The sequence below is a fragment of the Stutzerimonas stutzeri genome (genome assembly GCF_018138085.1).
GTDB classification, from domain to species: domain Bacteria; phylum Pseudomonadota; class Gammaproteobacteria; order Pseudomonadales; family Pseudomonadaceae; genus Stutzerimonas; species Stutzerimonas stutzeri_AI.
In genome coordinates, this window is sequence record NZ_CP073105.1 from 1 (window position 1) to 113703 (window position 113703).

Genomic DNA, 113703 nt, shown 5'->3' on the forward strand with positions numbered 1-113703 from the left:
GTGTCGGTGGAACTTTGGCAGCAATGCATTGACCTCTTGAGAGATGAGCTGCCGGCCCAGCAATTCAACACATGGATCCGGCCGCTTCAGGTCGAGGCCGAAGGGGAAGAGCTGCGGGTTTACGCGCCGAATCGGTTCGTTCTCGACTGGGTGAACGAAAAGTACCTGTCCCGATTGCTCGAACTGCTGTCGGAGCGCGCCACCGGCTTGGCGCCGTCGTTGTCCCTGTTGATCGGTAGCAAGCGTACGGCGGCTGCGCCGCAGCCATTAGCGTCGGCGACTCGCAACCAGCAGCCGGTCGGCTCGCCTGCCGCCGCGGCTCCCCCACAAGCTGGGCCGGCGGAAGCTCCGGTCATGGCTGCGGCTGAGGCCTCCCCTACCGTTGCTCCGGCGCGTGCCGAGCGCAACGTACAGGTCGAAGGTGGGCTCAAGCACACCAGCTATCTCAATCGCACCTTTACCTTCGAGAATTTCGTCGAAGGTAAGTCGAACCAGCTGGCACGTGCCGCTGCCTGGCAGGTCGCAGATAATCCGAAGCATGGCTATAACCCGCTGTTTCTTTATGGCGGCGTAGGTCTCGGCAAGACGCACCTGATGCACGCGGTAGGCAACCATCTGCTGAAAAAGAACCCCAACGCCAAGGTGGTCTATCTCCACTCCGAGCGTTTTGTGGCTGACATGGTCAAGGCGTTGCAACTGAACGCGATCAACGAGTTCAAGCGCTTCTACCGCTCCGTGGACGCGCTACTGATCGATGACATCCAGTTCTTCGCCAAGAAAGAACGATCCCAGGAGGAGTTTTTTCACACCTTCAATGCCCTGCTCGAAGGCGGGCAGCAGGTGATCCTGACCAGTGATCGCTACCCGAAGGAAATCGATGGGCTGGAGGAGCGACTGAAGTCGCGGTTCGGCTGGGGTCTGACCGTAGCTGTCGAGCCACCCGAACTCGAAACGCGGGTGGCGATCCTGATGAAGAAGGCGGACCAGGCCAATGTCAACTTGCCACACGACGCGGCATTCTTCATTGCTCAGCGAATCCGCTCGAACGTCCGCGAGCTTGAAGGCGCGTTGAAGCGTGTGATCGCCCATGCGCACTTCATGGGGCGTGATATCACCATTGAACTCATCCGCGAATCCCTGAAGGATTTGCTCGCGTTGCAGGATAAGCTGGTAAGCGTCGACAACATCCAGCGCACGGTAGCCGAGTACTACAAGATCAAGATTTCCGACCTGCTCTCCAAGCGCCGCTCTCGCTCGGTGGCGCGGCCGCGCCAGGTTGCGATGGCGTTGTCGAAAGAGCTGACCAACCACAGCCTGCCTGAAATCGGCGATGCCTTTGGCGGGCGGGATCACACGACGGTGTTGCATGCCTGTCGTAAGATTGCTGAACTTCGCGAGCTGGATGCGGATATTCGTGAAGATTACAAAAACCTGCTGCGCACTTTGACGACTTAAAAGACTGCGGCCAATTAATAGGCAAGGGACCAGACCATGCATTTCACTATTCAACGCGAAGCCCTGTTGAAACCTCTGCAGTTGGTTGCCGGTGTTGTCGAACGGCGCCAGACCTTGCCGGTGTTGTCCAACGTCTTGCTGGTTGTGCAGGATCATCAGCTGTCCCTGACCGGTACCGACCTTGAAGTCGAACTGGTTGGCCGAGTTGCGCTTGAGGACGCCTCCGAGCCTGGCGAGATCACCGTACCGGCGCGCAAGCTTATGGATATCTGCAAGAGCCTGCAGCCCGATGCACTGATCGACATTCGATTGGACGACCAGAAGGTCGTGATCAAGTCCGGGCGTAGCCGGTTCTCGCTTTCCACCCTGCCGGCCAATGATTTCCCTACGGTCGAAGAGGGCCCGGGGTCGCTGAATTTCAGCGTCAATCAAGGCAAGATGCGTCGTTTGATCGAGCGCAGCAGCTTCGCGATGGCCCAGCAGGACGTCCGCTACTACCTGAACGGCATGCTCATCGAAGTATCCAGTGGAATGTTGCGAGCGGTCGCGACCGACGGCCACCGCTTGGCGATGTGTTCCATGCAAGCCGGTATCGAACAACCCGATCGCCACCAGGTTATCGTGCCGCGCAAAGGCATTCTGGAATTGGCGCGTCTGCTCACCGATCAGGATGGCGAAGTCGCTATTGTCCTGGGTCAGCATCATATTCGTGCCACAACCGGCGAGTTCACCTTCACCTCGAAGCTCGTCGATGGGAAATTCCCAGACTATGAACGCGTGTTGCCCCGCGGAGGTGACAAGCTGGTGGTGGGTGAGCGGCAGACGCTGCGCGAAGCGTTCAGCCGTACCGCGATCTTGTCCAACGAAAAGTATCGGGGTATCCGCCTGCAGCTTGAGAGCGGGTTGTTGAAGATTCAGGCTAACAACCCCGAGCAGGAAGAGGCCGAAGAAGAGGTTGCAGTCGACTATTCGGGAGGCTCGTTGGAAATCGGTTTCAACGTCAGCTACTTGCTTGATGTACTGGGCGTCATGACCACAGATCAGGTCCGACTGATTCTGTCCGATGCCAACAGTAGCGCGCTGGTTCAAGAGTTCGATAACGACGATTCGGCGTACGTCGTCATGCCGATGCGTTTGTAACCCACCACTGAATGTCACTTAGCCGTATCTCCGTCACCGGCATCCGCAATCTGCAGCCGGTGACGTTAAACCCCTCTCCTCGCATCAACATCCTCCATGGCGACAACGGCAGCGGGAAAACGAGTTTTCTTGAGGCCATTCACCTGCTCGGTATGGCGCGCTCTTTCCGCAGCACCCGTCTGAATCCGGTGATCAGCCACGAACAAAGTAGCTGTACGGTCTTCGGGCAGGTCGAGCTGGCGCAGGAGCAGTCCAGCGCGCTTGGTATTTCTCGAGATCGAAATGGCGAAGTGAGAATCCGCATCAACGGCCAGAGCGTAAGAAGCGCCGCTGAGCTGGCCGATGCGTTGCCCTTGCAGCTCATCAATCCTGACAGTTTCCGTTTGCTCGAAGGCGCGCCCAAGCTTCGGCGCCAGTTCCTCGATTGGGGTGTGTTTCACGTGGAACCTCGATTCTTGCAGGCCTGGCAACGGCTTCAGCAGGCGCTCCGGCAACGGAACTCGTGGCTGCGGCATGGTACACTGGACGCCGCTTCGCAAGCGGCGTGGAGCCGTGAGCTCAGTGCCGCGAGCGATGAAATAGATGGCTACCGGCGGGCATACATACAGGCCTTGAAGCCTGTATTCGAACGTACCTTGGCTTCGCTGTTGTCGCTTGAAGGCTTTCAGTTGAGTTACTACCGCGGCTGGGACAAAGAGCGTCCTCTGGCTGAGGTTTTGGCTGCATCGATCGAGCGGGACAGGCTGATGGGACATACCCAGGCAGGGCCCCAGCGCGCCGACCTGCGGTTGCGGATCGCTAACCATAACGCAGCAGAGACGTTATCACGCGGTCAGCAGAAGCTGGTGGTCTGTGCCCTGCGGATCGCCCAGGGACATCTGGTGAGCGAAACGAAGCGCGGTCAGTGTATTTATCTGGTCGATGACCTCCCGTCCGAATTGGACGACCAACACCGGCTTGCGTTGTGCCGGTTGCTGGAACAGCTGAATTGCCAGGTTTTCATTACCTGCGTCGATTCGAACGTATTGCGAGAAGGCTGGCGTGAAGATACGCCGGTCTCAATGTTTCACGTGGAACATGGTGCGATAGCCCAAGTCCACGGCCCCTCGGGAGTGAAGGCATGAGCGAAAACCACACGTACGATTCGTCCAGTATCAAGGTTCTGAAAGGTCTTGATGCCGTACGTAAGCGTCCCGGCATGTATATCGGCGACACGGACGACGGGACCGGCTTGCACCACATGGTATTCGAAGTGGTCGATAACTCGATCGACGAAGCGCTGGCCGGCCACTGCAGCGAAATCAGCATCACTATCCATGTGGACGAGTCCATCAGCGTTCGCGATAACGGCCGCGGGATTCCGGTCGACATCCATGAAGAAGGTGTGTCTGCTGCCGAGGTCATCATGACCGTGCTGCATGCGGGCGGTAAGTTCGATGACAACTCATACAAGGTTTCCGGTGGCCTGCACGGCGTGGGTGTTTCGGTAGTCAACGCGTTGTCCGAAGAGCTGGTGCTGACGATTCGTCGTGAGGGTAAGGTCTGGGAGCAGACCTACCGCCATGGCGTACCTCAAGCGCCGTTGGCTGCGGTTGGCGAAACCGGCGACTCCGGAACCGAGATTCACTTCAAGCCCTCGGCCGAGACCTTTCAGAACATCCATTTCAGCTGGGACATCCTGGCCAAGCGCCTGCGTGAACTGTCATTCCTGAACTCTGGCGTGGGCATCGTGCTGCGCGACGAGCGCAATGCCAAGGAAGAACTGTTCAAGTATGAGGGCGGTCTCAGCGCATTCGTGGCCTACCTCAACACCAACAAAACGCCGGTCAACGAGGTATTTCACTTCAACGTTCAGCGCGACGATGGCGTCGGTGTGGAAGTGGCGTTGCAGTGGAACGACAGCTTCAACGAAAACCTGCTCTGCTTCACCAATAACATTCCTCAGCGAGATGGCGGTACCCATCTGGCGGGTTTCCGTTCTGCGCTGACACGCAACCTGAACAATTACATCGAGCAGGAAGGCCTAGCCAAGAAGCACAAGGTGTCGACCACCGGTGATGATGCACGCGAAGGTCTGACGGCGATTATTTCGGTGAAGGTCCCGGATCCCAAGTTCAGCTCACAGACCAAGGACAAGCTCGTCTCGTCGGAAGTCAAAACTGCGGTGGAACAGGAAATGGGCAAGCATTTCGCCGACTTCCTGCTCGAGCACCCCAACGAGGCGAAGGCCGTCGTCGGCAAGATGATCGATGCGGCACGCGCGCGTGAGGCTGCGCGTAAGGCGCGTGAAATGACCCGTCGCAAGGGCGCCCTGGATATAGCCGGGCTGCCCGGCAAGCTCGCCGACTGCCAGGAAAAGGACCCTGCCCTTTCCGAACTCTACATAGTGGAGGGTGACTCCGCGGGCGGTTCTGCCAAGCAGGGCCGCAACCGCAGGACGCAGGCGATCCTTCCTCTCAAGGGAAAGATCCTCAACGTCGAGAAGGCAAGATTCGACAAGATGATCTCCTCACAAGAAGTGGGCACGCTGATCACGGCGCTCGGCTGCGGCATCGGTCGCGAAGAGTACAACATCGACAAGCTGCGTTATCACAACATCATCATCATGACCGATGCCGACGTTGACGGTTCGCACATCCGCACGCTGCTGCTAACCTTCTTCTTCCGTCAGCTGCCTGAGTTGATCGAGCGCGGTTATGTCTATATCGCTCAGCCTCCGCTGTACAAGGTCAAGCGCGGCAAGCAGGAACAGTACATCAAGGACGACGAGGCGATGGATGAATACCTCACCCAGTCGGCGCTTGAGGATGCCAGTCTGCACGTCAACGAGCACGCTCCTGGACTGTCGGGCGAAGCGCTGGAGCGGTTGGTTAACGATTACCGTACCGTGATGAAGACGCTGGACCGACTTTCGCGTCTCTATCCGCAGGAGCTTACCGAGCACTTCATCTACCTGCCTCGGGTCTCGATTGAGCAACTCGGCGATCAGGCGGCCATGCAGGCCTGGATGGAGGCATACGCTGCCCTGCTCAAGGGTGTCGAGCGCTCCGGTCTCACGTACAAGGCGAGCCTGCGCGAGGACAAGGAGCGCAATCTGTGGCTGCCAGAAGTGGAGATCGTTTCCCATGGCCTGGCGAGTTACATCACCTTCAACCGGGATTTCTTCGGCAGCAACGACTACAAGACGGTCACGGTGCTGGGGGAGAAGCTGAACAGCCTGCTTGAAGAAGGCGCCTATGTTCAGCGTGGCGAGCGCAAGAAGCCGGTCTCCACGTTCAAGGAAGCACTCGGTTGGTTGATGACCGAGGGCACGCGCCGCCATAGCGTCCAGCGCTACAAGGGATTGGGTGAGATGAACCCGGACCAGCTGTGGGAGACGACCATGGATCCGGCAGTTCGTCGGATGCTTAAGGTCACCATTGAAGACGCGATCGCAGCCGATCAGATATTCAATACGCTGATGGGCGACGCAGTTGAGCCCCGCCGCGATTTCATCGAATCCAACGCTCTGGCCGTATCCAACCTGGATTTCTAAGCGTCTCGTGGTTGCAACATCTACAAGCCCGGCGCAAGCCGGGCTTTTTTGTTCCACGTGGAACACCATAGGGCGAGTCAATCGGCATTCTTGGTTTAATCAATTTAGAGAATCCGGATCTGTCCCCTAAGCTGTGTTCATCAACTTATGAACCTTAGCTGCAAAGGAATTCCGCATGCTCGACACTAACCTGAAAACGCAACTGAAAACCTACCTGGAAAAGGTCACCCAGCCGTTCGAGATCGTCGCGTCCCTCGGTGACGGCGAGAAATCCCAGGAAATGCTCGATCTGCTGGAAGAGATCACCAGCCTGAGCGACAAGATCACGCTGCGCACCGATGGCGACGATGTTCGTCGTCCGTCGTTCGCGCTCAACCGCATCGGCGGCAATATCAGCCTGCGCTTCGCCGGCATTCCGATGGGGCACGAATTCACCTCGCTGGTCCTGGCCCTGCTGCAGGTCGGTGGCCATCCGTCGAAGACCGCGCCGGAGATCATCGAGCAGATCAGGAACCTCGACGGTGAGTACCGCTTCGAAACCTACTTCTCGCTGTCCTGCCAGAACTGCCCGGACGTGGTCCAGGCGCTGAACCTGATGGCCGTGCTCAACCCGAACATCCATCACGTCGCCATCGACGGTGCGCTGTTCCAGGAAGAAGTCACGGTGCGCCAGGTCATGTCGGTGCCGAGTATCTATCTCAACGGTGAGCTGTTCGGCCAGGGTCGCATGGGCGAGGAAGAAATCCTCGCCAAGCTCGACACCGGCGCCTCGGCGCGCGATGCCGAGAAGCTCAGCGCCAAGGACGCCTTCGACGTGCTCGTCGTTGGCGGTGGTCCAGCCGGTGCCGCGGCGGCCATCTATGCCGCGCGCAAGGGCATCCGTACCGGTGTCGCGGCCGAGCGCTTCGGTGGCCAGGTGCTGGACACCATGGCCATCGAGAACTTCATCTCGGTCAACGAGACCGAAGGCCCGAAACTGGCTCGTGCGCTGGAAAACCACGTGCGCGAATACGACGTCGACATCATGAACCTGCAGCGCGCCGCCCAGCTGATTCCCGCCGAGAAGGCCGGCGGACTGCACGAAATCAAGCTGGAGAACGGCGCCTCGCTGAAGGCCAAGACGCTGATCCTGGCCACCGGCGCGCGCTGGCGCGAAATGAACGTGCCCGGCGAGCAGGAATACCGCGGCCGTGGCGTCGCCTACTGCCCGCACTGTGACGGCCCGCTGTTCAAGGGCAAGCGCGTCGCGGTGATCGGTGGTGGCAACTCGGGCGTCGAAGCGGCCATCGACCTGGCCGGTATCGTCGCACAGGTCACGCTGCTGGAATTCGACAGCCAGCTGCGCGCCGACGCCGTGTTGCAGAAGAAGCTCAACAGCCTGCCCAATGTCACCGTGATCACCAGCGCGCTGACCAGCGAAGTCCACGGCGACGGGCAGAAGGTTACCGGGCTGACCTACAAGGACCGCAACTCCAGCGAGTTCCACCAGCTGGAGCTTGAAGGCATCTTCGTGCAGATCGGCCTGCTGCCGAATTCCGACTGGCTGAAGGGCACGGTGGAGCTGACCTCACGCGGCGAGATCATCGTCGATGCACGCGGCGAGACTTCGCTGCCGGGCATCTTCGCCGCCGGCGACGTGACCACCGTGCCGTACAAGCAGATCGTCATTGCGATCGGCGAGGGCGCCAAGGCTTCGCTGAGCGCCTTCGATCACCTGATCCGCAGTTCGGTCGCCGACTGAGCCGCGGGTAAACAAAAAAAGGGGGAGTCGACGCAGGTCGGCTCCCCCTTTTTTTGTTCCGCTATTGTTGTTCAGGCGCTGCGTTCGAGCTCGCTGACCTGCAAGTTGACCCAGTCTTCGGCCCGCTGGTTGAGTTCGGCAACCGCCCGCGGCCCTTCGCTTTCGGCGCGCATTGCCGGCCCTATGACGACCCGAATGGTTCCAGGCCGTTTGCCCCAGCCGGACTTGGGCCAGAACATTCCCGCGTTATGTGCGATTGGCAGCACCGGCAGGTCGGCATTCACGGCCAGCGCCGCCCCGCTGCGGGAAAACTTTCCCGGTTGGCCGACCGGCACGCGGGTACCTTCAGGGAAGATCAGCACCCAGGCGCCCTGCTCCAGGCGCTCCTGGCCCTGCTTGGCGACCTGGCGCAAGGCGGCCTTGGGGTTGTCGCGATCGATGGCGATCGGCTTGAGCAGCATGATCGCCCAGCCGAAGAACGGGACGCGTAGCAACTCGCGCTTGAGTACCTGGCTCAAGGGCTCGAAGTAGGCGGAAAGGAAGAAGGTCTCCCACGTGCTTTGATGCTTGGCGAGAATCACGCAGGGCCGGTCCGGAATATTTTCCTGGCCGCTGACTTCATAACGCAGGCCGACGATGGTCTTGGCCAACCATACCGCGCTACGGCACCACGTCTGGACGACGAAGCGATAGCGCGTGCGAAACGACATGAAGGGCGCGCAGACCAGGCTGACCAGACACCAGGCAAAAGCCGTGAAGGCCAGCAACAGATAGAACAAAGCAATGCGCACCGGCAGCAATACGCTCATTGCTTTGTCCCCAGCAGATGTTCGGCTACTGCCGCCAGGTCATCGAAAAACCGCGTGCCCGGTGGCAGCGCACCTTCCAGAGTCTTCATGCCCTTCCCGGTTCGCACCAGATAAGGCACGCCGCCCAGACGCATCCCTGCATGCAGATCACGATGGCTATCGCCGACAACCGGCACGCCTTCGAGATTTTCCAGGTGAAAGTGCTCGGCGATCTTGAGGAACAACCCGGGCAACGGCTTGCGGCAATCGCAGCCGGCGTCCGGTCCGTGCGGACAGTGCACGATGAGGTCGATACGACCGCCCTGCTCCATCACCAGCTGCTGTAGCTTGAAATGCATGTCGTCGAGCGTGGTTGCGTCGAACAGGCCGCGTGCCAAGCCGGACTGGTTGGTGGCGACCGCCACCGTCCAGCCCGCCTTGCACAGCCGAGCGATGGCTTCGATGGATCCCGGAATCGGGATCCATTCGGCCAGGCTCTTGACGTACGCGTCGGAGTCCTCGTTGATCACTCCGTCGCGGTCGAGCACTATCAGTTTCACTGGCCTAGCCAAGTGCGGAAATATCGGCAACGCCAAGGAACAATCCTCTCAACCGGGCAAGCAAGGCATAGCGGTTGGCGCGCACCGAAGGGTCTTCGGCATTCACCAGTACCGCCTCGAAGAAGGCATCCACCGGCCCCCGCAGGTGCGCCAGGCGTTCCAGCGCCTCGCGATACTGGCGGTTCGAGGCAAGTGGCTGAACCGCCTGTTCAGCCTGTTGCAGAGCGGAATACAGTGAAAATTCGGTGGCGTTGTCGAAGTAGCGCGGCTCTACCGTCTCCGGCAATTTCGCCTCGAACTTGCTGAGCAGGTTCCAGACACGCTTGTTGGCCGCTGCCAGGGCTTCGGCTTCCGGTAGATTGCGGAACGCCTGCACCGCCTGCACCCGCTGATCGAAATCCAGCGCCGAGCCCGGCTGTACGGCACGCACCGACAGATAGGACGCCACCTCGATGCCTTCGTCTTCATAACGCGCCCGCAGGCGATCGAAGATGAATTCCAGCACCTGATCGGCCAGCCCCTCGGCCTTCACCTGCTTGCCAAACTGGCTGACGGAAAACCGCACAGCGGCCACCAGATCGAGGTCCAGTTGCTTTTCGATGAGGATGCGCAGGATGCCCAGCGCAGCGCGGCGCAGCGCGTAGGGGTCCTTGCTGCCGGTGGGCAGCATGCCGATGCCGAAGATGCCGACCAGTGTGTCCAGCTTGTCTGCCACCGCCAGCACTGCGCCGGTGTGGGTGGTTGGCAGTTCGGCGCCAGCACCGCGTGGCATGTATTGCTCGTTCAAGGCCAAGGCGACGTCGTTGGGCTCGCCACCGTTGGCAGCGTAGTAGTAGCCGGCGATGCCCTGCATTTCCGGAAACTCGCCGACCATTTCGGTGGCCAGGTCGCACTTGCTGAGCAAACCGGCGCGCGCGGCCCACTGGGCGTTGCCCTCGGTGCGCTCGGCAATGAAAGCGGCGAGCCGGGAGACCCGCAGCGCCTTGTCATAGACGCTGCCGAGCTGCGCCTGGAAGATCACGTTCTTCAAACGCTCATTGAAGCTGTCCAACGGCTGCTTCTTGTCCTGCTTGAAGAAGAACTCGGCATCGGTCAGACGTGGACGGACGACCTTCTCGTTGCCGGCGATGATCTGCGCCGGATCCTTGGATTCGATGTTGGCCACGGTAATGAAACGCGGCAGCAGCTTGCCGTTGGCGTCCAGCAGGCAGAAGTACTTCTGGTTGTCCTGCATGGTGGTGATCAGCGCCTCCTGCGGGACCTCCAGGAACCGTTCTTCGAAGGAACACACCAGCGGTACAGGCCATTCGACCAGCGCGGTGACTTCGTCCAGCAATGCCGGCGGCACGATGGCCGTGCCGTTCTGCTCGCCGGCCAGTTGCTCGATACGCTTGGCGATCAGCTCGCGGCGCTCGGCGAAATCGGCGATCACACGAGCGCCACGCAGGTCCTCCAGATAGCTAGTCGGCTTGGAAATGCGTACCGGGCCCGGACTGTGGAAACGATGGCCGCGGGACTCACGACCCGCGCGCTGGGTAAGAATCGTGCAATCGATCACCTGGTCGCCCAGCAGCATCACCAGCCACTGGGTCGGCCGGACGAACTCTTCCTTGCGTGCGGCCCAGCGCATGCGCTTGGGGATCGGCAGGTCGTTCAACGAGGTTTCGACGATGCCAGGCAGCAGCTCGGCGGTCGGCTGGCCCGGAATCGAGCGGCTGTACCGGAGTTTTGGGCCGCTACGGTCGATTTCAGCGAGGTCCACACCACACTTGCGGGCGAAGCCCAGGGCGGCCTGGGTCGGCTCGCCTTCGGCGTCGAAGGCTGCCTGCAGCGGCGGGCCGTCGAGGTTGATGCTGCGATCCGGCTGTTCGCTATCGAGCTGCTCAATCAGCACCGCGAGGCGCCGCGGGGCGGCAAACGCCTGCACCCGCCCATAGGCGAGGCCAGCATCCTTCAAGCCTTTTTCGATGCCCGAACGGAATGCCTCGGACAACTTGCCCAAGGCCTTGGGTGGCAGCTCTTCGGTGCCGAGTTCGACCAGGAAATCCAGTGCACTCATTCTGCAGCCTCCAGCTTGGCCAATACTTCGTCACGCAGATCAGGGGTCGCCATGGGGAAGCCGAGCCTGGCGCGCGCCTGCAGGTAGCTCTGCGCCACCGCACGAGCCAGTGCGCGTACGCGCAGAATGTATTGCTGACGTGCGGTCACCGAGATGGCCCGGCGGGCATCGAGCAAGTTGAAGGTATGCGAGGCCTTCAACACCATTTCGTAGGTGGGCAGCGGCAGTTCCAGCTCGATCAGCCGGTTGGCTTCCGACTCGTAGAAATCGAAGAGTTCGAACAGCTTGTCGACGTTGGCGTGTTCGAAGTTGTAGGTCGATTGCTCGACTTCGTTCTGATGGAAGACATCGCCATAGGTGACGGTGCCGAACGGGCCGTCTGTCCAGATCAGGTCGTAGACCGAGTCGACGCCTTGCAGATACATCGCCAGACGCTCCAGGCCATAGGTGATCTCACCGGTGACCGGGTAGCACTCGATTCCGCCGACCTGCTGGAAGTAGGTGAACTGGGTCACCTCCATGCCGTTCAACCAGACTTCCCAGCCAAGACCCCAGGCACCCAGCGTCGGTGATTCCCAGTTGTCCTCGACGAAACGGACGTCATGGACCGAGGTGTCCACGCCAATACGGCGCAGCGACTCGAGGTAAAGCTCCTGGAAGTTTTCCGGGTTGGGCTTGAGTACCACCTGGAACTGGTAATAGTGCTGCAGGCGGTTGGGGTTCTCGCCATAGCGGCCATCGGTGGGACGGCGCGAAGGCTGCACATAGGCGGCGTTCCAGGTTTCCGGACCGATGGAACGCAAAAACGTGGCGGTGTGGAATGTACCGGCGCCCACTTCCATGTCATAGGGTTGCAGAACGACGCAACCCTGCTCTGCCCAGTAGCTTTGCAGGGCGAGGATCAGGTCTTGGAAGGTGCGCACGGCAGGCGTAGGCTGGGTCAAAATTTCACCTGTGCTGGCTTCGACAGAAAGCCCCGGAGTATACCCGATAACGGCTCCGGCCCGTGGTAGCGCGTGCCTTCCGGCGCGCATCGGTGGCCAGGCCATCTGCTCGTCGCCCTTTTCGAAAGGACAAAGGACATGCCGCGTTGCGCCTGGTGCAGTGACGATCCGCTGTACATCGACTATCACGACAACGAGTGGGGCGTACCAACCCGCGATCCGCAGGTGCTGTTCGAATTCCTCATCCTCGAGGCTTTCCAGGCCGGGCTGTCGTGGATCACCGTGTTGCGCAAGCGCGAGCGTTATCGCCAGGTGCTGTTCGGCTTCGATCCCCAGCGTCTGGCGCAGATGACCGATGCCGAAATCGACGAGCGCATGCTCGACCCGGGCATCATCCGCAACCGACGCAAACTCGAGGCGGCACGGCGCAACGCGCAGCTGTGGCTCGAGCTGGACGATCCGGCCGGCTGGTTGTGGTCATTCGTCGATGGTCAGCCGAAGATCAATCATTTCGAATCGATCAAACAGGTCCCGGCGGTGACCGCCGAAGCCGAGGCGATGAGCCGCGCGTTGAAGAAGGCCGGCTTCAGCTTCGTCGGCCCGACCATCTGCTACGCCTACATGCAGGCCTGCGGCATGGTCATGGACCACACCATCGATTGTGATCGCTATGCGATGCTGGCCGATGCGAGTGCCTAGTGGTCAGGCTGCCGAACGAGTAGCGCAGCGCCCGGAGCAGTTACACTAGCGGCTTTGATTTTCGGGAGAGATCCTTGGACAAGTTCAAAGGTGCGCTGGTGGTCGGCTTCCTGCGCCTGTTCGCCCTCCTGCCCTGGCGCGCGGTACAGGGGCTGGGCAGTGCCATCGGCTGGTTGATGTGGAAGCTGCCCAATCGTTCGCGCGAGGTCGCCCGCATCAATCTGGACAAGTGCTTTCCCGAGCTCGCCAACACCGAGCGGGAACGGCTGTTGCGCAAAAGCCTGCAGCAGATCGGCAAGACCTTCACCGAAAGCGCCTGTGCCTGGATCTGGCCGGCAGACAAGACCCTGCGTCTGGTCAAGCAGGTCGAGGGCCTGGAAGTGCTCGAACAGGCATTGGCGTCCGGTAAGGGCGTGGTCGGTATCACCAGTCACCTGGGCAATTGGGAAGTGCTCAATCACTTCTATTGCGCGCAGTGCAAACCGATCATTTTCTATCGCCCGCCCAAGCTCAAGGCCGTGGACGATCTGCTTCAGCGGCAGCGGGTCCAGCTGGGCAACAAGGTGGCGCCTTCGACGCGTGAAGGCATCATCAGTGTCATCAAGGAAGTGCGCAAAGGTGGCGCCGTGGGTATTCCCGCCGACCCGGAGCCCAGCGAGGGCGCCGGTGTCTTCGTGCCCTTTCTCGGAACCCAGGCGCTGACCAGCAAGTTCGTGCCCGGCATGCTCACCGGCGGCAAGGCGGTGGGGGTATTCCTCCATGCGTTGCGCCTGGACGATGGTTCAGGCTACAAGGTGATCCTCGAAGCGGCGCCGCCGGCCATGTACGACGAGGACGTAGAGGTCGCGGTCGCCGCCATGAGCGGCGTCATCGAGCGCTACGTGCGCACTTGGCCGAGCCAGTACATGTGGACCATGAAACGCTTCAAGAAACGCCCGGCAGGCGAACGCCGCTGGTACTGATAAACGACAAGCAGGACGTCAAATGGCCAACCAGCGACAGCATCCACGTGCCCCCATGAAGTGCCGCATCCGCATCAGTCACGAATCCTTCGGCGAAATCTTCGCCCATACCCGTGATCTGTCCGATGGCGGCGTCTACGTCAAACATCCCCAGCTGACCGAGCTGCGCACCGGGATGATCGTCAGTGGCCAGGTGCAGGACCTGCCGATTCCGGCGCCGGAGCTGGAAATGGAAGTCATGCGGGTCGACGCGGAGGGTGTCGGGCTGCGCTTCGTCGGACGCGACTGAGCGCTTGCAACGGCCTGGTCCAGGCCGGGCGACATGGCCGCATAGAGCGCCGAATACCGCGTGGCAGACGGATGCGGGAAAGCCCTTGTCCTTCGAAAACATCCTGATACATTTAGCCTCCCGGATCCGCCCCTACCCGTGGCCAGGTCCTTGCGAGGCGCTTTTCCATGAGTCGCGCGGTTGTTGAAGTCGGCTCCACCCCTGCCGAAGATCCTGTAGTTCCCTCCTTTTTATTTCTCGAACGGCTGCGGCCCTACCGGCACGCCATCGGCCTGTGCGTGTCGCTAGTGCTCTTCGCCCTGGCACTGCTCGCCTGCTGGCATCTGCTTGGCTCGATCGATAAGGGGCAGGTGCGCGACGCATTGGCCGCGGTGCCTCCACGCTCGCTGTTGCTGTCGGCATTGGCGAGCCTGGCCGGAGTGGTTGTGATGATGGCCTACGAGGCGTCCGCAGCCCGTTACGCGCAGGTGCGTCTGCCATGGCGTACCCTGGCGCTGGGCGGCTTCTGCGCGTTCTCGATTGGCAACGCGGTCGGCTTCTCCGTGCTCTCCGGCGGCTCTGTGCGCTATCGCCTGTATGGCCGGTTGGGGCTGGGTGCGGCCGACGTCGCGAGGATGACCTTGTTCGCCAGCCTTTCGCTGGGCCTGTGTCTTCCAGTAATGGTCGCCTTCGCTGCGCTGTATCAGCCGGCCGATGCGGCGCGGGCGCTACATATATCGGAGCCTGTCCTGCGCATCGTTGCCATTGGAATTCTCCTGTTGGCCGGTGCGGCAATTGGCGTGGCCGTTCGCTTCCGCTCCGAGGCGCGCCCGGCACCGGGCTGCTGGCGCGTCGAACTGGGGCGGCTCAGCGTGCGCGTGCCTGGCGGCCGCCTCACATTCACGCAACTGGTCATTAGCGTGCTGGACGTCGGTGTGGCTGCCTCCGTGCTCTACCTACTGTTGCCGGATGCGCCGCCCTTCGTCAGCTTCGCGCTGATCTACATGCTGGCGCTGGCTGCCGGCGTGCTCAGTCATGTGCCGGGTGGCGTTGGTGTGTTCGAGGCGGTGCTGCTGGCAGCGTTCGCGGGGCGCCTCGATCCGGCCGCGCTGATCGCCGCCATGCTGCTTTACCGTTTGCTCTACGTGCTCCTGCCGCTGTGCGTCGCCGGTGTGCTGTTGCTGATCGCCGAAGCACGCCGCCTCTGGCTGGCGCGTCAGGTGGCACGGGTCGCCGGCGGTCTGGCCGTTCCGCTGCTGGCGCTGCTGGTGTTCGTGGCCGGCAGTCTGCTGCTGTTTTCCGGCGCGACCCCAGCGGTCGATGAGCGCCTGGCAACCTTGGGCTTCCTACCGCTGGCGGTGATCACCGCATCGCATCTGAGCGCCAGCCTGATCGGCACGCTCTGCCTGCTATTGGCCCAGGGGCTCTATCGGCGCCTGTCCGCGGCCTGGGCGCTGACGCTGGCGCTGCTCTGCCTCGGCGCGCTGGCCTCGCTGCTCAAGGGCATCGATTGGCCGGAAGCGCTCGTCCTGCTGGCGATTGCGGCATTGCTGGCGACCTTCCGCCGCGAGTTCTATCGCCACAGTCGGCTCATGGAAGCGCCGGTTTCGGGCGCGGCGCTGGCCGGAACCCTCGGCATCCTGGCTGCGTCGGTCTGGCTGCTGCTGTTCGCCTATCAGGACGTACCCTACAGCCATGAACTCTGGTGGCAATTCGAGCTGGACGCCAATGCACCGCGCAGCTTGCGCGCCGTGCTCGGCAGCGTGCTGGTGCTGGTCGTGGTCGGTGTCACCTGGCTGTTGCGTCCGCCACCGCCGGCCATCCGCCTGCCTGACGGCGAGGCGCTGGCACGGGCGGCACGGATCGTCGGCAACGGCGAGCAGCCCGAAGGCGGACTTGCGCTCAGTGGCGACAAGGCCCTGCTATTCCACCCCAACGGTGACGCCTTCGTCATGTATGCCCGGCGCGGGCGCAGCCTGGTCGCGCTGCATGATCCGATTGGCCAGCCCCACGAGCGTGCCGAGCTGATCTGGCAGTTTCGCGACCTATGCGACCGCCATCACGCTCGCCCAGTGTTCTATCAGGTGCGCGCGCAGAATCTGTCGAACTACCTGGACATCGGGCTGACGGCGCTCAAGCTGGGCGAGGAAGCGTTGGTCGACCTGGCCGGCTTCGACCTAGCCAGCAACGGCAAGGAGATGACGGCCCTGCGCTACACCTGGAATCGCGGCCAGCGTGACGGCTTGACGGTCCAGTTCTACGCCCCCGGTGAGGCGCCGATCGACGAACTGCGCGGCATCTCCGATGCCTGGCTGCAGGGCAAGAAGGTGCGGGAGAAAGGCTTTTCCCTGGGCCGTTTCAGCGCCGACTATCTCGCCCATTTCCGCATCGTGGTGGTGCGCGTCGACGGGCGCGCGGTGGCCTTCGCCAATTTGCTCGAATGCGGCAGCCGCGCCGTGGCCAGCCTGGACCTGATGCGCGTGCTGGCCGACGCGCCCAAATCCACCATGGAGTTCCTCATGCTCGGGCTGATCCTGCATTTCAAGGAGGCCGGCTACGCCCGCTTCAGCCTGGGTATGGTACCCCTGGCCGGCCTGCAGCCGCGTCGCGGCACGCCGCTGCCGTTGCGCCTGGGTGCCTGGGTGTTCACCCGTGGCGAGAGTTTCTACAACTTCCAGGGACTGCGCCGGTTCAAGGACAAGTTCCAGCCGCAGTGGGAGCCCCGCTACCTGGCGGTGCCCGCCGGTCTCGATCCCTGGGTGGCGCTGGCCGACACGGCGACGCTGATCGCCGGCGGCATGGGCGGATTGGTGAGACGCTGAAATGAAACGAGACAGCTGGTTCAAAGGCGGACTGTTGGCCGCCGCCTTGGTGGTCGGTATCGCCGTCGTCTGGCACGAACGTGACGACTCGGGGCTGCAGCATTTGGTACTGAATGACGGTACCCCAGCACTCCGGATCGGCGCGCATGCCGCCCCGCAGCACGTGCTGATACTGGTCACCGAACAGCAGCGGCTCGACCCGGCCACGCTCGAGCGCCTGGCCGCTTCAGGCTCGGTCGAGCTGGTGCAGGTGCCGCTGTCCGGCAGTTGCGTGGCGCAGCAACGTCAGCGCACGGAAGCCGAAGGATTGCTGGGCGGCGCTCCAACGCTGGTGGCCGGGCTCGGCCCCGCCTCCGTCTCGGCCTGGCGCTGGCTGGCTGAACAGAAAGACGACTCGGCCCAGGCGCTGTCGGTGGGCTTCGATCTGGAGCATCCCGATTGTGCCGAGCCGCTGCCGCAGACGGCGCCACACGGCCGCTGGATCGGCGCCTGGAATGACAACCCGGGCGATGCCAACGCGCTGTTCCTGCGTGGCCAGTCCAATGCCGAACCGCGCATCAGCGCCTACGGCACGGCATTGACGACGGTGCTCGAGTCCGAGCTGGCCCGCCTGCTCAGCGGCCAGGCCAACCCGATGCCGGTGATCGAACACCCGGCGGCAACGCCGTCGGACACCCTGACGCTGTTCTATTCCGGTGACGGCGGTTGGCGGGACCTGGACCGCGCCTCGGCCGAGCACATGGCCAAAGTCGGCTACCCGGTGGTCGGCATCGACACCCTGCGCTACTACTGGCAGCACAAGAGCGCCCAGCAGAGCGCCGACGACCTGTCGCGGCTGATGCAGCACTACCGCGAGGCCTGGCACATCAAGCGTTTCGTGCTCGCCGGCTACTCGTTCGGGGCCGACGTGTTGCCGGCGATCTACAACCGCCTGCCCGGCAGCGATCGCGAGCAAGTCGATGCGTTGCTGCTGCTCGCCTTCGCCCGCAGCGGCAGTTTCGAGATCGAGGTGAGCGGTTGGCTCGGCAAGCAAGGCGAAGAAGCGGCGACGGGTCCGGAGATGCGTCAGCTGCCGGCCGCCAAGGTGTTTTGCGTATATGGCAGCGAGGAGGCGGCCGACAGCGGTTGCACTCAACCCGGCGCCGTCGGTGAGCGGCTGCAACTGTCTGGCGGTCATCATTTCGATGGTGACTACGATGCCCTGGCGGAAAAGCTGCTCGCCGCGATTCGGGCACGCCAACCCGGTTCCTGAGCGGCGTCTCCCGCAGACGGCTGTAGCGGGGGGCAGGCCGTTGTGGTCATCCCGTCACGCCGGGAGGGAGCCCCTGCGACGCCATTGCCTTGGTCTGGCAATGGCCGAGGCCTGTACCGGCTAGCCCGGTTGGGCTTCAGGACTTAACCGGCTTGTCGAGCTTGCGCAGGAATACGCCCATTTCCTTTTCGGCCTGCTTGTCGCCGTGCGCCTGCGCGGCGATCAGGCCTTGCTCCCAGGCGCGTCGCGCGCCTTCGAGGTCGCCGCTAGCCTGCAGTGCCTTGCCGAGCAGCTTCCAGGCCGCCGAATAATTTGGATCCTGTTCGACGCAGCGCTGCAGATGCGTCGCGGCCTGCGCTGCGTCGCCCGCATCCAGATAGCCCTTGCCCAGGCCAAAGCGCAGCATGGGATTGTCCATGCCTTTGGCGAGCATCTTTTCCAATGATTCGAGCATGGCTTCCTCTTGATCGCGCCAATGGGTCGGTACGGTGAGCAGGTCGACCCATTCCGCCAATCGCTAGCTAGCCTGGGTGACCGCGCTGAGAAACTCTTGAGTACGGGTTTCCTGCGGGTTGCCGAACAGCTCGTCCGGGGTCCCCTGCTCATGGATGCGGCCTTCGTTGAAGAAGCATACCCGGTCGGCGAACTCGCGGGCGAAGCCCATCTGATGGGTGACCATCAACATGGTCAGGTTGTGTTCGTCGCCGAGGCGGCGGATCACGTTGAGCACTTCGCCACAGAGCTCCGGATCCAGTGCCGAGGTCACCTCGTCGAACAGCATCACCCGTGGCCGCATGGCCATGGCACGGGCGATGGCCACACGCTGTTGCTGACCACCGGAGAGTTGCGCCGGGTAATGCTCGAGTTTGTCCTCCAGCCCGACCATGGCCAACAGCTCGTCCGCGCGTTCGCGGGCTTCGGTTTTCGACAGCCCCAGCACCTGCACCGGCGCCTCCATCACGTTCTGTCGAGCGTTCATGTGCGGGAACAGGTTGAAGCTCTGGAAGACCATGCCGACCTTGCCGCGCACGTGGCGCTGGTAACGACCGCTGGCCGGAATCAGATGGCCGTCGGACGCGGGCATGTGGGTCAGCGGCTCGCCGTCGACTTCGATGACGCCATCGTCGATGGTTTCCAGGGTCATCAAGGCGCGCAGCAGGGTCGACTTGCCTGAGCCGCTGGGGCCAATGATCGCGACCTTCTCGCCATTGGCGACTTCCAGATCGAGGTGATCCAGTACGGTGAGGTCGCCGTAGCGCTTGGTCACCTGGTCGAAGCGCACCAGTGGCTCGGCCACGTCAGGGTTGCCGTTGGCGAAGGTGTTCGGACTGGCGTCGAGATGCGGTGAAGTATTCATCGGGCAAGCTCCAAGCGGTTTTCAAGACGGCGGACGCACCAGGCCAGGGCCAGGCTCAGGATCAGGAAAAACAGGCCGACCATGGTGATCGGTTCCAAGTAGCGGAAGCTCTCGGAGCCGATGTTCTTGGCCTGCTGCATGATTTCGACCACGGTGATCGCCGAAAGCACCGGGGTGTCCTTCAACATGGCCACTAGGTAGTTGCCCAGCGCCGGCAATATCGGCCGCAGGGCCTGGGGCAGGATGACGTCGCGGTAGGCGGTCGTCGGCTTCATGTTCAGCGCGGTCACCGCCTCCCATTGCGCCCGCGGGACCGCATCGAGCCCCGCCCGATACACCTCTGCCGTGTAGCAAGCGTAGTGCACGGCGATGGCGACGATGCCGGCCTGCAATGCGCTGAGGTTGATGCCGTAATTGGGGAATACATAGAACAGGAAATAGGCCTGGATCAGCAGCGGCGTGCTGCGGATGAATTCGATCAGGCCGGTAGCCGGCCAGGAAAGCCACACACGCTTGCTGCGGCGGGCGACGGCCAGAAACAGGCCGAGCACCACGGCAATGGCGAAGCCGCTGATGGTGATGCCGATCGTTTTCAGCGAAGCCTGTAGCAACTGAGGCAGGATTTCCCAGGCGAACTGCCAATCGAAGAAGCTCATGCCAGGCCCCCTTTGATCCGCCCGCGGCTGAGGCGCCGTTCGACCAGGCGCATGCCTAGGTTGATCGCCTGGGCCATGACGAAGTACATCACCAGCGCCATGCCGAAGATTTCCAGGGTCATGAAGGTCGCCTGGTCCAACTGCCGTGAACGGAACGCCAGATCGGAAATGGTGATGAGCGAAACCAACGAGGTGTTCTTCAACAGTTCGATCAGCAGGTTGGTCCCAGGCGGGATGGCTGCCAGCAGCGCCTGGGGCAGGATGACCCGGGTAAAGCGCTTGATTGGCGGCATGTTGAGCGCCACACAGGCTTCATATTGCCCACGTGCCACCGAGCGGATGGTGCCGCGCATGACCTCTGCGCCGTAGGCGCCGATATGCAGGCCCAGGCCGCAAATGGCCACGGTTAAGGCGGACAGTTCCACGTGGAACGGCGGCATCGGCAGCACGAAATACAGCCAGAACAGCTGGACCAGCAGCGAGGTGCCGCGGAACACCTCGATATAGACAATCGTGAACCAGCGCAGTGGAGCGAACGGTGACAGGCGACCCAGGGCACCGAGTACGGCGCACACGATCGCCAATAGCGAGGCCCAAAAGGTGATCTGCAGTGTCACCCAGGCCCCTTGGAACATGAGGGGAAGGAGTTCGCCCATAGGTTCGATGCCTCTGTTGCAGGAACGAAACCACACGAGCGGAGCCCCGTGCCACCTGAGGCACGAGGCTCCGCGCGTGGATCACTGGGCGCAGAGTTGCACGGCGGTCTTGTCGGTGATGTTGGACTTGTCGAAGCCGAACGGCTCGACGGTCTTCAGGTGCTCTTCGCTGCCGAGCCACTTCTTCAGTTCGGCATTCACGGCGTCGCGCAGCGCGGTGTCTTCGGGGCGGAACGCCAGCGCACCATAGCCGGTGTGCGACGGATCGTCCTTGAACTCGCTGATGGCCTCGAGCGAGTCGCCACCCTTCTCTGCCAGGCCCTTCATGGTCAGCTGGGTGCCTACCGCGGCATCGGCGCGGCCGCTGCGCACCGCCTGCAGCTGCGCGGTGGTATCGGGGACCTGAAGGATCTGGTCATCGCTGATACCGCCGTCGCGTGCGTAGTTCAGGTTCACGGTACCGGACATGATCGCCAGCTTGGCACCGCTCTTGGCGATGTCTTCGTAACTGTGCAGGTTCTTCGGGTTGCCCGCCTTCACCAGCAGCGTATCGGGCAGCTGGTACTGCGGATCGGTGAAGATCACCTGCTTGCAGCGCTCGGGCGTGATGTACATGCCGGCCGCGATCAGGTCGAAGCGCCCGGCACGCAGGCCGGGAATCAGCGAGCCCCACTCGGTGAGGACGGGCTTGATGGTTTCGACGCCCATCCGCTGGAAAATCTTCTCGACGATCTCCGGCGATTCGCCCGTGACGCTGCCGTCGGTGGCGGTGTAGGCGAAGGGGGTTTCGTTGGCATAGCCGATGCGGACACTGTTGCTCTTCTTGATCTCATCAAGGGTGTCGGCGTTGGCCAGGCTGGCGAGCGAGAGGCCGGCCAGTGCGGCGGAGGCGAGCAACAGCTTGCCGAAATGGAAAGGACGTGCGCGATTCATCGTGAATTCTCCTGTGCTTTTATGGTTCGCAGGCGGGCCTGCTGTATTTAGGAGGGCAGCTTCATGAGCATCAGGACAGGGCATTCCCTGCCTCAGCGCGGCTTTGGACTTCTTTTTATTCGGGATGTGCGCCGCGTTTCGCCGCCCGAGCATAACAAAGACCGTTTTCTCAATGGGATTGCACTAGGACAATTGCATGACACTGCACTTCGGCTGATCCTGTCGGTTCGACTGAAGGTGGATCGTCATGCGCAACTGGAAACAGGCCTTGCTCGCTGCCCGGAGTGGCGCGTCGAAATACAAGCTGCTGGTTACCGCCATCGCAACCGACATCGAACAGGGAAACCTGCACGATGGCCAGCGTCTGCCGCCGCAACGGCTGCTGGCCGAACAACTCGACATCAGCGTGCAGACGGTGACCAACGCCTACAAGGAGTTGGAGCGCCAAGGCTGGGTGCGCTGCGAGGTCGGGCGCGGCAGCTTCGTCAGTCGGAGGATCAGCGAGCGTGTAGCCAGCTCCATGCTCGATCGCGGTGAGAATTCGCTGCTCGATTTCTCTACCGCGCGGATCATCCGGACGGACAGCCATGACCGTTACTGGCGGCAGACCTGCGAGGAGCTGGCCGCCGAGCATGAGCAACCGTGGATCCATGCCTGCCGTCCAATCGCCGGCTTCGAGCATCACCGCGAAGTGGGCGTGCAATGGCTCGCCGGGTTGGGCCTGACCGTAGAGTTGCAGGACCTGCTGCTCACCAACGGCACCTCCCATGGAATCTTTCTCGCCCTCGCCTCTCTGGCTGGACCGGACGACCTGGTGCTCTGCGAAAACTGTACCGACCACGGGGTAATCGGCACCGCCCAGGTCCTCGGCTTCACCCTCCAGGGGGTCGAGACCGACCGTCATGGTCTCGATCCGGAGCATTTCGAGGATCTGTGCGGCAACGAGCGGGTCACCGCCCTGGTCTGTACGCCGAACCTGAACAACCCCACCAGCACCATCATGCCGGATACGCGTCGTCGCGAGATCGCCGAGATCGCCCGTCGCTATGGCGTCTACGTGATCGAGGACGACGTATACGGCCCACTGTTGGGCGATTATCGCGACGCCTTGCCGATCAGCCATTACCTGCCGGAACGCTCGTTCTACTGCACCAGCCTGACCAAGTCGGTGCTTACCGGGCTGCGGATCGGCTATATGGCCATGCCGCGGCGGCTGGCTTTGCGCACCGAAAGCATCTTGCGGGTCAACAGCTGGATGGCCGCGCCCCTGCTGGGCGAAATCGCCACACGCTGGATCGAGCGCGGTGTGGCCGATGAGCTGGTGCGTGTTCAGCGTGGGCTGATCGCGACCCGCCAGGCCGCGGTGACCGCCGAACTGGGCGATTACCTGCGCGGCAGCCATCCGGCTTCCCTTAGTGCCTGGCTGAACGTGCCCGAGCACTGGGAGCTGGATGCGCTGCAGCACGAGCTGCGTAGGCGCGAGATCGCGCTGACCCTGCCCGACCCTTTCCTGCCGCCGGGAAGCCAGCGGCCCAAGGCGATGCGTCTGTGCGTGGGTGCCGAATGCGACGACGAGCGTTTGCGCGAGGGGCTGTGCAGCATCCGCGAAGTCTTCGAGCAGTTTCCGGAGATCCACGAATTTCGCGGCGCCCGCTGACAGCGAATCGCCCGTGCACCACGTGCGCGCATTGCCAGCCTATGAGCCCATGAACTGGGCGTTTCGGCCCTTCGGAGCGGCACAATCGTGGGGCGAAAAAAAAGAGTCCTAGTACATTGGGCTGCTGAAATCGGCGCTCCTACACTCGGCGACATCCACCATCGGAATGTTCGCCATGCAGCCGATTCTTCTCGACCAGCTCTTCGAAGCACGTGAACGCATTCGCGGCCTCGTGCGGCAAACGCCGCTGGAGCGTTCGGCGTCGCTCAGCCGGCTGGCTGGCGTACCGGTGTGGTTGAAGCTGGAATCGCAGCAGGCCACCGGCAGCTTCAAGCTACGTGGCGCGAGTTATGCGGTCGCGCAGTTGTCAGAGGCGCAGAAACGCCTCGGCGTGGTCTCCGCCTCCACCGGCAATCATGGCCGTGCGCTTGCGTACGCGGCGGCGCAGCAGGGGGTCACCGCCATCGTCTGCTTGTCGCAATTGGTGCCGCCGAACAAGGTGCAGGCGATCCGCGAGTTGGGCGCCGAGGTGGTCATCATCGGTCACAGCCAGGACGACGCCCAGGTCGAGGCCGAGCGCATCGCCCGTGAACGGGGCGCCGCCTTCATCCCGCCGTTCGACCATCCGCAGGTCATCGCCGGCCAGGGCACGCTCGGCCTGGAAATCCTCGAGCAGTGCCCGGAAGTCGCCGAGGTGCTGGTGCCATTGTCCGGCGGCGGCCTGTTTGCCGGTGTCGCTCTGGGCCTCAAGCGTCAGCGCCCGGAAATCCGCGTTCATGGCATCAGCATGCGGCGTGGCGCGGCGATGTACGCCAGCCTCGAGGCAGGCCACCCGGTCGAGGTGCAGGAATGCCCCAGCCTGGCCGATTCACTGGGCGGCGGCATCGGCCTGAACAATCGCTACACCTTCGCCCTCGTGCGCGAGCTGGCCGACCAGATCCATCTGCTCGACGAGCCGGCCATCGCTGCCGGCATCCGCCATGCCTATCACGAGGAGCGGCTGGTGATCGAAGGCGCCGCCGCCGTTGGCATCGCCGCGCTGCTCGAACGTTCGATCAAGCCGCGCGGGCCGGTGGTCATCGTGATCAGCGGCCGCAACCTGGACACCGGACAGCACTTGCGCGTGCTCAACGGCGCCGACGAATAACCCAACCCAAACCCGACAACCTTGCTACCGGTGCGTCCGGAGTAGCCTCAATGGAGATCAACATGGCCGAGACCGTGCTGCTCAGCGAAACCGATCTCCGCGCTTGCCTGGCCCTCGATCCGGCCAGCCTCGACGCGGTCGAACATGCTTTTCGCCTGCTCGCGACCGAGGCGGTGGCGATGCCGCCGATACTGCGCCTGGACATTCCCGAGCATAACGGCGAGGTCGACGTGAAGACCGCCTACCTGCCCGGCCTGCCGCGCTTTGCCATCAAGGTCAGCCCCGGCTTCTTCGACAACCCGACGCTCGGCCTGCCGAGCCTGAACGGGCTGATGATGCTGTTCTCGGCGCGTACCGGTCTGCTCGACGCCCTGCTGCTGGACAACGGCTTCCTCACCGCGGTGCGCACGGCCGCCGCCGGCGCGGTGGCGGCGAAATGGCTGAGCCGGGCGGATGCCAGCCGCGTGGCCATTCTCGGCGCCGGCGAGCAGGCGCGTCTGCAACTGGCTGCCCTGCGCCTGGTGCGCGATATCCGCGAGGTGCGCATCTGGGCACGCGACCCTGAGAAGGCGGCGGTTTTTGCCAGCGAGATGGAGGGCGTCGAGGCGCGGGTCGCGGACCATGTCGATGCCGCCATGGACGGGGTCGACATTTCCATCACCACCACGCCCAGCCGCACGCCCTTGATCCAGCCGCATCATCTGCAGCCGGGCCTGCACATCACCGCCATGGGTTCGGATGCCGAGCACAAGAACGAAATCGCCGCCGCCACTCTGGCCGCCTGCGATCTCTACGTCGCCGACCGCCTGAGCCAGACCCGGGTACTCGGCGAACTGCACCACGCACTCGCCGCGGGCGTGGTGGATAGCGATTCATCGTCCCTCGCCGAACTCGGCCAGGTGATCGCCGGGCATCACCCCGGCCGCACCTCGGCCGGTCAGGTCACCCTTTGCGACCTGACCGGCACCGGCGCGCAAGACACTGCCATCGCCAGCTTCGCCTTCGACCGGGCGCGCGCAGCGGGCAGGGGTTTCATCTTCAACCCCTGATCTTCAGACGCGAGCCTGTTCGCGCCCGGGCCGCACGCCGGGCTCGCGAGCCAGCTCGCCCCTGCAGAGCAAGCGCGGTCCATCCACGAGGGCAAAAAGATGTCCGAAATCGTCGTCAATCTCCCGTTCAGTCGGGAGGAATATGCGTTGCGTATCAGCCGGGTCCGCCAGGTCATGGCCGCCCGCGGTATCGAGCTGCTGATCGTCACCGACCCGTCGAACATGGCCTGGTTGACCGGTTATGACGGCTGGTCGTTCTACGTCCACCAGTGCGTATTGCTGGCGCTCGAAGGCGATCCGCTGTGGTTTGGCCGTGACCAGGACGCCAATGGCGCACGCCGCACCGTGTTCATGGGCGATGACGATATCGTCGGTTACCCGGATCACTACGTGCAGTCCAGCGTGCGTCATCCGATGGACTATCTGTCGCGCGAGGTGATCGCCGCGCGCGGTTGGGACCGCCTGGCCATCGGTGTGGAGATGGACAACTACTACTTCAGCGCGGCCGCCTTCCGCTCGCTGCAGCAGCACCTGCCGCACACGCAATTCTTCGACGCCACCGCGCTGGTCAATTGGCGGCGGGCGGTGAAATCGCCTCAGGAAATCGAGTACATGCGCGTCGCCGCGCGCATCGTCCAGCGCATGCACGAGACGATCTACGAGCGTATCGAGCCGGGGCTGCGCAAGAACGAGCTGGTCGCCGATATCTACCGCGCCGGCATCCTCGGGGTCGAGGGCCACGGCGGTGACTATCCGGCAATCGTGCCGTTGCTGCCGACCGGCGCCGATGCCAGTGCGCCGCACCTGACCTGGAACGACAACCCGTTCCGACTGGGCGCCGGCACCTTCTTCGAGATTGCCGGCTGCTACAAGCGCTACCACTGTCCGCTGTCGCGCACCATCTACCTGGGCAAACCGCCGGCGCACATTCTCGAGGCCGAGCAGGCGGTGGTCGAGGGCATCTCCGCGGGCCTCGCAGTGGCGCGCCCGGGCAATACCACCGGCGATATCGCCCGCGCCTTCCTCAAGGTGCTCGACAAGTTCGACATCCAGAAGGACAGCCGCTGCGGCTACCCGATCGGCATCAGCTATCCGCCGGACTGGGGCGAGCGGACCATGAGCCTGCGTCCGAGCGATGAAAGCGTGCTGGAGCCGGGCATGACCTTCCACTTCATCCCCGGACTGTGGATGGACGACTGGGGGCTGGAAATCACCGAGAGCATCCTGATCACCGAGACCGGGATGGAAACCTTCTGCGACTTGCCACGCAAGCTATACGTCAAGGACTAGCCATGAGTGAAACGCTGCTGCGCAACCCCATCAGCCCCACCGTCGACTTCGAACGTGACGGTGTGCAGCATGGCTATCTGCGCCTGCCCTACTCGCGCGACGACTCGGCCTGGGGCGCGGTGATGATCCCCATCAGCGTAGTCAAGAACGGCGCGGGCCCCACCGCGTTGTTCACCGGTGGCAACCACGGCGACGAGTACGAAGGCCCGCTGGCGCTGAGCAAGCTGGCCTGCAATCTCGACCCGGCGCGGGTGCAGGGTCGGGTGATCATCATTCCGTTCATGAACGCGCCGGCGGTATGGGCCGGCACACGAACCTCGCCCATCGATCACGGCAACCTCAACCGCAGCTTCCCCGGCCGACCCGACGGCAGCGTGACCGAGAAGATCGCCGATTACTTCCAGCGCAGCCTGCTGCCGCTGGCCGATCTGGTGCTGGATATCCACTCGGGCGGCAAGACCCTCGACTTTCTGCCTTTCGCCGCCTGCCACCTGCTGCCCGACAAGGCCCATCAAGCCCGTTGCGAGGCCGGCATGCGGGCCTTCGCTGCGCCCTACTGCATGCGCATGCTGGAGCAGGATGCGCTGGGCATGTACGACACCGCGGCCGAGGCGCTGGGCAAGGTGTTCGTCACCACCGAGCTCGGCGGCGGCGGCTCCATCAGTGCCCGGACGCTGGCCATCGCCGAGCGTGGCGTGCGCAACCTGCTGATCCATTTCGATCTGCTCGATGGCGAAATCGAGCCGGCCGAGTCGGTGATGCTGGACATGCCGGACGGTGATTGCTACCTGTGCAGTGAGAGCGATGGGCTACTCGAACTGTGCAGGGACCTGGGCGAGACCGTGCGGGCCGGCGAACTGGTGGCGCGGGTGCATGATGCACGGCGCACCGGTGCCGCGCCGGTTGAATACCGTGCACGGCGCGGCGGCCTGATCAGCGCGCGGCACTTTCCGGGACGGGTGCAGAGCGGCGACACGCTGGCGGTAATTGCGCAGGTGCTGCAGTGAGCGCCGCGCCTGTTGGGCGACGAGCGGCTCGTCAGTCCACGGCCGGAGGGCGCAAGAGAGCTGCAGTGTCGTCCGGACGCGATGTTTTTGGGAGGCTGCATGCACAAGCTCGATCGCTATGACTTGAAGATTCTGCGCATCCTGTCCGAGGATGGCCGGATCACCAAGTCGGCGCTGGCCGAGGCCATCAACCTCTCGGTGACGCCGGCCTGGGAGCGTGTGCGCAAGCTCGAGGCCGCCGGGCTGGTGCGCGGCTATCGGGCGCTGATCGACTGGGGCGCGCTGTTCCGGACCCAGCAGGTCCTGGTGGAAATCAGCCTGGCACGGCATACCGCACAGGATATGCGGCGCTTCGAACAGCGCCTGGCCGACGCGCCGGAAGTCGCTTTCTGCTACGCCACCGGCGGTGGTATCGACTACATCGCGATGATCCGCGCACGCGACATCGACCACTACCAGCGCTTCATCGACGCGCTGTTGCTCGAAGACCTGGGTATCGAGCGCTACTACACCTACATCGTCACCAAGAGCGTCAAACGCGACGAGGGCGGCGCCCCCACGGCACCCGACGAAGACGTACAGGCGCCGCATACGGGGACGTTCTGACCGGCGCGACTATCACCACGGCTCGAATGCCACTAGAATGCGCGCCGCCTTGGCCCTGTTGGCCCGGCAAATGGGTTCCCTCACCCCATCACGTTTAAAAAGGACATGCCATGCTGCAGATTCCCTCGTCGGTCCATAGGGCCACACTGGGCGGCCTGATCGCCTTCCACATCCTTATCATCATCGCCAGCAACTACCTGGTGCAGCTGCCGATCACTCTGTTCGGCTGGCACACCACCTGGGGCGCGTTCAGCTTCCCGTTCATCTTCCTGGCCACCGACCTGACCGTGCGCCTGCTCGGCAAGGGCCCGGCACGCCGCGTGATCGCTCGCGTCATGGTCCCGGCGCTAATCGCCTCCTATGTGGTTTCGGTGTTGTTCCATCAGGGCGCGTTCAGCGGGTTCGCGGCGCTGGGTGAGTTCAACCTGTTCGTGTTTCGCATCGCCATCGCCAGCTTCCTCGCCTACGTGTTCGGCCAGATCCTTGACATCCAGGTGTTCGACCGGCTGCGGCGGCTGCGTCAGTGGTGGGTCGCGCCCACCGCCTCCACGATATTCGGCAATCTGCTGGACACCTTCGTGTTCTTCTCCATCGCCTTCTGGCACAGCGACGACGCCTTCATGGCAGCCAATTGGGTGGAGATCGCCAGCGTCGACTACGTGATCAAGCTGGGCATCAGCCTGGCGCTGTTCGTGCCGCTCTACGGCATGCTGCTGAACGCCATCGTGCGCATGCTGCCGGTACAGCAGACCGCGACCGCATAAGCGACAGCCTCGGCCAGAGCGCAAAAAGTGCTTGGCTCCTACGCGTAGGGTGGAAAACGGCGAAGCCTTTTCCACCGCAGCCTCCAGGCTTTTCTCGTTTGCCCACCGCCAAACAGAAAATTCCGCCCGCCAATCGCGCCGCTACGGAAAAAAGCCCAAGCCGCCCTCCCCTAGCATGTCTCCCATGCCACTCGGCCCGGAGGCATCGCCATGTCGCTCAAACACCCGCTGTTGTTCAAATCACTGTGCTACGTCAACGGTCAGTGGATCCACAGCCGTAGCGGCGCCAGTGTCGCCGTGCAAAACCCGGCCAATCTGGCCGAGATCGGCCATGTACCGATGCTCGAACGTGAGCAGATCGTCGCCGCGGTGGACGCCGCCGAGCGAGCCTTTGCGTCCTGGCGTCTACAAAGCCTGGACGAGCGTGCGGCCCTTTTGCAGCGCTGGGCCGCGCTGATCCTGCAACATCAGGACGATCTGGCGGCGATCCTTTGCGAAGAGCAGGGCAAGCCGCTGGCCGAGGCGCGGGGCGAAATCCGTTATGCGGCCAGTTTCATCCCCTGGTTCGCCGAGGAGGCTCGGCGGTTGTATGGCCGGACCATCCCGAGCCATATCGCCAATGCCGACCTGAGCACCCTGAAGGAGCCGGTCGGTGTCTGCGCCCTGCTCACGCCCTGGAACTTCCCCAGCGCGATGATCACCCGCAAGGCCGCCGCGGCACTGGCGGCCGGCTGCACGGTGGTGGTCAAGCCGGCGCACGAAACGCCTTATTCGGCCTTCGCCCTGGCTCAGCTCGCCGAGGAAGCGGGCCTGCCGGCCGGCGTGTTCAACGTGGTGCTCGGCGAGCCGCAGATGGTCATGCAAACCCTGGTACAGGATTCGCGCGTGCGCTCGGTGAGCTTCACCGGTTCGACCCGGGTCGGTCGCTTGATCCTGGAGGCCGCGGCCTCCGGGGTGAAGAAGGTGGCGCTGGAACTGGGGGGCAATGCACCCCTGATCGTCTGCGCCGATGCCGACCTCGAGCACGCCGTGCAGGTGGCGCTGGATGCCAAGTTCCAGACCTCCGGGCAGGACTGTTGCGCCGCCAACCGTATCCTCGTCCAGCGGCCGATCTACGAGGCGTTCCTGACGCGTTTCGCCCGTGCCGTACGTGAATTGCGTGTGGGCCTCGGGCTGGATGAACGCAGCCAGATCGGCCCGCTGATGCACCAGGCGGCGTTCGACGCCACCACCGCGCGGGTTGCCGACGCGCTGGAAAAGGGCGCTCGGCTGCTGGCCGGCGGCGAGCCCCACGCCCTTGGCGGCTGGTTCTGGCAGCCGACGCTGCTGGCCGACGTTACCCCCGATATGCGCATTTACCGCGAAGAAAATTTCGCCCCGATCGCCGGCGTGCTGCCGTTCGATAGCCTCGACGAGGCTGTCGGCATGGCCAACGACACCGAATACGGGCTGGCCGCCTACATCTGCTCGAACCGGCTGGACGTGATCCACCCGCTCATCCGGCGTCTCGATCACGCGATGGTCGCGGTCAATGGCACCAAATTCACCGGCCACCCGATCCCCTTCGGTGGCATGAAAGCCTCCGGTCTCGGCCGAGAAGGCGGCAGCGAGGGCTTCGAGCCCTTCGTCGAGACCAAGTACGTCTGCGTCCATCACCAAGGCCAGCGGTACTGATGGCCTGCTTGATCGGGCGGAGCTGTGGCACTGAGTTGGCGCAATGCTCGGGCCGCTTCCGTGGGAGCCCGACCTCGGGGCGAAGCGCTCGGAGCACCGGATTGGCGACATTCGGCGCGAGGTCGCGCCTCCCACAAGTGGGGGCGGCGTTCACTGCTTTTTCGTGGGAGGCCCTACCCCGGGGCGAAGCTTTTCGGGCACCGAGTTGGCGCCGTTCGCCGCGGGTCTTGCCTCCCACAGAACCTGGCCACTAGCCGGAGAGCCAACAACACGCTGGCGGGCCGAAAACAGCCTGCCAGGCAAGCCGAGCCATTTCCGCCCTTAGGGGCGGGTCAGGATGAGGGAGGCGGAATCCGAGCCCCTTTTTCCATTACCGCAAAGGAGACGCCCATGAGCCATGACTACGATGCCCTCTTCGCCCAGGACCGTGCCCACTTCATGCACCCGTCCACCCATGCCCATGACCATGCCAGCGGGGCGCTCAAGGGGCGCATCGTCACCGGCGCCTCGGGCATCCGTATTCGCGATCACGAAGGCCGCGAGCTGATCGACGCCTTTGCCGGGCTGTACTGCGTGAACATCGGCTACGGCCGCACCGAGGTGGCCGAGGCCATCTACCAGCAGGCCAAGGAACTGGCCTACTACCACACCTATGTCGGCCACTCGACCGAGGCCATCATCGAGCTGTCGCGGCGCATCATCGACTGGGCGCCCGAGGGCATGAAGAAGGTCTATTACGGCCTCTCCGGCTCGGATGCCAACGAAACCCAGATCAAGCTGGTGCGCTACTACAACAATGTGCTCGGCCGCCCGCAGAAGAAAAAGATCATCTCCCGCCAGCGCGGCTACCACGGCTCGGGCATCATGACCGGCAGCCTGACCGGCCTGGCCAGCTTCCATCAGCACTTCGATCTGCCGCACGCGGACATCAAGCATGCCGCCTGCCCGCATTTCTACAAGGCCCCGGCCGGGATGGACGAGGCGGCGTTCGTGCGCCATTGCGCCGACGGCCTGGAGCAGCTGATCCAGCGTGAAGGCCCGGACACCGTGGCCGCCTTCATTGGCGAACCGGTGATGGGCACCGGCGGCATCATCGTCCCGCCCACCGATTACTGGGAGGCGATCCAGGCGGTGCTGACGAAATACGACATCCTGTTGATCGCCGATGAGGTGGTCTGTGCCTTCGGCCGTCTGGGCACGCCCATGGGCAGCCAGCTGTTCGGCATGAAGCCGGATCTGATCACCACCGCCAAAGGACTCACCAGCGCATACGCGCCGCTGTCTGCGGTGATCGTCGGGGAAAAAGTCTGGGACGTGATCGACGAAGCCTCCGCGCGCGACGGCGCCATGGGGCACGGCTGGACCTACTCCGGGCACCCGATCTGTGCCGCGGCGGCGCTGGCGAATCTGGATATCCTGGAAAGGGAGAACATTCCCGGCAATGCCGCCGAAGTGGGGGCCTATCTCAATGCACAGCTGCGCCAGACGTTCGACCATCACCCGCTGGTTGGCGAGGTGCGCGGCATCGGCATGCTGGCAGCGCTCGAGTTCATGGCGGATCGCGAGGCCCGTACGCCGTTCGACCCGGCGCTCAAGGTCGGTCCGCGCGTCTCGGCCGCTTGCCTGGAGCGCGGCATGATCGCCCGCGCCATGCCGCACGGCGACATCCTCGGCTTCGCCCCACCACTGGTTCTGACCCAGGCGGAGGCCGATCAGGTGGTCGAGATCGCCCGAAGCGCGGTAGACGCGGTAGCTGCCGAGGTGCTCTGACGCACCTCGTGGAACCTCAGAAGAAGGTCAGGCCGGCCTGGAACAGGCGCTCCACGTCGCGGATGTGCTTCTTGTCGACGAGGAACAGGATCACGTGGTCGCCCGACGCGATGACCGTGTTGTCATGGGCGATCAGCACTTCCTCGTCGCGGATCACCGCGCCGATGGTGGTGCCTGGCGGCAGGACGATCTTGCCGATGGCGCGGCCGACGACCTTGCTCGAGCGCGGATCACCGTGGGCGATCACTTCGATGGCCTCGGCCGCACCGCGGCGCAGCGAATGCGCGCTGACGATGTCGCCGCGGCGCACGTGGGTCAGCAAGGTGCCGATGGTGGCCAGCTGCGGGCTGATGGCGATGTCGATCTCGCCGCCCTGGACCAGATCGACATAGGCCGGGTTGTTGATGATGCACATCACCTTGCGCGCGCCGAGGCGCTTGGCCAGCAACGACGACATGATGTTGGCTTCGTCGTCGTTGGTCAGCGCGAGGAAGACGTCGGCATCATTGATGTTTTCCTCCACCAGCAGGTCGCGGTCCGAGGCGCTGCCCTGCAGGATGATTGTGCTGTCCAGGGTGTCGGAGAGGTGACGGCAACGGGCCGGGTTCGATTCGATGATCTTCACCTGGTAGCGGCTTTCGATGGCCTCGGCCAGGCGCTCGCCGATATGTCCGCCACCGGCGATGACGATGCGACGATAGCTGTCGTCGAGCCGGCGCATCTCGCTCATCACGGCACGAATATGCCCGCGCGCGGCGATGAAGAAGACCTCGTCGTCAGCCTCGATCACCGTGTCGCCCTGAGGCAGGATCGCCTGATTGCGGCGGAAAATGGCGGCCACCCGCGTGTCGACGTTGGGCATGTGCTTGCGCAGCTGGCGCAGTTCCTGGCCCACCAACGGCCCGCCGTAATAGGCACGCACGGCCACCAGCTGCGCCTTGCCCTCGGCGAAGTCGATCACCTGCAGGGAACCGGGATGCTCGATCAGCCGCTTGATGTAGTTGGTTACCACCTGCTCGGGGCTGATCAGCACGTCGACCGGAATCGCTTCGTTGCTGAACAGGCCGGAGCGCGTCAGGTACACCGACTCGCGTACCCGGGCGATCTTGGTCGGGGTATGGAACAGGGTGTAGGCGACCTGACAGGCGACCATGTTGGTTTCGTCGCTGTTGGTCACCGCCACCAGCATGTCGGCATCGTCCGCGCCGGCCTGGCGCAGCACCGTCGGGAACGAGCCTCGACCGACCACGGTACGGATGTCCAGGCGATCGCCCAGGTCGCGCAGGCGATCGACATCGGTGTCGACCACGGTGATGTCGTTGGCTTCGCTGGCGAGGTTTTCGGCAAGCGTACCGCCGACCTGCCCTGCACCGAGAATGATGATCTTCAAGCGATCACTCCTGAAAGGCAGCTGTGGGCCGCCGCATCCATGATTGGCGGAAGCATTCCGCCTGGCTCATTTACGAATTCTGGCCGTTGGGTTGGGCCGCGATTTTTATCAGTTTGGCGTAATAGAAGCCGTCATGGCCGTTTTCCTGCGGCAGCAACTGACGCCCATGGGATTGTTCGACACCGAAACCGCTCGGCAAATCCAGTTCACGGGCACCAGGCATGCGCGCCAGGAAGGCTTCGATCACCTCGCGGTTCTCGGTCGGCAGTACCGAACAGGTGGCATAGAGCAGCACGCCGCCGACCGCCAGCGTCGGCCAGAGCGCATCGAGCATCTCGCCTTGCAGCGTCGCCAGCGGCGCGATGTCGTCGGCCTGCCGGGCCAGCTTGATGTCCGGGTGGCGACGAATCACCCCCGTCGCCGAACAGGGTGCGTCGAGCAGAATGCGCTGGAACGGCTGGCCGTCCCACCAGACTTCGGTCGCGCGCGCATCGGCCGCGACCAGCTTGGCCTGCAATTGCAGGCGGTCGAGGTTTTCCTGAACGCGCTGCAGCCGCTTGGGCTCCAGGTCCAGCGCGATGACTTGCGCCAGCGCCGGCTCGCGCTCGAGGATATGGCAGGTCTTACCGCCGGGTGCGCAGCAGGCATCCAGCACGCGCTGCCCCGGCGCGAGATCGAGCAGGCCGGCGGCCAGTTGTGCGGCTTCGTCCTGCACGCTGACCCGGCCTTCGGCAAAGCCGGGCAACTGGTTGACGTCGCAGGCCGCAGCCAGACGGATGCCATCCTCGCTGTGCTCGCAGGCAAAGGCGTCGATACCGGCGCTTTGCAGCTCGCCAAGGTAGGCGTCGCGCTGGGTCTGACGATGGTTGACCCGCAGCATCATCGGCGGATGAACGTTGTTCGCCGTGCAGATCGCCTGCCAGTGCTCGGGCCAGTGCGCCTTCAGGGCCTTTTGCAGCCAGCGCGGGTGGGCGAAGCGGATCACCGGATCGCGCTCCAGCTCGGCGAACAACGCCTCACCGTCACGCTGGGCGTTGCGCAGAACGGCGTTGAGCAATCCTTTGGCCCATGGCTTTCGCAACTTTTCCGCGCAGCCGACGGTTTCGCCGATGGCGGCGTGCGGTGGGATGCGCGTATAGAAAAGCTGATAGAGACCGACCAGCAGCAAGGCTTCGACATCGCGATCGGCGGCCTTGAACGGCTTCTGCAGCAGGCGCTCGGCGAGGCCAGCCAGGCGCGGCTGCCAGCGGGCCGCACCGAATGCCAGGTCCTGGGTCAGGCCGCGATCGCGGGCGTCGACCTTGCCCAACACTTCGGGCAGGCTGCCGTTCAGCGAGGCCTTGCCGGACAGCACGGCGCTGAGCGCACGCGCCGCGGCCAGGCGCGGGTTCATCGACATTATTCGAACACCTTGCCAGGCGTGAACTGCTCGCGCCGGCTGTTGTACAGGTCGCCGAAATGCAGCGGCTTGCCGTTCGGCAGTTGCAGACGGATGAGCCGCAACGAGCCCTCGCCGCACGCGACCTGCAGCCCATCCTTGCTGGCCTCGAGGATCTGGCCGGGCGCGCCCCGCCCTGAATCCAGGCAAGCGGCATGAATCTTCACGACGGCGTCGTCCAGCCGGCTATGGCAGATCGGCCAGGGATGAAAGGCCCGCACCAGACGCTCCAGCTCAACGGCCGGGCGGCGCCAGTCGAGGCGCGCCTCGTCCTTGTTCAGCTTGTGCGCATAGGTGGCCTGGCTGTCGTCCTGCACCTCGCCGCTGAGCGTGCCCGCCTCGAGCGCGGCGACGGCCTGGACCAGCGCATCCGAACCCAGCGCGGAAAGGCGGTCATGCAGGCTGCCTCCCGTGTCATCAGCGGTGATTGGCGTGCTGACCTTGAGCAACATCGGCCCGGTATCCAGCCCGGCTTCCATCTGCATCACGGTCACGCCGGATTCGCTGTCGCCGGCCTCGATGGCGCGCTGGATCGGCGCCGCTCCCCGCCAGCGTGGCAGCAGCGACGCGTGGCTGTTGATGCAGCCCAGGCGGGGCAGATCGAGCACGGCTTGCGGCAGGATCAATCCGTAGGCCACCACCACCATCAGGTCGGCGTTCAGCTCCGCCAGCTCGGTCTGCGCCTCGGCGGCACGCAGGGTCTGCGGTTGATAGACCGGAATGTCGTGCTGCACGGCGAGCTGCTTGACCGGGCTGGGCATCAGCTTCTGCCCGCGCCCGGCTGGCCGATCCGGCTGGGTGTAGACCGCCACCACCTGGCGCCCGGCGTCGAGCAGGGCTTGCAGATGCTGAGCGGCGAACTCCGGTGTTCCGGCAAAAACGATGCGCATAGGGGACTCGTCAATCAATAAAAAAGGCTTGCTGCTGCAAGCCTTTGGGGTCGGTGATCAAGCCTGCTGACGGTGAAGCTTTTCCAGCTTCTTCTTGATCCGGTCGCGCTTGAGATTGGAGAGGTAGTCGACGAAAAGTTTGCCGTTGAGGTGATCGCATTCGTGCTGGATGCACACCGCGAGCAGGCCTTCGGCGATCAGCTCGTAGGGCTGGCCGTCGCGATCCAGCGCCTTGACCTTGACCTTCTGCGGGCGGTCGACGTTCTCGTAGAAACCGGGCACCGACAGGCAACCTTCCTGGTACTGCTCCATCTCGTCGGTCAGGAACTCGAACTCGGGGTTGATGAAGACCCGCGGCTCGGACTTGTCCTCGGACAGGTCCATGACCACCACGCGCTTGTGCACATTGACCTGCGTCGCGGCCAGGCCGATGCCGGGGGCGTCGTACATGGTCTCGAACATATCGTCGATCAGTTGACGAATGCCGTCGTCGACCACGTCCACCGGTTTGGCGATGGTGCGCAGGCGTGGATCGGGAAATTCTAGGATGTTCAGGATTGCCATATGCGTTTGTGATGCACTTATGGAATAAAGTCAAAAGCCGCTGCTAAGATGCCGGGCAGCTTGTAAACGGCTTAACGCCGCTTTCCACAAGGGTTTCTGCGGCGCTAGGGCGCTTTACGTGAAGGCACATCATAAAGGGATTCACCACATGAGGAAATCACTACTCGCCCTGCTGCTGGTGGCGGTCGGCGGCCTGGCGCACGCCGCTGTGACGCTCAAGGATGGCCATCCTGAGCAATACACCGTGGTGAAAGGTGACACGCTCTGGGACATTTCGGGGCGCTTTCTCAAGGAACCCTGGAAGTGGCCGGAGCTGTGGCACGCCAACCCCCAGGTGGAAAACCCGCACCTGATCTATCCCGGCGACAGCCTGAGCCTGGTCTATATCGACGGCCAGCCGCGCATCGTGCTCAACCGTGGCGCGTCGCGCGGGACCATCAAACTCTCGCCTACCATTCGCACCACGCCCATGGCCGAGGCGATCAGCACCATCCCGCTGGAAGCCATCAACAGCTTCCTGCTGAGTAACCGCATCGTCGACAACGTGGCCGAATTCGAGGCTGCGCCCTACATCGTCGCCGGCAATGCCGAGCGCGTCATCAGCGGCGCCGGTGATCGCGTCTACGGCCGCGGCAACTTCCAGGACGACATCAAGGTTTACGGTATCTTCCGGCAGGGCAAGACCTATGTGGATCCCGAGACCCAGGAGTTCCTGGGCATTAATGCCGATGATGTGGGCACTGCCGAACTGCTGGACATGGAAGGCGACATCGCCACCATGATGCTTACCCGGGTCACCCAGGAAGCACGCCTTGGCGACCGCATGTTCCCCAGCGAAGAGCGGGCGGTGAACTCCACCTTCATGCCGAGCGAGCCGAAAGGCGAAGTCAACGGCGTGATCCTCGACGTACCGCGTGGCGTCACCCAGATCGGCCAGTTCGATGTGGTAACCCTGAACAAAGGCGCGCGTGACGGGCTGAGCGTTGGCAACGTGCTAGCGGTGTACAAGACCGGCGAAACCGTACGCGATCGCGTGACGGGCGAGCGGGTCAAGATCCCCGACGAGCGCTCGGGCCTGCTGATGGTCTTCCGTACGTACGACAAGCTCAGCTATGGCCTGGTCTTGCAGGCTACGCGCTCGCTGTCGGTGATGGATAAGGTGCGTAATCCCTGAGTTTCCCGAGCCCCGCCGACGCGGGGCTTTTTACTGCTGATACCACCGCATGGATGCGGTGCGACGAGACAAGGATGCTCTCCTATGCCCGCGATTTCCCCTGCCGAACTGGAAGCCCGCCTGCGCCTGCATCTGCTGCCGGAGCTCGGCCCGCGGCGTCTGCATAAGCTGCTCAGCGCCTTCCCCGATGCCTCCTCCGCGCTCAGTGCGCCGGCGGCCGCCTGGCGTGCGCTGGGGCTGCCGGTCAGTTGTGCCGAACCCCGACGCAGCCCGGCGATACGCGAACGCGCCGCCGCCGCGCTGAGTTGGTTGGAACAGCCCGGTCATCACGTGCTGATGTGGGACGCCCCCGATTACCCCGCGCTGCTGGCGGACCTACCGGATGCGCCGCCGCTGCTGTTCGTCGAAGGCGATCCGAGCCTGCTGGAGCGGCCACAGCTGGCCATGGTCGGCAGTCGTCGAGCCTCGCGCCCGGGCCTGGACAATGCCACCGCCTTTGCGCGGAGCCTTGCGGGCGGTGGTTTCGTGATTACCAGTGGCCTGGCCCTCGGCATCGATGGCGCGGCCCACCAGGGCGCACTGGATGTGGCCGGCCAAACGATCGCCGTGCTGGGTACCGGCCTGCAGCATCTCTACCCGCGCCGGCACATTGGCCTGGCCGGGCGCATCGTCGACGGTGGCGGCGCGCTGGTCTCGGAATTGCCGCTGGACTGTGCACCGCACGCCTCCAACTTTCCTCGCCGCAACCGCATCATCAGCGGGCTCTCGCTCGGCGTGCTGGTGGTCGAGGCCAGTCCCTTGAGTGGTTCGCTGATCACCGCCCGGCTGGCCGCCGAGCAAGGTCGGGAGGTCTATGCCATCCCCGGTTCGATCCATCACCCCGGCGCACGCGGCTGCCACCAATTGATCCGTCAGGGCGCGGCGCTGGTCGAGAGCGTCGACGACATCCTCCAGGCTCTCCGGGGTTGGCAGCAGACGACCGCGAATGGCCAGCCGCAGTCGCAGCCGGAGCGACCGGCACATGCACTGCTCGATCAACTGATTGCCGGGTCGATGACCAGCGAGACCCTCGCCGGAGCGGTGGAACAACCGCTGGCCCAGGTACTGGCGGAACTGACCGAGCTGGAAATCGAGGGGCTGGTCGCCTGTGAAAACGGAGTCTGGGTCGCGCGGGTCCGCTGAGCGTGGCTGTGCAGCCGCATGTGCTTGGGTACACTGCGCCGATCAGTCTCAGCGGGGGTGCGAATGATCGGTAACTGGCGTGTGCAGCAGGCGGCGCGGGTGGTCAGGAATGGTGGCGTCATCGCCTATCCGACCGAAGCGGTCTGGGGACTGGGTTGCGACCCATGGGACAGCGACGCGGTGCACCGCTTGCTGGCGTTGAAGGAGCGGCCTGTGGAGAAGGGCCTGATTCTCGTGGCCGATTGCATCGAGCAATTCGATTTTCTGCTGGAAGACCTGCCCGAACGTTGGCTGGACCGACTGGCGGGCAGCTGGCCGGGGCCCAATACCTGGCTGGTGCCGCATCGTCAGCGGTTGCCTGGCTGGATCACCGGCAAGCACGACAGCGTGGCGCTGCGTGTCAGCGATCATCCGTTGGTCGCCCGACTATGTGCACTGACCGGGCCGCTGGTTTCCACCTCGGCGAACCCCGCCGGCCGCCCTTCGGCGCGTTCACGTTTGCGTGTCGAGCAGTATTTCCCCAGGCAGCTCGACGCCGTGCTCGGCGGGCGCCTGGGTGGTCGGCGCAATCCCAGCACTATCCGCGACCTGCGAAGCGGCGAAGTGATAAGGGCGAGCTAGTCGGCAGCCGGAGGCGGGAAGCCAGAAGGAGACACTGGCGCGCACCAGGTAACTGCTCCTTTAGCTTCCAGCGTCCCACTGCGGCTACGGCAGCAGGATCGTCGACCCGGTGGTCTGGCCCGCAGCCAGCGCCCGCTGCGCCTCGGCGGCCTCCGCCAGCGGATAGCGCTGGCCGATCTCGACCTTGATCTTGCCGCTGGCGATCTTCTCGAACAGTTCGGCGGCCATCGCCTGCAGGCGCTCGGCGGTATCAGCATAGCCGGCGAGGGTCGGCCGGGTGACATACAACGAACCCTTCTGCGCGAGCACCCCGAGGTTCACCCCGGTGACCGCCCCTGAGGCATTGCCGAAACTGACCAACAGGCCGCGCGGCGCGACGCAGTCCAGCGATATTTCCCAGCTGCTCTTGCCCACCGAGTCATAGACCACCGGGCATTTCTTGCCATCGGTGAGCTCCAGCACACGCTGCACCACGTCTTCACGGGTGCGGTCGATGGTCTCCCAGGCGCCCAGCGCTTTGGCCCGCTCGGCTTTTTCCGGCGAGCCGACGACCCCGATGAGTTTCGCGCCGATGGCCTTGGCCCATTGGCAGGCGATCGAGCCGACGCCGCCGGCCGCGGCATGGAACAGCACGGTTTCGCCGGCCTGCAAGGCGTGGGTCTGACGAAGCAGATACTGCGTGGTCAGGCCCTTGAGCATCACAGCGGCGGCCTGCTCGTAGCTGATGGCGTCCGGCAGCTTCACCAGATGCCGCGCCGGCAGGGTGTGGTGTTCGCCATAGGCGCCCAGTGGGCCAGTGCCATAGGCGACGCGATCGCCAACCTGCAAACCCACTACGCCCTCGCCAACCGCCTCGACTTCACCCGCGCCTTCGGTACCCAGGCCGGACGGCAGGCTCGGCGGAACATAGAGCCCGCCGCGGAAATAGGTATCGATGAAGTTCAGGCCGATGGCGTGGTTACGTACCCGGACCTCACCGGCCCCCGGCGCCGTGACAGGCACATCCACCTGCTCGAGAACCTCGGGACCACCGTGCTGGCTGAACTGGATGCGCTGCGACATATCGACTCCTGGGCAAATGCAAAGGAGCCTATCCAACGCTTCCAGCGCGCATCCGTCAATCGGCTGGGTGATATGCTTGCCGGCCCTTCCGCTGAAGCACTGCCGGGTTGGTCGCCGCCGCCGGGTCTGTGCCGCTATTTGCCAAGGTGATTTCGTGAACGAGCGTACCGAAGCCGTCAAAGCCTACCTGCTCGACCTGCAGGACCGTATCTGCGCCGCTCTTGAAGCCGAAGACGGCGGCGCCCGCTTCGTCGAGGACGCCTGGACCCGACCAGCCGGCGGCGGTGGCCGGACCCGGGTGATCGAGAATGGCGCGCTGATCGAAAAGGGCGGTGTGAACTTCTCGCATGTCCATGGCAGCGGTCTGCCCCCTTCGGCCAGCGCGCACCGTCCGGAGCTGGCCGGCCGCGGCTTCGAGGCACTCGGCGTGTCGTTGGTGATCCACCCGGAAAACCCCTACGTGCCAACCTCCCATGCCAATGTGCGGTTCTTCATCGCCGAAAAGGAGGGCGAGGAGCCGGTGTGGTGGTTCGGCGGCGGTTTCGACCTGACGCCCTATTACGGCAACGAGGAAGACTGCATCCACTGGCACCGCGTGGCCCGCGACGCCTGTGCACCCTTCGGCGCAGACGTCTACCCGCGCTACAAGGAATGGTGTGATCGCTACTTCCACATCAAGCACCGTAACGAACCACGCGGCGTCGGCGGCCTGTTCTTCGATGACCTCAACGAGTGGGACTTCGATACCAGCTTCGCCTTCATGCGCGCCGTCGGGGATGCCTATATCGAGGCCTACCTGCCCATCGTGCAGAAGCGCAAAGCCACCCCGTTCGGCGAGCGCGAGCGGGAGTTCCAGGAGCTGCGACGCGGCCGTTACGTGGAATACAACCTGGTCTACGACCGCGGAACCCTGTTCGGGCTGCAGTCCGGCGGACGCACCGAATCGATCCTGATGTCGCTGCCGCCGCTGGTGCGTTGGGGCTACGACAAGCATCCCGAGCCCGGCAGCCCGGAAGCGCGGCTGACCGAATACTTTTTGCAGGACCGCGATTGGCTGGCCCAGAAGTCATAATCCGGCAGCCATAACCGCGCGCCCAACGCCCCTGCTTCAGACGAGAACATCCATGGATCGCTACGCCGTATTCGGCAACCCCATCGCCCACAGCAAGTCTCCGCAGATTCACCGCCTGTTCGCCGAACAGACCGGCCAGTCGCTCAGCTATGAGCCGCTGTTGGCGCCACTCGACGATTTCGCCGGGTTTGCCCGTGGGTTTTTCGAGACCGGACTGGGCGCCAATGTCACCGTGCCGTTCAAGGAGCACGCTTGTCGCCTGGCCGATAAGCTGAGCGAACGCGCGCGCCGTGCCGGTGCGGTCAACACCCTGAAGAAGCGCGAAGACGGCACGCTGCTGGGCGACAACACCGACGGCGTGGGCCTGGTGCGCGATCTGCTGGATAACGCCGGCGTGGTGCTGCAAGGCAAGCGTATCCTGCTGCTGGGCGCCGGCGGTGCGGTGCGCGGTGTGCTCGAGCCGTTGCTGGCGCAGCGGCCAGCTGCGCTGGTCATTGCCAACCGCACGCTGGGCAAGGCTGAACAGTTGGCCGGTGAATTCGCCGAGCTGGGCCCCGTGAGCGCGAGCGCCTTCGAGCAGCTGCAAGGCCCGTTCGATGTGATCATCAACGGCACCTCGGCCAGCCTCGGCGGCGAGCTACCGCCGCTTGCCGACAACCTGATCCGCTCGGGTGCAAGCTTCTGCTACGACATGATGTACGGCGCAAAGCCGACGCCCTTCTGCCAGTGGGCCTCCGACCTTGGTGCGCAGACCCGAGATGGCCTCGGGATGCTGGTCGAGCAGGCCGCGGCGGCCTTCGAGTTGTGGCGTGGCGTGCGGCCGGCCTCGGCTCCGGTGCTGGCGCAGCTGCGTCAGCAACTGGCCGGCTGAGGGGCACTCAGACGCGGAAGTGGATCTGTTGGTGCAGATGCTGCGGCGTTTCCAACTCGTCGATCATGCCGGCGGCGACGCGGCGAAGCTGCACACGGCGGTCCTCGCCCGGCAAGCCTTCGAGATTGGCAAAGTCCTCGATCGACAGGTCTTCGCCGCCGGTTTCGGCATCCACCAGGGTCCACTTCAACGGATGCGCGGCGACCCGTTGCAGCGCAGCAGCAACCGTTGGCTCCTCGCCATGGGCGCTGAAGTCAGCCACCAGCAGCAGGCGTTCGACGTCGACCTTCGGCAAGCCTGACAACAGGGCGTCGACCGCCTGGTAGAAATCATGTGGCTGTGCGGCCTCGGCGTCACCCGAGGCGGTAGGCACCGAACGGCTGTCGAACAGGCAGATCACCGCGTCCATGCCGGCGACGCTCTGCGACACGCTGATGGCGTCGAACAGGTCGCCCGTCTTGGCACGCAGCCCCGGGCGAACGGTCATCGAGTTGAGGTCGTCGACCAGGGCCACCGCCTCGTGCTGGCGGCTCAGCAGCTCGCAGAGCAAGGCGTTGCCCAGGCTGGAGTGCGCCCCGTACAGGGCGAACTTGAGGCGCGGCGTCTCGGCGTTGAGCATGGCGTCAGCGACGGGTGACCAGATAGCCAATCAGCGCCACGGCGCCGGCCGCCAGCGCCACGGTGCTCAGCGGATGCTCGCGTACGCATTCCTTGGCCATACGGCTGGCGTCGCGACCCCGCTTGGACAGGTCACGGCAGTGTGAATCCCAGTCAGCGTCTTGCCACAGCGATTCGGCGCGCGAGCGCAGCGAATCGAGGCGGTGCCGCGATCCTTGGGTCGCGTCGTGCTTGAGGTCGTCGAGCGCCGTCATCAGGTTGTGGATTTCGCGTTCGATCTCGTCGCGTGTGGTGGGTTTGCGGCTGAAGAAGCGGGACATGGCTGGTTCTCCCCTCTGAATGTGCTGGTTTGGACCCCGTGAACGGCTGAAGGTGCAGCCACACGGCAAGCGGTCTGGTAGGCAGCGGACCCACAACAGTCACCTTGGGTTCCCGTCTGTCGGGACGATTGGTCCAGCGGCGCGGCGCCGCCGATAGCCAAGGAGGCGCCCGTGGCAGGGCCTGCGCGGGTTACGGGTCAGCGAGGCCGTGGATCTTCTTCTACACTCAGGCGGCGTTCGACACGCAAGCGCCCGGCGGGCCGGGGAGGCGAGCCGAACGGCGCAATCCAAAGCCGCTGCGGCACACCGCGAAATAAGCTGCACGGGGCCTTATCTTCGGCCTGGGTTTACCTAATAATGCGCGCCGCGTCCGTCGGCTTCGGCGCTTCTTTTTCACTGCCAATTCATCGGTGTTCATTTTGAAAATTCGTCAAACGATTCTTGGTCTCCTGTTCGCCTGCGGCAGCGTCGTCCTGCCCCTCTCCGTCACCGCTGCCCCGGCGAGCTCCGCGCACCAGGAGCTGGCGTCTGGCAGCGCCCTGCTGATCGACCTGAAGACCAACGAGGTGCTGTATTCGAGCAACCCCGACCTGGTGGTACCGATCGCCTCGGTGACCAAGTTGATGACCGCGATGGTCGCGCTCGACGCCAAGCTGCCGCTCGATGAGCAACTGCCGGTCACCATTCGCGATGCGCGGGAGATGCAGGGCGTGTTTTCACGGGTGCGCATCGGTAGCGAGATCAGCCGGCGCGAGATGCTCCTGTTGGCGCTGATGTCGTCGGAAAACCGCGCTGCGGCAAGCCTCGCGCATCACTATCCGGGCGGTTACAGCGCTTTCATCCAGGCCATGAACACCAAGGCCAAGGCACTGGGCATGACCCACACGCGCTACGTCGAACCCACCGGGCTGTCGGTGCAGAACGTGTCCAGCGCCAACGACCTGGTCAAGCTGCTCAAGGCCAGCCAGGCCTATCCGCTGATCGAGCAGTTCAGCACCACCCACGAGAAGACCGTCGCCTTCCACAAGCCCAACTACACGCTGGGCTTTCGCAACACCAACGCGCTGGTGCGCAAGCCTGACTGGAACATCCAGGTGACCAAGACCGGCTTCACCAACGCCGCCGGCCACTGCCTGGTGATGCGCACCGTGATGAACAAGCGCCCCGTGGCGTTCGTGGTGCTGGATGCCTTCGGCAAGTACACGCACATGGCCGACGCCAGTCGCCTGAAGAAGTGGATGGAGACCGGCAAGGTGACCCCGGTCGCCCCGGCCGCGCTGGCCTACAAGCAGCAGAAGATGGCCGAGCGGCGCCTGGCCGCTCGATCCGGCGGCGCGACGACGGTCATCGCCGGCGCTCGCTGAAACGCCAGAGTCCGCTGGCAGCGCCGTGCGCAGGTCGCACGGCGCAAACCTCTGCGGCTCGGCCTTCACGCGGCCAACGGATACGGCCGCCGCCGCTCATACGCGTATCGATACGCGCCTCGATGCAACGATGCCGGTGCAGCTGACTCAAACGACTACATTCTCCCTCAGCGCAACGGGATTCGAACGTCGTTATGAGCACGCCAGACAACACCTACATCGAGTGGCTGGAAAACCAGTCCATGCTAAACGCCGCCCGCCAGCGGGCCCGGCTCTATGCAGGCCAGGCGCGGCTCTGGCAGCGTCCCTATGCCCAGGCGCGGCCACGCGATGCCAGTGCCATCGCCTCGGTGTGGTTCACCGCCTACCCGGCCGCCATCATCACGCCAGAAGGCGGCTCGGTGTTGCAGGCGCTGGGTGATGACCGGCTCTGGAGTGCACTCTCCGAGCTGGGCGTGCAGGGCATCCACAACGGCCCGATGAAGCGCTCCGGCGGGCTGCGCGGGCGCGACTTCACGCCGACCATCGACGGCAACTTCGACCGCATCAGCTTCGACATCGACCCCAACCTCGGCACCGAGGCCGAGATGCTGCAGCTCAGCCGCATGGCCGCAGCGCACAATGCGGTCGTCATCGACGACATCGTGCCGGCGCACACCGGCAAGGGCGCCGACTTTCGGCTTGCCGAGATGGCCTACGGCGACTATCCGGGCCTCTACCACATGGTCGAGATCAACGAGGAAGACTGGCCGCTGCTGCCGGACGTGCCCAAAGGCCGCGACTCGGTGAACCTCTCGCCGATGGTGGTCGACCAGCTCAAGGACAAGCACTACATCGTCGGCCAGCTGCAACGGGTGATCTTCTTCGAGCCCGGCATCAAGGACACCGACTGGAGCGCCACCGGCGTGATCACCGGCGTCGACGGCAAGCGCCGGCGCTGGGTCTATTTGCATTACTTCAAGGAAGGCCAGCCGTCACTGAACTGGCTGGACCCGACCTTCGCCGCCCAGCAACTGATCATCGGCGACGCCCTGCATGCCATCGATGTCTCCGGCGCGCGGGTGCTGCGCCTGGACGCCAACGGCTTCCTCGGCGTCGAACGCCGCGCCGAGGGTACCGCCTGGTCCGAGGGGCATCCGCTGTCGGTGACCGGCAACCAGCTGATCGCCAGCACCATCCGCAAGGCTGGTGGCTTCAGCTTCCAGGAGCTGAACCTGACCATCGACGACATCGCCGCGATGTCCCACGGCGGCGCCGACCTGTCCTACGACTTCATCACCCGACCGGCCTATCACCACGCCCTGCTCACCGGCGATACCGAGTTCCTCAGGCTGATGCTGCGCGAGGTGCACGCCTTCGGCATCGACCCGGCCTCGCTGATCCACGCCATGCAGAACCACGACGAGCTGACCCTCGAGCTGGTGCACTTCTGGACCCTGCACGCCTACGACCATTACCACTACCATGGCCAGACGTTGCCCGGCGGCATCCTCCGTGAACACATTCGCGAGGAAATGTACGAGCGGCTGACCGGCGAGCACGCGCCCTACAACCTCAAGTTCGTCACCAACGGCGTGTCCTGCACCACGGTCAGCGTGATCACCGCGGCGCTGGGCATTCGTGACCTGAACGCCATCGGCCCGGCCGAGATCGAACAGATCCAGCGGCTGCATATCCTGCTGGTCATGTTCAACGCCATGCAGCCCGGCGTATTCGCCCTCTCCGGCTGGGACCTGGTCGGTGCCCTGCCGCTGGAAGCCGAGCAGGTCGAGCACCTGATGGGCGACGGCGATACCCGTTGGCTGCACCGTGGCGCCTACGACCTGGCCGACCTGGCGCCGGAAGCCGAAGTCTCCAGCGAAGGCCTGCCCAAGGCGCGCTCGCTCTACGGTAGCCTGGTCGATCAGCTGCAGAACGTCGGCTCCTTCGCCTGCCAGCTCAAGCGCATCCTCAGCGTGCGCCGCGCCTACGACATCGCCGCCAGCAAGCAGATCATGATCCCCGACGTGCAGACTCCGGGTCTGCTGGTCATGGTTCATGAACTGCCGGCTGGCAAAGGCGTGCAGATCACCGCGCTCAACTTCAGCGCCGAGACCATCAGCGAGACGCTCACCCTGCCCGGCATCGCGCCCGGCCCGGTGGTGGACATCATCCACGAAAGCGTCGAAGGCGATCTGACCGAGAACGGCGAAATGACCTTCAACCTCGATCCCTACGAAGGCCTGGCCCTGCGTGTGGTGAGCGCCGCGTCGCCGGTGCTGTGAGCCCGTCGGACCCGCGCCGGCTTTTTCGGGCTTGGCGCGGCGGCGACGGCGCACTACCGTGTGGGGCGAATCCCCGAACGACAATGCGGCCAGCGGCCTCGCGCCGGCTGGCCCCGGAACAGGAGCAACTCATGACTGCGGAAAACATGCGCCACATCGAACATCGCCCAGGCGGCGGCGCCGAGTGTCTGCGAGTGGCCGAGGGGCCGGTGCCCGAGCCGGGCCCGCAGGATGTGCTGGTGCGTGTCGCCTACGCCGGCATCAACCGCCCGGACGTGTTCCAGCGCTCCGGCAGCTACCCGCCGCCACCGGATGCCTCGCCATTGCTGGGCCTGGAGATCGCCGGTGAGATCGTCGCGCTGGGTGCCGAGGTCAGTGGCTGGGCGGTGGGCGACCAGGTCTGCGCGCTGACGCCCGGCGGCGGCTACGCCGAATATTGCGTGGCGCCCGCCGAGCATTGCCTGCCGGTGCCGGCCGGGTTGTCCTTGATCGAGGCCGCCGCCCTGCCGGAAAACTACTTCACCGTCTGGAGCAACGTCTTCGACCGCGGTCGCCTGCAACAAGGCGAGACCTTCCTGGTGCACGGCGGCTCCAGCGGCATCGGCCTGACCGCGATCCAGCTGGCCAAGCAGTTCGGTGCCCGCGTGCTGACCACCGTCGGCAATGCCGAGAAGGCCGAAGCCTGTCGCCGTGCCGGTGCCGACCGAGTAATCCACTACCATGAGGAAGATTTCGTCGAGGTGGTCGCCGAGTTCACCCAGGGCAACGGCGCTGACGTCATTCTCGACATGGTTGGCGGCGACTACATTCCACGCAACGTGAAGTCCCTGGCCATCGAAGGCCGGCTGGTGCAGATCGCCTTTCTCAAGGGTAGCCGGGTCGAGCTGGACACCTCGCCGATCATGCGCAAGCGCCTGACCTTCACCGGCTCGACGCTGCGCCCGCGCAGCCGTGCCGACAAGGCCGCCATCGCCGCCGCGCTGCGCGAGCAGGTCTGGCCGTTGCTGGAGCAGGGTCGCTGCCATCCGGTGATCCATGCGACCTTCCCGCTGGCCGAGGCGGCCGAAGCGCACCGGCTGATGGAGAGCAGCAAGCACATCGGCAAGATCATGCTCGATCTCGCGCCTTAAAGGCGCCGCCCGAACCACCGGGAGGTCGCGCCTCTTGCAAACGCGGCGATGCGTCTGTGGGAGCCCCGACCGCGGCGCGAAGCTTTGCTTTGAGCGGGCAGGGACCGCATCGGCCGCGAGGTCGCGCTTATTGCAAAATTAACAAGGCGGGCGGCCCCGGGACATTTGCCTGGCGCGCGGCGCTGGCTATAGTGCGCGCCGGGCGGCCGCAACGGTCGCCCCGCCCGCCCCTCGCCATGAGAGCCACCGTGCCCACGCCCACCCGCCTCCGCGTTCTGCGCGCCCTCGTCGCCGGGCTCGCTGCCCTGCCCGTCATCGCCCTGGCGCAGGCCCTGTGCAGCGCCGACCAGCAGCCGCTGTGCCTGAATCGCTGCACCTGTTTGCCCGCCCCGGTTCCGCCAGCGAGCCTGCAGAGCGAGGCGCTCTACCAGCGTCTGCAAGGGTTGGCGGCGGCCGGGCTGGAGGCCTGGATTCGCCAGTCGCGCGACCAACTGGCCATGCAGCCGAGCCAGCCGGTGCCGTTGCAGGTGCGCTCGCAACTGGAGCCGTATTACGACCTGGCCGTGCTGGAAACCGCGCGCTATCGCGTCGGTGACGACAACGTCCTGACCACTGCCGGTGCCCTGCTGCGCAACCCCGACATCGCCGCCGTCACGCTGATCGACCTGATCGTGTTCCGCAACGAGGCCGATGCCGAGCACAACGTCGCCCTCTGGGCCCACGAACTCAAGCACGTCGAGCAATATTTGCAGTGGGGCGTCGGCGAGTTCGCCCGACGCTACACGCAGGACTACCAGCAGGTCGAACGGCCCGGCTACGCCATGGAGCTGCGGATCGAACGCGAGCTGGGTCAGCGTGCCGCGGGGCCGACGGCGCCCTAGCGGCTGCTCATCGCGTCGACGGTCGCGCAGGCAGGGATCGGCTGGTGGCCGCTCCGGTCCGCGTTTCTCCGAGTCCTCCGGTCGGGCTTTTGTCGGCTCGTCGGCTGATGCTGGAACCATCCGCCGCTTCCCCGCCTCTGCTCTATACAGGCTGTCACCAGCATCGAACCGAGCCGAAGCGGCGCCGTCACGCGCCCGGCTCGCCAGACGAGGATCAAGCACATGAGCGACGAACAGCGCATACGCGACCGGGCCTATGAAATCTGGGAAGCCAAGGGCCGTCCCGAGGGCCAGGAGGCCGAACACTGGGCCCAGGCCCGCGACGAGGTCGAGTTCTACAAGGAGGGCGACGCCACCGCCGGTAGCGTCGAGAGCAGCGTCGCCATTCCCATGCCGGCGACGGGGGCCAATGCCGACACAAAGCCGGATCGCGACAACTGATCGCGCCGCCAGGCGCGCCAGCACTTGCGCTGCTGGCGCGCCCTGGCAGCCATGCCCGACAACCTTCCGAAGCTGATGCTGCCTCGAGCCGCCCCAATTACAGGCTCCTGACTTCCCGATGACGTACGCACTCGACTATCAGGCCATATTCGAAGCCAATCCCAACCTGCACCTGATCCTGGCGCCGGATAAAGATTTCACCGTTCTGGCCGCGAACGACGCGAGGCTGCGCGCAACCTATACACGCCGAGAGCAGAGCGTGGGCCGCCCGGTTTTCGAGGTGTTTCGCAAGAATCCGGATGATCCTGACGAGTTCGGCACAAGCGTGCTGCGCGCCTCCCTGGAGCGCGTTCTGCGCAGCCGCAGCCCTGACGAGATGGCCATCACCCGCTACGACATCCCGCGTCCGGCCTCGGAAGGCGGCGGCTTCGAGGTGCGCTACTGGAGCCCGGTCAACGTCCCGGTACTCGGCGCCGACGGCAACGTGCGCTACATCATCCACCAGGTCGAGGACGTGACCGACGAGGTGCAGCAGCCTGATGCGGGCATGCTCAGCCACCTCAACGAGCGCTTTCGCGCCGCCCTACTGGCCTCGGGCACCGGCACCTTCAACTGGGCGCTGCGTGACGGCAGCCTGCACTTCGACAGTGCCTTGGAACAGATATTCGGCCTGGCCCATGGCGTCCGTGTCGCCAACCTCGAGGGCTTCGTCGCCCAGGTCCATCTCGAGGACCGTGAGCGGGTGCGCCAGGCGTTCGAGCAGTATGCCGAGGGTGAGGATTTCGCCATCGAGTTCCGCCTGGCCCGCGCCAGTACCGGGGACAAATGGCTGGCCTGCAAGGCCAAGGCCTTCTGCGATGCCGAGGGCACCCTCGCCTACGTCGCTGGCGCCTGCACCGACATCACCGCACGCAAGCAGGCCGAAGAATCGCTGCGTATCAGCGAGAACCGCCTGCGCCAGCTCAATGAACAGCTCGAAGCGCGGGTGGCGACTGAAGTGCGTGAGCGCAGCCGTACCGAAGACGCCCTGCGCCAAGCCCAGAAAATGGAAGCCGTCGGCCAGCTCACCGGCGGCATCGCCCACGATTTCAATAACCTGCTCACCGGCATCGTCGGCAGCCTGGACCTCATGCAGCGCCGCCACGCCCGCGGCGAGCAGGACCTGGATCGCTACATCAACGCCGCGGTCACCTCGGCCCAGCGTGCCGCGGCGCTGACCCAACGGTTGCTGGCCTTCTCGCGCCGACAAACCCTTCACCTCAAGCCGGTCGACGTCAACCAGCTGGTGGCGTCCCTGGAAGATCTGCTGCACCGCACCACCGGCGAAAACATCACGCTGGAGACCCGGCTCAGCGCCGGCCTGCTGCCCGCCTGCATGGATGCCAATCAGCTGGAAAGCGCGGTGATCAATCTGGTCATCAACGCCCGCGACGCCATGCCCCACGGCGGGCGTATCACCGTGTCGACCGCCTCCTTCGTCATGGGCAACCGGCCCGATCCGGCCAAGCGCGGCCTGAACGAAGGCGAATACATCCTGCTCAGCGTGACCGATACCGGCACCGGCATGACGCCGGAAATAATCGCGCGCGCCTTCGAGCCCTTCTTCACCACCAAACCCATCGGCCAGGGCACCGGGCTCGGGCTTTCCATGGTCTATGGCTTCATCAAGCAGGCCAAGGGCTACGTGCAGGTCGAGTCCGAGCCGGGCCGCGGCAGCCGCGTCTGCCTCTACCTGCCGGTCCACCATGGCGAAGCGGTCACGCCGGTCCCCGAAAGCGAGCCGGTGCTCAACGGCGCGGGCGAAACCATCCTGGTGGTCGAGGACGAGCCGGTGGTCCGCTCCCTCGTCGTCGAGGTGCTTAACGATCTCGGCTACCAGACGATCGAAGCTGGTGACGCCACCGAAGCCCTGCCCAGCCTCGAGGATGGCCAGCGCATCGACCTGCTCATCACCGACGTCGGCCTGCCCGGCATGAATGGCCGGCAACTGGCAGACGTCGCCCGCCAGCACCGCCCCAGCCTCAAAGTCCTGTTCGCCACCGGCTACGCCGAAAGCGCCACGGCGAAGGATTTCCTAGGCAAGGGCATGGCCGTCATTACCAAACCCTTCGCCATCGAAGCCTTCGCCAGCAAGGTCCGCGAAATGCTCGGCCCGCAGGCCGGCTGAGCCCGGCGCCTTGCTGCTCGAGGGTAATCAGGCGCAGCCGTGAACCGGTCACAGCCCTGAAAAGCTGTGGCCGGGACGGGCCAGACACGTCTGCCAAACCCGTCCCCTTCCCTGCGCTCCTCCCTTGCGGTGCGACGCCTGAGCCTGGATGCGCCGGATGGGACGCGATTCACATGCCGCTGGTCCGCTACTTGCTCGCTAATAGCCATCAGCCACTGGCTGGGTAATTACTTCCCAGAAACAGACTATTCACAGAGACAGGTAGGTTCTATGAAACGTGTAATGACATGGATGCTCGCGTTTTCACTGCCTTGCGCCGCAAGCCTGCAGGCGGCCAAGTCCGCGCAATGCGAGGTGGTGCGGCTGGCAGACGTCGGCTGGACCGACATCACCATGACCACAGCGATCACCCGCCTTCTGCTCGGCGATCTGGGTTATCGGACCCAGGTGTCGCGGCTGTCGCTCCCGGAAACCTACGCTGCCCTGGCGGATGGGAAGATCGACGTGTTTCTCGGCAACTGGATGCCCGCGCAGGCCGCGCTTGCCCAGCCGCATCTGGATGCCGGGCGGATCGAGAAGCTGCAAACCAACCTGCCGGTCGTGCGCTATACCCTGGCCGTGCTGGAGCCCGCCTACCAGGCGGGGCTGCATGATTTCGCCGACATCCAGCGCTTCAACAAAGAGCTGGGCGGGAAAATCTACGGGCTCGAGCGCGGTAATGGCGGTAACAAGATGGTGCAGAGCATGATCGACGGCAACGTCTTCGGCCTGCAGGGTTTCACCCTGGTGGAATCGAACGAGAACGAAATGCTCAATCACGTCGAGCTGGCCCAGCGTCTGGGCAAACCGGCGGTGTTCCTGGGTTGGGAGCCGCACCCGATGAACGAACGCCTTCGCATGGTCTACCTGTCCGGCGGCGATGCCTATTTCGGCCCCAATAACGGCGCCGCACAGGTCAACACCGTCGCCCGCGGCGGCTTCTCGAAAGACTGCCAGAACCTGACGCGGCTATTTACCAACATGACCTTCACCATCGCGTCAGTCAGTGGACTGATGGCTGCGGTGCAAGAACCCAATACCAATCGCCGCCGGGTTGCCAAGCAATGGATCGAAGACAACCCTGACACCGTCGCCACCTGGCTCAAGGGTGTCAGCCATCGTGAGGGCGGAGCGGCGATAGCAGGAGTACGTTCGGCGGCAAGCAACTAAGCACGGATCGGCGAAAGGCCGTCGCGCCGAGACGCACTAAGAGGCGCCCGGCCGCATCAATGCGGTGGTCGCCGTGGTGGCGGAACAGCCTGTTACCTTTGGTACCCAGCAGACGAGCGCAGGCAGCATTTCGCCTCGCTAGCGCTGGCGAAGCTGGATAACCGGCCGCCAGCGCTAGCTGACATTGCCTAGGCCCGTCGTGATTGCTATACCTCGCTTGCAGCAGGTCGGTGGCCAGCGCTCATTGTCAGCACCGATTAAGCCGCCCGGCTTCGACACCGTAGTCGTCAATAGCAAGCAACAGGGCCGTCGTCTTGTCCAGCGGTGTCCGCCCAGGGCCTGCCGTTGAACTCAGCGAAACCCTTCATCTGTTAACCCTGCAAAAACTACTGATTAAGCCTTTCGGACCCTTTACCTGGCATATCGCCATCGGTAACGTGCCAGAGCGCGCCAGGATCTCCGCGCGCACACTTCGCCGCTCCGGCTCAAGCCCAGCGGTCAGCACAACGGGCATCCGCCCACACCAAGGACAGGCAGCGATGGCCCGCTTTTTCCCCGAATTGCTCCCAGGTTGCGACGCAAGCGAATACAGCGTCTCCGCCATCTTCTCCGTATTTGCAATCCGTCGTAGCGCCTTTCACGAGTTGATCCATGGCAAAAGTCATAAGCATGGCCGTGACGTGGTGCATAACCAGAAAGACGGGCGTCGAAATCGTTGTGCTGCCCGGCGTAGAGCTGCTCAAGTCGCGACGAAGAGAATCTTATCCACCACGCCCGTTCGGGGTGTTATGCACCAATTGGTGTCTAATTATAGTTAGGCACAACATGAAACTAGACCGTGCCAGGCAGTTAATAAATGAGGGGATTGATAGAAACAACCCAATGGGTAGCCTCATTCATATTCTTGAATCAGCTATTGAACTCGTGTCGCTCCCGGATAATGATTTCTGTTGGTCATATTGGGAGAGTGGAGAAGAAGCAAAGCAAGAGATGCTTGCTTTAATAGGTTCAGTAAAAAATGGCGTTTTACCTGACCAAGAAAAAATATCAGTACTGTTTGCTGTAACTGGCCCGCTGCAAGAGGTTAGCATGAGCAGTGGCTGGGCTGACGCATACTTAAAAATTGCGGATAAATACGATAAAGTTGAAAGTATTTTATGGTGAGCGGCTAACAAGGCGCTCAAATCGTTCGCTTCGCTCACTGGGACGGGCTAAAGCCCGCCCCTTAGCTTAATCGTTAGAGATCAACATCATGGCTGCACTTTTAGCCGTTATAATCGCCGGAGCCATAGCAGTATTTATGTTTGGCTTCCTAGTTGCCGCCTCATTCAATGTAGGCTGGGGCCTGTCAATCGGAGAAATAGCTTCGCTATTCGTTGCATCAGCTGCTTTTTTTATCTCAACATATCAGACGTATACAACAAGGTTGCATAATAGACTTACAGTTAAACCAAAAATCTCAATAAATATATCGCTATCAACGGGGAACTCCCCATCTGTTGGATTTTTTGTGAAAAACTCAGGCACCGGCCCAGCAGTGATTGAAAGCATAGAACTAATAAAAGGTAACGAAAGCGGTTATTAACAGATGGATCGTTTAAAAAAATTGTTCCCAACTGGGCTAATCAACAATTCAAATTCACAGCACTACCCATGGGCTACCCCCTACTAAGCAATGATGGCGTATGGATTGTTGAAACGTCATCCTCAAATCATGCAGTCTTTGACTCAGAGCTTGATGGCTTACAATCAAAGTCAAATATAAGTCTATTTACGATGAGCTCTTTTCCGGCTCGTTGAGTGTCAATTGATCTCTAACAACTGGTTCAAACCGTTCGCTTCGCTCACTGGGACGGGCTAAAGCCCGCCCCTTAACCAAACGTTATGTGCTATCAAATTAGGGAGTGAGTAATGATTCCTAAGTATGGAAGTAATAAATTTCAGTGCCCACACTGCGAAACAGTTGCTGCTCAAGAGTGGTTTACAGCGAACAAAGCAAGCTCGACAGCAACCAGCATCATTAACCACCTCTATTTGGATTACAGAGCAAAAATTGATGATTATTCGCAAGAGACAATAAGTAGGTTTCTACAAGAAATTAATAATCCATTTAGCAACAGTTTTTATAAATTTGTCCCTAACGGTTTCGCAGTAGCAACATGCTCCTCATGTGAAAATTTTACACTATGGGTCAATACGGAGATTGTATTCCCAAAAAAAACCACGCTGCCGCCACCAAATGCCGACTTGAACGAAGATATAAAATCTCTTTACCTTGAGGCCGCATCAATTCTTGTGGATTCGCCGAAAGGTGCGACAGCTCTACTGAGACTGGCACTCCAGAAATTGTTAGAGCAAGTCGGCAAGAGTGGTAAGAATATCAATGGTGATATCAAAGAGTTAGTTGCAGAAGGACTTAGCCCTAAAATCCAACAAGCTTTAGATCTGCTTAGAGTTATAGGAAATAATGCTGTTCATCCAGGACAGATAAACTTAGACGACAACACTGATATTGCTCAAAAACTTTTTGGGATTTTAAATTTTATTGCGGAAGAGCTTTTGACAAAACCAAAAGAGCTGGAGCAACTATATGCCGATTTAATCCCAAGTGAAACCAAAGAGCATATTAAGCAACGGGATGGAACATAACAAATGGTTCAAACCGCTCACTCCGTTCGCTGGGACGGGCTAAAGCCCGCCCCTTAACCAACGTTAGGTTGCAAGGGATTATGCACGACATTAAATCAAACCTTTACCCATGCGCTCACTGCACCGGAGTCGGTACATGCAAGAACGGCCAGGAAGAACAATCGTGTGCCGTTTGTGTAAAGGACAGTGAATTAAAAGGCAAGGTGTTCATAGGGCTTCCCTGTTCTGTTTGCGGCGGAATAGGCCAAGCAGAGCCAAAAACAGAGCGCATCAATAAGCGTATGCCAGCGTTGCTCGGCTTCGCGGTAGTTTTCTTGCTCATCAGTATCGTGTTTTTTGCCGCATTAACAAACAGCCAATACTTCAGTGAAATCCTTGCCTTTTCCGGTACGCTAATTGGTACGGTGCTAGGTTTCTATTATTCAGCCCGTGCGCGAGCAACCTAACAACCGGTTTAAACCATTCGCTTCGCTCACTAGGACGGGCTAAGGCCCATCCCTTAACCAAACGTAGTCCTATACAGAGGGTCCGCGATGGCTCGAAGATCAACCAAGGCAGAAAATACCTTATTCGTTCTTGCCTTGATTATTGGGCTTCCTATCTACGGAATTTCAAAAATATTTGAGACCTCTGGCTGGGTAGCTCCATCACTTATAGTTACCGGAGTGCTGGCCCTAATAGCACTGTACAAATACAACAAAAAGCAGCAGCGCCTCGCATATCTACGAGAGAAATACAAAGAAGAAATAATTGTCCGTAAGATCTATGATGGATATTTCTGGGAAGGACAAACCTCTGAACAGCTTCTAGACTCCTTAGGTAGTCCTGAGGCTGTCGACAACAAGCTGTTAAAAACAAAAACAAAAGAAATTTGGAAATACAATCGGCAAGGTGTAAACCGCTTCGCACTTCGAATCACAGTAGAAAATGGCTATGTAGTTGGCTGGGATAAAAAGGCCTAAAAATTGGTTCACCACTCGCTTCGCTCGCTGGGACGAGCTAAAGCTCGCCCTTAACCAAACTTAGGCCACAGTCAACAGGAGAAAATCATGGCTGGAATGCTTCAAATAATTACATACCTGCTCGCTTTCTATCTAGTAATCAAGGGGGTAGAAATTCTTCAAATTGCTCTATCGTCAAATAGGGAGAAGCGCGGAGGAATTATCACATTGGGCGTATTGGTGCTACTGGCTTGCCTGATGGCTGCCGGCAGCTTTGTTGCTATGCAAGATCAGCAAGTGCAATCACTCAGTCGAAACCAGTAACTCTCATGAGCGTCCCCCTAACTTGCGGTTCAAGTCGTTCGCTCCGTTCACATGGCCGTCCAAAAGCCGCGCTTTTGGACGGCCCTTAACCTAGCGTTAGGCGGAAGCGCAAGGAGGCCATCAGCATGAACGCGGTTTCGAAAGAAACAGCTCTTGAGTTTTGTAAGTTATGCAATTGGGCATACGAGTGCTGGTCGACACATAAACAGCTATTTGATAGCAATAGAAATCGTGAGAATACTTTAGGTAAAGCTAGATACTTCACATCTAGGCTATCGATCATAACGCAAGAATATTCTCTCCAGCAGATTTGCAAGCTTCATGACCCAGCAATACAGCAGAGCAAAATTAATCTGACAATCGACTACATCTGCCGTTTTGGCGACTGGGCTGAATCAAGCACAAATATTCTGACCATTCAGAAAATCTCTCGAGCCTCGCAACAAAACTAAATGCGGCCCGCAACAAACTTCTAGCACACAATGACCTTGAGACAATAATGAAAAATGAAACTCTTGGAGAGTTTCCTCTAGGTGCAGACGAGCAGTATTTCAAGGAACTGCAAAACCTAGTCAACCTAGTGCATGAGAAATGGTTTGAATGCCCCTACCCGTTCAACGATTTAGCGATCGCAGATGCCAATGACTTCATTCAGCTACTCAAGAAAGCCTAACAAGTGGTTAGAACCGCTCGCTTCGCTCACTGGGACGGGCTAAAGCCCGCCCCTTAACCAAACGTTAGCTGGTATTGCTATGAGTATTGATCAGTCCGAAACCGTCGACATCATAAGCCAGGCACCGGATGGCACCGTTGTGCTTACCATATCCGATCATCTGGAGTGGGACGCACAAAATGAGCACCTCTTTCTGCTACAAGAAAAGCTGAACTCATACTTTCGTTTCCTCGAAAGTGGTAAGATCTATGAATCTTATCCAAGTGCTAAAGGCGCCAATTTTCTCCTTAGCTTAGTTTGCCAGTTTCGACCAACAGAGGTAGCGTTGGGCTTTCTTGAAAGAGTTAGAAGTATTGCAGAGAGCGCAGGCTGTGGATTCAGTTGGCGGCCTCTCAATGGGGCATACATCGATGACCACGACTGAGATCATATATATATGACCCACTCCTTTTCCATACTCCCGCAGAACTTCGCAGTCGCACGGTTAGAGCCGAATGCTGACCTGCCGAGCGCTGTTTTGGCATCACCGGGCTTTATGTCGATCACTCGGACAGAGGATGAACTGTCGATCGTCTGTGCGGAGAATGTCGCAACCGGCTTAACCCGAGTGGATAGCGCGTGGCGCGCGATCAAGGTGCAGGGGCCGTTTGCTTTTGATCAAACGGGGGGGTTGGCGTCCTTCCTAGACCCGCTCGCGGTGGCTGCCATCGGTATTTTTGCGGTGAGCACCTTCGATACCGACTACATCCTGGTCAAGTCGGCTAATCTCGAAGCCGCGGTGGCGGCGTTGAAGGATGCGGGCCACCCTCTCCTGGTCTGATACAGAAAGCTCACCAATCACTATAGGGACATAGCATGGATAACCAATACGCTACGCCATTAGCGAAGCTGGTAACTACCGAAAATACCTCCGGCATGGGGCGCGACGCTGAGATTCCGGAAGGCGTGAAGGGGTGGAGCTGGGGCGCCTTTATGTTCAATTGGATATGGGCGTTGAGTAATCGCACGTGGATAGGGCTGTTTGCACTGCTTCCCTATGTTGGATTTCTCATGGCAGTGGCGCTTGGAATCAAGGGCCGGGAGTGGGCCTGGAGGAATAAGAAGTGGGAGAGCGTAGAGCACTTCCAACGCGTGCAAAGGCGTTGGTCGCTCTGGAGCCTTCTCTTCGTTGGCGTTGCGATAGTGGGCATTCTCGCTGCCATCGCCATTCCTGCGTACCAGGACTACGTGCAACGTGCCTCGGGCGGCTGAGAGCTGAACGGGGAAGGGGACAGGTCCATTGGCTTGGCGGTCGCCGACTTCAAGAAAACGGACCTGTCCCGCTGCCCTGGCTATCCCAAGCGGCGTACGTGCGCCTGCTCCTCGCGCTGCGTTAATAGACTCTTAGAACATCACGCCGCAAGCAGCGCGATAGTGCTGTAAGGCCCGCAATCTCCTGTCAGTATCTACACGCGGGCTTTGGCGCACACGGCCTTGAGTTCGTCATGGCTGGACTTGCCCCTACAAAACCGGACACCAACTCCCCGTTAAATTGATGCTGCTGCCAAGCGCCTGAACTCCCTCGGCGAGCGGTATTTCAAAGCGCTGTGCGGATGCTGCTCGTTGTAATGCTCGAAGGCAATTGCCAGGTTGCGCAGCGCCGTTTCTCGATCCGGTTTGGGCATGTGCGCCACGTAGTCACGCTTGATCGTCTTCACGAAGCTCTCAGCCATGCCGTTGCTTTGCGGGCTGCGAACTGGGGTGGTCACCGGCTGCAAGCCGATCTGTCGAGCAAACAGGCGTGTCTGTTCGGCGGTGTACGCCGAGCCGTTGTCGCTTAGCCATTGCACCGGCGTGGCGGGCAGTTGATCACCAAAGCGCTTCTCCACGCTTTCCAGCATCAAATCGCGGATATCATCGCCGCTGTACCCGGTCGGGCTCGCGACCCAGCCGATGGCTTCGCGATCACAGCAATCCAGGGCGAAGGTCACGCTCAGTTTGGCGCCGTCCTCGCAACGGAACTCAAAGCCGTCCGAGCACCAACGCGTATCGCTGGCTTCCACCGCAATACGGCCTTCGTGCCGACGCGGCACACCGGGCTGTTTGATGCGGCGCTCAAGCAGCAAGTTGTGATCACGCATGACCCGGTAAACCCGCTTCACATTGATCGCCGGTAGCGACTGGGTTTCACGGGCGCGACGCAGCAATCCCCAGACGCGGCGGTAGCCGTAGCTGGGAAGTTCGCTGACCTGTTGCTGGATTTCAACTACCAGATCAGCATCGTTCACAGGCCTGCTCCGCCGTACTTTGGGGGATGCCGATTGCTTGATTCGAACCGTTAATTGCGAGCGCGCCACACCGAGACATTCGCTGACCAGCTTCACTGGTCGTCCCCCGGCAACAAGGGTGAGTGCGCAATCCATTTTCGCGACCGGGCGATCTCCACGGCCTCTTTGAGGATTTCTGCTTCCATCGTTTTCTTGCCCAGCATCCGTTGCAGTTCACGGATCTGCTTGAGCGCATCGCTCAGCTCGGAGGCAGGTACCACGGCTTCGCCAGCACTGACCGCCGACAAACTGCCGTCTTGGTAAAGCTTGCGCCACAGGAATAGTTGGTTGGCATTGATGCCGTTACGCCGAGCCACCAACGAAACGCTCTGCCCGGGCTCAAGGCTCTCTCGAACCATGGTCAGCTTTTGCTCAGGGCTCCAGCGGCGCCGCCGCTCCCGACCCAAAAGCTCCCCACTCTTATCGTTGCTATTAGTCATAAACATAACCGTTTGCCTATCCCTTATCGTAAGGGGGAAACGGTGTCCTGTCTTTCAGGGGGCTCGTTCAATGGCTCACCAGTTGCCGCTTACCCAGTTCGCCTGCCGCGTGCAGCGCTTCGATTGCCTCAAGCCCACGGGCGCCACCTCCAGGTTCTCGGGCCAGCCGAAAGAAAAAGCACAGATTTGTTTACCAATCAGTGGCTAGCTTCATAACAGCGTGTCACGTTCTACGGCGTAGCCCTTAATCCAACCAGGTCAGCACCCATGCAGCTAACGACACTCCTCGTTCCAACCTACATACAAATGCTCAAAACTCTTTCAGGCTGGCTGAAGAAAGCGCAGGCCCAGCTACCGGAAGCAGAGGCGCAGGCGCTGTTATCCGCACGTCTAGCGCCCGACATGTATCCGCTGTCCACTCAGGTTCGCTTTGCTTGTGTGCAGGCGCGGGAGGCCGTGTGCCGTCTGAGAGGAGAGCCGCTGCCAGCTGCCATTAACGAGCTGTTGAACGAGGGCCGACAGGCTGTCAAACACCCCGGATCGCTTGCAGAGGCTTATGCCCGTATCGATGAGACGGTCACGTTACTCGACGGCCTCGCAGCCGATGCGCTGGATGCGAAGGCAGACAAGCCAATCGCCCACGAACTGCCAAACGGGATGATTTTTGACCTGAGCGCGGAGCAATACGCCCGTGACTGGACGCTGGCGCAGTTCTATTTCCACGTCATGACCGCCTATTCGATATTGCGTAATCAGGGGATCAATCTCGGCAAGGCCGATTACGTGGCGCACATGCTGCCTTATCTGCGTCCTGAATCGATTCCAAAGGGGTAGCCGGGTAGGGTGGGTTGTAGCCCACCAGAGCGGCTCGGCCATGGGTTGGCGGGCTGAAGCCCAGCCTACGGAGTTGCCTGGGGCGACGCGAAACGGAAATGGAAGCAGATTTATTTTTTTTGGCCACTCCGTCCGCTTATCGCTCTCAATCAAATTGAACACTGCGGCACGACACTCCGGCATCAATCCAGCCATGTTCCGCTCAGCTTCAACAGCGTTCTTATGGCTCACCCGTTCGGCACGACCTTGTAGGGCGTATTGCTGAAGAAGATGTTGCGCCAGTCCGGGCGCCATTGAGGGATGCTCAGGGTAAAGCCCTGGGTGCGCTTGTCGAAGTCGATCCAGGTCACGCCCAGGGTTTGGCTGTCCTCGCTTGGCCGCATGTCCACTGAGCGCGTGGTAAAGAGTGGGCTGCGATATACCTTCGACCGATCTGCACGGTCGACGATGCGCAAATACGACAGGCCTCCGCCAGGAGCTAACAGGCCCTTTACCGGCACGCTTTCGATCAAATGCCCACCTTGCGGGCTGACTTGCGAAACCGACGGCGGCGCGCTCAGCGCATCGCTCAGGCTCCAGCCAAAGAGCAGGGCGAGCGCGGCGAGAAGGCTGCATACAGCGAGAATGGCTTTGTTCATGTCAGCGTTTCGGCAGGGTGATGGCGGGCGTGCCAGGTGGCAAGGGTTCGCGTAGCAGATCGGAAAACACGCGGAAGTCTCCGCCTCGTTTGTATCTGGCCCGGTAATCGGCGAAATGACTGTTCAGCACAAGCATGTAGCGTTTGCGCTGCTCGTCTATGTAGCGCCTTTGGTTCTGAGCACTCATTCCGAACAACGATTGCTGCGTGATGCTGCGGGAGACCGCATCGACGCCGGCATTATGCGCCGTGGCCTCCAGCAGGCTGGGAGCGACACCATCGAAGTTCCAGAAGCCCAGCGGCTGGCTGAACACCGAGCCATCGTCGTTGAAGTCGTAGTTGTCCTCAGCATAGAACAGCAAGGTTCTCGGGCGAAACAGGATGCGATCTGCATGTACTTCTACGTCACCCTCGGCCGCTACCCGCAGGTTGAAGTCCGCCAGCGCTCCTCGCAGGTCGTTGAGGCCTTCGCTGCCCCACTTGGAAAAGGTGATCGCGCGTGAGTTGAAGTAGCCGAAGCGCTCCACCGCGCTCGCCAGGTTCGGGAAAACCAGGGGATAGCAGCCGAGCCCCTTGTCGCCATAGGCCGTGAGCAGATGCTTGCGAATCTCACCCATGGCGGCGGTGTTGTTCCAGCTTCGGCGCAGCTCGGCGAGAACCGGCTGGACCTTGTCGAAACTGGCCACCCAGCTCATCTTGACGATGCTTTCCTCGATGTAGGCCAGGGTAGTCCCTGAAACCAGTGGCGCATCAGCGCGGCGGAAACCGGCCAATCGATGGCATCCATGGCTGCGGGAATATCGGTGATCTTGAACAGCCTGGCCTGAACTGGGGCGCCTTGCGTATTGCTCGCAGGGCTAAGGTTAGATTGTGCGACGACTGGCTCCGTGCTCGACATGCTGTGGCCTCAACCAACGAAGATTTCGGTTTGTGGGGCGAACTCGACGGACACGGTTTCGGCCGCGTAGCCTGCTACACGTTTGGTCTTGCCGTCCTCGTCGGTAACGCCTTCGATGACCTTGCCGGAGGCCGTCTTCAGCTTGTAGGGGCGGTTGGCCAAAGGCAGGCCGGTATCGCTATCGCTGAGCACGAAATGCTCGTCTAACTGGTTGGGTAGCGGCGCTGGCGCAGTGAAGGGCGCCGGGCTCACCGACGAGCCGACCAGGATATTGCCGGAGCCAGTCACGACGCTGCCGCCATGCGTCGTGGGGCTGCCGAGGAAGGCAACTGGCTTGCCGTTGACCAAGATAGTGGCTTCGCCTTCTGGTATCGCGCCGCCACAGCTACTGGCGTCACCGACTCGGGCAGCAGGTAGGTTATTGAACAACACGTCGGGCGAACCAACCGCTATCGGGTTGGAACCGTGGCCGGGGATGGGGCAGGAGTGGGTGTCGGATAAGCGAGCAGCGGGCTTGGCCATACGAGTTCCTTTCGTATCTGAGTGAAGGGCCAAACCCTAACAAGTCTGGGGGCGTTCATCGACTTCGCGATCCCAAGGAATCCGACCTGTTAACGTTTTTGCTTTACAAGGGCTGTCCGGATCGCACCGCTCCAGCTGCAGCCGTCTGCCGTATCATGCGCAGCCCATTTACGTTCATCGACCTCCATGACCACCCTCGAACTCATCGCCTCCGCCCTCGGCGTCCTTTCCGTCTGGCTCACGGTGCGGCAGAACCCGCTGTGCTGGCCCATCGGGTTGGTGATGGTGTCGCTTTATGGGTGGTTTTTCTTCGAGGTGCGGCTGTATTCCCAAGTGCTGCTCAACGGCGTCTTTGCCGCCATGCAGGTCTATGGGTGGTGGCAGTGGACGCGGGGCAGCGGCAGCGAAGGAGGGCGGCCAGTAGTGGGCGCGACGGCGATGGAGATAGGCGCCGGGATGTTGGCGGCGGCGGTTGGTAGCGTCGGGCTGGGCCTGATGATGGCCCATACCGAGGCGGCTTATCCCGGGCCGGATGCGGCGCTGACCGCCTTCAGCCTGCTCGCGCAACTGTGGATGGCGCTCAAGCGCTGGCAGTGCTGGGTGTTGTGGATCGTGGTGGACGCGCTCTATGTCGGCTTCTTCGTCTTTCAGAACTACTGGCTCACCGCGGGACTGTATGGGTTGTTCACCCTGCTGGCGGTGATGGGGTTGCGCGAGTGGCGACAGGCGAGGCTGGAGGTGCAACAGGCGTAGGCGACCGCCGATCATGCTTCCGCTGGTCCAGGCTGGGTTGGCTGTCGGCGAAATCGACGAGGCGGGAAACGCTGCCCGGCCGATGGCGTCCAACGATCGCCATCTGGCGGAGCCTTTGCGTAGGATGTGATCCCCGCAGGCGCTCCGTCGTATCGACAGTCGAACGCATGCAGCACCATCTTGAAACGTCCCGACCGACTCGATTGCCGGATGCGCCACTGCCTGATCCAACCGGCTGTAGCGTTGCGCAGCCGCCTCCATTCGCCAAAGCAGACCTCAGCTCATGTTGTTCCGCCGTTTCGAAAACCTTATCGACGTCTTCAAGCCCAGCCCGGACGTCGCGCCACCGGCCGGCATGCTGCGCTTCTATGCGCATTACCTGAAGCAGGTCTGGCCGCTGATGACCGCCGTGCTGGTGGTCGGCTTCTTTGCGGCGGTGATTGAGGTGGCGCTGTTCAGTTTTCTCGGCCGGTTGATCGACATGGCCCAGGCGACCCGTGATGCCGGGACGTTCTTCGCCGAGCACCGCAACGAGTTGCTGTGGATGGCGCTGGTGGCGCTGGTCATCCGGCCCCTGGTGTTCGGCCTGCACAACCTGCTGACGCATCAGGCGATCAACCCGGGGCTGACCAACCTGATCCGCTGGCAGAACCACCGCTATGTGCTCAAGCAGAGCCTCAACTTCTTCCAGAACGACTTCGCCGGGCGCATCGCCCAGCGCGTGATGCAGACCGGCCCGTCACTGCGGGATTCGGCCATGCAGGTGATCGATGCGCTCTGGCATGTGGTGGTCTATGCCGGCAGCGCGCTGTATCTGTTCGCCGCCGCCGACCTGCGGCTGATCGTGCCCTTGCTGCTGTGGATCGTCGGCTACAGCGCCGCGCTCTGGTACTTCGTGCCGCGCATTCGGGCACGCTCGGCCGCTGCCTCCGCGGCGCGCTCGAAGGTCATGGGCCGGGTGGTCGACGGCTACAGCAACGTCGCCACGCTCAAGCTGTTCGCTCATTCACGGGAGGAGGAAAGCTACGCCCGCGAAGCCATGCAGGAGCTGCTCGGCAAGTTCCGCCTGCAGTCGCGCATCATCACCAGCCTGGATTTCCTCATCACCTGCATGAACGGCCTGTTGATTGTCGGTACCGGCGCGCTGGCGCTGTGGCTGTGGAGCGAGGCGCTGATCAGCACCGGCGTCATCGCCCTGGCGCTGGGGCTGGTGATCCGCATCAACAACATGTCCGAGTGGATCATGTGGGTGGTCAACGGCATTTTCGAAAACGTCGGCACCGTGCAGGACGGCATGCAGACCATCGTCCAGCCGCGCCACGTACTCGACCGCGAAGGCGCCAGGCCGCTCGAGGTGGAGGAGGGCGGCGTGCGCTTCGAGGACGTGCATTTCCATTACGGCAAAAAGGGCGGCGTGATCAGCGGGCTCAGCATCGACATCCGCCCGGGCGAGAAAATCGGCCTGGTCGGACCGTCCGGCGCGGGCAAGTCGACGCTGGTCAACCTGCTGCTGCGGCTGTATGACCTGGAGAGCGGGCGCATCCTCATCGATGGGCAGAACATCGCCGAGGTCTGCCAGGAAAGCTTGCGCGCCAACATCGGCATGGTCACCCAGGACACCTCGTTGCTGCACCGTTCGATCCGCGACAACCTGCGCTACGGCAAGCCGGACGCCAGCGATGACGAACTCTGGGCGGCAGCGCGCAAGGCGCGGGCGGACGACTTCATCGCCACCCTCGACGACAGCCAGGGCGGGCATGGCTTCGAGGCCAAGGTCGGCGAGCGGGGCGTGAAGCTCTCCGGTGGCCAGCGCCAGCGCATCGCCATCGCCCGCGTACTGCTCAAGGACGCGCCGATTCTGGTGCTCGACGAAGCCACCTCGGCGCTGGATTCGGAAGTCGAAGCCGCGATACAGGAGAGCCTCGACACCCTGATGGAAGGCAAGACGGTGATCGCCATCGCTCACCGGCTGTCGACCATCGCGCGCATGGATCGCCTGGTGGTGATCGACCAGGGCCGGGTCATCGAGACCGGCACCCATGCCGAACTGATCGAGCGCGGCGGCCTTTATGCGCGCCTGTGGCAGCACCAGACGGGCGGATTCGTCGGTGTCGATTGAACGACCGCTAGGGCCGATAACAGAGCTTCATTCATGAACAGTGCAATTGCCCATGCGGCTCGGTTTCGTTTCGTCCTTGCGACCGCGCGTCGGCAGGCAAGCGGGGCGTCCCGTTGAAGGTGCTGGTGCTCACCGGAGCCGAATCGACCGGCAAAAGCTGGTTGGCCGCACGCGTGCAGCAACGCTTCGGCGGGGTGGTGGTGGGCGAATACGTCCGGCATTTCATCGACAGCGAACAGCGCGATACCTGCCTGGCCGACATTCCCGCCATCGCCAGTGGCCAGCTGGCCTGGGAAGACGCCGCGCGCCGCCAACGACCGGAGCTGCTGATCCTCGAGACACATCTGCTGAGCAACATGCTCTGGAGCCAGACGCTGTTCGGCAACTGCCCGGCATGGCTGGAGGACGAACTGCTCACGCGCCGTTACGACCTCCATCTGCTGCTTTCGCCGGACGGTGCCGAATGGCATGCGGACGGCCAACGCTGCCAACCGGACGCCGCCGAGCGATGGGCTTTTCACGAAGCCTGCCGAAGCTGGCTCCAGCGGAATCGGCAGCCGTTCGTAGAGATTGCTGGAGACTGGGCCCGCCGCGAGCAGCAGGCTGTTGCAGAGATTCAGGCGTTGTTGACGCCATAGATCGCTCTGCACGAACTGCGAACGGATGACAGCTGGCCGTGGTGTACAGCGGTGGATCGGTGAGGCGTGATCCGCCTGGCGGATGTCGCTGTTCACATCCACCGCTGGCACCGACGGTGAGCGGAATTTCGAGTCCGCGATATCCACCGGGACGTGCGGGGAACGCGATGGATATCGCTTCGCTCAACGCTATTCCACGGCCGGGGTCTACTGTACCAAGCGGCGGTATGGCCGCCTTTCGATAGGGGACGCGCGTGGACAGTCGAGGGTTTGTGTGGGCGCATTTCAAGCTCAATGCCGAGCAGCGCCTGCGGGGGTTCAACTTCTTCGTGGTGCTGGCGATCTTTGCCGATGGCGGTGTGCTGGCCGCTCTGGAGCGCGGCTTCTCGCCCGGGCTGCTGATGTTGCTGGGGGCCTTCACGGTCTTGCTGGCCATGGTGTTCTGGCTCGTCGATGCGCGCAGCCGCCAGCTGTTGCAGCTGACCATCACGGCGCTCAAGGAAATCGAGTCGGAATTTCCGGCCAGCTACCAGCTGTTCGCCAACGATGCGCAGGGGCAAAACCCCGTCATCAGCTATACCTTCGCCATTCGCGCGCTGTTGTTGGCGCAGATGGGCTTCGGCTTTGGCGTGATCGCCTACGGCTTCTACCACTGGTGATGGCGCACCGCGGTTTGCTGCAACGTTCTCACCCTTTTCATCCCGTTGCACGGCGCGCTGGAGCCCGGACAGGCGCGCTGCTAGAGTGCCGCCGCTTGCCCACTATCGGCTGACAGGATGTCTGCCCAGCCGCCGCACAGGATGCTCCCATGAAAAAACTCGCAGTCGCCGTTGCCGTACCCCTGGCCCTTATCGGAGCCGCCACTTTCTACACCGGCACCCAGGTCGAATCGCTCGCTCGCGATGCCGTCGACCAAGCCAACGTCAAGCTGCGCGAGATGGGCGTAGGCGCCGGTGCGGAGGTCAGCCTGAAGCTGGTTAGCTTCGACCGTGGCCTGCTGTCCAGCTCGGCGCGCTACCAGATCGACTTCGAAGTGCCTGACGACGAAGGCAGCAGCAAGCAGTATTCGATCCTGCTGCAGGATCACCTGGAGCACGGCCCGTTCCCGCTTTCGCGCTTGGCCCGCGGCCAACTGATGCCGGTCGCCGCCCAGAGCCATGCCCAGCTCGAGCGGAGCCCTCTGACCGAAAAGCTGTTCGACGCCGCCTCGGGTGAAATCCCGTTGGTGGGCGACACCACTATCGGCTATGACGGCCGCCAATACGGCGAGCTGCGTTCGGCCGCCTTCAAGCTCGAAGACGAGGAGGGCTCGGTTCGCGTCTCGTCCAGCTCAATCAATTTCGAAGCGGCGAAGGACGCCACCGCGGTGCGCCTGGACGGCGAACTGCCGGAACTCGACATGAACCTGCAAAACAACGCCACCGGCCAGCCGGTGCGCATCAGTCTGCGCGGCCTTGGCCTGAGCGTGGACAATCACGAGGATGCCAATGGCTTCGCCCAGGGACCGTCAGCCATCACCCTCAAGCGCATGGAGATCCAGACCGGGGAGGCGCCTGCCGTGATCGTCCAGAACGCATCGTTCGACGCGGCACTGACCGAGGGTGAGCGTGGCCTCGACCTGTCGGCCGGCTACCGTGTCGGTCAGGTGGACGCCCAAGGCCAGACCTTCCGCAACCTTGCGCTGGTGTTCGGCCTGCGCAATCTCGAGGCCAGCAAACTCAAGGCGCTGATCGATCGCTACAAGGAAGTGCTCGACAGTGGCCCCACGCCGCAGGAGTCGCTCGCCAGCATGACTGCTGCCCAGCAGCAGGAACTGCAGGCGCTGGGGCTGCAGCTACTCGAGCACAAGCCGACATTGGCCCTCGATGAGTTCGGTTTCGAGACCGCGCATGGTGCGGCCCGCCTGTCCGTCGTGCTCGATCTGCAGAGCCCGAGTGACGATGCCTTCACCCCCGATGCGATGATCACCAGCATGCTCGCATCGCTCAAAGCCGAAGCCGGTATCGACAAGGCGCTGGTGCGTGACGTGGTCGGCCTCGTCGCGCAGAGCCGGCAGGACGGCGCGCGGCTTGACCCTGTTGCGCTGAAGCAGGAGACCGACGCCACCACCGACCTCTTCAGCGGCATGGCGCTGGAGTCGGGCTGGTCCCGCCTGGAAGGCGAGCGCCTGGTCAGCTCCCTGCATTACGCCGACAACCGGGTGAACTTCAACGGCCGCGAAATGAGCGTGCAGGAGTTCATTGGCTTTGCCTTCGGCTCGGCGCAGGGTGCGGGTCTGCTCGGCGAGTAAGCGCGGACGGGCATGAGAAAGGCGACCTTTACAGACCGTGTGAAAACTACTGCGCTCGGTCATGCTGCGTTAAAAACAGCCTCAAAATGCTCATTTACAGCTCGTAAACTGCGCTTTTTCGCCTGTTTTTGCCTTGCCTGACCAGCGCTCGCTACGTTTTCACTCGGCCTGTTCGGGTCGCCTTTTTTCATTCAGCTTCGTCCCAGGTTCAATCGACGCGCCGGATTCGCCCTTCGATGCCGCCATTGAACGGCTGCGGCAATGCTTCGATGTAGTCGACCAGCGCATCCAGATCCACCGGGCCGACGACGCGGTTCTGGCCTTCGGTGAGGATCGTGAAATTGTCGCCGCCGCCGGCAAGGAAGAAATTCACGGTGACGCGGTAGATGGCGGCCGGGTTGATCGGCGCACCGCCCGCGTCATGGATCTCGATCACGCGGTTGCCTTCGGGGCGGCTGGCGGACCAGCTGTAGCGGATGCCGGAAGGCTTGAGCAGGCGGGTATAGCTCTGGCCGATCCATTGCTGTTCGAGCAGCGTCTTGATCTGCGCGCCGGTCAGGTCCATCGAGACGAGGTCGTTGGCGAAGGGCTGGATGGCGAACAATTCGCCCCAGGTCACCTCACCGCTCGCCAGATCGGCACGGATGCCGCCCGGGTTCATGAAGCTGATCTGCGCGTCAGTGGCGACACGCTGGGCATCGGCAATCAGGTTGCCCAGTGCCGATTCGCCGGCTGGCGTTTCGGTGCGGTTGATGTCGCCCTGGGCCACGCCCACCACGCGCGCAACCAACGGCTCGACCTGCACATCCGTCTGTGCCACCAGGGCGGCGACCTGCGGATCCGGCGAAAGCCCGGCGCCCTGGTCGGCCCAGGTGGTGAGTATGGCGGCGGACTTTTCGACGATATCGCGGCTGCGGCGGCTGACCACCAGTTCGATATCGGCATAGGCGGTGCCGGCCGAGAATGCCTGGGTCACGAGGATCGGTTTGCCGTTGGCATTGGGTACCAGGGCATTGGTGAAGCCGTGGGCGTGGCCGGAGATGACCACGTCCACCTCGTCATCCAGACGCTCGATGATATCGACCACCGGGCCGGTAACCGTGTCGGCCTCGGGGTTGGTCGGGCCGTCATAGCTGCTTTGCTGGCCGCCCTGGTGCAGGGCGACGACGATGGCATGCACGCCATGCCGGCGCAGCTCGGCCACGGACTGGTTGATGGCGTCCGCCTCGTCGATGAAGCGCAGGCCGGCCACGCCGCTCGGCGAGACGATCGACGGGGTTTCCTTCAGTACCGCACCGATCACGCCAATACGCACGCCATCGCTGAAGTAGATGGAGTAGGGTGGCAGCAGGGATTCACCGGTGCTTTGGTCGATCACGTTGCTCGACACCATGGGAAAGCGTGCGCCTTGCCACGGGTCGTCGAGGAACGGCCCGTTGCGGTGGTTGCCACCGGTGAGCAGGCGCAGTAGCTCGGTACGGCCGTCATCGAACTCGTGGTTGCCGAGGGTGCCGATCAGGTTGCAGCGCTGCTGGGCGAAGGGCTGCACGCTGCGAGGCATCTGCATTTGCCGGCTGAAATCTCGGCAATGCGGGTTGGCCAGCAGACTGAAAAAGCTGATCGAGGGCTCGTCCTGCAGCAGCGCGGAGTTGGGAGGGGAAGCGCCGACCTGGTCGCCGTCGTGCACGATCAGCGTATTGTCGTTACTGGCGGCCTTGAGGTAGGCGGCGAGCACGGCGGCGCCTCCGGCAGGACGCCCGGCGACACTGCGCGGCGACAGCTGACCGTGGAAATCATTGATGCTGAGCAGGTTGATCGACACTACCGGCTCGGGTCGCCAGTCCGGGGCACGCCAACTGCGACGCTCGGCGGCCTGCTGGCGGGCCTTGAGAGCCTCCAGGCGCTCTTCACGGTAGTCCCGCTCGATGGAGCCGTGCTCGGCCTGCCCTTGCGTTTGTGCCAGCGTCGGGGCGGCGATGCCGACCAGGCTGGCGGCGAACAGCCAATCCAAGATGCGCGTGCGCATTGTTGTTTTCCTCGGTGCGGTGGGGTCCGACCGAAACTAGAAAGCGCAGGTGGCTGTTTGATGACCGCTGGTTGGTGGTTTGGCGATAGGCGACGTGCGGCTTGCCGCTGTGAAAACGTACCGGACGACAGCCCGTCCCTCCGGCTGAACGCCTTCGTCCCGTACCCGGTCGTTATAGATAACCACCGGGAGATTGACGATGACGATATCCAGCAATCTGTTTTGGGGCGCGTTGGCGCTTGGTCTGGTAACGGGCATGCGCAGCACACTGGCGCCGGCCATGACCAGCCGTGCGCTGGCCGCATGTGACGACATCGATGAAGCCGACGAGCCCGCGCGTACGCTGGCCTCGCACCGTACGCAGCAAGTTCTGCTGCCGATGGCAGCGGCGGAACTGCTGGGGGACAAGATGCCCTTTGCGCCGGATCGCACCATTGTCCCGTCGATGGTGTTCCGTGCGCTGTCGGGTGGCGTGACCGCGGCGGCGCTGGCGAGCATGCGCCGTGAGCCCATGCTGCTGCCGGCGCTGATCGGCGCCACCGCAGCGCTGGTGTCATCAAAGATCGGACTCGGCCTGCGTAAGCCTTACCAGCCGCAGCCCTTGCTCAACGCGGCGCTGGGGCTGGCCGAGGACGGTCTGGCGTTGACCGTCGGCAATGCCGGATTGCGCCGGGCGCTGGGTTAGCCGCTCCAGTTGGTTGGGTCTGCATTCGCCGCGGGTCGCGGCTCCCACTGGTTGGGCCCTGGCGGCGGTGCGGTTCTGGCTTTGGCTTTTGCTCTGTGGGAGGCCCGACCTCGGGGCGAAGCTTTGGCGCGCGCAGGCCGGCGGCCTGCATTCGCCGCGGGTCGCGGCTCCCACTGGTTGGGCCCTGGTGGCGGTGCGGTTCTGGCTTTGGCTTTTGCTCTGTGGGAGGCCCGACCTCGGGGCGAAGCTTTGGCGCGCGCAGGCTGGCGGCCTGCATTCGCCGCGGGGGCGCGGCTCCCACTGGTTGGGCCCTGGCGGCGGTGCGGTTCTGCTTTGGCTTTGGCTCTGTGGGAGGCCCGACCTCGGGGCGAAGCTTTGGCGCGCGCAGGCCGGCGGCCTGCATTCGCCGCGGGGGGTCGCGGCTCCCACTGGTTGGGCCCTGGCGGCGGTGCGGTTCTGGCTTTGGCTTTTGCTCTGTGGGAGGCCCGACCTCGGGTGAAGCTTTGGCGCGCGCAGGCTTGCGGCCTGCATTCGCCGCGGGGTCGCGGCTCTCACTGGTTGGGACCCCACGGCGGTGTTGTGTTAGCGACCCTCAGCTGGGCCGCTGAATCACGCAGACGCGATCGGTGCACATCCCGGCCTCGCGCGTACCGACGCCTTCAGCCACTTCGCGGCCGGTAGGCCCGGCGCCGGTGGCGTTGTTGGTTGCCAGGGTGCCGGGGTAGTCGGTGCCGGCGCGCTTGGCGTCGCTGCCGACCTCGTAACGGCCGGTATCGACGGTCCCGGTCCTGTCATGCGCGGTCGGGTGCGCCTGGTCGGTCGGGCCGGCGCCGGCCGCATGGTCGAGGCGATCGGTCTGCGTCTCGCCCTGGCGCTCGTTGTGGTTGTCGGCGCTCGAGGTAGTGGAAGCGTTCCCGGCGAAATGCTTGTCCAGGTGGCTATCACCACCCGTGGCGCCGGCGTAAGGGCTGGTCGGACCGGCGTAGCCAGGCGTCGCGCTATCGCCGCCGCGCTCGTTGACGTTCAGGGCGCCGTTGTATTCCAGAGCGTCGCGAACCTTGACCAGCTCGTCGTCATCGCGCGCATCGACCGCGATCACCGTCGCGCCCCGGCGAACCGCTTCGGGATAGGCCGTGGCATGGTGACGATGCGCTTCATGCGGCTGGTGGCCGAACAGGGACTTGAAGAAGTGGGCGACTTTGGACTCGTGATGCGTGCGGTCGACCGTACCGTCGGCGGTGGAATAGGGCTCATCGTAGCCATGGATTTCCGCGCTGTCGGCGCCCACCATATGAATCTGCTCGCGGGCGATGCCCCTCGACATCAGGTCGCCGTAAGTGCGACTGGCGTCGGTTGGCGTCGCGAACGCTGCTACCAGTGTGTGTCTCATGGTTCACCTCGCGTTGTGTAGACAACTGGGTTATCCGAGCATTGCCCTGGACGCAGGACTGATGACCACGGCCGCTCTAACCATGGCAGCTCATCCGCTCCTCAGAGCAGCGCTCATGATTATTGGGTCTGGCGGGCCGGTCATAGTTCAGAAAATAAGCGGTAGCAGGGCGCAGTTGGAGCGGAGAATCGCCAACGTGCTTTTGTAAGCGGCATTGGCTGTTGGGGCTTTCGTGGGAGCGGTCTTGACCGCGAATGAAGTGATGCACGGCTACAAGCCAGTTTTTGCTCAATCGGTGTCGAGCTGCGAGGTTCCTGCCCAATCCGGCGTTGGCGCTTGCGCGGCGCGGTCACCCAATTCGCGGTCAAGACCGCTCCCACAAGTCCCCAATCCCACCGGGCCCGATCCAATAGGACCGGTGTTGTTCGGCCGCGGTACGGGAGCTGTGCTTTGTGAATGAAGCTACAAGACGACGCCATGGCAGACACAAACGGTCTTCGCTGCGGGGCTGTCGTGGGAGCGGTCTTGACCGCGAATGAAGTGGCGCACGCAGAGATCGGTACACAGGTAGCGATGGCTACAAGCCGGTTTTTTGCTCAAGCGGTGTCGAGCTGAGAGATTTCTTGCTCAGGCCGGCGTTTACGCTTGCGCGGCGCGGTCACCCAATTCGCGGTCAAGACCGCTCCCACAGAGTCCCAATCCTACCGGGCCCGCTCCCACAGGTCCGGTGTTGTTCGGCCGCGGTAAGGGAGCTGTGCTTTGTGATGGAGCTACAAGACGACGCCATGGCAGACACAAGCGGCTTCACTGCGGGGCTTTCGTGGGAGCGGTCTTGACCGCGAATGAAGTGATGCACGGGCTACAAGCCGGTTTTCGCTCAAGCGGTTTCGAGCTGCGAGAGTTTCTGCCCAATCCCCGGCGTTGACGCTTGCGCGGCGTGGCCCCCAATTCGCGGTCAAGACCGCTCCCACAGGTCACCACTCCCACAACGCTAACGCCGTAGCGGCGAGGCCGCTGGCGCGGCCTGCCTCGTTGGGTGAGCGTCTGAGGTCAATCCAGGTCAGCTGCGCTGTGGCGCTCGGCGGCCTGCTCCGATTCGTCGCCCCAGGTGCGGTTGACCTTGCGCCCGCGGATCACGGCGGGGCGTTCGGCCACTTCCGCGGCCCAGCGTTGGACGTGCTTGCAGTCCTGCACGGAAAGGAATTCACCAGCCTCGTACAGCTCGCCACGGGCCAGCACGCCGTACCAGGGCCAGATGGCCATGTCGGCGATGGTGTAGGCGTCGCCGGCTATGTAGCGGTTCTCGGCCAGTTGGCGATCCAGCACATCGAGCTGGCGCTTGACCTCCATGGCGTAGCGGTTGATCGGGTACTCGTACTTCTCCGGCGCGTAGGCATAGAAATGCCCGAAACCGCCGCCGAGGAAGGGCGCCGAGCCCATCTGCCAGAACAGCCAGTTCAGCGTTTCGGTGCGTGCGCGGGTTTCGCTCGGCAGGAAGGCGCCGAATTTTTCCGCGAGGTAGACCAGGATTGAGCCGGACTCGAACACCCGCAGTGGCTCGCCGTCGACGCTGTGATCGGCCAGGGCTGGAATCTTGGAGTTCGGGTTGATCTCGACGAAGCCGCTGCCGAACTGATCGCCATCGCCGATCTTGATCAGCCAGGCGTCATATTCCGCGCCACTGTGGCCGAGCGCGAGCAGCTCTTCGAGCATGATCGAGACCTTCACGCCGTTGGGCGTGGCCAGCGAGTAGAGCTGCAGCGGATGCTTGCCGACCGGCAGCGCCTTCTCCTCGCGCGCGCCGGCGGTGGGCGCGTTGATGCTGGCGAACTTGCCACCTGAGGGTGCGTCGTGGGTCCAGACTTTCGGCGGTACGTAAGGGGTATCAGGCATGGGCAATCTCCTCGAGTGGGTACTGGGATGTGCAGCGCATGCTACGCGCCCTCACGGCGCTGTCGAAATCGAGCCGGTTGATATTGGTCATCGATGGGCGATGGTTTGTTCTATGTGGGTACCCCGTGCGGGTCAGCAGTCGAGGTGAGGCGGGTAGGGCTGTGGTGGTTCGCTGCATCCATCGGATGGGTCGGGCCGCGCAGGTGAAACCCGCCGAGCGCCGGTGATGGGTTGCACCCATCCTACGGGGGCTGGGCCAGCACACTGGTAACGCGGCTAGCTGAAACCCACCACCGAATGCGGCACATAGGGCGCTTCGAGCTCGGCAATTTCCTCGTCTGTCAGCCGCAGCTCGAGCGCCGCGACCGCGTCGTCCAGGTGATGCGGTTTCGAGGCGCCAATGATCGGGGCCGTGACCTCGGCTTTCTGCGCCACCCAGGCGAGCGCCACCTGCGCCCGCGGTACGCCGCGCGCTTCAGCGACCCGCGCCACCGCCTCGACCACGCGCCGGTCCGCGTCCTCGCTGGCCTGATACAACGTGCGGCCAAAGTCATCGGTCTCGCTGCGGGCGCTGCCGGTGTCCCAGTCGCGGGTCAGCCGACCGCGCGCCAGCGGGCTCCACGGAATCACACCGATGCCCTCGGCCGCGCACAGCGGCAGCATCTCGCGCTCTTCCTCGCGGTTGAGCAGGTTGACGTGGTTCTGCATGCTGACGAAGCGCGTCCAGCCGTGGCGCTCGGCGGTGTACAGCGCCTTGGCGAACTGCCAGGCGTACATCGACGAGCCGCCGATGTAGCGCGCCTTGCCGGCCTTGACCACGTCGTGCAGCGCTTCGAGCGTTTCCTCGATGGGCGTGGCGTAGTCCCAGCGATGGATCTGGTACAAGTCGACGTAATCAGTGCCCAGGCGCTGCAGGCTTTCATCGATGGCGTTGAAAATGGCCTTGCGCGACAAGCCGCCATTGTTCGGTTTGTCGCGTAGCGGCATGTAGACCTTGGTCGCCAGCACCACCTCGTCGCGACGGGCGAAGTCCTTCAGGGCGCGACCGACGATCTCCTCGCTGGTGCCGTCCGAATAGGCGTTGGCCGTGTCGAAGAAATTAATGCCCAGCTCCAGCGCCTTCTGGATGAACGGGCGGCTCTGCGCCTCGTCCAGCGTCCAGGGGTGTTTGCCGCGGTCGGGGATGCCGTAGGTCATGCAGCCCAGGCACAGGCGGGACACCTTGAGCCCGGTCCGGCCGAGATTGATGTAGTCCATTGAGCCTCCTCAGTTGAGTTGCGCCTAGTTGAGCGCTGACGGATCCGGGCCGATGCGCTGGCCGCGGTCCAGGGTGGCGATTTCCGAAATATCGTCCGCGCTGAGCGAGAAATCGAACAGGTCGAAGTTCTCGCGCAGCCGTTCGGCGTGGACCGACTTCGGAAAAATCACGAAGCCGTTATCCAGGTGCCAGCGCAGCACCACCTGCGCCGCGCTCTTGCCGTATTTCTCTGCCAAGGCCTTGATCATCGGGTCGCCCAGCATCTCGCCGCCGCGTGCCAATGGGCTCCAGGCCTCGGTGGCGATGCCTTTGGCGGCGTGATACTCGACCAATTCCTGTTGTTGCAGATAGGGATGCAGCTCGATCTGGTTAACCACGGGCGTCTCGCCGGTCTCGGCGATCAGCAGTTCGATGTCCTGCACGCGAAAGTTCGACACGCCGATGGACGTGACGCGACCCTCTTCACGCAAGCGCAGGAAGGCCTTCCAGGTATCGAGAAATTCGCCGCGCTGCGGGCAGGGCCAGTGGATGAGGTAGAGGTCGAGCCGGTCGAGCTTGAGCTTCTTCATGCTCTTGTCGAAGGCCCGTAGCGTGCTGTCGTAACCCTGCTGGTCGTTCCACAGCTTGGTGGTGATGAACAGCTGCTCGCGCGGCAGCCCGGCGTCGGCGATGGCCTCGCCGACGCCTCCTTCATTCTTGTAAATCGCCGCGGTATCGATGTGCCGATAGCCGATCTCGAAGGCGTCCAGCACCGCCTGGCGGGTCTGCTCCGGTGGAATCTGGAACACGCCGAGGCCGAGCTGCGGGATCTGGTGAGCGTCTTTCAGAGCAATATTGGGAACCGTCACGAAGTCTCCTCACGGATTGAAATGTGGCGGATGTGTCCGCCTGCGGTTCTTATCCGACTGTGGAGGTGCGACTTTGATCGGTAGCAAAGGACGAAAGGAAGGGGCGACCGGGGGCCGCATGGCTGTGGTTTCGGTGCCATCTGATGCGGCGGCATCGCGTTCAGTCCACCACGAATAGCCGGGCGCCAACCAGGGTGGATGAGCGATGCGGCTCCGCGCCGTCTGCCACCTGATAGCTCATGCCCGGCGTCAGGATAAAGCGGCGGCCGTCAGGCAGTTCGGTGTGCAGCTCGCCCTCCAGGCACAGCAGGATATGACCTTTGCTGCACCAGTGATCGGCGAGATAGCCGGGTGTGTATTCGACCATACGCACCCGAATGGGTCCGAATTGCCGCGTGCGCCAATAGGCGGTGCCGGTCTCGCCTGTGTGTTCGGTGGGTTCGATGGTCGACCAGTCGGTAGTGGCGAAAGGGATGTTCTGGATGTCCATGAATGTCCTTTGATGGTCGATGGAGGGCAAGGGAATGGCGTGACGTGGTGATGGTGGTGGGCTGAAGCGGAACGCCGCCCGGCCCACCCTACGTCGGTCTGCAGTTTGTAGTCTTGTAGGGTGGGCTTCAGCCCACCAGGGCGGGGTTCTCGCTGTACACCGATTGAATTATTCACCGAACGAGCCGCCCGCCCCGGCGCTACCCGCCCAATCGCTTGGCAATAGCCCTTTCTCCACATACCGATGGAAACTCGAATACGGCCAATCGGCGACTCGATCAACCAGCCCATGCTTGACCGGGTTGTAGTGAATGTAATCAACGTGGCGCTGCAGATCCGATTCGTCTCGAATCTGGTGTTCCCAGTAGCGGCGTTGCCAGTTGCCTTTCTCTCGTTTACACAACTGACTCGGGTTTCGGGGCGTGGCGGGGAGCTGTCGAGAAACGGAGCTCTTGCAGGCTCCAGCGGCCCGCGTAGTCAGCGTCGCCTTCAGGGAGCGTCCAGATGGCGTGCAAATGATCAGGCAGGATGCAAATGGCGAGCGTTTGAAAGGGGCGGGTGCGCTGAGTCAGGCCATAGGCGTGGCGAAGCCATTCGATCTCATCGATCAACAATTGGGAGCGGCGGTCGGCCAGCGTCACGGTGAAGAACCAGGTGCCACCGCGCACCTGGCTGCGGCGGTAGTTGGACATGGAGGCCTCCTTGCCTTCATGAGTGTGGATGAGCGTCTGGTGGGCTGAAGCCCACCCTACGGCACTCACATCAGAGTCTTGTAGGGTGGGCTTTAGCCCACCAATTGGTAGCTGAGCCGCACTCCGCGGTGCACCCTACAACGCAGCTCAGCCGCGCGCCTTCCGAACGCCTTCGCTCAGTTCCCGACACAACCCCAATACGCCTTCGACGGCTTGTTCGCTGCTCTTGGCATTGGCGATCTGATCGATCAACGCCGAGCCCACCACCACGCCCTCGCTCAGGCGCGCAATGGCGGCAGCCTGCTCCGGCGTGCGGATACCGAAGCCGATGGCGACGGGCAGATCGGTATGGCGCTTCAACCGCGCGACGGCCTCTTCGACGTGTTCCAGAGTGGCGGAACCGGCGCCGGTCACACCCGCCACCGAGACGTAGTAGACGAAGCCCGAGCTGCCGTTGAGCACGACCGGCAGGCGCTTGTCGTCGGTGGTCGGGGTGGTCAGGCGGATGAAGTCGATGCCCGCGGCCTGGGCCGGGTCGCAAAGGTCTTCGTTATGTTCCGGCGGCAGGTCGACCACGATCAGCCCGTCAACGCCGGCCTCCACCGCCTCGGCGAGGAAGCGCTCGACGCCCATCTTGTGGATGGGGTTGAAGTAGCCCATCAGCACCAGCGGGGTGGTCTGGTTGTCCTGGCGGAATTCGCGAACCATCTGCAGCGTCTTGGCCAGGTCCTGCTTGGCCGCCAGAGCGCGGATGTTGGCCAGCTGGATCGCCGGGCCGTCGGCCATCGGGTCGGTGAAGGGCATGCCCAGTTCGATCACGTCGGCACCGGCGGCCGGCAGGCCCTTGAGGATCTGTAGCGAGGTGGCGTAGTCCGGGTCGCCGGCGGTGATGAAGGTCACCAGCGCGGCGCGGTTCTGTTGTTTCAGCTCGTCGAAGCGCGTCTGCAGGCGGCTCATATGTGTTCTTCCTGTTCGTCGTAGTGGTGCATGACGGTCTGCATGTCCTTGTCGCCGCGGCCGGAGAGGTTGACCACCATCAGGTGATCCTTCGGCAGGGTCGGCGCGCGTTTGAAAACTTCGGCTAGCGCGTGGGCGCTTTCCAGGGCCGGGATGATGCCTTCCAGGCGGCAGCACTTGTGGAAGGCGGCGAGCGCTTCCTTGTCGGTGATCGAGGTGTACTCGACGCGGCCGATGTCGTGCAGCCAGGCGTGCTCGGGGCCGATGCCGGGGTAGTCGAGGCCGGCGGAGATCGAGTGGGCGTCGATGATCTGACCGTCTTCGTTCTGCAGCAGGAAGGTGCGGTTGCCATGCAGCACGCCGGGTACGCCGCCGTTGAGGCTGGCCGCGTGCTGGCCGGTTTCGATGCCGTGGCCGGCGGCCTCGACGCCAATGATCGCGACGCTCTGGTCATCGAGGAACGGATGGAACAGACCCATGGCGTTGGAACCGCCGCCGATGCAGGCGACCAGCGAGTCGGGCAGGCGACCTTCCTGGGCCTGTAGCTGGTCGCGGGTTTCCTTGCCGATGACGGCCTGGAAGTCGCGGACCATGGCCGGGTAGGGGTGCGGGCCGGCGACGGTGCCGATCAGGTAGAAGGTGTTGTGGACGTTGGTCACCCAGTCGCGCAGGGCTTCGTTCATCGCGTCCTTCAGGGTGCCGGTGCCGGCGGTGACCGGAATCACCTCGGCGCCCAGCAGCTTCATGCGGAAGACGTTGGCCTGCTGGCGGTCGATGTCGGTGGTGCCCATGTAGATCACGCACTGCATGCCGAAGCGCGCGGCCACGGTGGCGGTGGCCACGCCATGCATGCCGGCGCCGGTCTCGGCGATGATGCGCTGCTTGCCCATGCGCTTGGCCAAGAGGATCTGGCCGATGCAGTTGTTGATCTTGTGCGCGCCGGTGTGATTGAGCTCCTCGCGCTTGAGGTAGATCTTCGCGCCGCCACAGAACTCCGTCAGGCGTTCGGCGAAATACAGCGGGGAGGGGCGGCCGACATAGTCGCGCTGGAAGTAGGCGAGCTCCTTGGCGAACTCAGGGTCCTGCTTGGCTTTTTCGTATTCGGCGGCCAGCTCGTGGATGAGCGGCATCAGGGTTTCGGCGACGTACTGGCCGCCAAAGTGGCCGAACAGGCCCTTGGCGTCAGGGCCGTTGCGCAATGAGGTCATGTCGGGCTCCAGTTGAGGTTCAAAGCGGCAGCATGTTTGGTGGGAGTGGCCTTGGCCACGAATGTTTCCAACGATCTTCGCGGTCAAGACCGCTCCCACAGTGGCCAGTGGCACGTCTGCAATGGGCACAGGTTACGGCTGCCAACGCTTCTGGAAAAGCGATAAGATCGCCACAACCTGTCAGGAATTATCACAGATGAGCCAGGACCTTCCTCCGCTGAACGCCTTGCGCGCCTTCGAAGCGGCGGCCCGCCTGCAGAGCGTGAGCCAAGCGGCGATCGAACTCAGCGTCACCCACGGTGCTGTCAGCCGGCAGATTCGCCTACTGGAAGAACACCTCGGTGTGGCGCTGTTCAGCAAGGAAGGCCGTGGCGTAAAACTCACTGATGCCGGCGTGCGACTGCGCGATGCGGCGGGCGATGCCTTCGAGCGGCTGCGGGGAACCTGTGCCGAGCTGCGCCAGCAGACCGCCGATGCGCCGTTCGTGCTCGGCTGCCCAGGCAGCCTGCTGGCGCGCTGGTTCATTCCGCGGCTCGACCGGCTTAACCGCGAATTGCCGGACCTGCATCTGCAGCTATCGGCCAGCGAAGGTGAGCTGGACCCGCGCCGCGCCGGGCTGGATGCCACGCTCTGGTTTGCCGAGCCGCCTTGGCCGGCGGACATGCAAGTCCACGAACTGGCCGTCGAGCGCATCGGACCGGTGCTGAGCCCACACCATCCGCGCTTCGCCACGCTGAGTCAGGCGCGGCCGGAAGAGTTGCTTGGTGAACCACTGCTGTATACCGCTTCACGTCCGCAAGCCTGGCCGGCCTGGGCGTTGGGCAACGGCCTCGACCCGGCCCGCCTGGAGATGGGGCAGGGCTTCGAGCACCTGTATTTTTTGTTGGAGGCAGCCCTGGCGGGGCTCGGGGTCGCCATCGCGCCCCAGCAGCTGGTCGCCGACGACCTGGGTCAGGGACGCCTTCTGGCGCCCTGGGGATTCGTCGAGACGCGGGCGCGACTGGCGCTGTGGGTTCCGGCGCGGCGCGCTGATCGACGTGCCGCGATGCTGGCGGACTGGTTGCGTCGACAGCTGGTTTGACGAGTGCCGGGCATCGGCAATCTGAGCTGTCGCCAGCCGTTCAAATGGCGCTGCCGAGCGATAGGCTGAAGCGAGGGCCGCCCAGCCTGCCAGGGATGCAGGGTGGGTCAGCGACCGGGTTGATGGAGCTACAGGCTGCATCGGTAAACGCAGGATGCCTTCAGCCATCAGTTGAGTCTGGCGGCCTGATGCGCGGCGTCGCCCGCGCCATTACTTTTGCCGACCAATGGCGCGTCGTTTCGTCCGGCGCCGCTAAAACGCTACCGACCTTGCCGATACATTCGCCGATACCCCGTTCGGGGAATGCCTGGCGATGGCGCCGGCTATCTGCAGTCGTTCAAGGAGAACAGTGATGGTCATGAGTCGGCGTGCCGGTCTTTTTCTGTTTGCGTTGCTGGCTACCGGCGCGGAGCAGGTCGCGGCAAAACCCAACCCCACGGTGGAGGCTTCGCTCAAGGCGGGCAGGCCTTTCGTCCAGGGCGAGGTGCTGGTGCAGTTCAAGTCCGGCGTATCGGACCTGGCGACGGGGGCCGCGCTGACCAAACAGGGCGCCAAGGCCGCACAAAAACTGCTCGACAAGGCGGCCCGCAAAGACGCCAAGGGTGACCTGGTCCGCGCCAAGCTGGGCAAGGGGCAGAAGGTCAACGCTGCACTGATTGCCCGGCTCGCTGAGGATCCATCGGTGGAGTTCGTCGAACCCAACTGGATCTACCGCACCCAGGTCACCAACCCCAACGATCCAGGCCTCGGCATGCTCTGGGGCTTGCAGGGCGCGACCACCTCGCCGGCCCAGCCCTACGGCAGCGGCGCGCTGGCGGCCTGGAACGCCGGCGCCTTGTGTTCCAAAAAGGTGTATGTGGGGATCGTCGACGAGGGCGTGATGGCGACCCATGGCGACCTGCGCGCCAACGTGTGGATCAACCCGGGCGAGGGCAGCCGGGCCGATCGCCTGGACAACGACGGCAACGGCCTGGTCGACGACATTCTCGGCTGGGATTTCGCCGCCAACGACGCCAGCATCTTCGATGGGTCGGCCGACGATCACGGCACCCACGTGGCCGGAACCATCGCCGCGGTGGCGAACAACGCTGCCGGCGTGTTCGGCGTCTGCCCAACGGCCAAGTACATCACCGCCAAGTTTCTCGGCGTCAATGGCGGCACCACGGTGGATGCGGTGAAGGCCATCAACTACCTGACACAGCTGAAGCTCGCGAAGAAGATCAACCTGGTCGCCACCAATAACTCCTGGGGTGGCGGTGGGTATTCGCAGGCGCTGTATGACGCCATCCGCGCAGCCGGCAACGCCAACATCCTGTTCATTGCCGCGGCCGGCAACGACGGGCTCAACCTCGATACCACGCCCAGCTATCCGGCCAGCTACAACCTGCCCAACGTGATCGCGGTGGCGGCCATCAATCAAAACGGCCAACGTGCGGATTTCTCCAACTACGGCGTCAACAGCGTGCATATCGCCGCGCCCGGTGTCGATATCCTCTCGACGGTGCCGACCGCGACTCGCACTGCGGGTTACGCCTACATGAGCGGGACCTCCATGGCGACGCCTCATGTGACCGGTGCGGCGGCGCTCTACGCCTCGTTGAATCCCTGCGCCACCAGCGCGCAGATCCGCGAGGCGCTGCTGCGACTGGCGGTGCGTGATCCGCAGCTCACCGGTGTGGTGCAGCAGAATCGTCGGCTGGACCTGTCGAAGATCCGAGCAGAGCTGACCTGCACCGCGCCCTAGCACGGCGCAGCGCTGGCCTGCTTAGCTGGCCAGCGCGGTCTCGGCCGTTTTGCCGGCTTTGGCCGGAGTCGTTTCTGCCGCGTACCCCTGCGGGTTGCGGCTCTGCCAGCGCCAGGCGTCAGTGAGCATCGTAAGCAGGTCCTTTTCCGCCTGCCAGCCCAGCTCTTCGCGGGCCTTGGTCGGGTCCGACCAGCACTGGGCGATGTCGCCCGGGCGGCGCGCTCGGAACATATGTGGCAGCGGCCGGCCGATGACTTCCTCGAATGCGGTGATCATCTGGCGTACCGAGTAGCCACGGCCGGTACCGAGGTTCCACGTGGAAACACCGTGCACCCGCTCTAGCCGCTCCAGCGCTTTGAGGTGCCCCTTGGCCAGGTCGACCACATGGATGTAATCGCGCACCCCCGTGCCATCCGGCGTCGGGTAGTCCGCTCCGTATACGTTCAACTGGGGCCGACGCCCCACGGCGACTTGCAGCATGTAGGGCAGCAGGTTGTTGGGGATGCCGTTGGGGTCTTCACCGATCAGGCCGGACTCATGAGCGCCGATCGGGTTGAAGTAGCGCAGCAGGGCGATCGACCAGCGCGGGTCGGACTCGGCCAGCCCCTTGAGCACGTTCTCGGCCATCAGCTTGGACTGGCCATAGGGATTGGTCGGCAAACCGGTCGGGCAGTTCTCGGTGATCGGCATCTGCGGGGAATCGCCATAGACGGTCGCCGACGAGCTGAACACCAGCTTGAAGATGCCGGCCTCGGCCATCGCCTGGCACAGCGCGATGCTGCCGCTGACATTGGTCTCGTAATAGCGCAGTGGCTCGCGCACGCTTTCGCCGACGGCCTTGAGCCCGGCGAAGTGCAGCACCGCAGTTACCGGATAGGAGGCGAAGAGCGCATTGAGCAGCGAGCGATTGCGCACGTCGCCCTTGATGAACTGGGCCTGGCGACCAGCGAGGGCTTCGACCCGATCCAACGCGATCTTGGAACTGTTACAAAGATTGTCCAGCACCAGTACTTCGTGGCCCGCCAGGAGCAGCTCCAGCACGGCGTGCGACCCGATGTAACCCGCTCCACCAGTTACCAGAATCATGTGTATACCTCGCATACCGAATTTATTCGACGCGCACGGGGGATACGCGGCTGGCCGTATGAGCGCGGCCGCTGCATGCATCTCCAGGGTTGGGTTCGGCAAAAAACGGGCGGTGCTGCTGCGCAGTCACGCGGGCCGATGCCGGGGTAAATCAGGCGTCCTGAAATAGGGACGGGGGAAGCTGCGAGCAAGTTCCAACGAAGCGACGGGCAACCGATGACCGACCGCAAACGGCGGCAACAGGGAACCTTGGCTCGTGCGCCGTCGTCCATAGCCGGCAGGCAGCGCTTGCGTGCTGGCATTTTTCTGCTACCGAGCGCCACCCGGTTTTGCTTTGCGCGGGCTGCGCAGGCTGATGCGATGCGGCAGAACGGAACTCTGAAGGGCATCGCCACCCATTACGAGGTTTCCATGAGCTGGGCCGGTCCCTACCAATACGAAATTGGCAAATCCCCCGACAAACAAGCGACGCCACCGGAAGTCATCTTCGATGAACAGGTGCCGACCTTGCTGTGCCTCTCCCACCTGCGCTGGAGCTTCGTTTACCAACGCCCGCAGCATCTGATGTCGCGATTCGCGCGCGATTTCAACGTGCTGTTTTTCGAAGAGCCGATCCCCACCGAGGACGCCCAGCCATGGCTGGAAGTGCGGCCCGGGGAAGATGGCGTTCAGGTATTGATTCCGCGCCTGCCGCAGGGCTGCGAGGGCGAGACGGCATTGCGCATCCAGCGCGATCTGCTCGACGGCTACCTGGACAAGCTCGGCGTCAAGGAGCTGATGCTCTGGTACTACACGCCAATGGCGCTGGGTTATGCCGGGCATTTGAAGCCCAAGCTCACCGTTTACGACTGCATGGACGAACTCTCCGCGTTTCGCGGCGCGCCGCCGGAGCTGGTGCAGCGCGAGCGCGAACTGCTCGAGCGCGCCGACCTGGTTTTCACCGGCGGCTACAGCATCTGGGAAGCCAAGCGCGAGCTGCATGACAACGCCTTCGCCTTTCCCAGCAGCGTCGACGTGGCGCACTTCGCCGAGGCGCGGCGGACCCAGGCCGACCCCGATGACCAGGCCGAGATCCCGCATCCGCGCCTGGGCTTCTATGGCGTGATCGACGAGCGCTTCGATATCGAGCTGGTGGCCCGTGTTGCCGAGCAGCGTCCGGACTGGCAGTTCGTGCTGGTTGGCCCGGTGGTGAAGATCGACCCCGCCGACCTGCCGCAGCGCGACAACATCCACTATCTGGGCGGCAAGACCTACGACGAGTTGCCCCGCTACCTGTCCGGCTGGGAAGTGGCGATCATGCCCTTCGCGATGAACGAGTCGACGCGTTTCATCAGCCCCACCAAGACGCCAGAGTACCTCGCCGGTGGCTGCCCGGTGGTGTCCACGCCGATAAAGGACGTGGTGCGCACCTACGGCGATACCGAGATCGTGTACATCGCCGACAGTCCCCAGGCGTTCATCGAGGCGGTGGGCAAGGCCCTGGCCGATGGCGAGGACCGCGACCGTTTGTTGAAGACCGCTGACGAGATTCTCGGCGACATGTCCTGGGACCACACCTGGGCGCTGATGAAGGAGAAGATGCAATGCGCGATGTAAGCCTGCGAGACAGCAACCCCGATTACGCGGGCGGCGGCGCCAGCGTTGGCCCGTCCAGCGGCCGGCGGGGCTTCGACTACCTGATCGTCGGTGCCGGTTTCGCCGGCAGCGTACTGGCCGAGCGGCTGGCGGCCGGCCTGAACAAGCGCGTGCTGGTGGTCGACCGGCGTCCGCACATCGGCGGCAACGCCTACGATCATTACGACGAAGCCGGCGTGCTGATCCACCGTTACGGGCCGCACATCTTTCACACCAATGCCCAGCGCATCGTCGATTACCTGTCGCGCTTCACCGAATGGCGGCCCTACGAGCATCGCGTGCTGGCGCAGGTGGACGGCCAGCAAGTGCCGATCCCGATCAACATGACCACGCTGAACAAGCTCTACGGGCTAAGCATGACCACCGAGCAGGAAGCGGCGGATTTCCTCGCCGGCCGCGCCGAGCCGGTGGCGGACATCCAGACCAGTGAAGACGTGGTCATCAACGGCATCGGCCGCGAGCTGTATCAGAAGTTCTTCCGCGGCTACACCCGCAAGCAGTGGGGGCTGGACCCCTCGCAGCTGGACAAGTCGGTCACCTCGCGCATCCCCACGCGCACCAACACCGACGACCGCTACTTCACCGACACCTTCCAGCAGATGCCCAAGTACGGGTACACCAAGATGTTCGAGAAGATGCTGGCGCACCCGAACATCAAGGTCATGATCAACACCGACTACCGCGAGATTCGCGACGAGATTCAGCATGACCACCTGATCTTCTGCGGGCCGATCGACGAGTACTTCGACTACCGCTTCGGCAAGCTGCCGTACCGCTCATTGAAGTTCGAGCACAAGCAGCTCGATCAGGAGCAGTTCCAGGCGGTCGGCACGGTCAACTATCCCAGCGAAGACGTGCCCTATACGCGCATCAGCGAGTACAAGCACCTCACAGGGCAAGTGCACCCGAAGACCAGCATCACCTACGAATACCCCTCGGCCGAGGGCGATCCCTATTACCCGATCCCGCGCCCGGAAAACGCCGAGCTGTACAAGCGCTACCAGAAGCTGGCGGACGAGACGCCGGGCGTCACCTTCGTCGGCCGCCTCGGCACCTACAAGTACTACAACATGGACCAGGTGGTGGGGCAGGCGCTGGCGCTGTACAAGCGCATCGAGGAGGCCGAGCGCGGCCCGGCGTCGGGCGAAAGCGCCGAACACAGCCAATCGCTGGCTGAACAAGCCCCCTGAGGCGAGACCTGAAGATGCATCAGCCCTCGTTGTTCAAGAGTTTCTTCATGGGCGGGTTCGAATGCTCGAACCACCGCCGCAGCGATGGCCGGCGGCTCGATCTGCTGGCCGCCACCGGACACGACCGCTGGGCCGCGCACGATTACGCGGTGCTGCATCGGCATGGGCTGCACAGCGTGCGCGACGGTCTGCGCTGGCATCTGATCGAGCAGGCGCCGGGCCGGTACGACTGGTCGAGCTTCCTGCCAATGCTGCAGGCGGCGCAGCGTCAGGGCACCCAGGTGATCTGGGACCTGTGCCACTACGGTTGGCCGGACGACATCGACATCTGGCGTCCGCAGTTCGTCGAGCGCTTCGCCCGTTACGCGGCGGCGGCGGCGCAGCTGGTCAGGGACGAAACCGATACCGTGCCCTTCTATGCGCCGCTCAATGAAATCTCGTTCTGGGCCTGGGCCGGCGGTGACGAGGCGTATTTCAACCCGATGGCGCGCGGTCGCGGTTTCGAGCTCAAGCATCAATTGGTGCGCGCCACCATCGCCGCGATGCAGGCGATCCGCGAGGTCGAGCCGCGGGCGCGCTTCGTCCAGGTCGACCCGGCCATACATGTGGTTTCGCCCAACGACCGGCCGGGGCCGCAGCGCGACGCCGAACGTTTTCGCCAGGCGCAGTTCGAGGCCTGGGACATGCTCTGCGGCGAGGCCTGGCCTGGCCTCGGCGGCGCGCCGGAATACCTCGACGTGCTAGGCGTCAACTACTACTCCGACAACCAGTGGTACCACGGTGATGGCCGCACTATCGAGCGCGACAATCCGGACTATCGGCCCTTCAAGGGCATCCTCACAGAGATCTGGCAGCGCTACAAACGCCCGTTGCTGATTGCCGAAACCGGTGCTGAAGGCGACGTGCGTGGCGACTGGCTGCGCTACGTCAGCGAGCAGGCCGGGCTGGCCATGCAGCGTGGGGTGCCGGTCGAGGGCATCTGCCTGTATCCGGTGCTGGACTATCCCGGCTGGACCGACGACCGGCACTGCCCGGTAGGCTTGTTGGGTTTCCCGGATGAAAACGGCAATCGCCGCGTGCATGAGGGCCTCGCCGACGAATTGCGCCTGCAACAGCAGCGATTCAATCAGCTCAACAGCCACTTGCCGCTCGCCGAAGCGCTGACATGAACGCTCCGGCCCAGGCGCCCAAGGCGAAACCGCACATGGTGCCGTTGCCGAGCCGGCCGGTGGCTTTCCTTTGGCATTACATCTGCGCACGGCCCTGGCACTTCGGCGGCCTGCTGGCGCTGATCGTCGGCGCCGCCGGCTGCGCCGTGGCGGTGCAGTACGGGATGAAGCTGCTGGTGGACTCCATGGCGCAAGGCGGCGCGGACCGCGTCGGTGCCAACGTCTGGTTTCCGTTGGGGTTGTTTATCGGATTGATCGTCACCGAGAACGTCTTCTGGCGTTTGGGCGGCTGGCTGGGTTGCCGCACGGTGGTGGCCAGCGTGGTGGATATACGCGTCGACCTGTTCAAACACCTGACCGGGCATCCGATGCGCTATTTCACCGAGCATTTCGCCGGCTCGCTGGGCAATCGCATTTCGGCACTGGGTCAGGCCGCCGGGGCGATCTATGGCGGCCTGGCGTGGAAGATCGTGCCGCCCATCGTCGACTTCATCGGAGCCGTGGTGGTACTGCTCACCGTCGACGTACGCATGGCGGTGGCGCTGATCCTGTTCGTTGCCATCGTTGCCGCGCTGATCACCGGCTTCGGCATTCGCGGCCGCGCCAAGCATCAGCGCTTCGCCGCGCAGTCGGCGCGCGTCGGGGGTGAGCTGGTGGATGCGGTGTCCAACGTGTGGACCATCAAAGCGTTCTCCGCCCGCGACCGCGAGGCCGAACGGCTGGCCCAGGAAATCGGCTACGAAGCGCGCGCCCAACGCCGCAGCTGGATGTATCTGGAAAAGGCGCGGGTGATGCACGACATTTGCCTGTCGGTGATGGCCGGCGGCATGCTGATCTGGGCTATCAACCTGTGGGTCGCCGGCTCGGTAACCGCTGGCGACGTGGTGCTGGTCAGCGCACTGACGTTCCGCATCCTGCATGGCTCGCGCGATCTGGCCCTGGCACTGGTGGACGCCACGCAGCAGATCGGCGCAATCGACGACACCCTGCGCATCATCGTCCAGCCACACGGCCTGGAGGACAGCGACACGCAACTGTTGCTCGCCGAGGGCGACATCACCTTCGACGATGTCGGCTTCGGCTATCCGGGGCGTGGCGCCGTTTTCAACAAGCTCGACCTGCACATCCCGGCCGGGCAGAAGGTTGGCGTGGTGGGTTCGTCCGGGGCCGGCAAGTCGACGTTGATCAACCTGATCCAGCGCCTGGATGACGTGCAGAGCGGACGCATCCTGATCGACGGCCAGGACATCCGCAGCGTCAGTCAGGACAGCCTGCGTGAAAAGATTGCCGTGGTGCCGCAGGAAACCGCGCTATTCAACCGCAGCATCCGCGAGAACATTCGCTACGGCCGCCCCGATGCGACCGACGAGGAGGTGGTCGAGGCCGCGCGCAGTGCCTTCTGCGATGGCTTTATCCGCGAGCTGCCGCAGGGCTACGACACCCTGGTCGGCGAACGCGGGGTGATGCTTTCCGGTGGCCAGCGCCAGCGGCTGGGCATCGCCCGGGCGTTCCTGAAAAACGCGCCGATCCTGATCCTCGACGAGGCCACCTCGGCACTGGACACCCAGTCCGAAGCCGAAATCCAGGTCGCGCTCAACGACCTGGTGCACAACCGCACCGTGGTAGCGGTGGCGCATCGGCTGTCGACCCTGTCGAGTTTCGACCGGATCATCGTGCTGCGTGACGGCCGCATCGTCGAGGACGGCCCGCCGCACGAGCTGCGTAGCCGTGGCGGCGAGTTCGACGCCCTGTGGCGCATGCAGGCCGAGGGCTTCAAGCAGCGCCCCGATCCAGCCCCATGAAACGGATCGCGGTGACCTCGCGCAGCCTGCGCGCGCTGGGCTACGACCCCGACCAGCAGGCGCTGGAAGTGGAATTCCACAACGGCTCGGTCTACCGCTACGAACAGGTGCCGGCCGAGGTGGTGCAGGCGCTGCTGGAGGCCGATTCGATGGGCCGTTATTTCAATCAGGTGTTCAAGCCGCAGCACTACCGCTACCAGCGCATCGGATAACCCACCCGCGTGTGTTTAAAAGCTCGCGGTCGAGACCGCTCCTACAAGGGCGTCGCCTCGCCATCGTCATTGGCATTCCGGTGGCATTGCTTGTGGGAGCGGTCTTGACCGCGATTGCCGGCTGTAAGCCGGCCGCATGAAGTGTGGCACCGGGTGGTCCGCCGGGCAGCTTGTGTCAGTGTGGTTTTGAAAGCTCGCGGTCGAGACCGCTCCTACAAAGCCCAGTCCGCCGCGATTGCTTCCCGTGGGAGCGGTCTTGACCGCGAATACTGGCGCAAGCCGGCGCTCTTGCACAGGGCAGTCTGCTCCTGTCTGTCGCCCGTGCCTGTTTGAGCGTCTCGCTGAACTTCCGACCCGCTGTATGGGCCTCAGTTAGACAGGACGCGTCACTACCGAGCGGAGGCTCCCTCAGATCGCCAAAGGGGATATCTAATGTCGGATCACCACACCTACAAGAAGATTGAAATCGTCGGCTCTTCGCGCACCAGCGTGGACGAGGCGATTCAGAACGGAATCGCCGAAGCCAGCCGGACACTGCGCAACGTCGAATGGTTCGAAGTCGGCGAAATCCGCGGCCATGTCGAAAATGGCAAGGTCGGTCATTATCAGGTCACCATGAAGGTCGGCTTCCGTCTCGCCGAGAGCTGATCGACGCCGTTGGCCGCGTAGCCGGTGGTTCGCTCGCCTGGCGCTGCGCCGTCAAGGCGGGGAGGTCGATGTCTGACCGCGGCTACGCTCGTAATAGCGCAGCAGCGGTTGCGTGCTGAGGCCGTGGAACAGGATGCTCAGTGCCACCACCGGAATTACCAGCCGGATGACCTGCTCGGCCTCTTCCGGCAGCAGGCCGTGGGTCACGGCATAGCTCAGGTAGTAGAGGCTGCCGATGCCGCGAATTCCGAACCAGCCGACGGTCATCAGCTGGGCGCGATCCAGGTAGCGTCGGGGCATCAGCAGCCATACGCTCAACGGCCGGATCAGTACGAACAGCGCCAGCCCCAGTGGCACCGCGCGCCAGTCCCAGTGCGCCGACACCAGCACGCCGAGCATGGTGACCAGCAGCACTTCGAGGCTGCGTTCCAGCTGTCCGCCAAACGTCAGGATGTCGCCCATCATTACCCCCGCCGCCACCTTGGGTTCGGCGATGCGGTCGCTCTCCAACGGCAACTCACGGGGTGTCATGCCGCCTTCGACCACATGCGGAACCGCGTGGGCGATCAGCTCTTCGGATGGCGTCTCGGATCGCCTGGCCACCGAGACTTCGGCGCGCCGCAGGCCGAGCCCGGCGGCGAATACCGCGAGAAAGCCCCAGGCGCCGATCAGCTCGGCGCCGACATAGGCCAGCGCGATCAGGGCCAGCGCCAGCGAGTCGTTGGGTGACATCGAGGTATCGGCGTGGCGGCTGCGTAAAAAAATCGCCAGCTTGCCGATCAGCTTGCCCAGCAGGTAGCCGAACAGCAGCCCCGCCGGAACGGCCCAGACCAGCCTATGCAACGCCCAATCGCCGACCCAGCCCAGCGCCAGGTTGTCCTGCTCGATCAGCAACAGGCCGAACACCACGAAGGGAAAGGCCGTGCCGTCATTGAACCCCGCTTCGCCGGACAGGCCATAGCGCACGTGATCGCTGTCGCGCGAGTTGTTGACCTGCACCAGGCTGGCTAGCACCGGATCGGTAGGCGCCAGGATCGCACCGGTCAGCACCGCCAGCCCCCAGTTCAGCCCCAACAGGTAGTGGCAGAACAGCGCGACGCCGGCGATACAGGCCAGCATCACCGGGCCGGCCAGGACGTAGGTGCTGCGCCACGCCGGATGGCCCAGCGGCATGCGCAGTTTCAGGCCGCTGACGAACAGCGAGACCAGCACCACCACTTCGGTGAGGTGCTCCATCCAGCCGGCGATCAGCAGGAAGTCCATCTCCCACAGGCCGATGCCGAGCTTTCCGATCAGCAGTCCGAAGCCGAGATAGATCAGTGAGGTGGTGACCGGCAGCCAGCGCAGGTAGGCCGATGCCAGGGCGAGGATCAACAGCAGGATGCCAAGCACGGCCATCCATTCGAGAAAATTCATGCAGTCTTCCGCAACAAGCGTGACGCGCTGAAATGCGCATGGCTGATGATTCGATAGGGATGCTGCGACGGGGTTCAGCCGCGTTCGTCGAGCGGGAGCAGGTACGGGCGGTGCGTTTGCTGTAGGAGACCCGACCCGGGGGCGAAGCAGTTAGGGCTTGGCAGGCCTGCGTCCTGCGTCGCCGCGGGGCGCGCCTCCCACAATGGGGGCGGCATGCACTGCTTTTTTGTGAGAGCCCCGCCCTCGGGGCGAAGCTTTTCGGGCACCGGGCTGGCGTCATTCGGCGCGAGGGCGCACCTCCCACAATGAGGGGGCGTACGCTGTTTTTTGTGGGAGGCCCGACCCGGGGCGAAGCTTTTCGGGCACCGGGCTGGGGCCATTCGCCGCGAGGGCGCGCCTCCCGCAATGGGGGCGGCGTGCACTGCTTTTTTTTGTGGGAGCCCCGCCCTCGGGGCGAAGCTTTTGGGGCACCGGGCTGGGGCCATTCGGCGCGAGGGCGCGCCTCCCACAATGGGGCGGCGTGCACTGCTTTTTTTTGTGGGAGCTCCGCCCTCGGGGCGAAGCTTTCTAGGCTTGGCAAGTCTGTGCTCTGCCAAGGCGCGCCTTCTCGGCTCAGCGCAGCCCGGCGAGAATCTCGAAGGCGTGGTGGCGGTCGGCGGTTTCGTAGAAATCGCAGGTGAAGATCAGCTCGTCGGCCTGGGTCTGCTCCAGAAGGATCTCCAGCCGCGCGCGGATTTTCTCCGGCCCGCCGATCAGTGCCATGCCGAGGAAGTTGCCGACGGCGTCCTGTTCGTGCGGTAGCCATTTGCCCTGCATGCTCGGCACCGGTGGCACCAACACCAGGCTCTGGCCGCGGATCAGCGCGAGGATGCGCTGGTAAGCCGTGGTCGCCAGGTATTCGGCCTGTTCGTCGGTGTCGGCGGTCATCAGCGGCACGCCGAGCATCACGTAGGGCTTGTCCAGTACCTCCGAGGGGCGGAAGTTCTCGCGGTACAGGCGAATCGCCTCATGCACGTAACGCGGTGCGAAATGCGAGGCGAAGGCGTAAGGCAGGCCCTTGGCCGCGGCCAGCTGGGCGCTGAACAGGCTTGAGCCGAGCAACCAGATCGGCACGTTGCTGCCGACTCCGGGCATGGCGATCACCCGCTGATTGGGCTGACGCGGGCCGAGCAGTCGCTGCAGCTCCTCGACGTCTGCCGGGAAATCGTCGGCACTGCCCATGCGGTCTCGGCGCAGCGCGTGGGCGGTGAACTGGTCGGCCCCCGGCGCGCGGCCGAGCCCCAGCTCGATACGCCCGGGATAGAGCGCGTCCAGCGTGCCGAATTGCTCGGCAATCACCAGCGGCGCATGGTTGGGCAGCATCACCCCGCCGGCGCCCAGGCGAATCCGCGAGGTGCCGGCGGCCAGATAGCCGATCAGCACCGAGGTGGCGGCGCTGGCGATGCCATCCATGTTGTGGTGTTCGGCAACCCAGAAGCGCTCGAAGCCGAGCTTCTCGACGTGCTGGGCCAGTGCCAGGGAATTGCGCAGGGCGAGGCCGGCATCACCGTCATCGCGAATTGGCGCCAGGTCGAGGGTGGAAAAGCGGGTGTGTTCGATACGGGACATCGTCTACCTCTATGCTGACGGAGGAGTCGCAGCGCGACTCAATAGCAGTGTTCGGCTTCGGCGCGCGCCAGGACGTTGCGTTGTTCGTCGTACAGCCAGCCCTGCGGGGTGAAACCCAGCGAGCGCGCCTGGAACAGGTAGCGTCGGCCAGGCTGGAAGTCGTCATAGCGGATGACCATGGTACAGCGCAGGTATTGGGTTTCGCCGAACTCGCCCAGTCCGCCACTGCTGATTTCGAATTCATAGCGCGCTTCGAGTTCATGCGCGCCGGGGCCGACCTGGAAATAGCGACCGTCGGGGGTGCGTTTGTCGTCCAGCCGATCGGACATGAAGATATCGCTGGGTTGGGCGCTCAGGTCCACCCAGGCCATGTCGGCTTGGGGGGCGGGCAGCGGACCGGCGCAGGCGGTCAGGCCGAGCACCAGGAACATCGGGAATGTCGGGCGCATGATGAATCCTCCGGGGCGCATCCGCGCGTGCGGTCGCGATAGGCATTGAGCCTGAGCCAGATGCGCCTCTATTTCAACGACTGCGCCGCGGCACAACGGTTCACCAGAGGTTCAGCGCGTCGCGACTCCCCCGCAGCCGCGCTCGGTGGCCTTGGCCAGCAGCTGGTCGTGCTGGTCGTAGAGCCGCGCCCAGGGGCGGAAGCCGTAACCGCCGGCGACCAGGCGGTAGCGCACGCCAGCGTCGAAGCTGTCGTATTCCAGGGTCAGGCGGCAGTCCCGCTCGAGGGCTTGGCTGTCGCGGCCGACGTCGGCCGCGCCCACTTCGAAGCGGTAGCGCATGCCGAGCTGATGGCTGCCGGGCGTGACCTGGAAATAGCGATGGTCATCCAGGGGCCGCTGGTCCACTGCCACGGCCTTCAGGATGGTTTCATCGCGTGGGGCCAGCTCGATCCAGGCCTGGTTCGGGTCCGGCTGGGGCATCCACAGGGTGCAGCCGCCGAAGGTGGACAGTGCGAGAGCAAGGAACAGGATTCGCATGGATTGTTCTCCGACCGCTGGCTGGACGGTCTGGCTGCAAAGAGCGCGTTGCCATTGATGATTGGGTAGGCTTCGCCGTCGTTGTACGCTCAGCGCACCGACCCGTTGGGTCATGCACGCGGGTAAGCGATTTGTTGGTGTCGAAGCTGAAAACCGCCCTTGTCGACAAGCACAGCCGGCTCTGGGTTCCGCTGCTGCTTGCCGTTGGTCTGAATGGTTGCAGCACCTACTATGGTCAGTTGGCGGTCGGTCAGCTGGAGCTGCTGCGCCAGCGCGAACCCATCGCGGCGATCATCGAGGACCAGCAGGCCGACCCGCAATTGCGCCAACGCCTAGGCCATGCACTGCAAGCTAGACGCTTCGCCAGTGCCGCTTTGGGATTGCCGGATAACGGCAGCTATAAGGTTTATGCCGATATCCAGCGGCCCTACGTGGTGTGGAACCTGTTCGCCACCGAAGCGTTTTCCGTGGCTCCGCTGAAGCACTGTTTTCCGATCGCCGGTTGTGTGGCCTATCGTGGTTATTACCAACCGGGACGTGCGCGGGGCGAAGCGGCGCGGCTCCAGGCCAAGGGCTACGACACCCTGGTGACCGGCGTGCAGGCTTATTCGACCCTCGGCTGGTTCGACGATCCGCTGCTCAGCTCGATGCTGCGCTGGGACGATGAGCGGCTGGCCGGGCTGATCTTTCACGAGCTGGCGCATCAGCGCCTGTATGTGCCTGGCGACACGGCCTTCAACGAGTCCTATGCATCCTTCGTCGAGCATGAGGGGCTGCGCCAGTGGCGCGACAGCCAGGGCCTGCCGCCGCCCGACCAGATCGGGCAGCAACGCTATGCCGAGTTCAGCCAGCTGATGCTCGATACCCGCGAATGGCTGGCCGAGCTGTACGCCTCCGATCTCAGCGAATCGGCCATGCGGGCCGCCAAGGAAGCAGAGTTCATGCGCCTGCGTAAGGCCTATCGCCATTTGCGCGACGATCGCTGGAAGGGCGACGGCCGCTTCGATCGCTGGATGGCCCGGCCGCTGAACAATGCGAGCCTGGTGCCATTCGGTCTCTATGACCGCTGGGTGCCGGCGTTCGCTGCGCTGTTCGAGCAGGTCGATGGCGATTGGCAGCGTTTCCATGCGCGAGTCGAGTCCCTGGGACGCGTGTCTGCCGACGAGCGGGCAAAGGCGCTCGAAGCGCTTCGCTAATGATCCGGCCGCTTCGTTCAAAGCCAATCGTGGCGAGGCGTTGCAGCAATTCTCGGACTGTTCGATGGCGTCCTGATCGCAGAGGTTGGCTGCACCGCTCATCGTCTTCCTGCGTTTTCGAGCCAAACGCCATGGAATTGTTTTCCCTCTGCTCCCGTCCATTTTTTAGACCGTCAGCCCAGCTAACCCGTGATTCGGCCGTACGCTGCGAGTACGCCTATCTAAAAAAAGCCGTGACAACGGAGGCTCCATGGACAACCTATCCGGCATCCTCGACAACAAGGGCACGCCCCTCGAAAAGCAGAAGTTCACCTGGAAGGAAATGGCTGGCAAGCCGATCAGCAAGCTGGATGACGACGCCTTCACCCGGGTGCGGATCATTCTGATGAACGGGATCGAAACCGACGCGCTGCGCCTCAAGCACGGCATCGCCCGCATCACCGGCCAGCTGCGCGGCCCGCTCGCCGAGATCCGTCGCGTCGAGCAGCACCAGGCGACCATGGTCAACTGGCTGATCTCCGCCGACCATTCCCCTCTGGAAACGACTGTCGCTTACGAGCAGGTCGCCATCGAGGTCACCGCCGCCGTCGCCCAGACCGAGCCGGACCCGTACCAGGCGCAGACCTACCGCTTCGGCCTGCTGGAAGACTTCGACCACCTGTACCGCTATTCGGCGATGCTCGACCGCCTCGAAGGCAAGGATGCCAACAACATCCTGCAGGGCTACACCGACATCGTGCCGGGTCGGCAGACCTCCGAGCATCATCGTCATCCGGACAACGACCTGCGCGAAAGCTACGAGAAAGAGCAGGCCGCACTGATCACCAAGATCCACGCGGCGATGATCACCGCAGCCGAGTTCCAGACCCACGACTACTACATGAACATCGGCCCGCTGTTCGCCGATCCGCTGGCCCGTCAGCTGTACGCCGAAATCGCCTCGGTCGAAGAGCAGCACGTGACCCAGTACGGCTCGCTGGCCGATCCGCAGGAATCCTTCATGGAGAAGTGGCTGGTGCACGAGGCGATGGAAGTCTATGCCTACGCCAGCTGCGCCGAGCAGGAAACAAACCCGCGCATCAAGGCCATGTGGGAGCGCTTCCTCGATTACGAATTAGGCCATCTGACGGTCGCCTGCGAGCATTTCAAGAACATCGAACGCCGTGATCCGGCGGAGATACTCGGCGGTCCGTTGCCGAAAATGATCGAGTTCAAGAGCCAGCGGGAATTCGTCCGCCAGGTGCTGGCGGCCGAGGTCAACCTGCGCTCCAGCGGCACCCAGTACGTCGACAAGAGCGAAGAGCCGCAGAACTCGCTGGACTACCGGGCCCAGCTCAACTCCGAAGGCATCGCGTCGAACATCGTATCGGCCGGTTACCAGTGGGCGCCGGGCGGCGAACTCATGAAGATGCGCAAGGTTTCTTGAGGAGAACAGGACATGGCAAATTCAGCAAAGCTGGGCACCAATTTCACTGGCGTACAGATGTCGCCGAAGGACACCAAAAGCCTGCTCGAGGCGGTCAACGATATCCATCCGGATGTACCGGGCGACTCCAAAGGTCTGATGCTGGAGCGCACGACCCGTGCCGAAGAAGCCGATCGCATCGGTTCGGTACCGGTGCCCGGCTCCGCCAAAGGGATGCTCAAATCGACCTTCGACATGGCGTTGGGCAAGAGCCCTGAACTGCTGGTCGACAAGCTCGGCGAGCGGTTGGCATTCGAGCGCAGCGGCGTACGCATGTACGACGCCATGATCGCCAAGGCAAAGGCCAACAGCATGGCCGATTCCGATCTGATCGGCGTGCTGCAGCACATCCGCGACGAAGAGTTCGAGCACATGAACATGGTCGCCGAAGCCATCGAGACCCTGGGCGCCGACCCGACCGCGCAGACCCCTTGCGCCGACATCGTCGGGGTCAAGTCGCTCGGCGTGATGCAGGTGCTCACCGATCCGCGAACCAACATCGCTCAAGGCATCAACGCCTTGTTGACCCTCGAACTCGAGGACAACGCCGCCTGGGAACTGTTGATCGAACTGGCCGAAGCCGGTGGCCATCCCCGGATCGCCAAGAGCTTCCACAAAGCCAAGGAACAGGAAGATGACCACCTCATCAAGATCAAGACGCTGCTGCGTCGCGATCTGATTGCTCAGATCAAATAGATACGCGTGTGCTTCATCCTTTTACGCGCCTTCGGGCGCGTTTTTTTTGCGCAACATTTGGTAGGTGCAGCGATAGTTTTGAGGCCAAATGCAGAAGCTCGCGGTCAAGACCGCTCCCACGGGTGCGGGTGGCGCGGCTGCTTTTGTAGGAGCGGTCTCGACCGCGATGTCTCACGGCCGAAATGCTGATGAGCCCGTTGGTGGTGTCGGGGACAGTGGGGCCTGGCTCGGCGGGCCTGAATCAAAAGCTCGCGGTCAAGACCGCTCCCACGGGTGTGAACGGCGCTGCTGTTTTTTGTGGGAGCGATCTCGGCCGCGATGTTTCTCGGCAGAAATGTTGAATCATCTTTTTTGGCGGCGGTGCTGTACTTGCGGGGCCTGGCACGGCGGGCCTGAATCAAAAAGCTCGCGGTCAAGACCGCTCCCATAGGTGTGAACGGCGCGGTTGCTTTTTGTGGGAGCGGTCTCGACCGCGATGTTTCACGGCCGAAATGCTGATGAGCCCGTTGGTGGTGTCGGGGACAGTGGGGCCTGGCTCGGCGGGCCTGAATGCAGAAGCTCGCGGTCAAGACCGCTCCCACGAGGGCGGTGGCGCGGCTGCTATTGTAGGAGCGGTCTCGACCGCGAGCTCTTCAAAGCCAGATGGCATCCCACAAGGGATAGTCGCCCAATCGGGCCACCAATCCGGCTCTGAGCGGATTGGCAACCACATAACGGGCGACCGCCTGCACATCTTCCTCCTGACGCAACGCCCGGTCGTGATAACCCGCTTGCCAGAGGGGACCCGAGCTACTGCGCTGACGATTGATGACCCGTGCGCTGTTGGTTTTTACCCGACGCATCAGCTCATCGAGCGAGCTGTCGCCCAGCTCGATCAGCCAGTGGAGGTGATCAGGCATTAGCACCCAGGCCAATGATTGCACCCAGCCGTCCAGCTGTGCCGACTTGAGCTCGGCGACTACAAGTCTGCCGAGTGCGAAGTCTCTGAATACGGGGTGGCGGTCGGATGTGGCTGTGGTGAGCAGATAGAGGTTGCCACGCTGCGAGTGACGCCCTTTGCGTAAGCGGTTCGATTGGTACATGGCAATCCTTTGCCGAGCTTGGAACAGGTGCCGGCTAGCTGACCAAACTGCGTCCTTCGCGGTCAAGACCGCTCCCACGGGTCCGGGTGGCGCGGCTGTTTTTTTGTGGGAGCGGTCTCGACCGCGAAAAGGCTTCAGGAAGCGTCGTGGTTGAAGATAGCGTGAGGACTTTTGACAGGTAGGTCGGCGCCGCTGACAACAGAAGCTCGCGGTCAAGACCGCTCCCACGGGTCCGGGTGGCGCGGTTTGCTTTTTGTGGAAGCGGTCTTGACTGCGAATGGATGCGAACTCGGCCGCCTCGCTCAGCGGATCACTGCGATAGCCGTTGCGGGTTTGAAGAACAAGGTTTCGCCGCGTATCAGGTCGGTCAGGCTGTGGTGATCATGGGCGACTTCCGCTTCGATGGGCTGCGGCTGACCGGCGACTCTGAGAGTCACGCGGGTGACGGCGCCAAGCGGACGGATGTCACGCACTTCAGCCGGTTGGAGGTCGGCCGCGGCGCCACGTGACAGATGGATCTCGTGCGGGCGGAAAAGGATCTGCTGGCCGCCGACCTGCAACTGGTTGGCGTCGCCCAGGAAGTGATAGACGAAATCGCTGGCCGGCTGACGGTAGACCTCGGCCGGCGAGCCGATCTGTTCGATCACACCCTTGTTCATCACCACGATGCGATCGGCCACTTCCATCGCTTCTTCCTGATCGTGGGTGACGAATACCGAGGTCAGGTGCACCTCTTCGTGCAGCCGTGCCAGCCAGCGGCGCAGTTCCTTGCGCACCTTGGCGTCCAGCGCGCCGAAGGGTTCATCGAGCAGCAGCACCTTGGGTTCCACCGCCAGTGCACGTGCCAGGGCGATGCGTTGCCGTTGGCCGCCGGAAAGCTGGTCGGGATAGCGCTCGGCAAGCCAGTCGAGCTGGACCAGCTCGAGCAATTCATGAACCTTCTGCTTGATCCGGCTTTCAGTGGGCCGCTCGCGCCGCGGCTTCATCCGCAGGCCGAAGGCAACGTTGTCGAACACCGTCATGTGGCGGAACAGCGCGTAGTGCTGGAACACGAAGCCGACGTTGCGATCGCGTACATCACGCCCGGAAACGTCCTCGCCATGGAACACGATGCGCCCACTGTCCGGCGTTTCCAGCCCGGCGATGATGCGCAGCAGGGTGGTCTTGCCGCAGCCGGAGGGGCCGAGCAGGGCGACCAGCTCGCCGCTGGTGATGTTCAGGTTGATGTCGTTCAGGGCTTTGAACTGGTCGAACTGCTTGCTGACGTGGCTCACTTCTATGGACATGACTCACTCCTCGCCGGCGGCGGCTTTGAGGCGTTGAAGGCGGGACTCGCTCCACTGCTTGAGCAGCAGGATCAGCAGCGCCAGCAGCAACAACAGGCTGGCCACGCTGAAGGCGGCGACGTGGTTGTATTCGTTGTAGAGAATCTCGACATGCAGCGGCAGGGTGTTGGTGTAGCCGCGGATATGCCCGGAAACCACCGACACCGCACCGAACTCGCCCATCGCTCGCGCGGTGCAGAGCACCACGCCGTAGATCAGGCCCCAGCGGATGTTGGGCAGGGTCACGTGCCAGAACATCTGCCAGCCGTTGGCGCCGAGCAGCCGCGCCGCTTCTTCCTCCTGCGTGCCCTGTTCCTGCATCAGCGGGATCAGCTCGCGGGCGACGAAGGGCACGGTGACGAACACCGTGGCCAGGACGATGCCGGGTAAGGCGAAGATGATCTGGATGTCGCGCTCGCCCAGCCATTCGCCAAAAAAGCCCTGGGCGCCGAACAGCAGCACGTAAATCAGGCCAGCGATCACCGGCGAGACCGAGAAGGGCAGGTCGATCAGCGTGACCAGCAGGCTTTTGCCGGTGAATTCGTATTTGCTGACGCACCAGGCCGCGGCCACGCCGAAGACCAGGTTGAGTGGCACGCAGATGCCGACTGCCAGCAGGGTCAGTTTCAGCGCGGCGAGGGCATCGGCTTCGAAGATCGCGCCGAAGAAGGTGCCGAGGCCGAGCTTCAATGCTTCACCCAGCACCACCAGCAACGGCAGCAGCAGGAACAGCGCGAACGTCAGCCAGCCGGCGAGGATCAGCAGTCGCCGCGGCAGTGGGTTGCCCTGGCGTGTCTTGCCGGCCAGCGGGACGGCAACGGAGGTGGTGGTCATCTCAGCCATGGGTAATTCTCCGTTGCAGCAGATTGATCGCCAGCAGCAGCACGAAGGACACCAGCAGCATCAGCACGCCAATGGCCGTGGCGCCGTGGTAGTCGTACTGGTCGAGCTTGACCATGATCAGCAGTGGCAGGATCTCAGTTTTCATCGGCATGTTGCCGGCGATGAATATCACCGAGCCGTATTCACCGACACCGCGAGCGAAGGCCAGGGAAAAACCCGTCAGCCAGGCCGGCAGCAGCGCCGGTAGCAGCACGTAGCGGGCGATCTGCAACGGTTTGGCACCCAGGCAAGCGGCCGCTTCCTCCACTTCGCGGGGGATGTCGGCCAATACCGGCTGCAGGGTGCGAACCACGAAGGGCAGGGTGACGAACGTCAGCGCCAAGGTAATGCCCAGCGGGGTGTAGGCGATCTTCAGGCCCAGTTCGGCCGCCAGTCGGCCGATCATTCCGTTCGGTGCGTACAAGGCGGTCAGGGCAATGCCTGCCACAGCGGTGGGCAAGGCGAAGGGCAGGTCGATCATCGCTTCGATGATCTTGCGGCCGGCAAAGCGGTAGCGCACCAGCACCCAGGCCAGTAGCGAACCGATCACGCCGTTGATCAGCGCGGCGACGAAGGCGGTGCCAAAGCTCAGCTTCAGCGCCGCGACCACGCGCGGCGCCGTGATGATCGCCCAGAACTGCTCCCAGGTCAGTTGTGCGGCGTGGACGAACAGGGCACCCAGTGGGATCAGCACCAACAGGCTGAGGTACACCAGGGTGTAACCCAGCGTCAGCCCGAAGCCGGGTATGACGGGGGAGGTTTGACGGGACATGGATCGGCCTTGTCTATTCGAACAATGTGTCGGCTGGAGCGTCACGAGCGCAGCTCAGACAAGGCGAAGGCCGGCGTGGGCCGCGGAGTTTACGGGCGGTAAATGAGCAGGCCCGAGCCGGTCTTCAACGCAGTATGAGCAAGCGCAGTAGCTTCATTCGGTCTGGTAGATCTGGTCGAACACGCCGCCATCGTTGAAGAACTTCGGCTGCGCGACGGCCCAGCCACCGAAGTCGTCGTCGATGGTCACCAGCTTCAGCGCGGGGAATTGCCCGGCGAACTCGGCGGCCACCGCCTGGTTGCGGGGGCGATAGAAGTGCTTGGCGGCGATGCGCTGGCCCTCGTCGCTGTAGAGGTAGTTCAGGTAGGCCTCGGCGACTTCACGGGTGCCCTTGCGCTCCACGTTCTTGTCGACGACTGCTACCGGGGGCTCGGCGAGGATCGATAGCGACGGCGCGACGATTTCCAGGGCATCGCCACCTTCTTCCTTGAGCGCCAGGAAGGCTTCGTTCTCCCAGGCCAGCAAGACGTCGCCGATCTGGTTGTTGACGAAGGTGATGGTCGAGCCACGCGCGCCGGTATCCAGCACCGGCACCTGCTTGTAGAGCTGAGCGACGTATTCCTTGGCTTTCTCCTCGCTGCCGTACTGCTGTTGGGCCCAGGCCCAGGCGGCAAGGAAGTTCCAACGCGCGCCGCCGGAGGTCTTCGGGTTCGGGGTGATCACTTCGACGCCGGGTTTGATCAGGTCGCCCCAGTCCTTGATGCCCTTGGGGTTGCCCTTGCGGACGAGGAAGACGATGGTCGAGGTGTAGGGCGTGCTGGCGTCCGGCAGACGGCTCTGCCAGTCGGCCGGGATCAGTTTGCCGATCCGGTGCAGCTCGTCGATGTCGCCGGCCAAGGCCAGCGTCACCACGTCGGCGCGCAGGCCGTCGATGACCGCGCGGGCCTGCTTGCCCGAGCCGCCATGGGATTGCTGAATGCGCAGCGGTTCATGGCCTTGCGCCTGCCAGTGCTTGTTGAAGGCGGCATTGAAATCGACGTAGAGCTCGCGTGTCGGATCGTAAGACACGTTGAGCAGTTCGCCGGCGGCAAAAGCCTGACCGACGACAAGGGCGCTGGCCAGAACGGCCAGGATGGGTTTTCTGATAGACATGGAGGCTCCTTCTCGCATCCGTGCGGACGCGTTGCGTGCTGCTGGTGAGTTCTGGGTAGGGCGGTGGCGTCAGCTACGCATTCGGCAACGACAGCGGTGCAGCAGAAGGGCGGTCTGGGTTGGCGTGTACATGTTTAGGCTTTCCTGGCGTAGGTTCATGTCACGCCCTCCGGTGGTCCGGTCGGGGTGGGGTTTGGGTCAGGCCTGCTTACCGGATGGCTGCAGGCGAATTTTCTCTTTGCGCTCGATCTGCACAATCTGGCCGTTGTGCAGGGTGATTTCTACAGAGCCATACTTCAGGCCCTGCATCGCAAGCCGGATCTCATGCAGGCCATCGGCTTCTTCCCGGAGCTCGGGTGTTCGCGGTTCGGTTGTCATTGTCATGTCTCATGAGCCATGTGAGCGCGATTCGAGCCGCGCTTTGGCGAATCATAAGCAGCTGCACATATTCTCTAAAAATACTGTTTAGTTGGATTTATATTCATTTATAGAATAAACAGGCCGCACTCCTCATCAGGCACAAGAACGCAGCAACTGAAGGTAGAGACGATCGCTGATAGGTGTCGCCGCGGCCAGGGAGAACCGGTGTCATTCGTTACACTCTGATGCTTCATCGCCGTTCATCGAGCCGTCGCATGCCCAGCCCCGCACCCTCCAACACCTACGCCTCCCTTCCTCTTGTGCTCGCCGGTCCCCTGCTGCGCCGGCTCGAAGCGGGGCGGCTGGTGCTCTGGCTGGTTGCCAGCGAGCCGCTGTCGTTGCGCCTGATGCTACAGCCCGAAGGAGAGGCGCCGGTTTCTCTGGCCGTGGAAGGCAAATGCTCTCGCCAGTTGCGAATGGGTACGTCGGCCTGGTTACACCTGATCGACCTTCATCTGGATAGCCCGCTGCCGGTCGATCAGATGATCGAATACGACGTGTTAATCCAGCGCGACGGCCAGCAACAGGGCATCGCTGTTTGGGCGCCGCACCTGATTCACGAAGGATTCCAGCGCCCGGCCTTTGTCGTGCGCTCGCGCTACGACGATCTGCTGCATGGCTCCTGTCGCAAGCCGCACCATGCTTCGGCAGACGGATTAGTCACCGTCGATTCCCTGGTCGCCCAGACCCGCCGGGCCCCCGAACACTGGCCCGCCGCGCTGCTGATGACCGGCGACCAGATCTATGCCGACGACGTCGCCGGGCCGACCCTGGTAGCCATTCACGGATTGATCCGCCGGCTCGGTTTGTATGGCGAGTGTCTGGAAGGTGCAGTCGTCGCCGATAGTGATGAGCTGATGGCGCATTCGGCGACCTACTACCGGCGTGAGCAGTTGCTGCCGGCGTTCAAGTCCAACGAGGCGCTGCGCGAGCGCTTCTTCGGCGGCGTGGAAAAGCCGGTGTTCACGACGTCCAGCGCACATAACCATCTGGTCTCGCTGGGCGAGGTGTTGGCCATGTACCTGCTGGTCTGGTCGCCGATACCCTGGCAGCTGATCGAGCTTCAGCCGCCAGCGCTGGACGGCGAACTGGCTGATCGCTGGGCGCGTGAGCTACGTGCTATCGATGACTTCCGGGCAGGCTTGCCGCAGGTTGCGCGTGCACTGGCGCACCTGCCGTCACTGATGATCTTCGATGACCACGACATCACCGACGACTGGAACCTTAGCGCCCGCTGGGAAGAGACCGCCTACGGCCATCCGTTTTCCCGCCGCATCATCGGCAACGCACTGCTCGGTTATCTGCTGTGCCAGGCGTGGGGCAACGATCCGGATGCCTGCGTCACCTCACTGGATGGCGTCGAGGCGCTATTGGCCAGCGGCGAAGCTGGACGGCTGGATTGCACGCTGCACGATGGTGTGGTCGATGAGCTACTGCAGCGCGGCGACTGGGGCTACGTGTTCCCCAGCGAGCCGGCGCTGGTAGTGCTCGACACGCGCACCCGGCGCTGGCGCAGCGAGCGCAATCTGAATCGGCCGTCGGGCTTGATGGATTGGGAGGCGCTCACTGATTTCCAGCAGGAACTGCTCGACCATCGTTCGGTGGTCATCGTCTCGCCGGCACCGATGTTCGGCGTCAAGCTGATCGAGGTCGTGCAGCGCGTGTTCAGCTGGGCCGGGCTGTCGCTCTTGGTCGACGCCGAAAACTGGATGGCCCATCGCGGCGCGGCGCAGGTCATGCTCAACATCTTTCGGCATACCCGCACGCCGGGTAACTACGTAATCCTCTCCGGCGACGTGCATTACTCGTTTGCCTATGAAGTGCACATTCGTGGCCGTGCCGAAGGCCCACGGCTATGGCAGATCACCAGCAGTGGCGTGAAGAACGAGTTTCCACCGCGCCTGCTCGACCTGTTCGACCGGCTCAATCGCTGGCTGTATTCGCCGCGCTCGCCGTTGAACTGGTTCACCAAGCGCCGCCGGGTGCGGGTCCAACCGTGGCTGCCGGGCCGCAGCCGGGCCGGCGAGCGCCTGTGGAACGGTGCGGGCATCGGTCGAGTGCGACTGGATGCCGAGGGGCGGCCGTCGCGTGTCGAACAGATCAATGCCGATGGGTCACCGCCGGTGAGCTTCGCCCCCGAGCGCGACCCGGCGCCCTAGGCGAACGCCGCGCGCAGCTCCGGCAGCGTTGCGTAGTAATACGCTGGCGAGTGCGCCATCAGCTCGGCATGGCTGCCAAAGCCGTAACCCACCGCTGCCGCTTTCAGCCCGTTGCTGTGCGCACCGATCAGGTCGTGCTTGCGATCGCCAATCATCAGTGTCTGCTCTGGATCGAGCCCTTGTTCGGCGATCACGTGGGCAATCAGCTCGACCTTGTTAGTCCGAGTGCCGTCCAGCTCGCTGCCGTAGATCAGCTTGAAGTGATGATCGAAGGCGAAATGCCGGGCGATTTCGCGGGCGAACACTGAGGGCTTCGAGGTCGCCACATAGAGCGTCCGGCCTTGTCCGCGCAGGTGTTCGAGCATCTCCAGCACACCGTCGAACAGCAGGTTTTCGTACAGCCCGACCGTTTTGAAGCGCTCGCGGTAATGGCCGACGGCTTCCCATGCCCGCGCCTCATCGAAGCCATAGAACTCCATGAACGCCTGTAGCAGCGGTGGGCCGATAAAGGGCTCGAGCTTGCGCAGGTCCGGCTCGTCGATACCGAGCTTTGCCAGCGCATGCTGAATCGAGCGGGTGATGCCTTCGCGCGGGTCGGTGAGGGTGCCGTCGAGGTCGAAGAGGATGGTGGAATGGTGCATGGGAGAAGCGGCCGGTAGCGGGTGGCCGTCAATTGTCCTTTACCCCTCGGCGCGAGGGCAAATGAGGCGCGCCGAGCGGTGCGGCACCTGTCAAAGCTCGCGATGCATGATGTAGCAGTCCACCAGCCCAAGGGTCCGATGGCGGTAAGCACGCGGCAAGGTTCAGTCGGCACAGCCTTCGGCCAGGTGCTGGTTCTTCAGCTTCACGTAGTTGCCAGCGGTATAGCTGAAGAAGCTGCGCTCCTTGTCGGTCAGTGGCCGGGCCTGCTTCGCTGGGCTGCCGACGTAGAGATAGCCGCTTTGCAGTGTTTTGCCCGGTGGCACCAGGCTGCCGGCGCCGATGATGACTTCGTCTTCTACCACCGCGCCGTCCATCACGATGGAACCCATGCCCACCAGGATGCGACTGCCGAGAGTGCAGCCGTGCAGGGTGACCTTGTGGCCGACCGTGACTTCGTCGCCAATGGTCAGTGGGAAGCCGTCCGGGTTGAATGGGCCGGCGTGGGTGATGTGCAGCACGCTGCCGTCCTGGATGCTGGTGCGTGCGCCGATGCGGATGCGGTGCATGTCGCCGCGGATCACGGTCAGTGGCCAGACGGAGCTGTCCTCGCCGATCTCGATGTCGCCGATGAGCACGGCGCTGGGGTCGACAAAGACGCGTTCGCCAAGTACCGGCGTGTGGCCCTGGAAGGTTCGGATGCTCATGGGTTGTTCCTTTAGCGTGTGAAAGTTTGGCCGGTCACTGGTAGACCCGGCCTTCGACGGCATTGCTGCCGGCGCGGAAGAATTCGCCTGGCGTTGCGCCGAACTGCTCGCGAAACGCGGCGATAAAGGCTGAAAGTGAGTCGTAGCCGCAGCCCAGCGCCACATCGGTGACGCGCTCGCCGCGCTCCAGCGCCGGCAGCGCGCTGAGCAGTCGCAGGCGCTGACGCCAGGCACGAAAGGTCAGCCCGGTTTCACGGAGAAACAGCCGGCTCAGGGTCCGCTCCGAGACGCCCAGCGTGCGGCTCCAGTCGGCCAGGCCTTCCTGCGACTCCGGCTGCGCCTGCAGGCTTTTGCATAGCCGATGCAGGCGTGGCTCGGCCGGCAGTGGCAACACCAGTTCGACCTCCGGCGCGCAGCTCAGCTGGTCCAGCAGTACCTGCACCAGTCGGCCTTCCGCGCCGTCTTCGGCATAGGCTTCGGGCAGGGTGCTGAAATGCCGGATCAGCTCGCGCAACAGCGGGCTGACCTGCAGCACACGGCAGTGCTCGGACGCCTCGCCGGCCACGGCCTGATCGATGTAAAGGCTGCGAATACAGGTGTCCGGCGCGCAGAAAACCTGGTGCGTCACGCCCGCTGGAATCCACACCGCGCGCAGCGGTGGCGCGATGAAGCGGCCACTGTCGGTGCGTACTTCGAGTACGCCTTCGACCGCGTGGGATAGCTGCACCCAGGGGTGGCTGTGGCGGTAGCCGAGCTTGAGGTTGGGCGGCGAGTCGAGCTGGCCGTAGACCGGCCTCGGCAACGTCTTGAGCTCGCCGAGGCGGGTAATCAGCGCGGCTTCTTGTCCGATTGGCGACATTTCATGCCTGCTTGGCGTTAGTCGGAAGGTGCCGCCCACGTTAAGGTCGATCCCTGTTGCCTGCAAGCCCCAAGGAACCGCCGCCATCGCGCTGCTGTTCTTCATGCACGGCGCCAAGCTGTCTCGCGAGGCGATCCTCGCCGGTGCCGGCCACTGGCGTCTGCACCTTCGTTATGTTTCCGCTGCTCGGGCTGGTGCTCAAGCCGGTGCTGACCCCGATGGTGGGCAACGATCTTTACCTGGGCATGCTCTACCTCTGCGCGCTGCCGGCTACGGTGCAATCGGCCATTGCCTTCACCTCGCTGGCGCGCGGCAACGTGCCGGCGGCGATCTGTAGCGCCGCGGCGTCCAGCCTGATCGGCATCTTCCTCACGCCCTTGCTGGTGCTGCTGTTGATGGGTGTCGAAGGGGACAGCGGCTCGACGCTGGATTCCATAGGCAAGATCGTGCTGCAACTGCTGGTGCCCTTCGTCGCCGGGCAGGTCGCCCGCCGCTGGATCGGCGCCTGGGTGACGCGCAACAAGACCTGGCTGAAAACCGTAGATCAGAGTTCGATCCTGCTGGTGGTCTACACCGCGTTCAGTGGCGCTGTGGTCGAAGGGCTCTGGCAGCTCGTGCCGCTTGGCAACCTGCTTGGACTGGTGGTGGCCTGCTGCCTGTTGCTGGCCATCGTGCTGTGGCTGACGAGCATGCTGGCCAAGGTATTCGGCTTCAATCTGGAGGACCGCATCACCATCCTCTTCGCCGGTTCGAAGAAGAGCCTGGCGACCGGCGTGCCCATGGCGCAGGTGCTGTTCGCCACCAGCGCGGTCGGCATGATCATCCTGCCGTTGATGCTCTTCCATCAGATCCAACTGATGGTCTGCACGGTGCTCGCCCAGCGCTATGCGCGGCGGCCCGAGCTGCCTGTGGAATCGCCTGCGGCTTCGTAGAAGCCACTTGTCTGTGCTCCGGCAAGCGGCCGTTGCGACGGGTACGAGCCAGCTTGCCGGCGATCCGCAGTGGCGGTACGCAACGCTGCCGGAGCGGCATACACGCGATCGCGAGCGAAAGGCTGTGCCGCGGGAACCCGCGCTGCAGGAAACCGTCGCAATAAGAGCGACTCGGCCGAGTGGGGCGGGTTCGCTTTTCACTGTTACGCAGCGCATCCGGGATTGCACAAGCTCAGCGGATTCATCATGCATAGCGCCACGCTATCGAGCCGTTTGCTGGCTGCGCGGCCGGGCAATTGTCTTTAACATGCTCGGCTGATCACTTTATTTCAGAAGGGGCAAACGCCGTGACCGATACCAATCCGCTGCTGCGCGATTTCGACCTGCCGCCCTATTCCGAGATCCGTCCGGAGCACGTCGAGCCGGCGGTCGATACCGTCCTCGGCGAGAACCGTGTCGCCCTGCAGGAACTGCTCAGCCGCCCGGCCGAGAGCCTCGACTGGAGCACCCTGGTGGTCGGCCTGGACGAAATGAACGAGCGCCTCAGCCGCGCCTGGGGGCCGGTCAGCCACCTCAATGCGGTGCGCAACAATGCTGAATTGCGCAGCGCCTACGAGGCCTGCCTGCCCAAGCTGTCCGCCTACGCCACCGAACTGGGGCAGAACGCCGAGTTGTTCGCCGCCTATCAGGCGCTGTCGCTGAACCCCGAGGCAGAAGGCTTCGACGTGGCGCAGAAGACCATCATCGAACACGCTCTGCGTGACTTCCGCCTGTCTGGCATCGACCTGCCGCCGGCCGAGCAGCAGCGCTTCGGCGCGATCCGCATGAAGCTCGCCGAGCTGGGCAGCACCTTCTCCAACCAACTGCTCGACGCGACCCAGGCCTGGACCAAGCACGTCACCGACGAAAGCCTGCTGGCCGGCATCACCGACTCGGCCAAGGCGCAGATGGCAGAAGCGGCCAAGGCCAAGGAGCTCGATGGCTGGCTGATCAGCTTGGAATTTCCCAGCTATTACGCGGTGATGACCTACGCCGACAATCGCGCGCTGCGCGAGGAGGTCTACGTCGCTTACTCCACCCGCGCCTCCGACCGGGGGCCGAATGCCGGCCAGTTCGACAACGGCCCGGTAATGGAACAGATCCTCGACCTGCGTCAGGAACTGGCCCAACTGCTGGGCTTCGGCAACTACGCCGAGCTGTCGCTGGCGACCAAGATGGCCGAGAGCACCGATCAGGTGCTGGGCTTCCTGCGTGACCTGGCCACGCGCAGCAAGCCGTTCGCCGAGCGCGACCTGAAGGAGCTGCGCGCCTTCGCTGCCGAGCAGGGCGTCACCGATTTGCAGAGCTGGGACGTCAACTACTTCGGCGAGAAGCTGCGCCAGGCCCGCTACAGCCTGAGCCAGGAAGAGCTGCGCGCCTACTTCCCGGTGGACAAGGTGCTGTCCGGCCTGTTTGCCATCGTCAAGCGTCTCTACGGTATCGAGATCCACGAACTGGAAGACTTCGACAGCTGGCACCCGGACGTCCGCCTGTTCGAAATCCGCGAAAAGGGCGAGCACGTCGGACGCTTCTTCTTCGACCTCTATGCGCGGGCCAACAAGCGCGGCGGTGCCTGGATGGACGGCGCGCGCGACAAGCGCCGCACCTGCCTCGGCACGCTGCAGACGCCGGTAGCCAACCTGGTCTGCAACTTCACCCCGCCGGTGGGCGAGCGCCCGGCGCTGCTGACCCACGATGAAGTCACCACGCTGTTCCACGAGTTCGGCCACGGTCTGCATCACCTGCTGACCCAGGTCGAGCATGCCGGTGCCTCGGGTATCAATGGCGTTGCCTGGGATGCGGTCGAACTGCCGAGCCAGTTCATGGAGAACTGGTGCTGGGAGCCCGAAGGGCTGGCGCTGATTTCTGGTCATTACCAGACTGGCGAAACGCTGCCGCAGGACCTGCTCGACAAGATGCTGGCGGCGAAGAATTTCCAGTCCGGCCTGATGATGGTGCGCCAGCTGGAGTTCTCGCTGTTCGACTTCGAACTGCACGCCACCCACGGCGACGGCCGCAGCGTGCTCGAGGTGCTCGAAGGCATCCGCGCCGAGGTCTCGGTGATGCGTCCGCCGGCCAGCAACCGCTTCCCCAACAGCTTTGCGCACATCTTCTCCGGCGGTTACGCGGCGGGGTATTACAGCTACAAGTGGGCCGAGGTGCTGTCTTCCGATGCCTTCTCGCGTTTCGAGGAAGAGGGCGTGTTCAACCCTGACACCGGCCGTGCCTTCCGCGAGGCGATCCTGGCGCGCGGCGGTTCGCAGGAGCCGATGGTGCTGTTCGTCGACTTCCGCGGCCGCGAGCCGTCCACCGATGCGCTGCTGCGCCACCTGGGCCTGACCGAGGAGGTCGCATGAGCGACGAACCGAAAGTGACCACCAAACGCTTCATCGCCGGCGCCGTGTGCCCGGCATGCAGCGCCACGGACAGCATCAAGATGTGGGACGTCGACGGCGTGCCGCATCGCGAGTGCGTCGAATGCGGCTACGCCGACACGCTCAACGCGCAGGGGCAATCAGTGCCGTCTGAGCTGGGTACGCGGGTCAACCAGGCCAAGCCGAAAGCCGCCGATCCGCAGGTGCAGGCGGTGCAGTTTTTCCCCAATCCGAAGCTGAAGAAAAAAACCGACTGATCCGAGGGAGGCTCGCCATGTGGCATCTCACCTGTGGCGACCTCGCCGCGGACAGCGTCCGGCCGCTGCTGGCTGACGGCAGTGAGGTCCGCGTGCTACGCGATGACCTGGCCGTCGGCCCGCTCGCCGATATCGACATCCCGCCGTGTGCGGCGCGGCTGGCCTTTTGGGAGGCGCTGTGGCCGGCAGCCATGACGCCGCGGCCGGATTTCACCGGCATCGTGGGTGATGCGTTGTGGCTGAAGGAGTTGTCTGGCCAGCCGCGGCCGGTAACCGTCTGGCATGGCGACAGCGCTTCCGAGCAGCTGATGCTGGCGCGGGTGGCGGCGGCGCTGGAGGGATCTTCGCTGCCCTTCTATGAAGTCGCCTGCGGCACCGGTGACAGCCGGGTCGGCACGCGCATGGCGGTGTCCATGCATACGCCCGAAGCACTGGTAGCACTCGACCAGCCGCGGCCTGTCGAGCCCGCCAGGGTCGCCACGCTCGCCAGCCAGTGGCGCACCGCCGTGGCGGACAACGCAGCGATACGGCGTTGGCTCGACGGTCGTTTCGTCGGTGAGGATTATCGGCGAATCGACCGCGAGCTCACCGAGGCCTGCGGTGACGAGGAGATGCCATTATCCCGAGCCATGGCCGAGGTCATGGGCCGCTGCGACGGCTTTTTCGCGACGGATATGTTTCTTTACTGGCGCGCCCGGGAGCTGGCGCAGCGCGGTGTGCTGCGCCTGTCCGACGACCACGACGCTGGCTACGCAACGGTTCAGGTACGCCACGCCTCGGATTGAGCCGGCATCGCTGCGCCAGGCCGCGATCAACACCCGGTGGCGGCTTAGCCGGCGATCTTCTCGCCGACCAGTGCCGCACGCGGCGCGCGCGCGAAGCGCTGCTTGAGTCTCATCGCCGGGGATTCGATCAGATGCCAGGACAGGATCGCCAACAGCAGCGTCGGCACGAGGCTGATCACGGTCAGCTGGAACACGCCGATTTCAGGGCCGAGCAGGTATACCACGAGCTGCTGGAACGGAAAGGCGTAGATGTACATGCCGTAGGAGAAGTCGCCGTGCTTGCCGAACCGGGAAATCAGCGGGATCGGGGCATAGGCGAGGTAGATCACCAGATAGGGCAGCGCGACCACGTAAACGTAGGGGCCTGCGGCGGTGTGGAAGGTCAGGCCCAGCGCAGCGACCAGGACCACCGCGATCCAGCCGCGCCAGGGCAGGGCGTCGCGATAGAGAAAGAGCGCGGAGCCG

General features: G+C 63.3%; 106 protein-coding genes and 3 pseudogenes (1 of these 109 only partly in view). 64 read left to right on the forward strand and 45 right to left on the reverse strand.

Annotation, left to right across the window (positions count from 1 at the left end):
- The 5 genes from dnaA to ahpF all read left to right on the forward strand — a co-directional run bounded on the left by dnaA (position 1) and on the right by ahpF (position 7871).
- Positions 1-1455 carry a chromosomal replication initiator protein DnaA gene (dnaA, locus tag KCX70_RS00005; RefSeq protein ID WP_212618891.1) on the forward strand — a complete coding sequence of 485 codons (1455 nt, stop codon included), beginning with the start codon at positions 1-3 and terminating at the stop codon, positions 1453-1455.
- A 36-nt stretch (positions 1456-1491) separates the two neighbouring features.
- Positions 1492-2595 carry a DNA polymerase III subunit beta gene (gene dnaN / locus KCX70_RS00010; protein WP_021209408.1) on the forward strand — a complete coding sequence of 368 codons (1104 nt, stop codon included), beginning with the start codon at positions 1492-1494 and terminating at the stop codon, positions 2593-2595.
- An 11-nt stretch (positions 2596-2606) separates the two neighbouring features.
- Entirely contained in the window at positions 2607-3719 is a 1113-nt protein-coding gene (recF, locus tag KCX70_RS00015; RefSeq protein WP_212618892.1) for a DNA replication/repair protein RecF, read from the forward strand.
- Positions 3716-6130, forward strand: a complete 2415-nt coding sequence (gyrB, locus tag KCX70_RS00020) for a DNA topoisomerase (ATP-hydrolyzing) subunit B (RefSeq protein ID WP_212618893.1) — start codon at positions 3716-3718, stop codon at positions 6128-6130. Before recF ends, gyrB begins: the two co-directional genes overlap by 4 nt.
- A gap of 175 nt (positions 6131-6305) precedes the next feature.
- The gene (gene ahpF, locus KCX70_RS00025) at positions 6306-7871 is read left to right on the forward strand and encodes an alkyl hydroperoxide reductase subunit F (protein ID WP_212618894.1); all 1566 of its coding nucleotides are present in this window, start codon (positions 6306-6308) and stop codon (positions 7869-7871) included.
- 71 nt (positions 7872-7942) lie between these two features.
- On the opposite strand, the gene KCX70_RS00030 is transcribed toward ahpF, so the two are convergent.
- From KCX70_RS00030 to glyQ, 4 genes are read right to left on the reverse strand one after another with little or no spacing between them, the layout of a single operon-like run.
- Entirely contained in the window at positions 7943-8680 is a 738-nt protein-coding gene (locus KCX70_RS00030; protein ID WP_212618895.1) for a lysophospholipid acyltransferase family protein, read from the reverse strand.
- Positions 8677-9219 carry a D-glycero-beta-D-manno-heptose 1,7-bisphosphate 7-phosphatase gene (gene gmhB, locus KCX70_RS00035; protein ID WP_212618896.1) on the reverse strand — a complete coding sequence of 181 codons (543 nt, stop codon included), beginning with the start codon at positions 9217-9219 and terminating at the stop codon, positions 8677-8679. Before gmhB ends, KCX70_RS00030 begins: the two co-directional genes overlap by 4 nt.
- Before the next feature lie 4 nt (positions 9220-9223).
- Positions 9224-11278, reverse strand: a complete 2055-nt coding sequence (glyS, locus tag KCX70_RS00040) for a glycine--tRNA ligase subunit beta (RefSeq protein ID WP_212618897.1) — start codon at positions 11276-11278, stop codon at positions 9224-9226.
- A complete protein-coding gene (glyQ, locus tag KCX70_RS00045; protein ID WP_021209437.1) occupies positions 11275-12222 on the reverse strand; it encodes a glycine--tRNA ligase subunit alpha in 948 nt (315 codons plus the stop codon). Before glyQ ends, glyS begins: the two co-directional genes overlap by 4 nt.
- 138 nt (positions 12223-12360) lie before the next feature.
- Between glyQ and KCX70_RS00050 the strand changes: the two genes are divergently transcribed.
- The 5 genes from KCX70_RS00050 to KCX70_RS00070 all read left to right on the forward strand — a co-directional run bounded on the left by KCX70_RS00050 (position 12361) and on the right by KCX70_RS00070 (position 18225).
- Positions 12361-12921 carry a DNA-3-methyladenine glycosylase I gene (locus KCX70_RS00050; protein ID WP_212618898.1) on the forward strand — a complete coding sequence of 187 codons (561 nt, stop codon included), beginning with the start codon at positions 12361-12363 and terminating at the stop codon, positions 12919-12921.
- Positions 12922-12995: 74 nt separating this feature from the next.
- A complete protein-coding gene (locus KCX70_RS00055; protein WP_212618899.1) occupies positions 12996-13883 on the forward strand; it encodes a lysophospholipid acyltransferase in 888 nt (295 codons plus the stop codon).
- A 22-nt stretch (positions 13884-13905) separates the two neighbouring features.
- The gene (locus KCX70_RS00060) at positions 13906-14172 is read left to right on the forward strand and encodes a PilZ domain-containing protein (RefSeq protein WP_021209434.1); all 267 of its coding nucleotides are present in this window, start codon (positions 13906-13908) and stop codon (positions 14170-14172) included.
- Between the two features lie 167 nt (positions 14173-14339).
- The gene (gene mprF, locus KCX70_RS00065; RefSeq protein WP_212618900.1) at positions 14340-16973 is read left to right on the forward strand and encodes a bifunctional lysylphosphatidylglycerol flippase/synthetase MprF; all 2634 of its coding nucleotides are present in this window, start codon (positions 14340-14342) and stop codon (positions 16971-16973) included.
- Position 16974: 1 nt separating this feature from the next.
- A complete protein-coding gene (locus KCX70_RS00070; RefSeq protein ID WP_212618901.1) occupies positions 16975-18225 on the forward strand; it encodes a virulence factor family protein in 1251 nt (416 codons plus the stop codon).
- A gap of 136 nt (positions 18226-18361) precedes the next feature.
- On the opposite strand, the gene KCX70_RS00075 is transcribed toward KCX70_RS00070, so the two are convergent.
- The 5 genes from KCX70_RS00075 to ehuB form a co-directional block, all read right to left on the reverse strand.
- Entirely contained in the window at positions 18362-18679 is a 318-nt protein-coding gene (locus tag KCX70_RS00075; protein WP_021209431.1) for a tetratricopeptide repeat protein, read from the reverse strand.
- Positions 18680-18742: 63 nt separating this feature from the next.
- Positions 18743-19582, reverse strand: coding sequence for an ectoine/hydroxyectoine ABC transporter ATP-binding protein EhuA (gene ehuA, locus KCX70_RS00080; protein ID WP_102847682.1), 840 nt, complete (start codon positions 19580-19582; stop codon positions 18743-18745).
- Positions 19579-20238, reverse strand: a complete 660-nt coding sequence (ehuD, locus tag KCX70_RS00085; RefSeq protein WP_212618902.1) for an ectoine/hydroxyectoine ABC transporter permease subunit EhuD — start codon at positions 20236-20238, stop codon at positions 19579-19581. Before ehuD ends, ehuA begins: the two co-directional genes overlap by 4 nt.
- Entirely contained in the window at positions 20235-20894 is a 660-nt protein-coding gene (ehuC, locus tag KCX70_RS00090) for an ectoine/hydroxyectoine ABC transporter permease subunit EhuC (RefSeq protein WP_212618903.1), read from the reverse strand. Before ehuC ends, ehuD begins: the two co-directional genes overlap by 4 nt.
- Before the next feature lie 81 nt (positions 20895-20975).
- Positions 20976-21827 (reverse strand): ectoine/hydroxyectoine ABC transporter substrate-binding protein EhuB, encoded by an 852-nt coding sequence (ehuB, locus tag KCX70_RS00095; RefSeq protein ID WP_212618904.1) that lies wholly within the window; start codon positions 21825-21827, stop codon positions 20976-20978.
- Between the two features lie 247 nt (positions 21828-22074).
- On the opposite strand from ehuB, the gene KCX70_RS00100 reads away from it, so the two are divergent.
- The 9 genes from KCX70_RS00100 (at position 22075) to KCX70_RS00140 (ending at position 32791) form a co-directional block, all read left to right on the forward strand.
- On the forward strand, positions 22075-23484 hold the full coding sequence (locus tag KCX70_RS00100) for a PLP-dependent aminotransferase family protein (RefSeq protein ID WP_102851934.1): 1410 nt from the start codon (positions 22075-22077) through the stop codon (positions 23482-23484).
- 175 nt (positions 23485-23659) lie between these two features.
- Positions 23660-24631 (forward strand): hydroxyectoine utilization dehydratase EutB, encoded by a 972-nt coding sequence (gene eutB, locus KCX70_RS00105; protein ID WP_212618905.1) that lies wholly within the window; start codon positions 23660-23662, stop codon positions 24629-24631.
- Between the two features lie 62 nt (positions 24632-24693).
- Positions 24694-25680 carry a cyclodeaminase gene (locus tag KCX70_RS00110; protein WP_212620255.1) on the forward strand — a complete coding sequence of 329 codons (987 nt, stop codon included), beginning with the start codon at positions 24694-24696 and terminating at the stop codon, positions 25678-25680.
- A 99-nt stretch (positions 25681-25779) separates the two neighbouring features.
- On the forward strand, positions 25780-26970 hold the full coding sequence (gene doeA, locus KCX70_RS00115) for an ectoine hydrolase DoeA (protein ID WP_212618906.1): 1191 nt from the start codon (positions 25780-25782) through the stop codon (positions 26968-26970).
- A gap of 2 nt (positions 26971-26972) precedes the next feature.
- Positions 26973-27977, forward strand: a complete 1005-nt coding sequence (gene doeB / locus KCX70_RS00120; protein ID WP_212618907.1) for a N(2)-acetyl-L-2,4-diaminobutanoate deacetylase DoeB — start codon at positions 26973-26975, stop codon at positions 27975-27977.
- A 99-nt stretch (positions 27978-28076) separates the two neighbouring features.
- A complete protein-coding gene (locus KCX70_RS00125; RefSeq protein WP_212618908.1) occupies positions 28077-28583 on the forward strand; it encodes an Lrp/AsnC family transcriptional regulator in 507 nt (168 codons plus the stop codon).
- Positions 28584-28693: 110 nt separating this feature from the next.
- Complete coding sequence (locus KCX70_RS00130) at positions 28694-29347, forward strand: 7-cyano-7-deazaguanine/7-aminomethyl-7-deazaguanine transporter (protein WP_102847673.1); 654 nt, start codon at positions 28694-28696, stop codon at positions 29345-29347.
- A 210-nt stretch (positions 29348-29557) separates the two neighbouring features.
- Positions 29558-31021 (forward strand): NAD-dependent succinate-semialdehyde dehydrogenase, encoded by a 1464-nt coding sequence (locus tag KCX70_RS00135; protein WP_212618909.1) that lies wholly within the window; start codon positions 29558-29560, stop codon positions 31019-31021.
- 390 nt (positions 31022-31411) lie between these two features.
- Positions 31412-32791, forward strand: coding sequence for an aspartate aminotransferase family protein (locus KCX70_RS00140; protein WP_212618910.1), 1380 nt, complete (start codon positions 31412-31414; stop codon positions 32789-32791).
- A gap of 16 nt (positions 32792-32807) precedes the next feature.
- Here the strand turns inward: KCX70_RS00140 and trkA are convergent, their stop codons facing one another.
- The 4 genes from trkA to def all read right to left on the reverse strand — a co-directional run bounded on the left by trkA (position 32808) and on the right by def (position 37073).
- Positions 32808-34181 (reverse strand): Trk system potassium transporter TrkA, encoded by a 1374-nt coding sequence (gene trkA, locus KCX70_RS00145; protein WP_102851928.1) that lies wholly within the window; start codon positions 34179-34181, stop codon positions 32808-32810.
- Positions 34182-34251: 70 nt separating this feature from the next.
- Positions 34252-35574 (reverse strand): 16S rRNA (cytosine(967)-C(5))-methyltransferase RsmB, encoded by a 1323-nt coding sequence (rsmB, locus tag KCX70_RS00150; RefSeq protein ID WP_212620256.1) that lies wholly within the window; start codon positions 35572-35574, stop codon positions 34252-34254.
- A gap of 5 nt (positions 35575-35579) precedes the next feature.
- The gene (gene fmt / locus KCX70_RS00155; protein ID WP_212618911.1) at positions 35580-36509 is read right to left on the reverse strand and encodes a methionyl-tRNA formyltransferase; all 930 of its coding nucleotides are present in this window, start codon (positions 36507-36509) and stop codon (positions 35580-35582) included.
- Positions 36510-36566: 57 nt separating this feature from the next.
- A complete protein-coding gene (def, locus tag KCX70_RS00160; RefSeq protein WP_021206254.1) occupies positions 36567-37073 on the reverse strand; it encodes a peptide deformylase in 507 nt (168 codons plus the stop codon).
- Positions 37074-37221: 148 nt separating this feature from the next.
- Here def and KCX70_RS00165 point away from each other — a divergent pair, with 148 nt between their 5' ends.
- From KCX70_RS00165 to KCX70_RS00175, 3 genes are all read left to right on the forward strand, one after another.
- Positions 37222-38247 carry a LysM peptidoglycan-binding domain-containing protein gene (locus KCX70_RS00165; RefSeq protein WP_102847671.1) on the forward strand — a complete coding sequence of 342 codons (1026 nt, stop codon included), beginning with the start codon at positions 37222-37224 and terminating at the stop codon, positions 38245-38247.
- Positions 38248-38331: 84 nt separating this feature from the next.
- The gene (gene dprA / locus KCX70_RS00170) at positions 38332-39429 is read left to right on the forward strand and encodes a DNA-processing protein DprA (protein ID WP_212618912.1); all 1098 of its coding nucleotides are present in this window, start codon (positions 38332-38334) and stop codon (positions 39427-39429) included.
- A gap of 63 nt (positions 39430-39492) precedes the next feature.
- A complete protein-coding gene (locus KCX70_RS00175; RefSeq protein WP_212618913.1) occupies positions 39493-40050 on the forward strand; it encodes an L-threonylcarbamoyladenylate synthase in 558 nt (185 codons plus the stop codon).
- 84 nt (positions 40051-40134) lie between these two features.
- On the opposite strand, the gene KCX70_RS00180 is transcribed toward KCX70_RS00175, so the two are convergent.
- Positions 40135-41112 carry an NADPH:quinone reductase gene (locus tag KCX70_RS00180; protein ID WP_212618914.1) on the reverse strand — a complete coding sequence of 326 codons (978 nt, stop codon included), beginning with the start codon at positions 41110-41112 and terminating at the stop codon, positions 40135-40137.
- Positions 41113-41266: 154 nt separating this feature from the next.
- On the opposite strand from KCX70_RS00180, the gene hemF reads away from it, so the two are divergent.
- Positions 41267-42184, forward strand: a complete 918-nt coding sequence (hemF, locus tag KCX70_RS00185; protein WP_021206259.1) for an oxygen-dependent coproporphyrinogen oxidase — start codon at positions 41267-41269, stop codon at positions 42182-42184.
- A gap of 52 nt (positions 42185-42236) precedes the next feature.
- Positions 42237-43055 (forward strand): shikimate dehydrogenase, encoded by an 819-nt coding sequence (gene aroE / locus KCX70_RS00190; RefSeq protein WP_212618915.1) that lies wholly within the window; start codon positions 42237-42239, stop codon positions 43053-43055.
- A gap of 7 nt (positions 43056-43062) precedes the next feature.
- On the opposite strand, the gene KCX70_RS00195 is transcribed toward aroE, so the two are convergent.
- On the reverse strand, positions 43063-43674 hold the full coding sequence (locus KCX70_RS00195; protein WP_212620257.1) for an NAD(P)-dependent oxidoreductase: 612 nt from the start codon (positions 43672-43674) through the stop codon (positions 43063-43065).
- Between the two features lie 4 nt (positions 43675-43678).
- Positions 43679-43993, reverse strand: a complete 315-nt coding sequence (locus tag KCX70_RS00200; protein ID WP_021206262.1) for a glycine zipper domain-containing protein — start codon at positions 43991-43993, stop codon at positions 43679-43681.
- Positions 43994-44412: 419 nt separating this feature from the next.
- Here KCX70_RS00200 and pbpG point away from each other — a divergent pair, with 419 nt between their 5' ends.
- The 17 genes from pbpG (at position 44413) to KCX70_RS00285 (ending at position 59287) form a co-directional block, all read left to right on the forward strand.
- Complete coding sequence (gene pbpG / locus KCX70_RS00205) at positions 44413-45357, forward strand: D-alanyl-D-alanine endopeptidase (RefSeq protein ID WP_212618916.1); 945 nt, start codon at positions 44413-44415, stop codon at positions 45355-45357.
- Between the two features lie 194 nt (positions 45358-45551).
- Complete coding sequence (gene treS / locus KCX70_RS00210; RefSeq protein WP_102851918.1) at positions 45552-47621, forward strand: maltose alpha-D-glucosyltransferase; 2070 nt, start codon at positions 45552-45554, stop codon at positions 47619-47621.
- 131 nt (positions 47622-47752) lie between these two features.
- Entirely contained in the window at positions 47753-48751 is a 999-nt protein-coding gene (locus tag KCX70_RS00215) for an NAD(P)H-quinone oxidoreductase (RefSeq protein ID WP_102851985.1), read from the forward strand.
- Positions 48752-48999: 248 nt separating this feature from the next.
- A complete protein-coding gene (locus tag KCX70_RS00220) occupies positions 49000-49632 on the forward strand; it encodes an eCIS core domain-containing protein (protein WP_392603057.1) in 633 nt (210 codons plus the stop codon).
- Between the two features lie 222 nt (positions 49633-49854).
- The gene (locus tag KCX70_RS00225) at positions 49855-50073 is read left to right on the forward strand and encodes a DUF2934 domain-containing protein (protein WP_102851916.1); all 219 of its coding nucleotides are present in this window, start codon (positions 49855-49857) and stop codon (positions 50071-50073) included.
- 118 nt (positions 50074-50191) lie between these two features.
- Positions 50192-52240 carry a hybrid sensor histidine kinase/response regulator gene (locus tag KCX70_RS00230; protein ID WP_212618918.1) on the forward strand — a complete coding sequence of 683 codons (2049 nt, stop codon included), beginning with the start codon at positions 50192-50194 and terminating at the stop codon, positions 52238-52240.
- 270 nt (positions 52241-52510) lie between these two features.
- Positions 52511-53449, forward strand: coding sequence for an ABC transporter substrate-binding protein (locus KCX70_RS00235; RefSeq protein WP_212618919.1), 939 nt, complete (start codon positions 52511-52513; stop codon positions 53447-53449).
- 825 nt (positions 53450-54274) lie between these two features.
- The gene (locus KCX70_RS00240) at positions 54275-54613 is read left to right on the forward strand and encodes a hypothetical protein (RefSeq protein ID WP_212618920.1); all 339 of its coding nucleotides are present in this window, start codon (positions 54275-54277) and stop codon (positions 54611-54613) included.
- Positions 54614-54701: 88 nt separating this feature from the next.
- The gene (locus KCX70_RS00245) at positions 54702-55034 is read left to right on the forward strand and encodes a hypothetical protein (protein WP_212618921.1); all 333 of its coding nucleotides are present in this window, start codon (positions 54702-54704) and stop codon (positions 55032-55034) included.
- Positions 55035-55360: 326 nt separating this feature from the next.
- Positions 55361-56098, forward strand: coding sequence for a DUF4145 domain-containing protein (locus tag KCX70_RS00250; RefSeq protein WP_212618922.1), 738 nt, complete (start codon positions 55361-55363; stop codon positions 56096-56098).
- 80 nt (positions 56099-56178) lie between these two features.
- Complete coding sequence (locus KCX70_RS00255) at positions 56179-56544, forward strand: molecular chaperone DnaJ (protein ID WP_212618923.1); 366 nt, start codon at positions 56179-56181, stop codon at positions 56542-56544.
- An 87-nt stretch (positions 56545-56631) separates the two neighbouring features.
- Entirely contained in the window at positions 56632-57060 is a 429-nt protein-coding gene (locus tag KCX70_RS00260; RefSeq protein WP_249121687.1) for a hypothetical protein, read from the forward strand.
- Between the two features lie 87 nt (positions 57061-57147).
- On the forward strand, positions 57148-57363 hold the full coding sequence (locus KCX70_RS00265) for a hypothetical protein (protein ID WP_212618924.1): 216 nt from the start codon (positions 57148-57150) through the stop codon (positions 57361-57363).
- Between the two features lie 394 nt (positions 57364-57757).
- Positions 57758-58036 (forward strand): hypothetical protein, encoded by a 279-nt coding sequence (locus KCX70_RS00270; RefSeq protein ID WP_212620259.1) that lies wholly within the window; start codon positions 57758-57760, stop codon positions 58034-58036.
- A 79-nt stretch (positions 58037-58115) separates the two neighbouring features.
- Positions 58116-58460, forward strand: a complete 345-nt coding sequence (locus tag KCX70_RS00275) for a DUF6572 domain-containing protein (RefSeq protein WP_212618925.1) — start codon at positions 58116-58118, stop codon at positions 58458-58460.
- A 12-nt stretch (positions 58461-58472) separates the two neighbouring features.
- Positions 58473-58856 carry an ACT domain-containing protein gene (locus KCX70_RS00280; protein WP_212618926.1) on the forward strand — a complete coding sequence of 128 codons (384 nt, stop codon included), beginning with the start codon at positions 58473-58475 and terminating at the stop codon, positions 58854-58856.
- 35 nt (positions 58857-58891) lie between these two features.
- Entirely contained in the window at positions 58892-59287 is a 396-nt protein-coding gene (locus KCX70_RS00285; protein ID WP_212618927.1) for a pilin, read from the forward strand.
- Between the two features lie 275 nt (positions 59288-59562).
- Here the strand turns inward: KCX70_RS00285 and KCX70_RS00290 are convergent.
- Positions 59563-60782 (reverse strand): IS3 family transposase gene (locus KCX70_RS00290; protein WP_392602239.1). Its coding sequence is split into 2 segments (ribosomal slippage): positions 59563-60437 and positions 60437-60782, totalling 1221 coding nucleotides; the frame shifts between segments, so codons are not numbered across the junction.
- A gap of 267 nt (positions 60783-61049) precedes the next feature.
- Between KCX70_RS00290 and KCX70_RS00295 the strand changes: the two genes are divergently transcribed.
- Positions 61050-61616, forward strand: coding sequence for a DUF1993 domain-containing protein (locus KCX70_RS00295; RefSeq protein ID WP_102851908.1), 567 nt, complete (start codon positions 61050-61052; stop codon positions 61614-61616).
- Positions 61617-61843: 227 nt separating this feature from the next.
- Here KCX70_RS00295 and KCX70_RS00300 read toward each other — a convergent pair whose 3' ends face one another.
- The 3 genes and pseudogenes from KCX70_RS00300 to KCX70_RS00310 all read right to left on the reverse strand — a co-directional run bounded on the left by KCX70_RS00300 (position 61844) and on the right by KCX70_RS00310 (position 63673).
- On the reverse strand, positions 61844-62254 hold the full coding sequence (locus KCX70_RS00300; RefSeq protein ID WP_102851907.1) for a hypothetical protein: 411 nt from the start codon (positions 62252-62254) through the stop codon (positions 61844-61846).
- A 1-nt stretch (position 62255) separates the two neighbouring features.
- Positions 62256-63151, reverse strand: a pseudogene (locus KCX70_RS00305) (DUF6402 family protein).
- Positions 63152-63160: 9 nt separating this feature from the next.
- Positions 63161-63673 carry a PAAR domain-containing protein gene (locus KCX70_RS00310; RefSeq protein WP_212618929.1) on the reverse strand — a complete coding sequence of 171 codons (513 nt, stop codon included), beginning with the start codon at positions 63671-63673 and terminating at the stop codon, positions 63161-63163.
- A gap of 186 nt (positions 63674-63859) precedes the next feature.
- Here KCX70_RS00310 and pnuC point away from each other — a divergent pair, with 186 nt between their 5' ends.
- The 5 genes from pnuC to KCX70_RS00335 all read left to right on the forward strand — a co-directional run bounded on the left by pnuC (position 63860) and on the right by KCX70_RS00335 (position 69473).
- Positions 63860-64426 carry a nicotinamide riboside transporter PnuC gene (gene pnuC / locus KCX70_RS00315; protein ID WP_212618930.1) on the forward strand — a complete coding sequence of 189 codons (567 nt, stop codon included), beginning with the start codon at positions 63860-63862 and terminating at the stop codon, positions 64424-64426.
- 283 nt (positions 64427-64709) lie between these two features.
- Entirely contained in the window at positions 64710-66545 is a 1836-nt protein-coding gene (locus KCX70_RS00320) for an ABC transporter ATP-binding protein (RefSeq protein WP_212618931.1), read from the forward strand.
- Positions 66546-66658: 113 nt separating this feature from the next.
- Positions 66659-67183, forward strand: a complete 525-nt coding sequence (locus tag KCX70_RS00325) for an AAA family ATPase (protein ID WP_212618932.1) — start codon at positions 66659-66661, stop codon at positions 67181-67183.
- Positions 67184-67437: 254 nt separating this feature from the next.
- Positions 67438-67842, forward strand: a complete 405-nt coding sequence (locus tag KCX70_RS00330; RefSeq protein ID WP_031310664.1) for a hypothetical protein — start codon at positions 67438-67440, stop codon at positions 67840-67842.
- A 149-nt stretch (positions 67843-67991) separates the two neighbouring features.
- Positions 67992-69473 carry a YdgA family protein gene (locus tag KCX70_RS00335; protein WP_212618933.1) on the forward strand — a complete coding sequence of 494 codons (1482 nt, stop codon included), beginning with the start codon at positions 67992-67994 and terminating at the stop codon, positions 69471-69473.
- A 59-nt stretch (positions 69474-69532) separates the two neighbouring features.
- Here KCX70_RS00335 and KCX70_RS23395 read toward each other — a convergent pair whose 3' ends face one another.
- Positions 69533-69664, reverse strand: coding sequence for a hypothetical protein (locus KCX70_RS23395; protein WP_256437919.1), 132 nt, complete (start codon positions 69662-69664; stop codon positions 69533-69535).
- A gap of 17 nt (positions 69665-69681) precedes the next feature.
- Positions 69682-71499, reverse strand: a complete 1818-nt coding sequence (locus KCX70_RS00340; RefSeq protein ID WP_212618934.1) for a bifunctional metallophosphatase/5'-nucleotidase — start codon at positions 71497-71499, stop codon at positions 69682-69684.
- A 199-nt stretch (positions 71500-71698) separates the two neighbouring features.
- Here KCX70_RS00340 and KCX70_RS00345 point away from each other — a divergent pair, with 199 nt between their 5' ends.
- Complete coding sequence (locus tag KCX70_RS00345; protein ID WP_212618935.1) at positions 71699-72184, forward strand: DUF4126 family protein; 486 nt, start codon at positions 71699-71701, stop codon at positions 72182-72184.
- A gap of 592 nt (positions 72185-72776) precedes the next feature.
- Here the strand turns inward: KCX70_RS00345 and KCX70_RS00350 are convergent.
- The 8 genes and pseudogenes from KCX70_RS00350 to trpB form a co-directional block, all read right to left on the reverse strand.
- Positions 72777-73574: a hypothetical protein gene (locus tag KCX70_RS00350; RefSeq protein WP_212618936.1), complete on the reverse strand. Its 798-nt coding sequence runs from the start codon at positions 73572-73574 to the stop codon at positions 72777-72779.
- A 1050-nt stretch (positions 73575-74624) separates the two neighbouring features.
- Complete coding sequence (gene yghU / locus KCX70_RS00355) at positions 74625-75467, reverse strand: glutathione-dependent disulfide-bond oxidoreductase (RefSeq protein WP_212618937.1); 843 nt, start codon at positions 75465-75467, stop codon at positions 74625-74627.
- Between the two features lie 276 nt (positions 75468-75743).
- The gene (locus KCX70_RS00360) at positions 75744-76724 is read right to left on the reverse strand and encodes an aldo/keto reductase (protein ID WP_212618938.1); all 981 of its coding nucleotides are present in this window, start codon (positions 76722-76724) and stop codon (positions 75744-75746) included.
- Between the two features lie 24 nt (positions 76725-76748).
- The gene (locus KCX70_RS00365; RefSeq protein WP_212618939.1) at positions 76749-77573 is read right to left on the reverse strand and encodes an aldo/keto reductase; all 825 of its coding nucleotides are present in this window, start codon (positions 77571-77573) and stop codon (positions 76749-76751) included.
- A 160-nt stretch (positions 77574-77733) separates the two neighbouring features.
- Positions 77734-78063, reverse strand: a complete 330-nt coding sequence (locus KCX70_RS00370) for a DHCW motif cupin fold protein (protein ID WP_212618940.1) — start codon at positions 78061-78063, stop codon at positions 77734-77736.
- A gap of 312 nt (positions 78064-78375) precedes the next feature.
- Positions 78376-78754 (reverse strand): annotated as a pseudogene (locus KCX70_RS00375) (REP-associated tyrosine transposase); the annotation flags it as partial.
- Between the two features lie 147 nt (positions 78755-78901).
- Positions 78902-79711: a tryptophan synthase subunit alpha gene (trpA, locus tag KCX70_RS00380; RefSeq protein ID WP_212618941.1), complete on the reverse strand. Its 810-nt coding sequence runs from the start codon at positions 79709-79711 to the stop codon at positions 78902-78904.
- On the reverse strand, positions 79708-80919 hold the full coding sequence (trpB, locus tag KCX70_RS00385; protein WP_102851891.1) for a tryptophan synthase subunit beta: 1212 nt from the start codon (positions 80917-80919) through the stop codon (positions 79708-79710). Before trpB ends, trpA begins: the two co-directional genes overlap by 4 nt.
- A 196-nt stretch (positions 80920-81115) precedes the next feature.
- Between trpB and KCX70_RS00390 the strand changes: the two genes are divergently transcribed.
- Together KCX70_RS00390 and KCX70_RS00395 are read left to right on the forward strand one after the other, a co-directional pair.
- Positions 81116-82000: a LysR family transcriptional regulator gene (locus KCX70_RS00390; RefSeq protein WP_212618942.1), complete on the forward strand. Its 885-nt coding sequence runs from the start codon at positions 81116-81118 to the stop codon at positions 81998-82000.
- 352 nt (positions 82001-82352) lie between these two features.
- The gene (locus KCX70_RS00395; RefSeq protein WP_212618943.1) at positions 82353-83744 is read left to right on the forward strand and encodes a S8 family peptidase; all 1392 of its coding nucleotides are present in this window, start codon (positions 82353-82355) and stop codon (positions 83742-83744) included.
- A 21-nt stretch (positions 83745-83765) separates the two neighbouring features.
- On the opposite strand, the gene galE is transcribed toward KCX70_RS00395, so the two are convergent.
- Positions 83766-84830: a UDP-glucose 4-epimerase GalE gene (gene galE, locus KCX70_RS00400; RefSeq protein WP_212618944.1), complete on the reverse strand. Its 1065-nt coding sequence runs from the start codon at positions 84828-84830 to the stop codon at positions 83766-83768.
- Between the two features lie 411 nt (positions 84831-85241).
- Here galE and KCX70_RS00405 point away from each other — a divergent pair, with 411 nt between their 5' ends.
- The 6 genes from KCX70_RS00405 (at position 85242) to KCX70_RS00430 (ending at position 91486) form a co-directional block, all read left to right on the forward strand.
- Complete coding sequence (locus KCX70_RS00405; RefSeq protein WP_212618945.1) at positions 85242-86426, forward strand: glycosyltransferase family 1 protein; 1185 nt, start codon at positions 85242-85244, stop codon at positions 86424-86426.
- Positions 86414-87655, forward strand: coding sequence for a UDP-galactopyranose mutase (gene glf, locus KCX70_RS00410; protein ID WP_212618946.1), 1242 nt, complete (start codon positions 86414-86416; stop codon positions 87653-87655). The genes KCX70_RS00405 and glf overlap by 13 nt, the downstream gene beginning before the upstream one ends.
- A gap of 14 nt (positions 87656-87669) precedes the next feature.
- A complete protein-coding gene (locus KCX70_RS00415; protein ID WP_212618947.1) occupies positions 87670-88824 on the forward strand; it encodes a beta-glucosidase in 1155 nt (384 codons plus the stop codon).
- Entirely contained in the window at positions 88821-90626 is a 1806-nt protein-coding gene (locus KCX70_RS00420) for an ABC transporter ATP-binding protein (protein WP_212618948.1), read from the forward strand. The genes KCX70_RS00415 and KCX70_RS00420 overlap by 4 nt, the downstream gene beginning before the upstream one ends.
- A complete protein-coding gene (locus tag KCX70_RS00425; RefSeq protein ID WP_212618949.1) occupies positions 90623-90838 on the forward strand; it encodes a KTSC domain-containing protein in 216 nt (71 codons plus the stop codon). The genes KCX70_RS00420 and KCX70_RS00425 overlap by 4 nt, the downstream gene beginning before the upstream one ends.
- Positions 90839-91270: 432 nt before the next feature.
- Positions 91271-91486 (forward strand): dodecin, encoded by a 216-nt coding sequence (locus tag KCX70_RS00430; protein ID WP_021206313.1) that lies wholly within the window; start codon positions 91271-91273, stop codon positions 91484-91486.
- Between the two features lie 51 nt (positions 91487-91537).
- Here KCX70_RS00430 and KCX70_RS00435 read toward each other — a convergent pair whose 3' ends face one another.
- The 4 genes from KCX70_RS00435 to KCX70_RS00450 all read right to left on the reverse strand — a co-directional run bounded on the left by KCX70_RS00435 (position 91538) and on the right by KCX70_RS00450 (position 95496).
- Positions 91538-92902: a cation:proton antiporter gene (locus KCX70_RS00435; RefSeq protein ID WP_212618950.1), complete on the reverse strand. Its 1365-nt coding sequence runs from the start codon at positions 92900-92902 to the stop codon at positions 91538-91540.
- Between the two features lie 612 nt (positions 92903-93514).
- Positions 93515-94510, reverse strand: coding sequence for an LLM class flavin-dependent oxidoreductase (locus KCX70_RS00440; protein WP_102846275.1), 996 nt, complete (start codon positions 94508-94510; stop codon positions 93515-93517).
- Positions 94511-94548: 38 nt separating this feature from the next.
- A complete protein-coding gene (locus KCX70_RS00445) occupies positions 94549-94959 on the reverse strand; it encodes a hypothetical protein (protein ID WP_102846276.1) in 411 nt (136 codons plus the stop codon).
- A 111-nt stretch (positions 94960-95070) separates the two neighbouring features.
- On the reverse strand, positions 95071-95496 hold the full coding sequence (locus KCX70_RS00450; RefSeq protein WP_212618951.1) for a hypothetical protein: 426 nt from the start codon (positions 95494-95496) through the stop codon (positions 95071-95073).
- A gap of 137 nt (positions 95497-95633) precedes the next feature.
- Between KCX70_RS00450 and KCX70_RS00455 the strand changes: the two genes are divergently transcribed.
- From KCX70_RS00455 to KCX70_RS00465, 3 genes are all read left to right on the forward strand, one after another.
- A complete protein-coding gene (locus KCX70_RS00455; protein WP_212618952.1) occupies positions 95634-96692 on the forward strand; it encodes an aminopeptidase in 1059 nt (352 codons plus the stop codon).
- A gap of 250 nt (positions 96693-96942) precedes the next feature.
- A complete protein-coding gene (locus KCX70_RS00460; RefSeq protein ID WP_102851883.1) occupies positions 96943-98118 on the forward strand; it encodes a hypothetical protein in 1176 nt (391 codons plus the stop codon).
- A gap of 12 nt (positions 98119-98130) precedes the next feature.
- A complete protein-coding gene (locus KCX70_RS00465; protein WP_212618953.1) occupies positions 98131-98853 on the forward strand; it encodes a ferritin-like domain-containing protein in 723 nt (240 codons plus the stop codon).
- A 632-nt stretch (positions 98854-99485) separates the two neighbouring features.
- On the opposite strand, the gene KCX70_RS00470 is transcribed toward KCX70_RS00465, so the two are convergent.
- The 6 genes from KCX70_RS00470 to KCX70_RS00495 form a co-directional block, all read right to left on the reverse strand.
- Entirely contained in the window at positions 99486-99935 is a 450-nt protein-coding gene (locus KCX70_RS00470) for an REP-associated tyrosine transposase (protein ID WP_102851881.1), read from the reverse strand.
- A 302-nt stretch (positions 99936-100237) separates the two neighbouring features.
- A complete protein-coding gene (locus tag KCX70_RS00475; protein WP_212618954.1) occupies positions 100238-101221 on the reverse strand; it encodes a sulfate/molybdate ABC transporter ATP-binding protein in 984 nt (327 codons plus the stop codon).
- 3 nt (positions 101222-101224) lie between these two features.
- A complete protein-coding gene (cysW, locus tag KCX70_RS00480; RefSeq protein ID WP_031310667.1) occupies positions 101225-102094 on the reverse strand; it encodes a sulfate ABC transporter permease subunit CysW in 870 nt (289 codons plus the stop codon).
- 1 nt (position 102095) lies between these two features.
- Positions 102096-102914 carry a sulfate ABC transporter permease subunit CysT gene (cysT, locus tag KCX70_RS00485; RefSeq protein WP_102846281.1) on the reverse strand — a complete coding sequence of 273 codons (819 nt, stop codon included), beginning with the start codon at positions 102912-102914 and terminating at the stop codon, positions 102096-102098.
- 153 nt (positions 102915-103067) lie between these two features.
- The gene (locus tag KCX70_RS00490) at positions 103068-104066 is read right to left on the reverse strand and encodes a sulfate ABC transporter substrate-binding protein (RefSeq protein ID WP_212618955.1); all 999 of its coding nucleotides are present in this window, start codon (positions 104064-104066) and stop codon (positions 103068-103070) included.
- A 198-nt stretch (positions 104067-104264) separates the two neighbouring features.
- Complete coding sequence (locus KCX70_RS00495) at positions 104265-104444, reverse strand: DUF2292 domain-containing protein (RefSeq protein ID WP_102846283.1); 180 nt, start codon at positions 104442-104444, stop codon at positions 104265-104267.
- 257 nt (positions 104445-104701) lie between these two features.
- Between KCX70_RS00495 and KCX70_RS00500 the strand changes: the two genes are divergently transcribed.
- Positions 104702-106645 carry an alkaline phosphatase family protein gene (locus tag KCX70_RS00500; protein WP_212618956.1) on the forward strand — a complete coding sequence of 648 codons (1944 nt, stop codon included), beginning with the start codon at positions 104702-104704 and terminating at the stop codon, positions 106643-106645.
- Here the strand turns inward: KCX70_RS00500 and KCX70_RS00505 are convergent.
- The 3 genes from KCX70_RS00505 to KCX70_RS00515 all read right to left on the reverse strand — a co-directional run bounded on the left by KCX70_RS00505 (position 106642) and on the right by KCX70_RS00515 (position 108850).
- A complete protein-coding gene (locus KCX70_RS00505; RefSeq protein WP_212618957.1) occupies positions 106642-107286 on the reverse strand; it encodes an HAD family hydrolase in 645 nt (214 codons plus the stop codon). The genes KCX70_RS00500 and KCX70_RS00505 overlap by 4 nt on opposite strands.
- 162 nt (positions 107287-107448) lie before the next feature.
- Positions 107449-107991: a gamma carbonic anhydrase family protein gene (locus KCX70_RS00510; RefSeq protein ID WP_212618958.1), complete on the reverse strand. Its 543-nt coding sequence runs from the start codon at positions 107989-107991 to the stop codon at positions 107449-107451.
- Between the two features lie 34 nt (positions 107992-108025).
- A complete protein-coding gene (locus KCX70_RS00515) occupies positions 108026-108850 on the reverse strand; it encodes an AraC family transcriptional regulator (protein WP_212618959.1) in 825 nt (274 codons plus the stop codon).
- A gap of 82 nt (positions 108851-108932) precedes the next feature.
- Between KCX70_RS00515 and KCX70_RS00520 the strand changes: the two are divergent.
- From KCX70_RS00520 to KCX70_RS00535, 4 genes and pseudogenes are all read left to right on the forward strand, one after another.
- A pseudogene (locus KCX70_RS00520) lies at positions 108933-109782 on the forward strand (bile acid:sodium symporter family protein); the annotation flags it as partial.
- Between the two features lie 347 nt (positions 109783-110129).
- Positions 110130-112178: an oligopeptidase A gene (gene prlC / locus KCX70_RS00525; protein WP_212618960.1), complete on the forward strand. Its 2049-nt coding sequence runs from the start codon at positions 110130-110132 to the stop codon at positions 112176-112178.
- Positions 112175-112453 (forward strand): YheV family putative zinc ribbon protein, encoded by a 279-nt coding sequence (locus KCX70_RS00530; protein WP_021206334.1) that lies wholly within the window; start codon positions 112175-112177, stop codon positions 112451-112453. Before prlC ends, KCX70_RS00530 begins: the two co-directional genes overlap by 4 nt.
- 17 nt (positions 112454-112470) lie before the next feature.
- The gene (locus KCX70_RS00535; RefSeq protein ID WP_212618961.1) at positions 112471-113238 is read left to right on the forward strand and encodes a DUF1835 domain-containing protein; all 768 of its coding nucleotides are present in this window, start codon (positions 112471-112473) and stop codon (positions 113236-113238) included.
- Positions 113239-113282: 44 nt separating this feature from the next.
- Here KCX70_RS00535 and KCX70_RS00540 read toward each other — a convergent pair whose 3' ends face one another.
- Positions 113283-113703, reverse strand: partial view of an acyltransferase family protein gene (locus KCX70_RS00540; protein WP_212618962.1) — the final stretch only. 653 nt of this gene lie beyond the right edge of the window; 421 of the gene's 1074 nt are visible here — the last part of the coding sequence; its start codon lies beyond the right edge, outside the window; it ends in the stop codon at positions 113283-113285.

Bases quoted from the DNA above. Each gene is read 5' to 3' on its own strand.
- KCX70_RS00395 (WP_212618943.1), top strand. From the start codon at position 82,353: ATGGTCATGAGTCGGCGTGCCGGTCTTTTTCTGTTTGCGTTGCTGGCT.
- KCX70_RS00530 (WP_021206334.1), top strand. From the start codon at position 112,175: ATGAGCGACGAACCGAAAGTGACCACCAAACGCTTCATCGCCGGCGCC.
- treS (WP_102851918.1), top strand. From the start codon at position 45,552: ATGAGCACGCCAGACAACACCTACATCGAGTGGCTGGAAAACCAGTCC.
- KCX70_RS00250 (WP_212618922.1), top strand. From the start codon at position 55,361: ATGATTCCTAAGTATGGAAGTAATAAATTTCAGTGCCCACACTGCGAA.
- KCX70_RS00295 (WP_102851908.1), top strand. From the start codon at position 61,050: ATGCAGCTAACGACACTCCTCGTTCCAACCTACATACAAATGCTCAAA.
- mprF (WP_212618900.1), top strand. From the start codon at position 14,340: ATGAGTCGCGCGGTTGTTGAAGTCGGCTCCACCCCTGCCGAAGATCCT.
- KCX70_RS00125 (WP_212618908.1), top strand. From the start codon at position 28,077: ATGCACAAGCTCGATCGCTATGACTTGAAGATTCTGCGCATCCTGTCC.
- KCX70_RS00060 (WP_021209434.1), top strand. From the start codon at position 13,906: ATGGCCAACCAGCGACAGCATCCACGTGCCCCCATGAAGTGCCGCATC.
- KCX70_RS00280 (WP_212618926.1), top strand. From the start codon at position 58,473: ATGACCCACTCCTTTTCCATACTCCCGCAGAACTTCGCAGTCGCACGG.
- KCX70_RS00470 (WP_102851881.1), bottom strand. From the start codon at position 99,935: ATGTACCAATCGAACCGCTTACGCAAAGGGCGTCACTCGCAGCGTGGC.
- aroE (WP_212618915.1), top strand. From the start codon at position 42,237: ATGGATCGCTACGCCGTATTCGGCAACCCCATCGCCCACAGCAAGTCT.
- KCX70_RS00300 (WP_102851907.1), bottom strand. From the start codon at position 62,254: ATGAACAAAGCCATTCTCGCTGTATGCAGCCTTCTCGCCGCGCTCGCC.
- KCX70_RS00075 (WP_021209431.1), bottom strand. From the start codon at position 18,679: ATGCTCGAATCATTGGAAAAGATGCTCGCCAAAGGCATGGACAATCCC.
- doeB (WP_212618907.1), top strand. From the start codon at position 26,973: ATGAGTGAAACGCTGCTGCGCAACCCCATCAGCCCCACCGTCGACTTC.
- KCX70_RS00230 (WP_212618918.1), top strand. From the start codon at position 50,192: ATGACGTACGCACTCGACTATCAGGCCATATTCGAAGCCAATCCCAAC.
- ehuC (WP_212618903.1), bottom strand. From the start codon at position 20,894: ATGGGCGAACTCCTTCCCCTCATGTTCCAAGGGGCCTGGGTGACACTG.
- KCX70_RS00360 (WP_212618938.1), bottom strand. From the start codon at position 76,724: ATGGACTACATCAATCTCGGCCGGACCGGGCTCAAGGTGTCCCGCCTG.
- glyS (WP_212618897.1), bottom strand. From the start codon at position 11,278: ATGAGTGCACTGGATTTCCTGGTCGAACTCGGCACCGAAGAGCTGCCA.
- ehuB (WP_212618904.1), bottom strand. From the start codon at position 21,827: ATGAATCGCGCACGTCCTTTCCATTTCGGCAAGCTGTTGCTCGCCTCC.
- KCX70_RS00285 (WP_212618927.1), top strand. From the start codon at position 58,892: ATGGATAACCAATACGCTACGCCATTAGCGAAGCTGGTAACTACCGAA.
- dnaN (WP_021209408.1), top strand. From the start codon at position 1,492: ATGCATTTCACTATTCAACGCGAAGCCCTGTTGAAACCTCTGCAGTTG.
- yghU (WP_212618937.1), bottom strand. From the start codon at position 75,467: ATGCCTGATACCCCTTACGTACCGCCGAAAGTCTGGACCCACGACGCA.
- KCX70_RS00320 (WP_212618931.1), top strand. From the start codon at position 64,710: ATGTTGTTCCGCCGTTTCGAAAACCTTATCGACGTCTTCAAGCCCAGC.
- cysW (WP_031310667.1), bottom strand. From the start codon at position 102,094: ATGACCACCACCTCCGTTGCCGTCCCGCTGGCCGGCAAGACACGCCAG.
- KCX70_RS00505 (WP_212618957.1), bottom strand. From the start codon at position 107,286: ATGCACCATTCCACCATCCTCTTCGACCTCGACGGCACCCTCACCGAC.
- ahpF (WP_212618894.1), top strand. From the start codon at position 6,306: ATGCTCGACACTAACCTGAAAACGCAACTGAAAACCTACCTGGAAAAG.
- KCX70_RS00445 (WP_102846276.1), bottom strand. From the start codon at position 94,959: ATGCGCCCGACATTCCCGATGTTCCTGGTGCTCGGCCTGACCGCCTGC.
- trpA (WP_212618941.1), bottom strand. From the start codon at position 79,711: ATGAGCCGCCTGCAGACGCGCTTCGACGAGCTGAAACAACAGAACCGC.
- galE (WP_212618944.1), bottom strand. From the start codon at position 84,830: ATGATTCTGGTAACTGGTGGAGCGGGTTACATCGGGTCGCACGCCGTG.
- KCX70_RS00425 (WP_212618949.1), top strand. From the start codon at position 90,623: ATGAAACGGATCGCGGTGACCTCGCGCAGCCTGCGCGCGCTGGGCTAC.
- KCX70_RS00050 (WP_212618898.1), top strand. From the start codon at position 12,361: ATGCCGCGTTGCGCCTGGTGCAGTGACGATCCGCTGTACATCGACTAT.
- KCX70_RS00460 (WP_102851883.1), top strand. From the start codon at position 96,943: ATGGACAACCTATCCGGCATCCTCGACAACAAGGGCACGCCCCTCGAA.
- KCX70_RS00415 (WP_212618947.1), top strand. From the start codon at position 87,670: ATGCATCAGCCCTCGTTGTTCAAGAGTTTCTTCATGGGCGGGTTCGAA.
- KCX70_RS00475 (WP_212618954.1), bottom strand. From the start codon at position 101,221: ATGTCCATAGAAGTGAGCCACGTCAGCAAGCAGTTCGACCAGTTCAAA.
- KCX70_RS00495 (WP_102846283.1), bottom strand. From the start codon at position 104,444: ATGACAACCGAACCGCGAACACCCGAGCTCCGGGAAGAAGCCGATGGC.
- KCX70_RS00110 (WP_212620255.1), top strand. From the start codon at position 24,694: ATGGCCGAGACCGTGCTGCTCAGCGAAACCGATCTCCGCGCTTGCCTG.
- dprA (WP_212618912.1), top strand. From the start codon at position 38,332: ATGCCCGCGATTTCCCCTGCCGAACTGGAAGCCCGCCTGCGCCTGCAT.
- KCX70_RS00535 (WP_212618961.1), top strand. From the start codon at position 112,471: ATGTGGCATCTCACCTGTGGCGACCTCGCCGCGGACAGCGTCCGGCCG.
- KCX70_RS00390 (WP_212618942.1), top strand. From the start codon at position 81,116: ATGAGCCAGGACCTTCCTCCGCTGAACGCCTTGCGCGCCTTCGAAGCG.
- KCX70_RS00200 (WP_021206262.1), bottom strand. From the start codon at position 43,993: ATGTCCCGCTTCTTCAGCCGCAAACCCACCACACGCGACGAGATCGAA.
- KCX70_RS00450 (WP_212618951.1), bottom strand. From the start codon at position 95,496: ATGCGAATCCTGTTCCTTGCTCTCGCACTGTCCACCTTCGGCGGCTGC.
- KCX70_RS00420 (WP_212618948.1), top strand. From the start codon at position 88,821: ATGAACGCTCCGGCCCAGGCGCCCAAGGCGAAACCGCACATGGTGCCG.
- fmt (WP_212618911.1), bottom strand. From the start codon at position 36,509: ATGCGCATCGTTTTTGCCGGAACACCGGAGTTCGCCGCTCAGCATCTG.
- KCX70_RS00510 (WP_212618958.1), bottom strand. From the start codon at position 107,991: ATGAGCATCCGAACCTTCCAGGGCCACACGCCGGTACTTGGCGAACGC.
- KCX70_RS00255 (WP_212618923.1), top strand. From the start codon at position 56,179: ATGCACGACATTAAATCAAACCTTTACCCATGCGCTCACTGCACCGGA.
- KCX70_RS00100 (WP_102851934.1), top strand. From the start codon at position 22,075: ATGCGCAACTGGAAACAGGCCTTGCTCGCTGCCCGGAGTGGCGCGTCG.
- KCX70_RS00500 (WP_212618956.1), top strand. From the start codon at position 104,702: ATGCCCAGCCCCGCACCCTCCAACACCTACGCCTCCCTTCCTCTTGTG.
- KCX70_RS00130 (WP_102847673.1), top strand. From the start codon at position 28,694: ATGCTGCAGATTCCCTCGTCGGTCCATAGGGCCACACTGGGCGGCCTG.
- KCX70_RS00265 (WP_212618924.1), top strand. From the start codon at position 57,148: ATGGCTGGAATGCTTCAAATAATTACATACCTGCTCGCTTTCTATCTA.
- KCX70_RS00260 (WP_249121687.1), top strand. From the start codon at position 56,632: ATGGCTCGAAGATCAACCAAGGCAGAAAATACCTTATTCGTTCTTGCC.
- KCX70_RS00490 (WP_212618955.1), bottom strand. From the start codon at position 104,066: ATGTCTATCAGAAAACCCATCCTGGCCGTTCTGGCCAGCGCCCTTGTC.
- KCX70_RS00215 (WP_102851985.1), top strand. From the start codon at position 47,753: ATGACTGCGGAAAACATGCGCCACATCGAACATCGCCCAGGCGGCGGC.
- gyrB (WP_212618893.1), top strand. From the start codon at position 3,716: ATGAGCGAAAACCACACGTACGATTCGTCCAGTATCAAGGTTCTGAAA.
- KCX70_RS00195 (WP_212620257.1), bottom strand. From the start codon at position 43,674: ATGCTCAACGCCGAGACGCCGCGCCTCAAGTTCGCCCTGTACGGGGCG.
- KCX70_RS00135 (WP_212618909.1), top strand. From the start codon at position 29,558: ATGTCGCTCAAACACCCGCTGTTGTTCAAATCACTGTGCTACGTCAAC.
- KCX70_RS00335 (WP_212618933.1), top strand. From the start codon at position 67,992: ATGAAAAAACTCGCAGTCGCCGTTGCCGTACCCCTGGCCCTTATCGGA.
- KCX70_RS00140 (WP_212618910.1), top strand. From the start codon at position 31,412: ATGAGCCATGACTACGATGCCCTCTTCGCCCAGGACCGTGCCCACTTC.
- KCX70_RS00275 (WP_212618925.1), top strand. From the start codon at position 58,116: ATGAGTATTGATCAGTCCGAAACCGTCGACATCATAAGCCAGGCACCG.
- KCX70_RS00465 (WP_212618953.1), top strand. From the start codon at position 98,131: ATGGCAAATTCAGCAAAGCTGGGCACCAATTTCACTGGCGTACAGATG.
- KCX70_RS00175 (WP_212618913.1), top strand. From the start codon at position 39,493: ATGATCGGTAACTGGCGTGTGCAGCAGGCGGCGCGGGTGGTCAGGAAT.
- def (WP_021206254.1), bottom strand. From the start codon at position 37,073: ATGGCAATCCTGAACATCCTAGAATTTCCCGATCCACGCCTGCGCACC.
- KCX70_RS00345 (WP_212618935.1), top strand. From the start codon at position 71,699: ATGACGATATCCAGCAATCTGTTTTGGGGCGCGTTGGCGCTTGGTCTG.
- KCX70_RS23395 (WP_256437919.1), bottom strand. From the start codon at position 69,664: ATGAAAAAAGGCGACCCGAACAGGCCGAGTGAAAACGTAGCGAGCGCT.
- KCX70_RS00370 (WP_212618940.1), bottom strand. From the start codon at position 78,063: ATGGACATCCAGAACATCCCTTTCGCCACTACCGACTGGTCGACCATC.
- KCX70_RS00440 (WP_102846275.1), bottom strand. From the start codon at position 94,510: ATGTCCCGTATCGAACACACCCGCTTTTCCACCCTCGACCTGGCGCCA.
- ehuD (WP_212618902.1), bottom strand. From the start codon at position 20,238: ATGAGCTTCTTCGATTGGCAGTTCGCCTGGGAAATCCTGCCTCAGTTG.
- KCX70_RS00165 (WP_102847671.1), top strand. From the start codon at position 37,222: ATGAGGAAATCACTACTCGCCCTGCTGCTGGTGGCGGTCGGCGGCCTG.
- KCX70_RS00070 (WP_212618901.1), top strand. From the start codon at position 16,975: ATGAAACGAGACAGCTGGTTCAAAGGCGGACTGTTGGCCGCCGCCTTG.
- KCX70_RS00350 (WP_212618936.1), bottom strand. From the start codon at position 73,574: ATGAGACACACACTGGTAGCAGCGTTCGCGACGCCAACCGACGCCAGT.
- KCX70_RS00225 (WP_102851916.1), top strand. From the start codon at position 49,855: ATGAGCGACGAACAGCGCATACGCGACCGGGCCTATGAAATCTGGGAA.
- doeA (WP_212618906.1), top strand. From the start codon at position 25,780: ATGTCCGAAATCGTCGTCAATCTCCCGTTCAGTCGGGAGGAATATGCG.
- rsmB (WP_212620256.1), bottom strand. From the start codon at position 35,574: ATGAACCCGCGCCTGGCCGCGGCGCGTGCGCTCAGCGCCGTGCTGTCC.
- cysT (WP_102846281.1), bottom strand. From the start codon at position 102,914: ATGTCCCGTCAAACCTCCCCCGTCATACCCGGCTTCGGGCTGACGCTG.
- KCX70_RS00235 (WP_212618919.1), top strand. From the start codon at position 52,511: ATGAAACGTGTAATGACATGGATGCTCGCGTTTTCACTGCCTTGCGCC.
- pnuC (WP_212618930.1), top strand. From the start codon at position 63,860: ATGACCACCCTCGAACTCATCGCCTCCGCCCTCGGCGTCCTTTCCGTC.
- KCX70_RS00180 (WP_212618914.1), bottom strand. From the start codon at position 41,112: ATGTCGCAGCGCATCCAGTTCAGCCAGCACGGTGGTCCCGAGGTTCTC.
- KCX70_RS00340 (WP_212618934.1), bottom strand. From the start codon at position 71,499: ATGCGCACGCGCATCTTGGATTGGCTGTTCGCCGCCAGCCTGGTCGGC.
- KCX70_RS00030 (WP_212618895.1), bottom strand. From the start codon at position 8,680: ATGAGCGTATTGCTGCCGGTGCGCATTGCTTTGTTCTATCTGTTGCTG.
- eutB (WP_212618905.1), top strand. From the start codon at position 23,660: ATGCAGCCGATTCTTCTCGACCAGCTCTTCGAAGCACGTGAACGCATT.
- KCX70_RS00405 (WP_212618945.1), top strand. From the start codon at position 85,242: ATGAGCTGGGCCGGTCCCTACCAATACGAAATTGGCAAATCCCCCGAC.
- KCX70_RS00435 (WP_212618950.1), bottom strand. From the start codon at position 92,902: ATGAATTTTCTCGAATGGATGGCCGTGCTTGGCATCCTGCTGTTGATC.
- KCX70_RS00245 (WP_212618921.1), top strand. From the start codon at position 54,702: ATGGCTGCACTTTTAGCCGTTATAATCGCCGGAGCCATAGCAGTATTT.
- trpB (WP_102851891.1), bottom strand. From the start codon at position 80,919: ATGACCTCATTGCGCAACGGCCCTGACGCCAAGGGCCTGTTCGGCCAC.
- recF (WP_212618892.1), top strand. From the start codon at position 2,607: ATGTCACTTAGCCGTATCTCCGTCACCGGCATCCGCAATCTGCAGCCG.
- KCX70_RS00515 (WP_212618959.1), bottom strand. From the start codon at position 108,850: ATGTCGCCAATCGGACAAGAAGCCGCGCTGATTACCCGCCTCGGCGAG.
- glf (WP_212618946.1), top strand. From the start codon at position 86,414: ATGCGCGATGTAAGCCTGCGAGACAGCAACCCCGATTACGCGGGCGGC.
- KCX70_RS00430 (WP_021206313.1), top strand. From the start codon at position 91,271: ATGTCGGATCACCACACCTACAAGAAGATTGAAATCGTCGGCTCTTCG.
- ehuA (WP_102847682.1), bottom strand. From the start codon at position 19,582: ATGAATACTTCACCGCATCTCGACGCCAGTCCGAACACCTTCGCCAAC.
- KCX70_RS00310 (WP_212618929.1), bottom strand. From the start codon at position 63,673: ATGGCCAAGCCCGCTGCTCGCTTATCCGACACCCACTCCTGCCCCATC.
- KCX70_RS00240 (WP_212618920.1), top strand. From the start codon at position 54,275: ATGAAACTAGACCGTGCCAGGCAGTTAATAAATGAGGGGATTGATAGA.